The organism is Algibacillus agarilyticus (assembly GCF_003286125.1).
GTDB classification, from domain to species: Bacteria; Pseudomonadota; Gammaproteobacteria; order Enterobacterales; family Alteromonadaceae; genus Algibacillus; species Algibacillus agarilyticus.
In genome coordinates this window covers 230686-312829 of record NZ_QMED01000004.1, presented here as the reverse complement: position 1 = coordinate 312829, position 82144 = coordinate 230686, and the positions used below count along the sequence as shown (strand labels likewise).

Sequence of the window (82144 nt, the reverse complement as noted above, 5' to 3'; positions counted from 1 at the left end):
TAATTTTAAGGTGTGCAGAGCCCAATGCTGCATCACCATTTCAAAACACTGCTGCATAAAATCGCGGCACTGTTCTTTTTTAAGCTGATTATGAAAAGGTTTATAGCGAATAGGCATACCACTAATGGTTTGGTACTTTCGATGAATATCAGCCAAATTAGCTTTGGATTGACAACCTAGCGTATCAATCACTGCGAGTAATAAATGGTAAGGGTTAAATTGGCGACTGCGTTCAACCAATTTCACGCTTCGAGCCATTGAAAAAAGTGTTTTAGGATCAAAAATGGCTTGGATTTTATCTGTTAAAGTTGTAAGTTTCATTGTCTTCGCGTTTGTTTGTCTTTTTATCAGTTTTGGTGAACCAATAAGATCACAAATTGAGCGCGAAGACACCTCTTTTTTTCTTAAGATCCTACATATGAAAAGAAATTAGGGCTTAAATGGACAGAGGTTGATTTTTCTGAAAAGTTAATACGTATTTCATCACAATAGATGAAAAAATGATCGAGATCACTTTGTGCCACTTTCTAAACAAGTCATTCATTTTATATTTTTCTAAATAGCCGTGACAGCAGCATGCCTATAAGCAAAAACGTGATGACAAACTGACGATGTGATTTATGCTATGCAGCAGACGTAATATCCGCACATGACTTTAGAGGTACCGCCTCAACAATTTTGCATGAGTAAAGTTGGTCGCATTTCGCGTAAGCAAGCAAAAACGTCTTTTGAACACATGGTATCAGCAATCAGTTAACTGAATCCAAGCAATGAAAGAAAGGATTAATATTGATTTACAGCAGTTAATGAAAAAGGAGTAATCAAAATGGATTTTATGGATCTTGCATTAAACTTCGGTGTTGAAACTCCGGATCCGGCGTCTTGAATTTGTATGTTTACATAAACATCTTAATATTTTTATTCGAAAAGTAACACCCAATATTGTTTAAATACCATTTGCACCACTTGCATGGGTAAGGCAAAATTATCGCCTCTCTAATTATTCCAGTACCGACTCCTTCTTATGCAACTGATCCATTTATTTTGGCAAGCAACATCAAACGGATTTGATAACACAGGCAAAATGTATGCTTGGCTTGAAAGTGCTAAACCATTACGAGCTAACGCAAAATGTAAAATCAAGCCTGTTTATCCTTACCAATTAATAGGTAGCGAGCTAGAACAATGGTTTGCTAAGCAACTTAAGCTTACCGGTAACAGTACAACACTTAAGGTTAATTTACCTGTCGATCAAGTTGGCCAAGCCATTCCTTCTCCTGTGATTGCTAATATCAACGAGTTAGAACAACATGAGTGTGCGGGGCTACAACGGTTTGGTTTAAATGTGCTGGAGATTGCCCAACCATTAACTTGGTTAAAGGAACTTAGCTTTCAGCAACATTATTTTCCTGACGATATTCAACTCGCAGACGATAGCCTGTTTTGGTTAGACATAGCCCAACTTTTTAGCCAAATGATCAAACAAGACCAGTATATTCCTAGCGTGCTTGCCTTTAAAGATAGTAAGAAAACGCAATTTACCAGTGGCTGGCAAACCTTATCATCGGTGTTACAAGACCATCTACAAACCTTGTCTCAGCAGATGCCTTTTGCGGCTTGCCTAGGCGAGTTCACTCGTTACAAACCATTATCGGCGTTACGTCATTTTTGTGAAGTCGAGCTTAATCGAGTTATTGCCAGTACCAGTTTTGCTCAAAAACATTTAAAACAAGTTGAAGATACATTTATTCATCACAATCTGAGCCTTGACTTAAAAGATAAAGCAGCAAAGCCGGATAATGCTATCTGGCAAACATGGAAGTTATGGCAAAATAATCTGAGTTACGATCAATTCGGGGCCGCGTTTCAATTAGCATTACGTTTGGTCGATGCTAGCTCAGCCGCAGGTGAAGATTGGCAAATCGAAGTGTTATTGCAATCCAAAGCCGATCCTTCTTACCGGGTTAGCCTTGCCGAATTTTGGCAAAATAAACATCTGGCCAACACCTTGTACAATGACTTATTAGGCACGTCAATTGAACGCGTATTGTTATTGCAATTGGGGTATGCCAGCCGTCTTTATCCGCCACTTGAGCAAATATTTAGCACAAACATGCAACAGAGTTGCATCACCTTAAACACCCAACAAGCGTTTCAATTTCTTAAAGAAGAAGCTTGGCCATTACATGCCTGTGGTTACCACATAATGGTACCCGCTTGGTGGACAAGTAAAGGTCGTTTACGTGCCAAAACCAAACTGCGCGCCAGCAAATCACAGTCAAGCAGTGCGGGCAGCGCCCCAGATTCATATTTTGATCAAGACACCTTAATGGATTTTGATTATCAGTACGCGATGGGCGACCATGACATTAGTGCAGATGAGTGGCAGCAACTGATTGATTCCAAATCTGAGTTGGTGTATTTCCGTGGTAATTGGGTTGAAATAAACCAAGCGGAAATGGCAAAAATGCAACAACTGATCGACAGTTCTCGTCAAGATGGCAAGCAAGGCAAAATTAAAGATCTCTTGCAAATGGCAGCAGATGAAGACCTCTATGACATTGAACTCGAAGAAAATGTTGAAGCCATGCTGGAACACTTAACCAACAAAGACAGCTTGAGTTTATTAACCCAACCGCAAAGTTTAAACGCGACGTTGCGCCCTTACCAGGTTAGAGGTTTGTCTTGGCTGGCTTATTTAGAAAACCTCGGTATGAACCCTTGTTTAGCAGACGATATGGGGCTAGGTAAAACCATGCAAGTGATATCGCTGTTGCTTAGCCAACCTCGGTCAACGCCTGCCTTATTAATCGCCCCGACGTCGGTTGTGGGTAATTGGTTTAAAGAGCTCGAAAAGTTTGCGCCTTCGTTAAACGCCCATATTCATCATGGGGCTAAACGTAAGCAACAGGGTGAGTTTAGTGCTTTTATTCAAAACTTCGATATTGTTATTACGTCTTATGGCTTAATTCGTCAAGACAAAGCCTTGTTTACCAACCAACACTGGTCACGGGTTATTATTGACGAAGCGCAAAATATTAAAAATCCAACCTCTGCGCAAACTAAGGTCATCTTTGGTATTCCAGCCGATTCGCGTTTGGCAATAACGGGTACGCCTATCGAAAATAGATTACTGGATCTCTGGTCGATATTTAACTTTCTTAACCCGGGATTTTTGGGTGCTAGAGCCGAGTTTAAAAAACAATTTGAATTGCCGGTGCAGCGCGATAATGATCAGCAAAAAACTAACCTGCTGAAAAAGTTGGTAGAGCCTTTTATTTTAAGGCGCTTAAAAACGGATAAATCCATTGTGCATGATCTGCCCGATAAAATTGAACAAAAAGTGTATTGCGAGTTAACCAAAGAGCAGGCGTCGATTTACCAATCTATCGTCGAAGAGATCAAACAAGATTTAGCGCAATCAGAAGACGATTCGCCTAATAGTATTTACCTATCAGCCTTATTGCGCTTAAAACAATGCTGTAATCATCCGGCGCAAGTGTTACAAGACGGTAGCGAATTTAGTATTGAACGCTCGGTTAAACTGCAACGCTTAACTGAAATGGCCAAAGAGGTGATCGACAATCGCGAAAGTATGTTGATTTTTAGCCAATTTAAAGAAGTATGCAGTGAGTTAGTCCATGTGCTTAAAAGCCAATTTGGTTATCAAGTGTATTATTTACATGGCGGTACATCGCGGCAAAAACGAGAAGAGATGATAGAGCAGTTTCAGGCTGATAATACCGCGCCTAGCATCTTCGTATTATCGTTAAAAGCGGGTGGCGTTGGTATAACGCTAACCAAGGCCAATCACGTTATTCACTTTGACCGCTGGTGGAACCCTGCGGTGGAAAATCAGGCTACCGATCGTGCTTATCGGATCGGTCAACAGAAAACGGTATTCGCGCATAAATTTATTACTTTGGGCACCATAGAAGAGCGGATTGATGAAATGTTAACCGAAAAGCAAAAAGTCTCAGATTCGATTGTTGGTAGTGATGAATCATGGCTTACTCAGCTTGATCCTAAGTCCTTTATTCAATTAATCCAACTTAGCCAAGCGAATACGTAACGGAGTTTGAACCGATGAATAAGCAAAGAACGTGGTGGGGACAAGAATTTGTAAGTGCGTTAGAGGGGTTTATTGACGCCGGGCGGTTACAACGCGGCAAGTCGTACCGCACAGACAACCGAGTACTAAAATTTGATCTGCAAGCTAATCAAATCGATGCCACGATCCGCGGCAATGTTAACCCATACTATGGTGTATATGAAGAACCACATTACCAAGTTAAGCTCAAATTTAGAACTATTTCGGCGAGTGATTGGCAAACTATTATCACTAATTTATGTGCTAATGCGGGTTGGCTGTCGAAGCTGATGCTGAATGAAATACCTGATTCTATCCAACAGGGTTTTACGCCGCACTCTCTACTTCCGGCATCATTTAATGATATCGATGCCAGTTGTTCTTGCCCTGATCATGCTAACCCCTGTAAGCATATTGCGGGTGTTTATTATCGTATTGCCGAGCAATTAGACACCAACCCCATGTTGCTATTTCAGTTACGCGGTTTATCGCCGCTAGCTTTACAAAAAGCGCTAGCGGCTACCGAGCTTGGTCAAGTATTCGCTGAACATCTTGCCGTAAGCAAAAATGTTGAGTTAGAAACTACGGAGCACCGATACCCTGTATTTGAATGCGATAATGCATCCGATCCTGCTAAGCAAACCGTTAACTTAGCGCAATTTTGGCAAATGAAACTAGCCACAAAATCAACAGACACGCAATCAACAGACTCTCAATCAACAATGAACGCCGTTGAGCAGAGCGAATTATCAACAATGACATCTGCCGCATTAATTAAAAAGCAAGGTGACTACCCCGAGTTTTGGTCGCGCAATAATTCTTTTATTGGCGCGATGGAAGATATTTATGAAGCAGTACGTAAGAAAAACAATAAACAGCTTTTTTAAACGATTCAGTATAAATCAAACACGACTTGGGTATACGAGCAGCATACTGGTGTTTAATTTGCGTGCTTGTCTCTATTAAACGAAGTCAGAAGGGGGGGGGAAACGATGCCTGTCCAACACTATTTTATATGAGGAGATATGGAGCTTTGATTTTAGGGGCTATGTTTGGGGGGGAGTTGTAAATGCAACTAAAGCAAATATATGCAAGTAGCCTTTATGGCTTATTACATTTTTTGATTGGAGCTTTTGGTACTTGGGTCTTATTTTTTACATTTGGATGGGAAATAGACCTTTCAGTTGTCATTCCAATCATTATCGCTTTCACATATTTAGGGTGTTTTGATAAATATAAAAGTGAAGGTGTTACGCAATTTTTAGTTTGTGTCTTTATTCCTAATTTTTTAACTTCTATTGTTTTAAGTGGAGCTTTATATTTAACGTTTGATATTGGAGTTGGAGCTGTTTTTATCAGCTTTTTACTTTTGTTTTTGGCTATTTTCATAATTAGTCTTTGCACTTATAAATTTATGAACTGTATTTCATAAAAATTGGTTTAAAAGCCAGCAAAGGCATAGAGGGCATTAGCCTTGATTTTGTTGTGCTTCAATAACCCGCTCTGGCAGGATAGTTGTCACTGTTAAAATTTAACCCGTTATGGCGATTATTAGGTCAAACATGCCTCATGGGTGTTAACGATGCCGTGTCCAACACGACTTTCAATATAAATCTTGGCGTGAGGGTATTAGGCAACGATTTTGAAACAGACTTGTTTAATGTCGCGCAGCCGACAAATCATCTAAGTGTTGAACAAGTCATGCTCGCAGAAGTCGTTGGATGGGACTGTTGTGGCTGAATTAACTGAACTTTCAACCACAACACAAGGCTTGTTTTAGCTTAATAGAATAACTTTTATCACTTTGATAATTGGACTATTGATGCTTGTTTTTTTGCGTTACGTTGGCGTGTTTTACTCTGGCATAACATCCCAATGAGCATAATAAAAAACATAGCGGCGAGTGCTTTCCAGATGAAGTGATCGTCTTCACCTTGCTGCTCATCTTGTTTTTGTTGTTTCTCCAACTTTTGGCCTTCTACTTGCTGTTCGGCATTTTTCTTAGCAGTAGCTTGTTGTTCGATCTTTTGTGCGACCATGTCTTCCATCGTTTGAGCTTGTTGCAGGGTTTGTAAACCAAAGCCTTTGGCTAATTCATTTGCATGCTCTCTAACGGCATCATTCATCACAATTAAGTCATATTTTTCTACAAACTCAATGTATTTTTCAACGATAGATTTTAAACGCTCATCATCGGTGGTCCAATAATCTTTACGCTCGGCTTCTAACATGCGTTCCATCATATGCGCTAACGCTCTTGGGTTAACCTCTTCAAACCATTCATCAAGGCCAATTTCGAGTTGATCATTTACGTATATATCAACAAACTCATCCCATTGGTCATCACGCACAACATCAGGATCAACCACTTGCCAGCCCCAGAAGTTATTCAAGTTACCCGCCATCGTGACGGCGCCGCTATAACCTTCTTTTTGCATTTCGGTGATCCAGCGTTTGTGAAAGTTACGGGTACGTAGCTCTTTGGCTAACATATCGGCCGCCATTTCCATTTTAACCTTGTTAGTATTACGTAAATTACTGATCATCATTTCAGGGCTTTTGCCATCAATATTACGCACGGCTAGGGCTAAAGACCCAAAATATTCAAACGGGTCGTCTGAGGTGATCATGCCGTAAAGGTTTGATGAGCGAGAAAAAAGCGCTACATCCGTGCCCGATAGCTGTTTAGCGTAAAGGTTATCAACTTCTTCACCCCAACGCGATTTATCTGTACCAAAATGTTTACCCATTGTGGCTAAGTAGTTATCTGCAATTTTCTTGTCGGTTTCCCAGGTATCACTTGCCATAATAGGTTCATCAACACCTGAGCCGTAATTGCCAAAGTTGTTAGAGAAAATACGGATGCTCGATAAGTATTCAGCTTCGTCTACACCTTCTGCTTGCAATTCGGCTTTAACCCGTTCGCTGTTTTTCCAAATGGGGTTACTTGCTTCTTTTAACTGCGAAAGCTCTTTAATGGCGTTAGCTAACATTTCCATCACATTAGGGAAGGCATCACGATATAGTCCGGTGGCCGACAACACCACATCAACACGGGGGCGTTTAAGTTCGCTGTATGGAATGATTTCGGTGCCAACCACACGGCCATCTGGGCTCCATTTAGGACGTATACCCATGGCATAAAGTGCCTGACTTTCTAATACACCGTAATGACGCATCGCTTCTACTGACCATAGTGAAAACGCTAATTTGTCAGGATACTGACCATGCTTTTTGTAGTAATTTGCAATAACCTCTTCAACCAACTCAGTGCCTTGTTCAAAAGCCGCTTTGGTGGGTAAGCGTGATGGATCAAAGCCAATTAGGTTAAAACCAGTAGGGAGTGATTCAGGGTTTCGGATCGGATCACCGCCATTTTTAGGGGCGATATACTGAGCACTTAACGCGGCAACAAAATGATCAAGCTCTTTAATACCGACGATATTTTTGTAGTAAATTTGCGCTTGTTGTATAAAAGGCAATATTTCATCAGTTAAGTCGCTGGTGTCACCGTTGTTGACCACGTAATCACGTAAAGTTTGGTAGCCTGCTGTTTTTTCAAGGTCTTCTTTAACAAAGTGCATTAAACCATCAGATATATCATCGTGAGATTTTACCTGTTTATTGTCACCGTTATGTTCGTCATGCTCGTGCTCTTCAGTATGTTCATCTTTGTACTCGTGGCCGTGCTCATCTTTATGATCGCCGCTGTGGTCACTGTGTTCTTCATGGTCGCCATGATGGTGGTGATCATCTTCAATTTCGTAATTCCCTGCTTCAAATTCAGAGGCGGCACTTAAAAATTCAAATCCTAACATTTGACCCAGCGTAGAAATAATTAAACGCTGCTCGGCCAACTCGCCAAAAGTATGTAAACCTAATGGTTGGTTTGTCGCGGCGAGTTCTTCTAAATAGGCATGTAAATCATCTAAGAAGTGATCAAAATCGGCATCGATTTGGGCTAATTCATAGTGTAAGTCTTTGCAGATGTTTTCTTTAACGCAGAAATCGATAATGTGCTGTTTGGTTTTTTGTTTTACACCACCGGTATCAATATGACGATATTGATCAACCAAGGTGTGCATATCGGCAGTTACGCCTTGTAAGCCAGCAGCCGCAAATGGCGGGGTCATGTGGCCAATGGTTACGGCATTACCTCGGCGTTTAGCTTGCATGGCTTCACCCACATCGTCAACTATATAAGGGTATATAACCGGTAACGTGCCGGTTGATAAGTTAGCGCCGTCGTAGCGAGATAAACCTCGGTCTTTACCCGGTAAATATTCATGTGTACCGTGTGTTCCTAAATGAATAAAAGCATCGCTGTTCCAATATTCACGTGCATAAAAATAAGCCGCGAGATAGTAATGATTCATCGGCACTGTGGTGTCGTGATATAAACCTTGCTCTTTATCTGCACTGTCGCCACGGGGTGGCTGCCGAAGAATTAACATATTACCATTGCGAATACGTGGAATAATAAAATAATGTTTGCCGTTTTTAATGGTCACCATAAAGTTATCTTCAGGTTGACCCCAATGCTCGTTGATTTCATTAACGGTTGTTTGCGGTACGGTGGCTAACCATGTTTTGTAAGCATCAAGCGGTAATAATTCTGCAAGATCTTCTTTTAATAAGGTTTCTAACTCAAAATCACGATAAAAAGGGTTAAGAATACGATCGACCCGATCAATAAAATATTGTGCATCTACTTTGTCGATACGATAGCCTTCGTCATGTAAACGGTGACTAATACTGCCTAAACTTTCAGGCACGTTTAAGAATGATGCGCCCATGTCTTGATCGCCCCAAAACAGGGTGGTGAGTTTTTTATCGGCGTTTGGCATGTTGGCCAATTTGGCATAATTTAGCGCCCGCTCAATAATAAAATCTAATTGATAATCAATAATTTCGACTTTATTTTCGCGATGGTTCATTGCCGCAACGATGGTTGGATCAATAACCCCAGCTGATTCTGGCAATACCAACATAAATGACATCATGCCAGACGAAATGCCTTCTTTGCTTGCTTCCCAGTGTTTTTGGTTACCGTCGTAATAGGTGAGCGCTTGAATAACCGGTACACCGAATTGTTCAAATTCGGTTTTGCGTTTATTGGCCCAATGAATGTTGCGAAAATTGATAATTAAGTCTATTTCAGTTTGTTTACTACCATTTGCAAGTGTTGATTGTAATAAATGCGAATAGTCGCCACTGCGTGGGCTTAATTCAAAAAAGAAGGGTACAACATAAGCGCCTTTAGCTTCGAGTCGTTTAATCGTTTGGTCAATAACGGTTGTTTGTTCGGTTTCAATCGATGCACGTTGCATTAACAAGGCTATTTTGGTTTGGCCAGTAGTGGGAGCCGACCAATTTTGATAATGAGTTAATGAATCACTCATTAAATTAGGTTGTGCAGGGTGGTATATACCTTGCGTTGGAAAAACAATGGGTTCGGCAACCTTTACTTTTGCCGTATTCTTACGCTGTAAAATGTCAAATGCAATGAAATTTAACATGTTAGTTAAATTTTTACGGCCTGCATTTTTCCAGTAGGTTTGTAACGTTTGTTGCTGTGTTGGTGACAATCCTTTTTGCGCGGCTTGGTTTTCTAGCCAATTAAGTGCGATGAATTTAGTTGAATGCTCGGCCGCTACTTTATTAATAGTAGGTAAGTAGGCTTCAAATGTTTGTTTGGCAAAGCGGCTCGAAACCGCATCAAGCACCACTAAATCATACTCAGAAAATAACGTTTCTGCTTTTGCTATATCTTTTAGCGCTTTGGCTGATTTTTGCTCAACGTTAAAGCGTAGTTGAGTACCTTCTGACGGTGGTGTGCTCGCGACTTCTTTTAAAAGTTTTACTTTGGCTTTATTGGAGTGTGCGGCACTCACAAAAAGAATCTTGTTATGTTGTGAGTCTGGTGAGGTTTCTGCCATCAAAGTGCTTGAGAAGCTAATACTTAGCCAAGCGATGACCGTTAAAAATAGTTTCATTTTGAGTTTAATAACCTATACATTTAATCATGTGATTTTTTAAGCCCGTAGGGGTGTTAAGTAACATTGTTAGCGCTTTTATTCAGCTACGTAGATGATTGAACCGTCTGTCATTTCATAGGCAGTTCCGGCTTTTTTACCCGAGCCACTGCCGGTTTGTCCTTGGCTTTTAAAGCTTTCAATTTTATTGCCTTTTTTGACAATAATTTCCATGTTGTCTTTACCTTCATTTTTGATCACGGTGACATCTTCAGCCATAAAGGGGTTAAGCGGGTTTTGTGCTATGGCAATGAGTAATGCGGCAACCAGCACTAAAAATACGTCTACCAAATTCACCACCGAAAGCGCAGGGTTAATGCCTTCGTCTTCATCAAGCAGCTTCATTTTGCTGGCCTTCTGCACTTTCAAATTGCGCTTTAATTTGTGCTTTGATTTTCGCTTGCTTTGATTCTTCAAGCAAAGGGGTTAAGGCTACGAGTTCTTCGGCTAACCAGCGTTTTTTTACTGAGGCAATCCAAAATGTTATAGACGCGATCACTAAACCAAAAATAACCGCCGAAAAAGCCACAATTAAATTTTCACTTATGCCTTGGATATTGCCGTCGGCTAAGCCTTTAAGGGCGGGTCCCATGGGCACCATTGTGGCAATTAAACCTAACATAGGCGCTAATCGGCTAACATTGCGCACGCCTTCTAATTCACCTAAAGCGGCAACATCAAGCTGATCTTTAGTAACCTTAGGGTGTTGGTTAGCTAAATCGGCCAATGGATAACCGGCTAAATTTATCGATGGAGAATTTGCCAACTTACTGTTTAATAATTGATAAAAATGTGGCTTATTTGTTTTACGTTGAACAATTTGCATTACATATTGCCCGCTCGCAAATAATGCATAAATAAAGAGGGCTGCGATTAAAATAAGAACGGGTGCCATGAAAAAATCAGACAATTGGTACATTAAATATTCAAGTTGCTGGATCACTGTTTTGCCTACTTAAAAAAGTTACAAAGAACAACGCTTACCTCCTTGTAAGCACATTAATCTTTAGGAGTTAGTCTTTAGTGTTATTGCGCCGTTAAACTTTCTGCACGGAATGAAATGCTGCCAGATGTACTTTCTTGGTCGTAATAACTCAGCATTTGTAACTTATATGTCGCTGTTGCCGTTTTGATGAGATACACGCCATATTGTGAATAAATACCATGAGGAATACCGCCTTCTACGTTATAGGCATACCAAGGTTGGGCATCAAAGGCTTTTTCTATATAGGTGTTTGCTTTAAAGCTATGATAAGGCAGGGCCTCAGCTGAAATGCCAGTGATTTCGTTTGTAAAATCTTGTAAAGCGGTTGCATCTTCTGCAATATCCATTGCAAAATCTGAACCTGAATTTGTGTCATTACAGGTAAACGATAAGTCCCAGGCTTGAGTTTCAGTTACAATTGTTGCCGTGCCTAAATCAACAAATACTTTATTGCCAAGACCACATTCGGTTGCTAAATCAACTACTAGCTGAGTTTCTGCGTTGAATAAGTCATCAGCGCCTTGGTTGGCTATTTGTAGTGTAATGTCGCTCATTTCGAAACCGGCTTGGGTTAAGGCTGAAGCGCGATATTTTGTTAATTGGCCATCTGAATTAACGATATAGTATTTATCGTCTGCAGCCGTCACTTGGTGAGTTGATGAATTGTAGTTATAAAAGTCACTAATAATGTTGTGCATCACATCGGCTACAAACAGGCTATTATCGGCGGGAATATTGGCTGCTGTCACGGCATCAAATGCGGCTAATTCACTGTCGGCACTTGCATTTAAAAACTTATCGGCAACCGGTGTCTCGCCATCCCAAAAATCGCTGTTATTACCCGTGAAGTAGGCCGAAACAGGGCTGTCGCTATTTGCGTTATTTAAATAAACACCTGTGCGCTTAAAAGCGATATCCCAAGAGGTATCGGTAACGGCTTGCTCTTCAGTTAGGTTCACCACTGTCATGGCGTCTAAATCAAAATATACATAGTTAGGTGCAGCAACCGACCCCGTCGCTAATGGGCCATATATATTGCTGGGGGCTTCAGGTGTCACATTTGTGTCATCTGAAGCGCTTCCACCGCCACACGCAGTGAGTAACATTGAGCTAGATAGCATGGCCATCACAAGTTTATTGTTCATTATTTTCTCCGAAAATGAGATATATCTATTCAGCCGCTAAACAATACGGCTTATTAAATAAAGGATTGGATTAAAATTGGTAACTAGCGCCAATTGAGATAAAGCGACTAGAAATAGGGCGCGCATCAAACTTCCTTGCTTGTTGAGCTAATTGATCTTGATGTTCATCAAGGATGTTTTCTATGGAAAAACGTAGGGCTAAAGGCTCAGACAACTGCCACGTTGATTTAAAATCAACCGTTAACCAGCTATTGTTTTCTTCGCCATTTGAAAATTGTTGTGCATCAAATGATTCATTGAGTTGATAAACAAAATAGATAACCGCATCAATACCTGCGTTAAGGTTGCTGTAACCTAGATTGGTTTTAATTTGATGGTAAGGGCGTGATTCTAAGCGTTTATGATCACCGTCACGTGCGTCTAAATAACTGTAATTGATTTGTGTAAACCAATAATCAAATTGTGCTTCGGCACTCAGATTGAAGCCTTGCATCGTGGCTTCTTCAATATTGCCATACACTGAAATGTCTAAATCTTCGGCCAATGATTGTTGTAAATCGGTGAAAAGATCAATTAGGTTTTTGGCTTTGGTGTAATGAAGATTAAATTCACTACTTAATTCAAATTCACCTAACCAATTTGATCGCATGTTCGATTGATAGGTGAACGTTGAATTAAACGATAATGACTCTTCAGGTTCTAAGTTTTTATTGCCGTAAACTTTGTAGCCTAAAGCGCTATGATCAAATTGATAAAAACGTTCTTTTAACGTGGGCACTCGATAACCTTGGCCAATACCTAAACGCCATTTTAAACTGTCTTCACTATCGGTAAATAAATCGTAAAGGCTGCTAAAACTCAGCGCGCCATGCCCGCCAAAATCTGAATCGTCTTGGGCACGAATGCCAAACAAGTATTGGTGATCAGTGTATATCCAATTTAATTGTGTAAATGCTTCAACACTACAGCGAGATTTATCATCAATTTCAGCTTCATCTGATTTCAGATTCACTTGATCAAGCGTATCAAAATGCACGAGTCCACCGGCAACCACTTCTAAATCAGCTTCGCTTGTTACTTTTTCAACAGACCACACGTGCTGAGCATTAACTTCATATAAACCAATATTGGCTTGGCGTAACGTTGACGAGCCACTGATTTCATCATGCTGCATCAAGCGCGCATTGAGTTTCCAACTGGTATTTGCTATTTCATGTTTTTGTTTATTAAAAACATCTTTTCCTAAACCTAAATCAAGCTGGTAACGTTCGACATTAGACATGTAATAATTTGTTATTTTTTTAGTACCGGCAGAAAATTGACCGACCGCTTTTTGTTTTTCTTCTTTGAAATATTGAATTTGAGTATTTAACGCAAGCTCATTGAATGCGCCTTTTGTACCCAGATTTAAAAACAATTTATCAAGTTCGCCGGTTGGCGTGCTGGTATGAACATCGTCATAGTCAAAGCTAGGCGAATGTTTTATTAAAAGGTTTAAATGATTATTCCAATTATTGACTATGTAATCTGCGTTGATGTTAAACAAGTGGCTTAATGGCTCGTCATCAATGGCATTATTAGTATAATGGCCTATTTCGACGCCTATTTTTAAACGGTTTTTATCTGCTTGACGTGTAATGATATTGATCACACCGCCCATCGCTGAGCTGCCGTACATGACTGATGCCGCTCCACGAATAACCTCTATTTGTTGTATATCTTGTGCACTAATTTGGTCTAAATCAACTGCGGCACCTGTTGGGGCAATTAATGGCTGGCCATTTAACAACACTAAAACATTATCACCATCAAAGCCTTGCATTTGCACGGTATACCCATCTTTTTGATTGCGGTTAACAACGACCCCAGGCACAAAATTTAAAGCCTGCGCTACGGTGCCTTGTGATAAAACATCAATAACCGCGCCCTCAATTACATTTACTGCGATTGGCGAATTAGATAACAATTTTGGCGTGCGAGTGCCTGTTACTACGATAGTTTCAGTATGAGGCTGTGTTTTAAAATCGGTGTTGTCTGTTGAGTGATCTGCGTAAGCAAGTGAGCTAAATAAAGTTATGTTCAGCAATATTGTTGTAATAGTAAGAGGGGAGTGATTTATAAAATGTGTCATGATTACTTTGCTTGTTAATGATAACTATTCTCATTTCCAATAATACAGCGTTCCGATATAGTAATGCAAGTGAGAATTGTTATTATTTGTATTATTACCTAATGTAACTAAGTGATGTTTTTCAATAAATTTGGCTGACGTTTGATTTGTAAAATGAGAATTGAATTAAGCAAATTATTTGTAATGTACCTGTTTTGATGTGGATTTAATCAAGTAGCCACTGGTCTGCCATATAAGAGCTGGCAAAGAAAGTTGATTCTTTAATTTATAGATCTATTAATTTGCAGCTAAATCGATGCTGAATAGCCGTTACAATTACTGTATTATTGCGTCTGGTTTTTTTAAGGTATTTAAGATTCGGTATGGCAGCACAACAATTTGATCCTGAACTCATCTCTATTAAGCAGATTGATAGTACTGACACTCATATTTCAGCTTTAGACACAGCACAAAGCATATCAACAGACGATTTGACTAACGATGCCACAGATAACGCATCGCCTAAAATCGTACTCGCAACACTTAACGCTAAGTTTATTCATGCCAGCTTTGGTTTGCGGTATTTATATGCCAATTTAAACGAGTTGCAGCAATACTGTGAAATAAAAGAATTTATTATTAAGACGCGCGCGATTGACATTGTTGAGCAAATATTAGCGGCTAAACCCGATATTGTGGGTTTTGGGGTCTACATCTGGAATATCGTCGAAACAACGGATGTGGTTAGCTTATTAAAAGTGATTGCGCCTGAAATTAAAATTATTTTAGGTGGACCCGAAGTCAGTTACGAAACCGAAGAACAGGCCATCGTCAAAACGGCTGATTATGTTTTAACAGGGCCTGCGGATGTTAGTTTTTACGAGCTCTGCAAAGATATTATCAATAACACGGCACCCGATAAAAAAATACTCGCGTCTAAACCCGTTGATTTAAAAGATATTGAATTACCTTATGAATATTACAGCGACGAAGATTTAAAACATCGTGTGTTGTATGTTGAAGCTTCTCGTGGTTGTCCGTTTAAATGCGAGTTTTGTTTGTCTTCTTTAGATACGGCTTCTAACCCTTTTGAACTAACCCGCTTTCTTGAACAAATGGAAATTTTGTATCAGCGCGGAGCTCGAAATTTTAAATTTATTGACCGCACATTTAATTTAAATATTAAAACTACGATGCAAATTATGCAGTTTTTCTTAGATCGCATGACCGATGATTTATTTTTGCATTTTGAAGTGGTTCCCGATCATTTACCGCGAAAACTTAAAGAATTATTAGCGCAGTTCCCAGAAGGTTGTTTACAGTTTGAAATCGGTATTCAAACCTTTAACCCTGAAGTGCAGGTTAATATTAGCCGCAAACAAAACAATGATAAATCAAAAGATAACTTGCTTTGGTTACGTGATCATACACATGCGTATATTCATGCTGATCTCATTTTTGGATTGCCGGGTGAAACGTTTGATACATTTAGAGATAGTTTTAATGAGCTTTATCATTGCCGGCCGCACGAAATTCAATTAGGTATTTTAAAACGCCTTAAAGGTAGCCCTATTATTCGTCATACCGAAGCATTTGATCTGCGCTTTAATCCGTTACCGCCTTTCAATATTTTGAGTAATGACCGTGTTGATTTTGCAACCATGCAACGCATTAATCGTTTTGCACGTTATTGGGATATGATCGGCAATTCGGGTCGTTTTAAACATGCATTACCACATATGTTATCAGATAAACCATTTGATGACTTTATGGCGATCACTGAGTGGATTTTTGACAAAACACAACAAACGCATCAAATTAACCTTAAGCGATTGTATGAGCTTGTTTCACAGGCAATTGAGGCGTTGTATCCTGATAAACACGCACTTGTACTTGAGCATATTGAGTTAGATTACATCGCGTCTAAATTAAAAAGCCATTTTCAAGGGCTTAATCTATATGCGGGTCAACAAACAGAAACGGTGAGTAAAAGCCGGGCGACACAACGACAACAGCGCCACCTTCCTGCTTAAAAACCTGGCTTATATCGGTAGGGTTTTTACTCGTTTATATACCAGTAAAAACGCTATCGGTTTAAACCAATTTCTTGTTATTCACTTTAGTCATGACCGAATATGATAAATTTAATATGATTTAATTTATCTGTATCTAACGTGGGTTATCTGTTGTATAAGTCGTATTAGTGTTGTTTGTCATTTAGACAACATAGGGCGATAACTTAATTCGCATTTTTAATACTTTCTTATCTGTGAATACCAATATATATGAAAACATTTCAGTGCCGTTGCAAAGGCCAACCTACGCTATTTTTTGAAAGCAATCTATGTACCGCATGCAATTGCACCGTCGGGTTGGATGATGACTTTAGCGAAGTTGAAGCATACTATTTAGATGAGGCGAGTGGTCATTATTTAAAAAACGCTGGAGCCGATATTCACTATCAAAAATGTGATAACAACGCTCAATATAATGCCTGTAATGGAATGGTAAATTTAACCACATTTGTCGCGGCAGCAGATAAAACCGAGGTACTGTGTTTTGCTTGTCGGTTTAATGAAACGATCCCCGATTTAACCGTTGTTGAGCACATTCCACTTTGGAAAAAAATGGAAGCGGCAAAAAGGCGAGCTTTATATACGTTGAATGCCTTGCCGGTACCGTTAAAAAATATTACTCAAGATCCAGAGCAAGGTTTGAGCTTTGATTTTACAACTGATCGCAATGTAAAAGATCATTTCATTAGCAAGCTTAATCATCAAGATACGGTGTTTACCGGACATGATTGTGGTCATATAACCATTAACTTAGCCGAAGCCGATGATGTTGCGCGTTCAAGCACTAAACATGCAATGGGTGAACGCTATCGTACTTTACTCGGGCATTTTCGTCATGAACTTGGGCATTATTACTTTGACCAACTCATTGCGTGCTCTCCTAAAAAGCAGGCATTATGTAAGCAATATTTTGGTGATGACGAATTAGATTACCAAGAAGCACTTGATAAGCATTATAAAGAGGGTGCACCAAGTAACTGGCATGAGCATTATATTAGTGAATATGCAACTATGCACCCATACGAAGATTGGGCTGAAACGTGGGCTCATTACATGCACATTATTGATACATTAGAAACAGCTCAAAACTTTTCTATCGCAGGCTCTACTTCAGGTATTCAAGCTGACAACGAAGAAGTGGGTGAACTGTATTTACCGCAAGATAAACATTATTTTTCGGTGCAAACACCGATTTCGCGTATCTTAGATACGTGGGTCGATTTTTCGGTCATATTGAATTCTTTAAATCGCAGTATGGGGTTAGAAGATGCTTATCCGTTTGTGCTAACCCAATCGGTTCGTACGAAACTGTCGTTTGTGCATCATGCTATCCATAATAAATTAGATCAGCTACCCGAATTAACGGCGGCCGATCTTAAGTAACTTTAACCTTATGCCTACGTTTAGTTTGCTGGTAATAAGGCAAGGTCAATAGCGCTATCAAATTTAACTCCCAGCTAATTTTTAATTAGCTGGGTCAATGTCTTAAATATCGTTACCTTTTATCTACTCGTTGTTGGCTTATTTTTATTCGCTTGCCGAGTGTTTATAAATTAGAAAAAGCGCTTAATCGTCTTACATTAGGTGTTTTTATTATGATTACACTTTCTTTTAAATTTTAGATGTTTTACTCTTTTTCCGCTTTCTTATTCAAGTTACGCACAACTCAATTTTAATACAAAGGACTGTTTTACGATGTCTGTTTTTTCATTGTTAGTACGCAAATTTATGCATCACTTTGCTCGCTTAAGCTGGCGAGGTATGCTTTTGATTGTGTTAACTCATTATATTGGCGGCTATTATCTTTGTATTCTCGCTGAGCAACCCCATTTAGTGACTGATTGGCACACGTATTTTCATTTTTGGATCGTGACGATCAGTACTGTTGGCTACGGTGATTTTTATGCGCAAGGTGGTTGGCAAAAAGTAGGGGTCGATATTTGGTTTATCGGTTTGGGCTTAGGTATATTTGGTTCACTCATTGGTAAAATTGCAGAACATATTTTTTATATTATTAATAGGCATACACAAGGCATGAAAAATTTTAACTCGATGACGGATCACATTGTTTTATTTTGTAACAATCGCTTAGATGCTCAACGCATTGTTGAACTTTTGCTGGCGGATACTAAACGCCAAGATCGCACTATTTTGTTATGCACGACATCGAGTGACATGCAGCATCCGATGCCCGATCATGATTCTATTGAATTTGCGGTGCTTAATAGCTTTGTCGCTCAAGCGGATATGCAACGTATTAACATACAAGAAGCGTGTCGAGTGATTATTTGTGATGACAGCGATGAAGAAAACTTAGCATTAACGGTGCATTTATCGGGTTTGGTTGCTAAAAATTGCCATATTGTTGCGCATTTTGAGAATGAAAGTCATATCGAGTCGTTGCAGCGGTTACATTTAAAAGTTGAATGCTCAACCAGTAAACGGGTAGAGCAATTGGTACGCGCTTCACAAGATCATGGGGCTACCGCATTAATTCATCAGTTGCTTAACACGCAAGTGGGGATGACACTTTATGTGATTAAATTAACTGATTTACAAATCAGTTTTAAAACGTTAAAAAGCAAACTGTACCAAGAGTTTGGCGCTGATGTTATTGGTATCGCTTATGATGAACTCGGTAAAACGTTGCAAATATTACCTAAATCTGAACCTGAAATGACCGGCGATATTTATGTTCACTATTTAAATGATGTTCGTTTATCAGCGGCAGATTTTAATCTAGTGTAATGACATTAACGGAATGGTTAGCGCTTTGTAGTATTTGTCTACTCGGCGCAATGTTACCGGGTCCAAGCTTAATGCTTATTTCCCAACAGGCTCTAAACTTATCCGTCAAGCATGGTTGTATAGCTTCGATAGCACATGCTACGGGCATTGCTGTTTGGGCTTTTGCCAGCGTGATGGGCTTATCTATCGTGTTTACAACGAGCCCATATCTCTATTCATTTTTGCTTTATGGTGGTGCCGGATTTTTATTTTGGTTAGGCTGTCGTGCTTTAATGGACGCCCCAGTAGAAGATGAAAAAAACTTAAATGAAGCACTCATTATTCCGGTTAAAGGTTTAGATCCGTCTTCTTCAACAATACCCGGTTATCAAACTGAAATTGATGAGCGTGTTTTGGGTTATGCAAAAAGTGCGTTTAAAGGGTTTAGTATTGCGTTTTTAAACCCTAAAAGTGCCATTTTTTTTACCGCTTTGTTTTCACAGTTTGTCGTTTCAGACTCACTTTCTTTTAACGCTCAAACACTCTTAATTTTGACCCCCTTTACGATAGACGCTGTTTGGTTTTGTAGCGTTTGTATTAGCCTTTCATACGTTAAATCACTTTATCAGTCTAATTTAAATTTGGGGCGAATGTCGTATTGGCTAACTAAAATAAGTGGCATATTATTTATAACGTTGGCGTTTAAAACGATTATTACGGCGTAAAGTCATTTAATTGTGGTTTATATGCTATTGCTATTACAAATTTCCGTTAATTTACTGTATCCTACGCGACTGAAAATTTTCATTAATTCTATTCTTGAAGGAATAACAAAGCATGTTTGAATCATTAGATATTCTTCCTCCTGATCCGTTATTAGGTATCGCAGCAGCTTGTAAGGCTGATCCTAACCCTAAAAAAGTTGATTTAGGTGTCGGTGTTTACAAAACCGAAGCTGGTGATACGCCAATCCTTAAATCGGTTCAACAAGCTATTACTCAGTTAACTGCAGAAGAAAAATCGAAAGTTTATATTGCACCTCAAGGTAATGCTGATTTTATTAGCGGTATGCAAAACCTAATTTTAGGTGATTTAGCGAATACAGATCGATTTGTTTCAATTCAAGCGCCAGGCGGTACCGGTTCATTACGTATTGGTTCTGAAATGATTGCTAAAGCTAACCCTAATGCAACTGTTTGGGCAAGCGATCCAACATGGGCTAACCATGTTCCTTTGATGAAATCTGCAGGTTTAAACTTAAAAAATTATCCTTATTATGATACGGCTAACAATGCGTTAAAAGCCGATGAGATGTTATCGACTATTAGTAAGTTAGGTAAAGATGATATCGTTTTATTACACGGTTGTTGTCATAACCCATCAGGTGAAGATTTAACACCTGAGTTATGGTCTGCGGTTGCTGATTTAGCGGTTGAGCGTGGTTTTACGCCATTTGTTGATATTGCTTACCAAGGTTTTGGTAAAGATTTAGAAACCGATGTTGCCGGCGTACGTGAGATTTTTGCTAAAGTACCAGAAATGATGATTGCATCTTCATGTTCTAAAAACTTTGGTTTATACCGCGAACGTACGGGTATGATCAGCTTTTTATCTGAAAATGCAGAGAAAAAAGAAGCTTGCCGTACTAATGCCTTAAGCATTGCACGTGGTATTTATTCTATGCCACCTTCATATGGTGCAGCGTTAGTTGGTTTAATCTTAAAAGATGAAAACTTAACTAAGATATGGCAAGAAGAGTTAGCTGAAATGTGTTCACGTATGAATACATTACGTACGTTATTAATTGGCAAGTTACAAGAACGTGGTGTTGAAAAAGACTTCAGCTTCATTGAACGTCAAAATGGCATGTTCTCTTTCTTAGGTATTAATAAAGATCAAATCGACCGTTTACGTTCAGAATATGCAATTTATATGGCGGGTAGCAGCCGTATTAACATTGCAGGTATCTCAAACAACAACGTTGATTATTTAGCGGATGCAATCGCGGCTGTTTTATAATATTAAAACTCGACTTAACCCACTGGCAATAATTTTGGCATAGTCGACTTAATATTTTAAATGGTTAGCCATAAAAAAACCTCTCGCGTTAGCTTGAGGTTTTTTTGTTTTTATTGGTTTATTATTAAATAATTAGACTTTTATAGTTCTAAACTCACGCATTGATTAATGACTTTGGCTGTTGTTTTTAATTTCAGCAATGCGGGTTTTCAAACTCGGGTGAGAGCTAAACCAGTTTGAAAAATTATTATCGTCTTCTGTATGCTCATCATTTTCGTTACTTGCTTGTTTGTTTTTAGTGGCGAGATAATCCTGTTCTAATAATGTTAAGACGTTGATAAACTCTTCGGCCGAACCAAAATGTTGTTCCATCTTCTGTGTTGCATAAAGATCCGCTTCTAATTCGGCTTTACGTGAATATGAAAGTGAGGTGCTCATTGTTGCGCCTTGAATTAATATTACGTTGAGCGTGGTTATATCGCCAAATAATAAAGCCATGGTTAATGCAATAATGGAAACCTGAACAAGATTTTTGATGGAGTGGTTGTGTTCGATATGACCTAGCTCATGAAATATAACCGCTGCCAGTTGCTGATCATTTTCAGCGATAGCTATCATTTTATCGGTTAAAATGATGGTACCGTTGGCAAGTGCTAATGCATTCGCGGTGTCTGGCCAATCTCTGAATAGCAACGAATACTTCTCATTGTCTAACGCTATTTTATCGTGATTAGCATCTGTTTCTGAATGGGTTGTTTCAGCGGGGGATTTCTTCACCTCTGCTACCGGTATATATTGCGCAAATAAGGTTTGTAAACGGGTTTGTTCTTCTTCGCTCAATGCTGTTGGTTTTAGTTGTTCTTCATCGAGCGTTTTAAGCGTTTCTTCGCCTACACTCTCGGCTACACTCGATGGTAATTTATTGGCGATAGTTTCTGATGCAGCTGGTATCACGTAGCTGTATATTTTATATATCAGTAAAAGCGTGATTAATATCGAGGCAAATATAATCATGCCCCATTTTTTGTGCTCTGGGTTAATGTTTGTCATGTAACTTGTCGACATAATTGATTATTCCAAAAATAAATGGATAAGTGTCGTTAGGGTAGGGAATGGCTTTACAGAGTCAGTTTAAAGCTCTTAAGAGCTTTAAACGTTTGTTTGTTCAGATGTAAGCGGCTGAGTAATTTCATTTAACGTTTGCTTCATCACATCATTATTATATTGGTGTAATATTTTTTGACTCTTAAATAGCTGCGGTAATTCATACAAGCTGATGAGTATAATTAATATCCAACCATAATATTCAATGGTGAGTATACCAATCGCGAGTACGACAATATCAATTAAGCCTTGGGTATTTTTGCCTAGATAAAAATGATGAAGACCTGTAACAAAGAAGTAATTTAATACTGCATAGGTATCGGGATCTTTTACGCGTTGAGTTTCGAGTGAATAATATTGTTTTTTTTGTTCAGGTGAAAGCTTGGCGACTTCTAGTCTAAGCGCTTCTTCTTCGTTTCTTAATGTTTGATCATCCATAATTTACACTCATTATTTTAATGGGTCGTTAATAACATCAGGGCAATCAGGTTTATTGCAGCTACAAATGCGTTTATAGCCTAAACTGATACCTTTAAATAAGCCATATTTGGTAATAGCTTGTGCGGTATATTCCGAGCAGGTTGGCTCAAAATTACAATCAATGCTGAAGTAATGTTTTGAACCGCCATTTGCCTGGTAACGGCGAATGGCGTTTAAGACAAAAGTCTTAACCATGTTTTCGGCCCAGTGTCGCAATAACAGCTTCACGAGTCCAAAATAGCATAAAACGTTTGTTTTCAATTACTTGAAATACAAGTTCCCAGCCATCTGCTGCTTCTTGATTTAGCGTTGATTCTAATTTTTTTAATGGCAACCCACTCGAACCTAATAATAAAGTCCCGCAACCGCCTTCAACAACATGAATCACTTTATATTCGTCATACTTAGCCATGTTTATTTCCTTTTATTCGTATTATTTCCAAATTGTGTGATAGTTAATATCGATTAAATCATAGCAATAAAATTAAGTGAATTTAACCACTATTGTTAATATTTTTTTAATTTATCTGACCGTTTTTAACATTTATATTAATGTGGCTTGAGTATCTCCTTCATTTATTTGAATTTTAGCGCTCTCATATTTATATGGGTTGAATACACATTGCATGTAGCACAAACATGTAGCTTAAAAGCGTTTCAATTTAAGGTGTTAACCTGCCATATAGTAAACGTTCAACCCAATTGCGTAATAGGCTTGTCTTTAGCCGGGTTTGCTCAACCAATGAGTATGTGCTGTTTGTCTAGATTAAAGTTTTGTTTATTTTCAGGATAGCCGGTTTCAGTGACTGGGTGAATCTAATTTCGGTGAAATAGGCAATGCTAACTATTGGAATTTATGCAGAGCGTTTGTTGGTAATTGAAAGGGTTTTAAGTGGGGAAATAAAAAAGCCTACATTAAATAATGTAGGCTTTTAAAATTTACATATTAAATATAATTATTTAAGCTCGGTTTAGAACTTGTAAGTGGCACCAAATGTGACACGACGGTCAGGTAAACCAACGAAACATAATAATGAATCTTCAGCTACACAGTATTGGTCAATGCGCTCTTCCGTTAAGTTAACCGCTTCAACACCTACGTTTAATTGCTCAGTTACATCATAGTTTACACTGGCGTTAAGTTGACCACGGTCAGCTGTAACAGCAGGGAAACTTAGTGTACTACTACCTGATGTATTTGCGCCGCCACCAAAATCTTGTGTGCGGAACGCTTCACGCCAGGTGTAACGTACACGTGCTGATAAATCATATTTTTCATAGTAAAGCGTGAAGTTATATGCATTTTCAGAGAAGTCTAATAAACCACGCTCAATTGATACATCACCTAATACTTGCTCACCACGCCCTGATGTTGAATCAACGATTGAACCACCTTTATAGTCTTGAATTGTGTAGTTAGCAACCACACCAAAACCTGAAGCCCAACCTAATTCATTTTCAAATTCAGATAAACCATATTGGAATGCGAATTCAAAGCCTGATTGAGTTGTCTTTTCGTTATCGTTACCTTGTGTTGTTATATCAACACACATACCTAACTGATCGGTTAAGTTTGGATCGCCTAAGATACCTGGTACAACTGTTGGGTTATAGAAACCACCGTCTTGACAAGGCGCGCTTGCATCACGATATAAACCACCGGTTGCTCGGTCATCTTCATAAAGTTTTGCACCTTCAAAAGCAGTACCGAAGATATTAGTACGATCTTTAGTAAAGTAACCCACACTTAATACCGCAGCATCTGCAAAATACCATTCTGCCGAGATATCGAACGATGTAATTTCTTCAGGTTCTAGGCCAGGGTTACCTAAAGCAACCGCTGAGTTTTCGTCTGGTGTTAGTGAGTAGCCTGAGCCTAAACGATTAAAACCTGGGCGATTGATATCTTTACCATAACTTAATCTAATTAATAAGTCCTCTGCTGGTTCCACGATTACACCTAAACGTGGTAAAACAAAGTTATAGCTACCGGTTGCTGACTCAAGTGTATCATCTGGTCCATAACCTGTTGAAGTAACGTCTGTTTTTACATAACGTGCACCAAAGTGACCGCGAACTATATCGTATTCAAAGTTAGCTTGTGCATAGAATGAAGTTGTATCTTCTTCAATGTCACGGAATGCACGTATGTCATCTTCTGGGATTAAGTCATGTCGACCGTCAGAGTTTTTCTCTCTATTTTGATTGGCAAGATGGGTATCAACCGCTTGTTGAAGAATGTTTATCGTACCTTGTGGGTCTTGGAATGAGCGATCTGGGTCAAGTAATAAAAAGTCTGATACAAACAAGCTTCTGCCATCGGCATCGCCGTAATTACTTGGGCCTTTAATTAATAATTCACTGAATAAAGCACCATTTGGGCTATCGGCCATACTGCTAAAGCCACCAATACGGTCATCAATATCATGGAATTCACTGGTTGTATTACTGAAACGGTAACCTACATCAACCGTTGTTATAAAATCGATTGCGTCTATAAAGTATTCGGCATCAATTCTGAAAGCTGTATCTGAGTTCTCTGTTGTATTATTACCAAAATCAACTTGATCTAATACCATATTGGCAGGGTTAGTTAACTCGGCCGCTGATGGTGCCCAAGATGAATTGCTGTCAATACCCCACGAAAGCGAACCACCTCTTAAATCATAAGCAATTGGCGTACAGTTTTCATTACGTGTATTGCCGTCAATGGTACACTTAGGGTTCATAAAGTTAACAGTGGTGCTGAGCGTCGGGTTTGATGTTTCTGCTTTTGATGTAGAAAGTTCAGCACTTAATTTAAGGTTATCACCTTGCCATTCACCACCTAACACAAAAATGTTGTTATCTGTAACACGTGAACCTGTTTCACTTGAAAAACGTAAATTGGGGTTTTCTTGTGTCGGTGTATCTAAACCAATAGTACCGACAAGTGCGGCTTGATACGAACCGATATTAACACCGCCAACCGTACCATAATTGATCGTTTCAAATTGACTTGGTACATTAAGCTCTCTAAAAGAACTTACACCCGATGCTTGTACTCGGTAATTATCACGACTACGTTCTTGTGAGTTCATAATCGCATCAAAATGAAATTTTGTATTATCGTTAGGAGCCCATTCTAAAGTTGCTGCAAGGTTAGTTGTTTCATAATCATCATTTTCTTGTTCTTGTACTAAGAACTGAATGCCTTGCCATTGATCGGGTGTGCCAGCTGGCACTGTTACACCATTATCAGCAACATCTGAAGCTTGAACTAAGTTATCACGGTCAGTACGAGGACGGAAAGAAACCGCTTCTTGCTCTGTATAACTACCACTAACAACAAAGCCGAATTTACCCGCATTTGTTTCCCATGTATCACCAAAAGCACCAGAGAATCTTGGTTGAATACCTTCTGTACTTAAACTGCTATCTTCACCTTGAATACGAGCTGCAATTAATGTTTCGGTTAATTCTAATGGGCGTACTGTGCGTAAATTAACGATACCACCAACAGAACCTTCAATAGATTTTGCATCAGGTGCTTTCGTTACATCAACACCGGCAATGATTGATGCGTTAACGTCTTCAAAACTAATACCACTTCGGCCTGAACCTGAACTTACCGTTGCAACACCATTAATTAATACGCGGTTAGAGTTTGAACCACGAATTTGTACACCGGTACCGATACCGGCTGAACGGGTAATTTGAATACCTGTGATGTTTTCTAAAACTTCCGCTAAATTTTGATCGGGTAGTTTACCAATATCTACCGCATCAATAACTTCAACTAGGTTATTTGAGCTACGTTTTTCATTTAACGCGCTAATTAAAGCACCACGGATGCCTGATACTTCAATTACTTCTACTTCTTCTTCTGCAGCAAAAGCACCGGCAGAAGCGGTCAAAGTCGCTGCTGAAAGTACTGATAGTGCAATTTTATTAAATTTGAATTGCATTTTATATCCCCTTTGATTTGGTTGTCGTATTAACAAAAATCAATTATTTATGTTATTAATTTGTGATTGGTAAACCAATGTTTATGTTTTTTGTTAAGCTTGCTTAACATAGGTCTAACAAATAATTGCACAAGATAATTAAATGATCAAGTTTTATGTAATAACAATTCAACTAACCAGTGTGTACATTTGGTAATAAAGGTTGGTTTTGTTTGGTCAGGGAGTTTATTTATATGCAAGTTCGGAAAATAATGTTAACAATATTCAGACGTTTAGAACGGCGATAATCAATATTCTATTTAAAAATCAATGGCTTATATTGACGGTTGTGATTTGGTCGTAATGTATAACAACGATTAACATATATTTATTATAAATATAGTTCAGTTATTGGTTTTTGTGGTTAAAGTGTTGTTTAATTGTTATTTTTTTTGTGTTTTTAATTTAAAGGTTTAATTAACACATATAAAAATATTTTATTTTTACTGGTAAACCACTGCTTATAAAGGTCAGGTCAACTAACCTGTCAAACAATCAAAGGTTAAGTGAATCTTTCGCTTATCTTACTTAGTGTTATTTATAGTTGTTAATTCCAACCGTTACATTTGCTTAATCATTAAAATTAAACCAAGCTTAGTTGTATGATTTTATTATTAATTATGTTGTTTCTTTAATGATTTCTGCTGAGTTTGTAGCGCATCGGGGTGATTGCTCTGGCCACATAGAAAATACGTTATCGAGTATTCGTTCTACTTTGATGGCGGGTATTCGCTTAATTGAGATTGATGTTCAGCTGTCTAAGGATGGTGTGCCTGTATTATTTCATGATCGCACACTCGACCGGTTAACTCATACGAAAGGGGCTGTTGCTGAACTAAGTCTATATGAATTACAACAACTCAGGTTGTATTCAACTCAAGAAAGCGAAAATGAAAAAACGCGACATAATTTTGCAAGTATCCCAACTTTAGATGACGTTATTGCGCTGGTATTACAATATCCAAGTGTACGGTTATTTGTTGAAGTGAAACGTATTAATTTTCTCTTTTTTTCTTATCAGTATGTGATGCATCAATTATTACCTTGTATTACCCCTGTAAGCGAACGAACTATTTTACTCAGTTTTTCGTATCGCTTTTTACGCTATTGTCAACATGATACAAATTACCAATTGGCTTATGTGTTACCCAATTGGTCAAACCTAAATGCTAAAATGTTAAATAAACTCAAGCCGGATTATATTTTTTGTAACCACGAGTTGATACCTATTAATTACCCATTTTTGAATGACCAATATATTTGGGTTTTGTATGAAATAACGGATTTGCAGGCATTGCAGCATTTTTACCAACGTGGTGTTAGGTATTTTGAAAGCTTTGATTCAGTTAATTTAAAAAAGGCATTACAGCATGCAGCATTATGATGTAACCATTATCGGTGGCGGCATCGCTGGTGCCGGCGTTGCACAAGCCGCCGCCGCTGCGGGCTATCGAGTTCTATTAATTGAGAAAGGTGAATTTGCCAAACAAACATCAGCTAGTTCAAGCAAATTAATACATGGTGGATTACGCTATTTAGAAAGTGGCCAAATCAATTTAGTCTATAGTGCATTAAAAGAAAGACGCGCATTACTTAACTTAGCACCTGACTTGGTTAAACCTATCCCATTTTATATTCCGGTTTATCAACATTCGCTACGAGGGAAGTGGCTATTACGTGCTGGGTTATTTTTATATCAGTGTTTATGTTTTGGTGATAAGTTAAGCGAATTTTCAGAATTGAATAAAAAAGATTGGTCATCATTATCGGGATTAAAAACAGATGGCCTTAAAGCTGTTTTTCAATATTGGGATGCGCAAACGGACGATCACTTTTTAGCCTTAGCGGTTTTAAATAGCGCAGAAAAATTGGGTGCTTCGTTATTAGCTGATACGACTTTGTCTCACTGCCAAGCGAATGCCAACGGTTATCAACTGAGCTATCATCGTAATAATTGCGCTGACGATCTCACATTGGTTCAAACATCGATGATCATCAATGCGGCTGGGCCTTGGGTTAATCAGATTTTGCGCTTATTAGCGCCTAATATTGATGAATATCCGATGGATTGGGTGCAAGGCACTCACATCGAGATAGCGGTACCGGCTTTATCTCATATTTATTATCTTGAATCGCATCTTGATGACCGGGTTATATTTGTCATGCCTTGGCGTGGTCATACTTTGGTAGGCACAACCGAACATGTATTAAAAAACTTACCCGATAAAATCACCGCCACCGATGCTGAAGTTGATTATCTTATGGCTATTTTTCAGCATGGGTTCCCTGAATATCAAAATATCCGTCCTCAAATTATTAATGTTTTTGCTGGCGTGCGTGTATTACCCAAAGCGCAAGGCAAGGCTTTTAACCGTCAACGTGAAAGTGTTATTTATCAAGACGCAACGCAGCCTACTATTATTAGTTTATACGGTGGCAAGCTCACTACCTTTAGAGCAACCAGCAAAAAGGTATTAAAAAAAATAGCGAGCCAATTAGGTAAAAAACAGGCTATTGCTAATATTGATGAATTACCGTTAACTAATCCAAAGCGTTGATATTTATTAAATATAGAGACTTGTGGTTTAAGAAAGCCAATTTATTACCGCGTTGTGGTATTTAATTTTCTGCCAATATTTTGTTCATAGCTTGCTGCCAAAGATGAAAACGTTGTGTTAATTGGGGGTTAGCTATAGGGTCAAACTTGACTTTTTTGTGCCCGCTTGATGAATTTTCAAACAACCATTCATTCCTATTTGTGTATTGATTTTTAAGCAACCAAATTGCGCCTAAGGCGCTAGCCTCTATTTGCGGTTTTCTGATTATAGAAATCTGCGTTAAATCGGCGAGCATTTGACAAATATCATCGCGATTAGCCATACCACCTGAAATCAATATTTGAGTTAGGTTGGATGATTTACGGTGTAAATGCTTAACGTTAACGGTGATCAAAAAAGCAATGCTTTCGATCACCGCAATTATTTTGCTTACGTTGCTATCGAGGTCTGTTTTAATAATGGGTATTTGTGCTAGATCTTTATGTGCTTGAATGAATGACCAAGGTAAATTTGAACGCCAATAAGGGCTGCCTAAGCCGCCTATCGTATTTATAAATAACGGTATGGCTTGTTGCTTAGTGTTGTAAGCATTAATTTTTTGTGGGTCAAGTGATAATGTTTTGGCCATTAAGTCCAGTGCTGCGCCTGCACCATTAACGGTTCCTTCATAAATAAATTCGTACAAAAATTTTGCATGTTTTACTTGTTGCTGAGCATACACCAAACTGCAAAGCATATTTTCAGGAGGGGCCAAACGCGCATTTGATGGCTGTTGCCAAGCGTTTATAAATGCACCTGTTCCAATGTTTACTAATAGCTCGCCTGTTTTTGGTTGACCATAAGCAAACAATGCGGCTGACTGATCACCGGTTAATAAAGTTAGCGGTATCTTGTTAGTTTTAAAAGGTATATACCCATATAATGTGTTCGATGGCTTAATTGTTGGCAAACATTGCTTTTCTATTTTAAATAATGCCAAAAGCTCATCATCCCAATTTATACCAACACTATCATTTCTAAAATGGCTAGCTGATTGTTGAGGTAAACTGCAGAGTAGGGTGCGTGACGCATTAACAGGATCAACACGGTAATCAAAATTTTGAGTCAAATGAGCGACTAAATAACTAGCCAGCGGTAAAAATAGCAATTCATTTTTATGACTCGCTCGTTGTACCGCTGGGTTATTGAGTAATAACCAACGCATTTTACTTGCGCCATAATGGGCACTCGCTCGTAATCCCGTTTTTTGATTGAGCCATTTCCCATCAATATTGAGATCATTGAGTAGGTTAGCTCCTCTAGTATCTTGCCAACTTATTATATTGGTTAATGGTTGATGTGTTCGTGAATTGATAGCAATGAAACTCGAACGCTGAGTTATGAGGCTTGCCGCTGTTATTGTGATCGTTTGAGTGGTCAGCTTTTTGCCACATTCTGCGATAGATTGCCTGATCGAAGCGATGACTTCACCTGGTTCTTGTTCTATAAAAGTGCAATCACGACTTGTTTTTACAGCAACAGCTGCCTCTGCATAAATTGAACCTTGTTCATCTGCTAGTATCGCTCTAGAGCTACTGCCACCTTGATCTAAGCTTAAAAAATACAAGTGTATACTCCTATTTTTTTTATTTTAGTTTAGCTTAACTTATTGATAAGCCGACATTTGTTTGCACTCAAATAAAAACAACTAGCTGTTAAAAGCTAGAAAACATGCACTTTTAAAGTGCGTTATTAATCATTAATTTAAATAGTGCGATAATTAAAATGCAAAAATAAATTTATTTTTATTTTAAGTTTTTGATTTTATTGCCTTTTGTAAATGTGGTTCGTTGCTTGCTATACCTCTACTGACTAACGTTAATAAGCAATTTTAAGTTTTAATTTTAATGTCTTTTTTATAGAGCATTGGGATTAACACTTGTTATATACAACAAACTGGCATTTTTAAATGTACTTAACTATGTCGGTTTAGCTTATTAATATAAGTCATCCATCACTTAATTAATAAAAAGAGAGCTATTATGTCTTATTTAGAACCATCAGAGTTTGCAAAAAAAATGGTAGACGCGGGTGAACAGAAAATTTTCATGTCCACCAAAGATACCTTGATACGCGCTTTTATGGCGGGTGCAATATTAGCGTTAGCCGCTTTTTTTGCTATCACCGTTATAACAAAAACGGGTAGCCCAATTTTAGGTGCTATTTTATTCCCTGTTGGTTTTATCATGTTGTATCTCATGAAATATGACTTGCTCACAGGTGTATTCACGTTGGTGCCACTTGCTGTCATCGATAAAAGACCGGGTTGTACCGTTAAAGGGATGCTTCGCAACTGGGGTTTAGTTTTCTGTGGAAACTTTGCCGGCGCGCTAACAACTGCATTTTTTGCTTCATTTATACTGACTTACGGCTATCAAATTGATGGCGGTGCAGTCGCAGAAAAAGTAGCGACTATCGGTGAATCTCGTACATTAGGTTATAAAGAACAAGGTTTTGGCGGTTGGATGACTATATTCATTCGCGGTATGTTATGTAACTGGATGGTATCTATGGGGGTTGTAGGTGCAATGATTTCAACTTCTGCTGGCGCTAAAATTGCAGCAATGTGGATGCCTATTATGCTGTTCTTCTTCATGGTATTTGAACATTCAATCGTTAACATGTTCTTATTCCCATTCTCAATGATTATGGGTGGTGATTTCCATGTAACGGATTACTTCATCTGGAATGAAATTCCTACAGCACTTGGTAACTTAGTAGGTGGTTTCTTATTAGTCGCCTTACCTATCTATTACACACACGTTCGCGAAAGCAAGAAACGCGCTGCTTAATTTTCCAATGATGTTTGCTGGCATAGTTAATTAATGCCAGCAATTTTTTTGAATTATTAAATTTGAAAAGGATAAAAGAATGAACCGTAATGAAGTCACTGAATTAATCATTTTACAAAAACAAGTAAAAAATTTAACTTGGCCACAATTGGCTGAAGCTGTTGGTCAGAGCAAAGAGTGGACAACCGCTGCGTTATTAGGACAAATGACGCTAACTACTGAGCAAGCAACGACGGTAGGTGAACTTTTAGATTTACCTGAAGCTGCTGTTGCCCAGTTGCAAGTTGTACCTTATAAAGGCTCGTTACCAACCGCAGTACCAACTGACCCATTAATTTACCGTTTTTACGAATTAATCAATGTATACGGTACAACATTTAAAGCATTAATCCACGAAGAGTTTGGCGATGGTATCATGAGCGCTATCGACTTTGATATGGATTTAAGTCGTCAAGAAGATGCGAAAGGTGATAGAGTTAAAATCACGATGACAGGTAAGTTCTTACCTTATAAAAGCTATTAATAAATCGACTGACGGAGTATCACATCATGCCTAATCAATTAGCTATTGCGGTTGGGCAATATTCTGATAAAGGCCGTAAGGCTGAAAATCAAGATTTTCATGGTGTGATGATCCCAAGTGAGCCGCAATTATCCACTAAAGGTATTGTCGCTGCTATTGCAGATGGTATTAGCAGTAGCCAGGTTAGCCACATTGCAAGTGAATCGTCAGTCAGAAGTTTACTTGAAGATTATTATTGTACTTCAGAGACATGGTCAGTTAAGAAGTCAGCAATGAAAGTCTTGAGCGCAAACAACTCTTGGTTGCATTCGCAAACCCAAAAAAGTGAACACCGATACAATAAAGATAAAGGTTACGTGTGTACCCTTAGCGCGCTAATCATTAAATCAAATACCGCTTATACCTTCCATCTTGGCGATAGCCGTATATACCACTTTCGAGGGGGTCGTGGACAATTATTAACAGACGATCATCGAACGTGGGTTTCTAAAGAAAAAAGTTATCTTAGCCGAGCCATGGGCATATTTCCCCAGTTTGAACTTGATCACGAATCTTTAAAAATTGAAAAAGATGATGTGTTTATTTTAGCAACCGATGGCGTATATGAGCATCTTGATAAAGAAAGTATGTATGACATCGTTCAGACGTATGGTGATGATCTAGACGGAGCGGCCGCTAAAATGGCTACATCGGCTTTATCTGATGGGAGTGAGGATAACCTGAGTGTACAAATCATCAGAATAGACGACCTCCCGAGTATTGATGCGCATGAACGCTTGAAACAGCTCACCGAGTTGGCGTTTCCGCCGGTACTTGATGTTCGGGGGGAGTGTGATGGTTTTAAAATATTGCGAGTGTTGTATTCTAGCAGTCGTAGTCATGTCTATCAGGCTGTAAATTTACAATCCGATACGGATTTACCCGTTGTTATTAAAGCCCCATCAATTGAATTGAAAGATGATCCTTCTCATTTAGAACGCTTTTTAATGGAGGAATGGATCGCTAAACGCATTAATAGTGCGCATGTGTTAAAACCAGTTGAAGTTCGCCGAGAAAGAAAGTTTTTAATAACGGCTTTTGAATATATTGAAGGGCAAACCCTGACTCAATGGATGATTGATAACCCCAAACCGAGTGTTCAAGCTGTACGCGCTATTGTGGAGCAAATAGCGAAAGGTTTACAGGCATTTCATCGTTTAGAAATGTTGCACCAAGATTTACGACCCGAAAATATCATGATTGATAAAACGGGGGTCGTAAAAATAATAGATTTTGGTTCCACTAAAGTTGCTGGTGTGATGGAAATGACACAATCAATTGAGCATCAAAATATTTTAGGCACTGTGCAATACACGGCGCCTGAATATTTTTTAGGAGAGGCTGGCACCGCAAGATCCGATTTATTCTCTTTAGCGGTTATTACCTATCAAATGTTAACCGGATGTTTACCCTATGGTGATAAAGCCGCTAGGGCTACCACTAAATCTGCTCAAGATAAATTACGATATAAAACGGCATTACATGATGAGCGTGATATTCCTGCTTGGGTTGACGACACGTTAAAAAAGGCGTTACACCCCAATCCATTTAAACGTTATCAAGAGCTTTCAGAGTTTATATTTGATTTGCGTAAGCCAAGTAAACAGTTTTTGAGTAAAACTAAACCGCCGTTATTAGAACGCGATCCTGTTGTGTTTTGGCAATGTTTGAGTGTGATGTTAATGGGCGTGATCGTGTATTTATTAGCCAGATAGTTTATGAAAAAGAAAAGTATTGGTAAGAAAGGTATTAGAAAGAAGTACTCGCCAAAAAAGCGGGCTAACAATTTGATTTAATTGTTAACCCGCGTTTAGTCTGTAATTAACCTAAAAGTTTGCCTAAACCTTCCGTTAATATTTGCTTAGCGTCTTGGCCTTTCTCTGTATCTAAATAGCTTTGAGCTGCTTTAACAAAATCACTGATCATTTCTGGTTTTAAACCAAGTGCTTCAAACTGTTTTTTTACATCGTTAATCGATTTAAGCGTATCATTATATTCAGATGCTTTATCGAGTAAGCCGCCAATCCCCGTACTGGTCGCTACATTTTGTTGACTTACATTGGGCGCTTTACCGATTAAATTATTCACGCCTGGCAATGATTTAGCTAAGTTGCCAAATTGATCTGCAGAGATGTTATTTTTGACATAATTTAGGATCGCGCCCATGCCGCCTGAAGCTTGTTGTTGATTAATGTTTAGGCTGTTTTTTAACGAATCAACTAAACCATCAGAGCTCGGTGCATCTGCAATTTTCATGGGCTTGGCGGCAATAATATTTTCCGTTTTTTGCTCTTTTGCATCCGCTTGCTCAGTACCGATACCTACAAGGCTTTTTAAACTATCAAACCAACTTTTTTCTTCAGCTAAAACGGCTGTACTAAGTGACGATAAGGCGAGTAATATAATTATATTTTTCATGTTGTTTCCATAATATTTAAATGTGTAATTTACGTGATGTCAATTTGGGGCTCAACTTATACAAGCGATGCTTGTTAGCGAAGTCCAAGTTGTGATGTTGTATTTTAACCTCAAGTGTTATGCACTTGAGGTTAATAAAATCAATTATCTACTCACTTTCTTTCGAGATAATGACTTTACGATGTGGGAATGGAATTTCGATATCGGCTTCATCAAGCGATTTTTTAATTTGCTCGGGCACTGAATATAAAATATCAAAATAATGTTCACCTGAACAAAATGGGCGGACCAAAAAATCAACAGAGCTATCGTTTAATGTTTCAACTTCAACAAAGGGGGCCGGATCTTTTAATATATGTGGGTGCTTGGTTAATACTGAATTAATCACTTTACGAACTTCATCGGTATTTTCTTTATAAGCAACGCCGAAGTGCATATCAACACCACGTATATTGTGATGTGAATGATTAATTATTTGGCTACCCCAAATCTGGCTGTTAGGGATGATGATATGCTGGTTATCAAAGGTTTTTAATATCGTTGTAAATAGGTCTATTTCTTGAACGTTTCCAAATTTTCCTGCTGCGGCAATAAAGTCACCAACCTTGTAAGGTCTGAATAATAACAACATTACACCGGCAGCTAAATTAGACAGTGTGCCTTGCAAAGCAAGACCAACCGCTAAACCGGCGGCACCGAGTAAAGCAACAATCGATGCCGTTTGTACACCAAATCGATTTAAGACGGCAATTAATACAAATGCCAGAATAATGTACTTTGCAACACTGCCTAAAAAGCGGAATAACGTATTATCTAATTTTTCGTAATTTTCACCGATGCGATTTATTATTTTGCTGGCTCTATTGGCTATAAAAAGACCAACAAGTAAAATAATAATGGCAAAAAGCACATTAGTTGCGCCACTTATAATGGCGGGGATGTATTGTTCTATTTCAATGTTGTCTATGTATTCCTGCATTTTTATTCCTTTTTATATTAAAGATTTGAGTAGAGGCTATACCTAAATATGTCAGTTGTTTATATCACTTTTATGCATGATAAGTGTTTTTACTTGTCGAGTCTATATCGTGGTTAATTTGGATTGTTGTGGCCATTTAAACAAACAATTAAAACAGTAACACGTTTCTTCATTCTTCATTTTTATTAAATTAATATTAAATATCAAATACTAAAGATGACTGTTAATTGTTAACTTTGTTGTTTTTGTTTTCATTTATGTTAGTTTTATGTTTTTAAAATTTGTTAATACAAGTTGCAACCCCTGATGAAGGTATTGTGGCTGAGTGTGTTTAATGGATTTACTTATAAACTGAATAAGGAGTTTAAATGAAAGTTTATATTATCGGGATTTTCTGGCTCGTACTGTCTAGCTTTTCATATGCTGTTGCACCTTCTATAGATGATTTTAGGCAAGCCGCCAACATTATTGATACGGAGTTATCACCAAGCGGTCGGTATTTGGCTATTTTAAAAAATGTTGAGCAAGAACGAATCATTTACATACATGATTTAGAAAATGGCGGCAATGTTGTTTCGCAGTTCGGCGATAAGATCGTTCGCCCTTTTAATTTAGGTTGGGTTAGCGACAATAAAATATTAGTCAGCATACAAGTCCCCGCTTTTAAAAGTCATGTTGAAGATGAATTAGAAGACAAGCATATTCGAGAAATAGATTATCCGTATTTAACTCGTGTTGTGGCTGTCACTATGGGTAAAGGGGGCTGGGTTGAATTATTGAGTAAAAAAAGCAAGTTAGGCAAAGTTGGCCATTTAAGTGGCATTGTGAATATTCTACCTGATGACGAAAATCATGTGATAGTGTCGGCTTGGGTTAACGGTCGTTACTTATTATATAAAGCACATGTGAGTAATGGGAAAGGTGAAAACATTGCCAGTGGGGGGCCTTATACATATCGATTTATCACTAATCGGCAAGGCCAAGTATTATACCGACTTGATTATTTAAGCACCAAAAAAGAAATTATTATTTTAGCTAATCAAGAGGATGACTGGATTGAAATTGACAGGATTTACTATAACGAAGAAGATGCTATATCCAGCGGCGCAATCAATTTAAATGATTTTAGCGGTATTACAAACGAGGGTGAATTACTTTATTTGAAACCAGATGAAACCACTGGCTTTTATGCTTTGTACAAACGTGACAAAAAAGGAAAAACGGTTTTATTTAAGCAGACTAAAAATGAAGATATTTTGGGTATTAAAACAAATAGTTACTCTGCTGAAGTCAATGGTTATTTTACCGTACAGGATGATGCGATTGTTGAGCGATCTTGGGATGAAGAAAATATAAAACACCTAGCTCACATATCAGCTCAAGTTAAAGCAACTGGCGTAATTGGGTTTCATGTTAGGTGGCGAAAGCGTTCGTCGCCTTCAGTGGTTGTATCTACCCGCGGTATGGATAATTCAGGGCGGTATTATTTGTATAATAAAGCCAAAAAACAACTTAGTTTTTTAGCTTACAAAAATGAATTTTTACTCGCTGAAAACCTCGCTATTCCGGCTAAAGTTAAATATAAAGCCAGAGATGGTCATCCTATTCCTGCTCATCTTTTACTACCACAAAATTTTGTACAAGGTAAACCTCATGCCACCGTAGTGATGCCACACGGAGGCCCATTTTCTCGTGATTATGATGAATTTGATCCTATTGCTCAATTTATTGCCACACGTGGTTATGTGGTTATTAAACCTAATTTTAGGGGGTCAAGTGGTTATGGTAAAGCTTATGAAGAAGCGGGCTATCAGCAATGGGGTCAGTTAATGCAAGATGATGTTGAAGATTCCGCTCACTTTTTAATTAAACAAGGTATTACTAATCCAAATAAGGTGTGTATTCTCGGCATTTCTTACGGCGGTTATTCAGCACTGATGGGCGCATTGAATCAAGACAAATTATTTAAATGCGCTGTGAGTGTGAATGGTGTAACACATTTACCTGAATTATTAGATCATGAAGAAGATAAATTAAAATCTAATGGCTTTAAACAAGGGATCAAAGAATTACATGAGCGCATTGGCCATCCTGCTAGTGATCGTGTGATGCTCGAGCAAAATTCACCGGCTTTACGAACCGAAGATATGAATATACCGATTTTGTTAATTGGCGGTGAAAAAGACAAAATTGTGCCTTTTGAGCAACAAGAAATGATGGAAGACGCTTTAGATGATACCGATAAAGATTTTAAATTTATTAGCTTTGAAGAAGGTCGTCATAATCCCATTTCGAATTACGAAGATATTAAACCTTTCTACCAAGAGGTTGATCTATTTCTTAAAAAGTATCTAAATTAAAATTGCTCGAGTTCGAGCCATTAAGCTAAAAATACGATGCATATTTGCATCGTATTTTTGTTTTTTTAACGTTACGAACACTTCGACAGTGTATAGGTCCTCTCATGTATCAAGGTTGTTGTTTGTAAATCTTCTTTCAAATATGCAATAGGCGGCATGGTTATTTTGCTATTATTGCTTTGCATATGCATGAGTTAGATTGATTTAGCATTGTGATCATTAACATGGCACCAAACAGCTTAATTGGAAATATATATGACAAATACGACATTAAAAGGCATTCATCATGCCGCGATTATTTGCGATGACTATGCAGTTTCAAAACATTTTTATACTTCAATATTGGGCTTAGCTGTGGTGGCCGAAAATTACCGTGCTGAGCGTGATTCGTATAAGCTTGAATTACAACTGCCTGATGGCTGCCAAATTGAATTATTTTCTTTTCCAAATCGCCCTGAAAGACCAAGTTATCCTGAAGCGAAAGGGCTTCGGCATTTAGCTTTTTCTGTTGATTCAATCGATGTTTTTGTTGAGTATAGTCAAAGCGATCGGGTTTTAGGGGAAGCCGTCAAGCTTCGAGACGCCATGAGCATATGCTCTACTATGTGATTGGGGCGAGTAAGCGCTGACAATGAACCATAAAACCTGAGCGAGAAGACTATATTTAACACAGCAAGGTGTCGTTGTTGAACCTATTCGAGTTGATGAATATACCGGCAAAAAATATACTTTTTTTGCCGATCCTGACGGTTTACCCTTGGAGTTATATGAAGGTTGAAACAAAGTTAAATTGCTTGCGTTGTGGCTTTAAATTATTTGCATGACTTGGTGGCAGAAATCTAATTTAAATAAAGTGTTGTACCTTGATTAGTCAACCACGTTAATAAAACATATGTGTGTTTTTAATTATGATACTGATTGAAATCAGGATTAAAATATACCCAAATACTTTAGATAACAAAGCTTGAGGGCATCGTTTACTTAATGGTTGCGCTAATATACCGCCTAATGAGCCCACAAGGGCAATCGTTATAATGATTTGCCAATCAAGTGTTAAAGAATACTCGGCTAGAATGGCCTGATATTGCCAAAAACCTAAAAGAGCATTGCCGCTAATAATTAATAAGCTAACAGGGACTGCTTGTCTGATTGAGCAGCCTGCAAATAACATTAAAGCGGGTACGATTAAAAAACCACCACCAACACCGATAAATCCAGTCGTAATTCCCACCATAAAACCAGTGATGATTAATTTGTGATAAACCGGCTGTATGTTTTCTCGTAATTTCGGCTGGATAATAAGTTTAGTGCCCGCGGTAAAAGTAACAACCGCGAAAAATAACATTTGTAACCATACGTCGCTTAATGACGCCAGCTTTACGCCAGCAAATGTACCTAAATAGCTAGGTAAGCTAAAGATGAGCACTAACCGCCAATTTACCTGTTTATTCATCATTGCGGGTGCAACACTAACCATGGCAATGCAAGCGATAATAATTAATGAACTGGCAATAGCGAGTTTTTCAGGTTGCTCAAACAAATACGTTAATACTGGGATCGTTAAAATGGCACCGCCTGAACCGAGTAAACCTAAACTTAAGCCAATAATGAGAGCACTGAGTATCGCAATAATCATAATGAGTTAATACTTGTATTTATATTGTATATTGATAATATACAATATAATCACGTTAGCAAGGATTATTATGTCTATACAAGTCAAACCATTCTTTCATCAAGCATCTGCCACAATTAGTTACATTATTTATGATGATGTAAATAAAGTAGCAGCGGTAATAGACACCGCCTATGATTTTGATATTCACACGGGTCAAATCAATACCCAGTTTGTTGATGAACAAATTGCTTTTATTCGTGAACATAATTTAGCCTTACTTTGGATTTTAGAAACACATGCACATGCTGACCACTTAACGGGAGCGGCCTATTTGCAAAAACAACTCGGTGGTAAGATTGGTATCGGTGAGGGTATTAAATGGGTGCAATCTGTATTTAAGCAAAAATTTAATATCCCTGATCATGAATTACTGGCAGATGGCCAAGTGTTTGATGTTTTGTTGCAAGATGCCAATACGTTCATGTTAGGTGATTATGCTTTTACGGTGATGGCAACACCGGGTCATACTAACGACAGTGTGACCTATTTGATTGAAAACCATGCCTTTGTTGGCGATACATTATTTTTACCTGATGTGGGTAGCGCACGATGCGACTTTCCAGGTGGCAGTACAGTCGAGTTGTTCAACAGCGTTAATAAGATCCATCAATTGCCTGATAATACAATATTGTGGATGTGTCATGATTATCCTGCAACCAACAGGCCCATCAACTTTTCAACGACCGTTAAAATGAGCAAACAGCACAATATTCATTTAGCGACAAACCAATCGTTAGAAAAATTTATTCAATTGCGAACGGATCGAGACAAACATTTATCAGCGCCTAAGTTGTTGTATCCGGCGATTCAAATTAATATCCGTGCTGGGCAGTTACCCAAACCCCACGTTAATGGCCAAATTTATATTAATTTACCTCTCAATATTAAGGAATAAAAATGACTGAATTTACACCTTATAGCGCTTTGCTCGGTGGCATGATGATCGGCTTTTCTGCTTTATTTTTACTGATTTTATTTGGGAAAATAGCCGGTATATCGGGCATGTTAGGTAATTTATTAAGTAAACCGTTAAGCCATGCTTGGGTTTGGAGTTTCTTGGGCGGGATGATTTTAGCCGGCTTTATATTTAGTGGAACGTTGAATGAAGTCGAAAGCATTAATTTAGATTTACTCAGCTGGCGATATGTTTTACTGGGAGGATTCGTTGTGGGTATAGGTACATCGCTAGGGTCGGGGTGTACAAGTGGCCATGGTATTTGTGGAATAGGGCGATTTTCTGTTCGTTCGTTGATTGCGACTTGCCTATTTATGTTAACGGCTATCATTACTGTGTATGTTCGAGGGTAAAAAATGAAACAGCAACTTATTTATAGTTTACTTGGTTTTATGTTTGGCACTGGCTTAATTATCGCGGGTATGACTGATCCAAATAAAGTCATTAATTTTTTAGATATCACAGGGCACTGGGATCCCAGTTTGGCATTTGTCATGATAGGGGCGCTAATGGTGTTTGGTTTAGGTTATCATTTTATTGTGAAACGAATGATTAAACCGTATGGACAAGAATGTTTTAATTTACCGACTAAAACCAAGCCTGATGTTAAACTCGTCATAGGCAGCTGTTTATTTGGTATTGGTTGGGGCATTGCGGGTATTTGCCCGGGTCCAGCTATGGTTAATTTAACGTTATTTGATGCTAAAATATCTGGTTTTATTATTATGATGTTAATCGGTATGAAATTAACGCAACTTGTTAATAAGCGTATTTCATAGCATAGCGTTTATTCTTAAATTGAGGTTATAAATGGATTTTTCTGCGATGCAAGATAATTCAGCAGAAGCAATAAAATTGCTAAAGGCAGTCAGCAATCAAAATCGTTTAATGATTTTGTGTTGCTTACAACAAGGTGAGTTGTCTGTTTCTGCGTTAAATGAAATATTAACGATCCCGCAATCGAGTTTATCGCAACAACTTGCTGCTTTACGCACCGAAGGGTTAGTTAAAACCCGTCGCGAAGCACAAAGTATTTATTATTCACTAAACAGCCACGAAGTCGTTGAACTGATTGGTTTATTACATAAGTTGTTTTGTAAAGAATAGTCGCCTAGATAACCTGATTATTGTTAATCAACCAATAATGACGATATAAAAAAGCTAATTTGATTTTTACCCGATGCCTTGGCTAAATACATGGCTCGGTCTGCATTTTTAATTAACTCGGTTGATGAATGACTACTCGATGGGTATTCTGCAATGCCAATTGATGCGCCCATCGTAAACGTTTCACCTTTGATCTCAATGGGCTCATTTAAAGAATTGATAACGCGTTGGGCAACCGCTTCAATTTCGTCTTTACCACTGGGGTTATGTAATACAAATATAAATTCGTCACCGCCTAAGCGGGCAACGGTATCGGTGTCGCGAACTAAACTGAGTAGTCTTTGTGCAATAATTTTTAACATGTCATCACCTACATCATGACCAAAATTATCATTGACCAATTTAAAGCCGTCTAAATCCATAAACATTAATGCAATATTGCAAGGTTCGCGCTTTGCATTTAAGATTTTTTGATTTAACCGCTCCATTAACAGTAAGCGGTTAGGTAAATTAGTGAGGGCATCGTAAAACGCTCAATGTTTTAAATGTTCATTTATACGCCATAGTTCCGTGATATCACTAAAGACCGAAATATAACGTAATGGGTTTCCGTCTTGATCGCGTACCATGCGTATACTTAAACGTTCTAGAAATTCATCGCCATTTTTGCGCCGACTCCACAATTCACCATTCCATTTTCCTGTTGTTTGAATTTGATGCCACATATAGGCATAAAAGTCTTGGCTATAACGATTCGATTTTAAAATTCGAGGTGTTTGGCCCAGCGCTTCATGTGTGCTGTAACCTGTTATATCAACAAATGCAGGGTTGACCGATAAAATATTGCCTTGTAAATCGGTAACTAAAACGCCATCGATTGTATTATCAAATACATAGGCTGCTAACTTAAGTTGAGCTTGTGTCTCTTTTAAATCTGTTATTTCACTGGCGATAGATGAAAAACCGACAACCGAACCATCTTCAGCAAAATGTGGAATATATTGGCCAATAATACTGCTTTCAGTTCCGTTCACTTTGGTTAGCACGCGTTCAAAGCGTTGCGGTTTGCCGGTTAATACGGCTTGAATATTTTCTTGATTTAATTGATATAAATCTTCACCGGCTAATTCTCTAAATGTCATGCCGATAATTTGTTGTGGCGTTTTATTAAACCATTCTTGGTAGGCTTCATTGGCAAACAAGCAATATAAATTTTTATCCCAATAACCCACCATATTGGGCATTGAATTGATTATAGAATGGCAAAGTCTTTCGTTTTGATTGCTTTTTTGAGAGGAAACAACTTGGCTTTGCATGCGTTTTAATACACAAAGTAAATAATGAATAAAACTACTTAAACTAATAAAAATGAGGGTTGCGGTATAGTTTAAATGGCTTGCTGAAAATGGGAACGGTAAAAACTGGAGTAAAACAAAATGGATAGTTATGCAACTGAGTAAAATCACGAAAAAGCCAGTAACAACCCCCCCGTAAATACTGGCCAATACCACAATAGGATAAAAAACAAACCAAATTAACTCTTCCGCTAAAGTTTGCGATAACGACAAAAAAGTAGTGGCGATTAAGCTCATTAAGAGCGCAATAAAAGCGAGCAATTTTATCGTTTTTATGGTTTGACTATAGTTGTTTAGAAATCCGTTTTCTTGTTGCTTATTCATCACTGTTCTCAGACTTGAGCCTTGTTAAGCATTCCTGAATTTAAATTTTAAATTCGCTTTAGCCATTATTAAATGAGCGCTAATGTCAGTTTACTATAGGGTTGAGGTATTATCCTGTAATCAAGTCGATTGATTGTAATTTTATTATTATGTCGCTGATCGTTTCCTTAATTATTAATAATACAAAAGCAATGTGCATTAAATATGACTTGTATAGTCAAAGCGATCGTGTTTTAGGGGCAGGTTTCTAGTTCCAGACGAAACATAAGTACTTACATCCCTGTTAGCAAAGCCGTCAAAGCTACCGCGTCCTGCTCTCGCGCCTTACCTGGATCCATGCAGGCAAGCTTCGAGACCCCATGATCATATGCTCTACTATGTGATTGGGGCGAGTAAGCGCTGACAATGAACCATAAAACCTGAGCGAGAAGACTATAAATAGAAATCCAGCGTTCTGGTTAGTTTCAGGGTCGTTAATGTGCAACATAATCGCTGGGTATATTTAAACGCTCGAAAAACGTCATTTCAACCTGACCTTAATTGTTACGAGCTTATAGAGTGAATAATCATTGTTGTACGGTTTTTTTAATTCCACTTACAAGGGGATATATTGCTTTAACGTGACCTATATGTTTTTATTTTGATTTATAATGAGTTTAATAAGTTGATTGTGTTTGTCTCTGGGTGTATTTTGTCGAAATGTAGACTATGCAGCCAGATATGAATTGATAATTCAGCACTGGTTATTTAAATAAACCTGACTATTTACGCTAACGATATAAGTGAAATAGAGACGTGTTTAAGCACAATGCGTCAAATTGCTCCCGAAGGAACCCCAAGATGGCTATTCAATTAATGACTAAATGGCTTGCACCTGTATTAATTGCCACTTCATTGTCTATATCAGTGCCAGTATTTTGTGCTGATGTGTTAAAAGCGGATAAACACTATAATAATAAAGCGTATTCGTTAGCGCTTAAAGGGTATTTAGAGGCGGCAAAAGTGGGTAATCCACATGCTTATTATCAGCTAGGTACTATGTATAATAAAGGTCTAGGGGTTGAAGTCGACGCGCTTAATTCGTTAATTTATTTATCAATGGCGGCTGAATATGATTTTCATGATTCAAGCCAAATCATCGCCAATATGTTTGCTAAATTAAAACCTGAAGTACAAGCCGAAATAACGGCAATTTTAACTAAACATATGGCAGAAAACGGTAAATCAAAAATTGAAAAACAGTATTTTCCGCAACTTATCATCGAAAATCTAAGCAAAAAAATAACATTTGAAGGGCAAGCCGAGCTCGAAACCCAATTTTATGCGGATGATTATATGGGTGATGAATTTAGCGAAATGAACAGCCTCGCTGATGATGAAGAATCAACCGATGATTTTTATATGCCGATGTCTACACCTAAAAAAGGCTTTGTTATTATCGATCATGATGTAGCCCAAGATGGCTCGGTACGTAACATCACTGATGTGCAAAAAATGGGTTTATCTCAAAGTTTAATAAAAAATTACGCTTTGTTTCCAAGTTTAAAACCAACCTTTGAAGGTAAGCCTGTCGAATTTGTTAATCGTGTTACTTTAGGGGCGGCAAATTACAATAAGTTCACGTTGCTTGATGAAGATCCAACGCTTTATAAAGCCATATTAAAAGCTTATAAAAAATTGAAAACAGCAGAATCGCTTCATGATCAATATTTATTGGCGATGGCGTTACAAAATTTCAAATGGTTAGAGCAAAAAGAAGGGGAAGTTGAACAGCGCTTGTTGGAAGTAGCAGAGCAAGGTCACCCCGGTGCTATGTATGAATATGGTTATAAGTTACTGCGAGAACAACAAGATATAAAGCAGGCTATTAAATGGATATCTTTAGCCAGCAGTTATGGTTTAGCCAGAGCTGAATACAGACTCGGAAAACTATTAATGAATAGCCCTTGGGTAGTAAAAGATGAGAAAAAAGCGTTATTTTGGTTTGAGTCGGCAACACAAAAAGACCATATGCCCGCCATATTAACAACGATTGATTTACTTATAAACGCAAAAGATAAATCGATACGCGATTTAAACCGAGCTATTGATATGTTAGCTGAAATCGAAAAACAGCAGTATACAAACCCTGAGTATTTTTACTTAGCAGCGATGTCTCATATTAATCGCAAAAACAGAGATTACACCCAAGTGATATCGAATCTAGAACGCGCAATCTTTTTAGGTTCAAATGCAAATTGGGATGTATCTGACTGGGAAGAACTATTAATCAAACTCACTCAAGGCACTGTTTATATTACTGAGTAAGTTAGATCACAGTGTAAGTTAAAGCTACGATTATTCAGCTGAGTTAGCAGCTGGGCTGAATAAATAAAAACAACGCCTCCTGATTTATTGCCTATTCAAAATTATGTAATCCTTATATAAATTAATAAATAATATTGCTGGAACCTGATGAGGCATTTTCGAATAAACAAAGGGAATTACAAACTTGTCTCTTGCAAGTAAATTTACATAGGACTGGATGAAAAGAACCACAAGTTTTGGTATTTACTATCCCGAGTTGGAGTTCATGTAGCCATAGTTATCCATATATAGAAGCTAGACATACTTAAATCAGGATGATTATGGAATGACAATGAACGGAAATTGGATTATTGATTAAAACAGTTTTGTATCGGCAAGATATTTGGTAATCTTTCATTATTGAATTTTAAATAATTTTACACGGAAGAAACATGAAAATTGCGATAGCGGGTACGGGTTACGTTGGTTTATCAAATGCTATGTTATTAGCGCAACACAACGAAGTCATTGCCGTTGATATAATCAAAGAAAAGGTTGATTTATTAAACAATAAAAAATCACCGATCGCTGATGTCGAAATTGAAGACTTTTTAGCAAATAAAGAAATCAATTTCACTGCTACTTTAGATAAAGAGTCAGCATACAAAGACGCTGATTACGTGATAATTGCTACGCCAACTGATTATGATAGTGTTAATAATTATTTTAATACCAAATCGGTTGAAGCCGTTATAAAAGATGTGATGTCGATCAACCCTGAAGCTGTAATGGTCATTAAGTCGACAGTACCTGTGGGATACACTAAAACGGTCAAGCAGCAGCTTTGTTGTAATAACATTATATTTTCACCTGAATTTTTACGTGAAGGTAAAGCCTTATATGACAATTTACATCCATCACGCATTATCGTTGGAGAAAAATCTGAGCGAGCAGAAGTATTCGCCAGCTTGTTAGCTCAAGGCGCGATTAAAGAAAATATAGATATTTTATTTACTGATTCAACAGAAGCTGAAGCCGTTAAATTATTTTCTAATACTTACCTTGCTATGCGTGTCGCATACTTCAATGAGCTTGACTCTTACGCCGAAGCGCATGGATTAAACTCTAAACAAATTATTGAAGGTGTCGGCTTAGATCCTCGCATAGGGCAGCATTATAATAATCCTTCATTCGGTTACGGCGGGTATTGCTTACCTAAAGACACTAAGCAATTATTAGCTAACTACCAAGATGTGCCTAATAACATGATCCGTGCGATTGTTGATGCTAATACAACACGCAAAGACTTTGTTGCTTTTTCAATATTAGAACGCAATCCAAAAGTAGTGGGTATTCACAGATTAGTGATGAAATCAGGATCGGACAATTTCAGAGCTTCTGCGATTCAAGGTATTATGAAACGTATTAAAGCAAAAGGTGTTGAAGTTGTTGTTTATGAACCTGAGCTTGATGAAGATGAATTTTTTCATTCAAGAGTTATTAAAGACTTTGCAGAGTTTAAAAAGATATCAGATGTCATCGTTGCTAATCGTTTAACAGACGATATTAAAGATGTAATAGATAAAGTTTATACACGTGATTTATTTGGTAGTGATTAGTTATTGTATTCACAATTTAAATGGAATTAAAAAATATAAAATGTAGTCAATTTAAAAGCCGCTTGAATCAATTTCTAGCGGTATTATTTTTAATGTCTACTTTTTATATTTTCGCAAACTCGGCAACACAATTATTTGAATTTTTAACGCCTGAATTTCTAAGCAAATACCAACAATCTTATGGTGATGATGCCCTTGATCGTATAAATGAATGGAAAGCGTTAATCGCAGATAATCAAGATGAGAATGATTGGAATAAATTACATTTAGTTAATGATTTTTTTAATCAAAACATCAATTTTATCAATGATGTTCATCATTGGGGCGCGGACGATTATTGGGCTACCCCGCTAGAATTTATTGGTACACAAGGCGGAGACTGCGAAGATTACTCTATTGCTAAATATTTCACCTTAAAAGCGTTAGGTGTCGATCAGAATAAACTACGCTTAATGTACGTAAGAGCGTTAGAATTTAACGAAGCTCATATGGTTCTCATCTATTCAGAAGAGCCAACTGAAATCCCGCTTGTACTTGATAATATAAAAACAAAAATACGCCCAGCACATAAAAGAAAAGATCTTAAACCTATTTATAGTTTTAACGGTGACGGCCTATGGTTAGCTAAAGCCCGAGGTTTAGGCAAAAAAGTAAAAGGCAAGGGAAGCATGGCATTGTGGGATGATGTGGTTTCTCGTATCGAAAAAGGCGAATTCAAGCAGGCTAAATAGTCGATTTTTGATATTTGTTTTTACATTAATATTAAACGTTTAATACAACACTATATAGGGTCGATTTTAGTCGACAAAAATTATGGATATAAGAAAAACGAGTCTTCGAAATCAGCTTAATTTTGTCATTTTGTTTGTACTCAGTTTAACATTTTTAGGCAGTGTGTGGATCAATGTAAACAACACACGAACCTTTATTGCTCAGCAATTAGAAGCACATGCGCAAGACACGGCAACAAGCCTGGGCCTTTCATTAGGCGATTTAATTATAGAAGAAGATGAATACTCGATTCATGCTTCAATAAACGCTATTTTTGATCGCGGTTTTTTTAAAAAAATAATATTAGAAAAACCAAAGGGCGGTGTGCGTTACAAACGTGAAGTTAATGAGTTACCAGAAAATGTACCCACGTGGTTTATCAATTTATTCCCACTTGAAGCACCTTTAATGAAAACCATGATTGATACGGGCTGGACGATAGGCGGTGCATTATATGTGCAAGCCCATCCAGGCTTGGCCTACCAGCAATTATGGCAAAGTGCATTAGATTCTGTTCACACCACTCTGGTCATCTTCGTATTTGCGTTGTTACTTGGCTATATCATTTTACAACAAGTATACAAGCCCATCCAAGCGGTATCGGAGCAAGCTAAAGCGGTTAGTTTACGCCAGTTTGATACGATTGATAATATCCCGCATACCAAAGAACTACGCGCCTTTGTACTTGCGATGAACCAAATGGTAACTAATGTAAAAAGCACATTTCACGAGTTAACCGTTTTTGCTGAAAAAGCGCAAAAAGCAGCGTATGAAGATAGCAAAACAGGGTTACCAAACAGACAAGCATTTAATAACCGTATTACTGATTTATTGTCAAAAGAGTCGGATGTGACAGGTTACTTAATCATGATCCGGTTTAATGTATTGCAAGATGTAAATAAACAGAGCGGATACGAAGCCGGTGACAGCTTAGTTGACGATATTTCGAGCATTGTGAAGACTGAATTAAAAAAATCACGAGAAGCTGAGCTATATAGAACATCGGGATCTGAGTTAATCGTTGTAGTGCCTAATCGTCAAATAGATATTCTTGAAGAAAGTGTGTCTAACATGATGAGTTCTTTTAAAACTGTTGAGCTTTTAAAACCGGATAGCTTTGGTGTGTATGGGATTGGCATTGGAGCGGTTGAGTTTAGTCATGCACGCACGTTAAAAAACACCATGTATAGCTTAGATATGGCTACACACAATGCCAGTTTTGAAACATCTGGTTACTTTATTAAACCCAGTGACACCGGTTCGAATAATAACTTAATTCAAACTTCTTCAGAAATGAAGAGTGTCATCTTAACGATTATAAAAAGTCATGTAGATTGCATTAAAATAAAAACACAAGCTACGAGTTCGCTAGGAAAAAGAGAAACCTATCACAAACAAATATTTGCCTTTTTTGTGGTTGAGGGTGTTGAATACAACACGGCTGATATATTTAGTAGTGCGAGTAATTATGGTTTAACGGCTAAACTAGACGTTGCAATTTTAAATAGTGTGATTAGAAATATAGGGCTGTTAAATGCAGGTAAAAAAGGAAAAATAGCCGTTAGTATTTCAAAAGAAACGCTATATAATCTCGAAGCGATTAACAATATTCGTGATTTGTTAGCGTTTAGTGGTATTGCTAATACATTTGTTGTTGAGTCGACTGAGAATGCGGTATTAAGTAATGTCGATTCAAGCATATTAGCAATTGATAAATTAAAACAAGTTGGTTGTTCATTTTGTATAAACCGATTTGGATCAAGTATGCAATCCCTTACTTATTTAATGCAAATAAAGCCGAATATGGTTAAGTTTGATTCTGCTTACACAGGCACTGTTGAACAGCTAGAACAAAATAAAATACTCATTTCAACCATTGTAAACATGGCTCACGGTATTAACATTCCAGTAATGGCGCAAAGAGTAGAAAGTGCGCAGCAACTTGAATTGTTAAAACACCTTAATATAGATGCTGCACAAGGCTATTTTGTTGACAAACCTACGTTGGTTATGTAGCAGATTTGTTGTTATTTGTTTGTGTTTGTGTGAAATTAATTTCAGATAAACGAAAAGAGGAATTTATTTGCGTATTTGAGTATAAATAAATTGATATAGCTTAGCAATTGATGGAAAATTAACCTTGTCTCAATTGTTATTCTTAAAGGGAATTACACAAATGAAAAAAATTATTCTAGCGAGCCTATTTTCGTTAATGTCGTTAACCGCAAATGCGGATGTCGTTTCTGATTTAGCATCTGGCTTATCAGTAGAGCAAATTATTCAAAATGCAGGTGAAAATTTAACCCCTACAGCATTAGATGCATTAATAACTGAAATTATTGCCGCTGATCCTGATTTAGCGGGAGAGGTTATTACGGCGGTTATTGCAGCTTATCCTTCTAATGATCTTAGTGGTTTAATTTCACTCGTTGTATCTCTTGCGCCAGATCAAGCGGAAGCCATCATTTCAGCCGCAGTTATTGCCTCACCTGAAAATGCTCAAGCGATTGTCGATATTGCCGTTGCAAACGGTGTAGATGGTGATGCCGCTATTGTTGCTGCCATATTGGGTGGCGCAGATGCAACACAAATTTCAGCGCCGACAGCTGCAGGTAACCCAAACGCTAATGAAAATGCAGCGGGCAATCAAAATGCCAACCCGAATGCGGCTAACCCTAATCAGGGGCAAGGTCCTGCTGTGCCTAATGTACCTGTAGTGCAAGATCCTATTTCTAGAAACTAACTTTAAGCAAATGCAATTTTAAGTAAATACAACAATTAGTGCTCAAATTATAAAATGTATGATTTTTAGAGCATAACGTTAAACGGAATTATGAGCACTAATTTAGCTTTTTACCTCACTTGTTTTATATTATGGTTCTCGCCTATACCGCTTGGTGCTAATCGACCTTGGGCATGGGGAATGATAGAAGCATTAATTGCTATTACCTCATTACTTATTGTTTATAGCTTTCACCACCATATTATCTTGCAACGAATCAAACAGTCATTTTTGTTATTATCTGTAATAAGTTTTGTACAAATATGGGTGTTTTTTCAATGGATCTGTAGCTATTACCCAGAGTTATCCTTTTTACAAAGCCTTGATCCTGCGACAACTGAAGTCGCATTAATCAAAGGTCTCAGCTTTTGTTTGTTTATTATTAATTTAGCTGTGGTTATTGATAATAAACAACGTCAAAAAATAGTAATAAAAGTAATTATTGCTTCAGGGTTAACCCAAGCTATTTACGCTATTTTTTTACAATATTCTGGTTGGGAATATTCACCACTCGGTTTTAAAATTATAGACAGGGCTAATGGCTCTTTTGTTTACCATAACCATTTAGCCGGATATTTAGTTTTGTGCTTAAGTGTAGCAATTGGTTATATGATTGGTTCTCTTAAAGGTATGAGGGCTAAAACAAATAAAGCACGACTAGCATCCGTTATTGAAACGATGTTAAGTGAAAAATGGATTTTACGCATAGCCATCATTATTATGGTAATAGCTCTTATTATGACCCGTTCGCGCATGGGTAATTCAGCATTTTTTGTCTCACTTTTAGTCACTAGCGGTTTAGCATTACTGTTAATGAAGCGTCCGCCCAATACTTTAAAATGGTTAGTTGCCAGTTTAATCATATTAGATATCGCTATTGTAGGTGCATACTTTGGTGTTGATAAAGTTAAAGAACGTTTAGAGGCAACTTCGTTTCAATCAGAAACACGCGATGATGTTGTAGCGGCATCAATACCTTACATTCAAGACTATTGGTTAACTGGCAGCGGCGCGGGTACCTTTGGTAGTACATTTCAAAGTTATCAACTATATAGTTTTGGTGGCTATTACGATCATGCTCACAATGAATATCTACAGTTTTTGGTGGAGTTTGGTATTGCACCCTCTGTATTAATGTTTGTTATGTTAGTACTATTTTTATTGTCGAGTTTGATGAATGTGAAAAAAGATAAGCGGTTTATCTATTTTACAGGTTGTATGGCCATCATAGCGCTAATGATGCATATAACTGTTGATTTTATGTTACAAGCAATGCCGATTTCTTTATTGCTTATAACCATTTTGTTTTTCATTAATAATACACAGAGGAGTTTCAATAGATGAAGTTTTTAGTAACAGGTGCAGCGGGGTTTATTGGTAATTTTGTCTCTGAACAACTGTGTGATTCAGGGCATGACGTAGTAGGTCTTGATAACCTAAACGATTATTACGACCCCAACCTTAAACTCGCTCGCTTAAAACGATTAGATAAATTCACTAACTTTACTTTTGTTAAGTTAGATCTAGCAGACAGAGAAGGTATTGCCGCACTTTTTGCAGATGAAAAATTTGATCGTGTTATCCATTTAGCTGCGCAAGCAGGCGTTCGTTACTCTATTGAAAACCCGCTAGCTTATATTGATTCTAACTTAGTCGGAATGGCAACTATCTTAGAAGGCTGTCGCCATAATAAAGTTGAGCATTTAGTATATGCGTCTTCTAGCTCTGTATATGGTATGAATGAAAAAATGCCATTTTCGACCGAAGATGCCGTAGATCACCCAGTATCGCTTTATGCGGCCACTAAAAAATCAAACGAATTAATGGCTCACAGTTATAGCCATTTATATGATTTACCTACCACAGGATTAAGATTTTTTACGGTATACGGGCCTTGGGGCAGACCTGATATGGCACCTTTCTTATTTACAGACGCAATCTTAAACGACCGTGAAATTAAAGTGTTTAATAACGGTAAAATGAAACGAGATTTTACTTATATCGACGATATTGTTGAAGGCATTATCCGTATTCAAGATGTAGTGCCATTCCGCAATGCCGGCAACCCAAATACATCACCAGCATCAAGCAAGGCTCCTTACAAAATATTTAATATTGGTAATAATAAACCTATTCCACTTATGAGTTTTATTGAAGCTATTGAAAAAGCCGCAGGAAAAGAAGCGAAAAAGAACTTTATGCCAATGCAACCGGGTGATGTGCCAGCAACATTTGCTGATATTGATAGTTTGCAAAAAGAAGTTGGTTTTAAACCTGAAACAAAAATTGAAGTTGGTATGCAGAAATTCGTCAATTGGTTTAAAAGATACTATCAGAAGTCGAAGGGAGTTAGTCATACTTAACAATCAAATAAATAATAATTTTAAAAGTATAAGAAAATCATGGCACAACAATTGTTAAAATCATTTAATTACATCAGAAGATATAATTAAATGATAATTTTAATAACTGGCGGCGATGGCTTTGTCGATAGTGCTGTAATTCGTCATATCATCAAAAGCACTACGGAATCGGTGATTAATGTAGTCTGTTTAACTTATGCAGGTAATACGGAATCTTTGTCTTTAATTGATAAAAGTGTACAACATCACTTTGTGCAGGTTGAAATCTGTGATGCTAAAGCAATGGAAGATACTTTTGTTAAGTTCCAACCGGATGCGTTAATGCACCTAGCGGCAAAATCGCACGTTGATAGGTCTACAGATGGACTTGCTGCTTTTATGCAAACTAATATTATGGGGATTTTCACCTCATTAGAGGCGCCTCGTAAACATTGGCTGAAATTTACTGGTGATAAAAAAACAACTTTTCACTTCCATCATATAAGTACTGATGAAGTATATGGTGATCTAGAAGGTACTGATAACCTTTTTACTGAAACAACCTTTTATGAACCTAGTTTGCTTTATTCTGCTTCTAAAGCAACAAGCGAACACTTAGTACGTTCATGGCAGAGAACCTATGGTTTACCTACCGTTGTTACTAGTTGTTCAAATAACTATGGACCTTACCACTTACCTGAAAAATTGATCCCGCATGTTATCTTAAATACTTTAGATGCGAAGCCTTTACCAATATACGGTGATGGTAATCAGATCCGCGATTGGTTATATTTAGAAGATCATACTCGTGTACTTTGTTAAAGATCTTCTTGGTCATGATGTACGTTATGCTATTGACGCTGAAAAACCGATAGAGTGTTTGCCTGGGGCCCGAAGAAATTTTTGATACGGGGAATCGTAAAACTGTTGTGCGCGAGTGTTAAGTGGCGAATATCAATTTAAACGTATAGGAGGTAAATAGTCATGGCCGATTCTACAAGTTAAATCAACCGCAGAAACAGTTACTGGGGGAAGACAGTTCACTGGCGTAAGCTACATTGTACAATGATGAATAAATTGATATAACAGAAAGGAACCGCTCATAGTTCGTTAAACATGTTAACAATATTGCACGTACAAACTCAATTCAAAATGGTGCGCTCATGAATTTTTACAGTAGGCTACTTTATAGTTTGGATATTGTTAAGCAATAATATATGAGCTTAATAATTGATGGTAAGGAAGTAAAGTGTGATAAATAAAAACATAGGGGGGTTATGTGCCTAGTAAATTAAATAAAGCAATTATCAAAAGTGTTTCAGGCCAATTATCAGTATACATAGTCCAATTTTTAGCGTTAATTATTTACGCCCGTTTGTTTTCACCAGAAGAATTCGGGATTATTGCATCAATTCAAGTGTTTGTTCTGTTTTTTCAAATGATTGCTAATGTTGGAATAGGGCCTGCGATTATTAATGAAGATGAATTTGAAAGTAAAAAACGAGATGGTATATTTACAGTAACAGCAATCATGGGCGGAATTCTTGCTGTATTATTTTTCTTCTTCTCATACTCGTTAAATAGTTTCTATGGTGAGTATGAATATCAGCAAATAGCTATTTTAGTATGCGTTGCTATATTATTTAACTCTCTGAGCATTGTACCGACAACAGCGTTAAATAAAGATACAAAATTTTTAAAACTAGCCTCAATCAATGCGTTGGCTGAGTGTATCGCGCTAGCCTTTGTCTATTCTTTATATTTACAAAATTTTGGTGTTTTAGCTTTAGCTATACGGCCTGCAATTCAAGCAATTGTTAAGTTTGTATTTATCTGGTGTGTATCTTCAAATACAGAGCTGGGTAGGGCTAATTTTGGCTCAGAACTATATCACATCAAGTCAATACTTGCTTTTTCCTTATATCAATTTGGCTTCAATGTCATTAATTTCTTCTCTAGAAATCTAGATAATATTCTAATAGCAAAATACTTTGGAATGAGCTTTGTTGGGGTATATGAAAAGTCATATCAGTTAATGCGATATCCACTAATGGTTACAACATTTGCAATGGCACCGGCAATACAGCCTGTCTTGACAAAAGTGCGTAACAATAAAGACAAAGTTATCAAAGAGCATAATAGTTTAACCTGTAAACTGTTAGCGATATCAATACCAATAAGTATTTTTATATATTTAAATGCTGAAAATATCGTTATAGGCCTTTTTGGTAAACAATGGGTAGGGGTTATACCATTAATAAAAATATTTTCACTAATGATTCCAATACAAGCAGTATCGTCATCATCAGGAGCTTTCTTCCAAGTTATGAATAAACCACACGTTTTATTTGTATCAGGTGCTATATCTGCTTTTGTTAATGTAACGGGAATTGTGATTGGTATCGTGCTTGGTGAGATGGAATATGTAGCTTTTGCGTTAGTAATAGGGTTTTCTATAAATTTCTTTCAAACATACTTTACTCTTTTTAAATATTGCTTTGGTACTAACCCTAAAGAATTTTATTTCGGATTGCTAAAAGTTGTGTGTGTAGTTCTATTGCCTTCTATTTTATATTGCGTGATAAATATTGGCTTTATTACACGTTATTCACTTTCTGTATGGCTAGATTTACTTGTTAATATTTTAGTTGGGTTTATGTCAATTTTCATATTCTACACGCCCTTAAAGAAAATACTACAAAATTCGTGACACCCTAGTGTATATATTACCTTAAATTAAATTTGCAAAGGAAAATTTATGTTTCAAACAGCCATGCTAGTGTTACTTTACAATAAAGAAATAGTTGACAGTGGGACTTTAAATTCTTTAATAAAGTTAAGCAAACAATGCCCTTCTATCAAGCTTGTTATATGGAATAATGGTCCTAAAAAATTAGCAAATAGAGATTGTCTGCAATTTGAAGCACTTGGTTATGATGTAGAAATAAAGGAAACATTACATAATGAGTCGTTAGCTGTTATATACAATAGATTTATAGCAATGAATCAAGCTGATAAATATATTATTCTAGATGATGATTCTGAGCTAAATGATGAATATCTATTAGCAGTATTAAAGTGTGGGGCTGCAGAGGTGGCTATGCCGAAAATTACTTCTGCTGGGATTGTCCGATCTCCAACCATCGACTACATACCTTATATCGAATACTCTACATTTAATTCTAAAAACTTGGTATTAGGAATTGGCAGTGGTTTAGTTATTGGTGAGCATATTACAAATACTCTAAAAGAAAATTACAGTGATATTTTTGATGAACGATTTTACTTATATGGTGTAGATTTTACTTTCTGTCGAAGATTGTTTGATTGTAAATTAACCGATAAAATAAAGGTTATACCTGGGTTTGAACACAGTCTATCTCGATTGGCAGAAGAAGATGTAAAAATAACTAGATTTAGACGTTTGGAACGAAGTTATGATTTAGGCTTAACGCTTAGGTACTATTTCCCATTACCAACGGCGGTATTTAAATTATTCAAGGTTTTTATCAAAATATATATTCTCAGGCGGATGGCGAAGGTTAATTTTGGAACTGTAATTAAAGCATTTTTGACGGGGATACATTACAGGAATAACTGAAAGAATAAGTCGCTTTTAACTTTTTAATGCTTTGCAGAATAAAAGTTTTTTATGTTAAATTGTGAAAGATTCTGTATTCTAAGCGAACTAGATAACAAATTATGCACTAATAGAATACAGTATATTATATAGAGCAATATAGTTGGTGTTACAACATGATTGCGAATTATATATAAATAATTCTTTTTCTACTTCAGCTAGTGACGGGCGGGGTTAGTAGCTTAATCTGTTGACTTCACTAGTAATTTGGGGAAAGTCGTAAATAGGACCGATAAGTTAGATCTGTAATTTGAAAGGGTTTGCTTAGTCCAACGTATTGTTAGCCATGCTCACAATCCTTCATCTTGTCACGGGGGTTACTCTTTACCAAAAGACACCAAGCAACTATTAGCCAACTATCAAAACGTTACCAATAACATGAAAAGGGCGATTATTGACTCTAACACCACCTGTAAAAACTTTGTTGCTGACGGCATTGTTAAGAAGAAACCGAAAGTGGTTGGTGTTTATAGCCTCATTATTAAAACAGGCTCAGAACATTTTAGACCCTCAGCCATACAAGGTATTATGAAGCGTATTAAAGTCAAAGGTATTGAAGTGGTTTTATTTGAGCCCTGAAATAAAATAAAATTAATTCTTCCATTTAAAAGACTTAAATGAATTCACAGTTACCTCAGATGTATTTGATTGTAGTGAACAGTAAATGTAGAAAATGTACTGGACAAGGTTTATACGCGTGACTTGTTTGGTAGTGATTAATAAATGCAAAAAATTAACTATATTGAATAGATTGATATGAAAGGGTGATAAAGTGAAGTTTTTAGTAACAGGTGCAGCAGGGTTTATTGGTAATTTCGTTTCTGAAAAACTATCTGATGCAGGATATGACGTAGTTGGCCTTGATAATTTAAACGATTATTACGACCCCAACCTAAAAATAGCACGCCTAAAACGACTAGATAAATTTACTAACTTTACTTTTGTGAAGTTAGATTTAGCTGATAGAGAAGGTATTGCCTCACTTTTTGAGAAAGAAAAATTCGATCGCGTTATCCACTTAGCAGCCCAAGCGGGTGTTCGTTACTCAATTGAAAACCCACTAGCTTATATTGACTCTAACTTAGTTGGTATGGCGACTATATTAGAAGGTTGTCGTCATAATAAGGTTGAACATTTAGTTTATGCATCATCAAGCTCTGTATATGGCATGAATGAAAAATTGCCATTTTCAACAGAAGATGCTGCTGATCATCCTGTATCACTTTATGCAGCTACTAAAAAATCAAATGAATTAATGGCACACAGCTATAGCTATTTATATGATTTACCAACTACAGGTTTACGCTTTTTTACGGTATATGGCCCATGGGGTCGTCCGGATATGGCACCATTTCTCTTTACTGATGCCATATTAAATGACCGTGAGATTAAGGTCTTTAATAACGGTAAAATGAAACGAGACTTTACCTATATTGACGACATTGTTGAAGGCATAATACGTATTCAAGATGTAGTGCCAGTACACAATGCCGACAACAAAAACACATCACCAGCATCAAGTAAGGCTCCTTACAAAATATTTAATATTGGTAATAATGAACCCATTCCATTATTGAACTTTATCGAGGCCATTGAAAAGGCGTCGGGCATCGAGGCGAAAAAGAACTTTATGCCGATGCAGCAAGGTGATGTACCCGCTACATTTGCTGATATTGACAGTTTAAAAGATGAAGTGGGCTTTAAACCAGATACCGGTATTGAATATGGTATGCAGCAATTTGTTGTTTGGTTTAAAAATTATTATAAATAGAATGCATGTAGTTCTGTATCATATCAGTAAGAATTTAACTATACATTAATTTGAGGGGGAAATTTTGAAAGGATTATTTGTCATTAATTCACTTGAGGGAGGTGGGGCTGAAAAAGTGTTTGTTACTTTAATGTCATTAATAAAAAGCGACAAAGCTAAAAGTTATGAGTTTGATGTGGTGATATTAGATAATTTTGAAGAGGCATATGAGCTACCTACTAATATTAATGTTCATCGCTTGGGTAATTCTTATGGCAAAACTGGTCAACTTGTTAAGTTCTTAATTCTAGTATGGAAACTAAAGCCTGAATTTATATTCAGCTTTTTATTTCGGTCAAATCATTTTAATGCCATTGCTAGTATTTTATTTAAATATAAGTGTATTTTAAGTGAGAGAAGCAATACTAATGGACGAATTCAAGGACGATTTCAAAAAATAAAGAAAAAAATAGTCAAAGTAATATTTAGCAAAGCAGATGCTATAGTCGTTGTTTCTAACGGGGTTGGTAATTGCCTTATAAACGACTATCAAATCGAGCCTAAAAAAATTAAATACCTTAATAACCCATATAATATCGATGAACTAATTACCCGCTCAAATGAGCCTAGTCGTGTAAGTAACAGTAATCGATATATAATTGCAATTGGTAGGTTAGTTAAAACCAAGGGTTTTGCTGATTTAATTATGGCATTCTCTAAATCAAAAGTGACATATGATCTTAAGATCCTTGGTCAAGGGCCTGAATTAGAGTCTTTAAAGGACATGGCTATTAAGTATGGTGTTATGGAGAGAGTTGAGTTTTGTGGGTTCCAGGAGAATCCTGGTACGTTTATCAAAAATGCAGAGTTTTTTGTTTTATCATCTTACTTGGAAGGGTTTCCAAATGCTGTTGTTGAATCTATGGCTCTTTCAAAGCCAATATTAGCTTCAAATTGTACTGATGGACCAAAAGAAATCTTGGGACTCGATAGAGATATTCCGAAAAGTAAAGTGATACATGCTAAGTATGGATTAATATATAGTCCTGGTGATTTAGATGGATTGACTGCTGGATTAGACCAATACTTCGAGTCAGAAAAATTGGTTCATTATTATTCTAATATGAGTTTATTACGTGCAAAAGACTTTAGTCGAGAAATATTTTATTCTAAATTTACTGAAATATTAAAAGAAGTAAATGAGAATCGGTAATGTTACTTTTCTGTAAATTGTTGTTATTTCTTTTTATAGCTATTTACGCCTATAAATGGATGGCTGTTAATAAGTGTTCTCAAGTCCTAAAGTTTATATTTTGGTTAATATTTATAAGACTGGTTTTCGGGGCTTTTCATCAATTTACATACCCTAAAGTGATTGGGCCATTTTCTATAATTTCTCTGTACTCAATATTGATGGTATTGATCTCAGCATTAGTTATGTATTTGAAGAAGATACCTTTTATTTTCACTAGGTATTTAATTTGCGTAAAGTTGATTATTGTGTTGATGGTGGTAAGTTCGATAATTAACCACAATCAAGCCTTGGCTGTAGCTTCAATTTTTAAATGGATATTCTTAATTCAATTAGCTGCTTTAATTTTAAAAGCGACAGATTATGATGGTTTTTATAAAGTTGTAAAAGTATTCTCAATCGCTTATACATATACCATCATACTCGTTTTCTTATCCTTCATTCTGCGTGTTTACAAAGCTACAGAAGGAGATGGTTCAGTAAGTTATGTAGGCGGTTATTTTCATGAGGCTGTTGCTTCGGTAATCATAATAGGTGGAATGGCTGTATATTCGCTATTAGAAAGCGAAAAGAAAAGCAATAGTAATAAGTTTAAAATTTTTGCTGTTTTTTCACTACTTTTAATTTTAATTAATTACAGAACTACTGTTTTAGCTTCATTATTACTGAGTGCATCACTACTTTATATTATTTTTTTAAATACAAACTTCGTAACTAAGCACGTTACAATTTTTACAGGGGTTATTTTATGTTTGATAATTAGTTTAGCTGGGCCATCAAATACCTTAGAAAGGTTCCAGGAAATACCTCAAGCAATAGGGCAATCAGCAAATTTATTTGATTACCCAGAGAATTATACGAAAGATGAAAAGAGGCTTTTTTCAGGAAGAATTTATATGTGGAGTAATTATATTGCAGAGTACCTATCTGGAACAAATATACAACTTATATTAGGGAGAGGAATGGATTCCTGGAAAGCTTCCTTTGAAAAGTATGCCCACAACACATTCGTTTCATTTTTATATGAGTTAGGTATTTTGGGTTTAACTTTGTTTAGTATATTAATTTTGGGATTATATCGAAGAATAATGACGGTTAAATCTAGCGGAGTTCGATATTCGCTAATAGGCATATTTAGTTCATTTTTGGTTCTAAACTTAGGCACGATGCCTTTATGGCAGATTGAAGGAATTATACTTCTCGCCGTGATATTAGGAACTACTGAGCATCATCTTCATAGAGGGAATTATATTGTCAAATAAAAAAAGATTTTTTGAATATATTACCGCAGACGTCGAAGCAAGAGGGCAAACATTAAGTTTGTATTATTTCTTCACAGATTCCATAACTCGTTTTCATTGGTATTTAAGGGCGTTAGAGTTCATGCAAGGTAAAGCTCTTTTCTTTCCTATTTATTTTATACTTAAGTTTTTATTTCTAAGGTTATCTCAGCGATTAAGTTTTTCGATTCCAATAAATACTATAGGCAAAGGAGTTTACCTACCGCATTACGGCACGATTGTTATTAACTCTAAAGCTCGAGTTGGAAATTATAGTGTAATAAATGTTGGGGTCGTGATTGGGAGGCACCCTCAATCTAAGTTACAAGTGCCTGAAGTAGGAGAATCTGTATATATAGCACCTGGTGTGAAGATGTTTGGTAAGGTTATCATTGGTAGTCATTGCATTATAGGAGCAAACAGCGTTGTAACAAAATCAATGCCCATAAACCAGGTTGTTGTTGGTGTTCCTGCAGTTGCTGTGAAAACAGTGACTGATGAAATGATTGTAAATTATGGATTAAAAGTTAAGGACTAATATGGCTGTATGTGATGTGTCATTTATAGGTGGGCGTGGAATTTTTGCCAACTATGGAGGTGTTGAGAATGCGACAAGAGAAATTGTTCTTGAAATGAGTAAACAGACAAAAATAAATATTAATGTCTATGGGGTAAAGGGCACTTCAGATAATACTTTTAAATTACCTAAAAATGTTAGAACAACTAATATACTAAATATTTTTTATAAAGTGTTTGGTCAACATGGATTTATTTTACTTTGTGTATTACATGCAATACTTATTCGCAGACCTAAGGTTGTTGTATTATTCGCATCTGGTCCATGTGTTTTTACCCCTCTTATACGTGTTGCCGGTATAAAAGTAATTACCAGTTTGCGTGCTATTGATAGCGCTCGTGATAAATGGGGGATGGTTAGTAGAAACATTTTAAAACTTGGAGAGTATTGTTCATGGCGATTTTCTAATGAATTTACTGCAAATAGTAAAGAAATGGTTACGATATACAAAAAATTTAGGCCTGATGCTCACTTTGTTCCAAATGGTTCCAAAAAATCTACTAGTGCTAATGAAGATATATTGGTGGAAAACGATATCAGAAAAAATGGGTATTTTTTATTTGCTGCTAGGTTAGACCCTGTTAAAAGGTTACATTTACTTTTAGAAGCTCATTCAAATCTCTCCGATTCCGAGAGAATTCCTTTAGTTATTGCTGGTGGGAATGTTAAAGATCCGGAGTATGAACGCCAACTTAAGGAATATCAATGTGAGTCAGTTATATTTTTAGGCCACATCACTAGCGAACATTTAGATCCTTTAATGCAAAATTGTAGAGCATTTATATTACCTTCTGTTCTTGAGGGAATGTCAAATAGTATCCTTTCTGCGATGGCAAATAATAAAGCAACTCTTGTTGCTGATATACCAGAGAACAGAGATGTAGTTCTACTGGATGATGCTTTGTTTAAAAGAGATGATCTAGATGATTTATCTAAAAAGTTGAAAATACTAGCAATAGATAAAGCGTTCTGTGAAAAATTAGGGAATAAATTAGGCTGCATTGCAGAAGAAAATTATTCTTGGGTTACTACGTCTAACCTATTTTGGGTATTAATAAATAAGCACTTGTAAACAGAAATCTGCTCGTATTTATTTGGTGAAATAAATGAAACATGATTTGTATACAGTTAAGGTTTTAATATTTCTTATTTCTATTAGTAGCTTTATATTTAGTTGTAGTACAACTGATAATTTAAATACTACATATAGGGTTTATCCAAACAATACACCTTTAACTGGTAACTCTCTTAGTTGGTCTGAGTTTATAATTTTGGCGGAAAAAGGAAAGTTGTCGGGTAAATATCTCCTTACTAAAGGTAATTATACCGTTGATAAGCCAATAAATATAAGGGGGAAAACTAAGGTTGAAATTAATGGTGAGGATGGATTGATTCTTACTGGGAGTTTTGATTTTAGTAAACCAAATAAAGTGCTTAAAACTTTTGTTCTACATAGAGGGAATATCAAATTACAAAATTTAAACTTTTCAAATGTTGGTTCATGTATTTCAGTTGCCAAAAATAGCAATGTCAATCATGTCATTATTTATAATTTGAAAGCCCAAAATGTTCACAGTTGTATTGTAGTTGATCGTAATCTCAACTCTTTTGCTTATGATTGGGATATACGAAAAGTTAAGGTTGTCGGTTATTATCGAGTTGCAATTCGTATTAGTGGTAAAAATACTCACAATTTCATGTTATCTGACTTACATATTAATGGGGATCATGATTTTGCTAATAATCACTGCTTTAAGGGGGGGATTCAAATCTATAATAGCGCTTATAATATAAAAGTTAGCCATGCACATATTGAAAATAATATTGGTAATTGTGAAAAGTCATATCAACAAGGTGATGGAATTGAAGCAGATAACAAAGGTGGAACTCCAAAAAACTTAACATTTGAAAACGTAACGGTACAAAATAGCAGAGATGGAAATTTTGACTTAAAAGCCGAACATGTGATTTTGAAAAATATTGTGTCTATTGGGGGAGAAGCAACACGTTATGCTTTTAAATTATGGACTTATAATGATTATAGTTGCTTCAATTGTGAACTTGTAGGTAGGTTTGATTATTACGTGACTCTTGTGTCAGCAGGCTTCCAAGTTCAAAAACTAAAAATTGAAAAGAGTCAGTTTCAATCCTCATTTATAAAGTGTCAAACTACATTGGATAGAGAACCGCCTAAACTAGATTTAGTAGACAATCCGCTTTCTAAATTAATTACTGGGAAGGATAAATGTATAAATGAAATATTATAATATTTTAATCTTTAAAGAGAAAAGCCATGATGGATACTAATACCCAACCAGTAAGTGTAGTTATTACTGCATATAATCGACCTGACCATCTACTTGAAAGTTTAAATAGTGTTATCAATCAATCAATAGAAATCTTTGAAATCATAGTCGTTGATGATTGTAGTCCAACACCATTAAAAAAAATTATAGATGAATTTCCTAATAGTAATATTCGTTATCTTAAGTCTGAAGAAAATCTAGGTGCGAACCATTCCCGTAATGTTGGAATTAATCATGCAAATGGAGAGTGGATTGCTTTTTTAGACGATGATGATGTATGGCTTCCCAATAAAATTGAGCTACAGCTGTTAAGTCTTAACTCTGTGCAAGATGCCATTGGTGCAACGTGCTCTTATAAGTTCCTTAATGATGGTCGTGATAGAGACTCTATGCCAAATGGTACTGTCGTTGAGCTAGAGAAATTAAAGGTTACTAATTCTTATTGCGGTACAAGTGGGTTTATTGTTAAACGGGAAGTTTTGTTAAAGACATTATTTGATGAGGAGTTACCGTGTGGTCAAGATTGGGATATGCTAATAAGGTTATGTTTGATAGGTAAAGTTCTTTTTGATGCAACTCCGCTATTTCTATATCGAATAGGCAGTCATGAGGGGATCACAACCAAAGCCAAAAGATTAAAAGTAGAGGATGTATATCCGAGACTTAAATCCGCATATAAACACAGAAAATGGATGGGAGAGAAGGCTTTTAAGCAGAGGGTATCAGCTCAAATCTTATCTTTTATTTTTCAGAAAAAGAATAAAATAAAGTGGGTATTAACGTCCATTTCTATAGCTGGGGTTAACTCAACTCTTATTGTATTAGTCAATAAAATAAAGAATAAAATAATGTAAATACAAACTATACAGCGATAAATAGTTTTACTTTAAATAGCAGTATGGTGCTATTCAAAATAGTTAGCATTGTTCATCCTAACTTTATTAGGTGACTTAAAATTGCAAAAATTCATACATTCGCTAGCTGAACATGGATAAACTATATATCATGATAATATAACGATGGATATCAAAAGTAACTTTATGGCAAACGGGTTCGTAAAAAACAATATTAATCAATTTTCGGTAATATATCGTTTTGTCGATTTTTTATTAATTCAATTCTTTTTAGTTTTGTGCGCAATAACATATAGCGTTGTTTTAAATAATGATTATTTTGTTTTAAGTTTAATTGGGTCGACTTTCTTCTTTTTAGCTGCTGAAAGCTTGCGATTATACCGCTCTTGGCGCAGTGGCTTTGCTTCTCGTTTAGCTTTATATACCTTAATTAGTTGGTTTGTTGCCTGCTTTTGCGTATCAATGTTCATCTTTTTTAGTAAATCAGGTGAAGATCTTTCTCGTATTGTTATTGGCTCTTGGTTTGTATTATCGTCATTGGCTTTAGTTGGGTGGCGCATGGTCTTCAGAGCTATACTGTTTAACCTAAGAAAAAATGGTAAAAATACAAAAACAGTCGCAATTTTAGGTGTGACAAGTGCAGGAACAAATTTAGCCGAGCAAATTTTTGAGCACCCTGAAACCGGGTTTAGGTTAGTTGGTTTTTTTGATGATAGACAAAATGCCAGACTGCCTGCTACTTATTTAGAATTTTTAAAAGGCAGTGTAGAAGAGGGGGTTCAACGCGCTAAAAATGGCGAATTTGATGCCGTATATATTGCCTTGCCTTTAGCGGCACAAAAACGGATTGCTGAAATTTTACGTCTGTTAGGCGATACTACTGTTGATGTGCATGTGGTGCCTGATTTTTTCATGTTTAATTTAATTAATTCAAGTTTATCTCATGTTGGCGAGATGCAAACATTGAGTGTTTATGAATCCCCCTTAAGCGGCCCCGCTTATGCTCTAAAACGTATTGAAGATGTGATTGGTTCCCTTCTTATTTTATCTTTGATTGCCATCCCTATGATGATAATTGCTATTTTAATTAAACTTGATTCTAAAGGTCCTATTTTGTTTAAACAAAAACGATATGGAATTGATGGTCGTGAAATTAAAGTTTATAAATTTAGATCAATGAAAGTGATGGATAATGGCGCGGTTGTTAAACAAGCAATTAAAGATGATCCTAGAATAACTAAGTTAGGTGCATTTTTAAGAAGGTCATCGCTCGATGAATTACCGCAGTTTGTTAATGTATTACAAGGTAAAATGTCGATTGTTGGCCCGCGCCCACATGCTGTCGCGCACAATGAAGAATATCGAAAGTTAGTTGATTTTTATATGTTACGCCATAAAGTTAAGCCGGGCATTACAGGCTGGGCACAAATCAATGGCTGGCGCGGTGAAACGGACACGTTAGATAAAATGGAAAAACGCATCGAGTTTGATTTAGAATATATTCGCCGTTGGTCAATATTTTTTGATATAAAGATTATCTTTTTAACCGTTTTTAAAGGTTTTGTAGGTAAGAATGTATATTAGTGTTTTTTTTTTGTTAAATATCTGTTTTGTTTGAAGTTTACAAGACATAATCATTTTTTTTTAATAGATTTTTACCTTAAATATAAAGATAATAACTTTGTGACCGTTTTTATTATTTTTAGTTTAAATAATAAAACATCAACTTAATGGATTATTGGACACAATATTATGCATTTATTTTCTTGCTCAACAAAAATTAAACTCATTACCCTTTCAAGCTGTTTAATTTGCCATAGTGTTATGGCGGATAGCTTTGAACCTGCGGATGTTGAATTAACCGATTCAATAAAATTAACACCGACTGTTACTTTGGGGCTGCACCAAAACGATAATATATATAATGAATCGGCAGACAAAACTTCATCTTCTATTTTTACTTTAAATCCTAATTTTTTACTGGGGGCTGAAGATGGCGTTAATAATTTTAGCCTTAGTTATTCAGCCACTTCTGGCATAGTTGAAAAGAATTCAGACGATAATTATCTCGATCATACTTTGCTAGGCTCAATGCATTATGAGCCGAATGCTAAAAATCGATTAGATGTTAATTTGAGTTTTAATAAATTACATGAAGATCGCGGTACTGATTTAACTGAACAAAACCCGAATGCTGTTTTAACACCAATAGAATACAACCAATCTTTAGCCAGCTTTTCTTACCAATATGGGGCTTTATCTTCTCAAGCTCGAATAGGTACTGAGTTTGCCGTCAAATCAAAAAAGTATACTAACTATTTAGATTTATCAGAGTCACGAAATAATAACACTAATAAAATAGGTTTGAATTTTGAATATGATTTGGGTGATGTGACGTCTTTGACTTTTGATGCGAACACAACTGATATTGAATACCCAGTTTTAGGCAGTAGTGGCATTAGTCGTGACAGTAAAGATAACCGTTTTTTGGTTGGTTTAAAATGGGAAGGTCTAGCCAAAACAACGGGTAAAGCTAAGATTGGTTATCAAAGTAAAAGCTTTGATAATTCAGAGCGTGCTGATTTTAGCGGAACAGCTATTGATGTTGGGTTTGCTTGGCAACCTTTAAGTTATTCTACTGTTAATTTTATGCTTGGACGATCTTCAAAAGATCCAACTACCGATGGCGATTATATTAAAGAATCTTCACTGTTTTTAGGTTGGAATCATGCTTGGTCAGAAAAAATAGTTATGGATTTAAGTGTGTTTTTAACAGATGAAGAATATGTTGGAAATACTGATCGTCAGGATGATATGGCTTGGTTTTCTTCTAGTTTATCATATAGCTTAACGCGTTGGTTTAATGTTAGCCTTGGTTATGAGTATATGGATAAAAATTCGACTGCCGACAATATCTCGTTTGATAAAAACGCAGTTAAATTAATGTTTTCGGTTGGTTTATGAGTAAATTCATTTTTGGTGTACTTAGCTTAGTGTCATTTATTGTATTATCTAATGATGCTATTAATACGGATTATACGCTTGGTATTGGTGATACTATACAAGTCGTGGTTTATGACGAACCTGATTTAACTGTAGCATTGACTATTGCAGATGATGGTGAAATCAATTTCCCATTTTTGGGGGATGTGCAGGTAAATGGTAAAACGACAAGGCAAGTGCAAAGCATTATCACTAATGGATTAAAAGGTGATTATTTAATAAAGCCATCTGTTCAGGTATCAATTGTTGAATATCGTCCATTTTATATTCATGGTGAAGTTAAAAAACCTGGCGCATACGCATTTCAACCGGGACTAAATATTGATCAAGCTGTTGCTTTAGCTGGTGGATTTACTGAGCGTGCATCGGAAGATAAAATATTTATCAAAAAAGACAATGGTGGTGAAACCGTTACTCGTAAAGTGACTTTGACACAATCACTATCTCCTGGTGATACGATAACGATAAAGCAAAGCTTTTTCTAAATTTTCAGTTTTATACAATAAACCTATTCAATTAAGAAGTTAACAATGCAGTTAGAAAATAATTTAAATAAAAACGAAGAGGTTATTGATTTACTTGCTTATTGGAAAGTAATTTTAAAATATAAATTTAAAATTATCGGCTTTGCTTTTTTCACGACTTTACTTGTGGCTGTATTGGTTGCTGGCATGAAGCCTGTTTATCGAGCCACCGCTTCAATATTAATAAAAGCAGAGCAAGATAAAGCGGTATCGATTGATGACGTTTACACATTAGATACCAGCAGAAAAGAATATTTTCTCACTCAATATGAAATATTAAAATCTCGTTCAGTTGCTGAAGATTCTGTTGATAGAGTTAATTTATCGCAACAAGCGGAATATCAAGCTCAACCTAAAAATAAATTGCTGGATGTAAAGTCGTTAATTAGAAGCTTTTTGCCTAAACCGGAAAAAGTTAAAATTAATGATGATGCCAATGAACGCGCGATAAAAGTCCAATTAGTCTCTGCATTTCAAAAGAATCTAACTATATCTCCCGTTAGAAAAACGCAATTAGTAAACATCAGTTTTGATGCTCAAGATCCCGTGTTGGCGGCTAGCGTTGCAAATATAGTGGGCGATGTTTACATTGAGCAACAGCTCGACGCTAAATTATCGGTTACAAAAAAGGCTGTTGGTTGGTTAGGTAACAGACTTGAGCAATTACGAGATAAACTTGATCTGTCTGAATCTAAATTACAAGCTTTTAGAAAAAAAGAAAACCTAATAGATATTGAGGGTGTAGGTAGTATTGTTGCTGATGAAGTTGAAGATTTACTGCAAAATTATCGGGATGCACGTAAACGCCGAGTTCAAACTGAAAGTATCTATTTGCTGGTTAACAACAATAACACCGAATTAAATATCGATGATTTGTCGAGTTTAACTGAAATTAGTAGCCATCCTGTTATTCGTGAAATTAAAAGAGCTGAAATCGAAGCGGAAAAAAAAGCATCTGAGTTAGCGCAACGTTATGGCCCTAAGCATCCTAAAATGATTTCAGCAACGGCAGAATTAGCAACTGTTAGATTGAATTTGAAAAATCAAATTTTGAAATTAGTTAATGGTATTAAAAATGAACTTGAAGCTGCTAAAGAAAGTGAAAGAAGGTTAGAAGAACAACTTGATGTTGCGAAAAGTCAATATCAAATTGTTAGCGGTAAAGAAGCCGAATATTTAAAATTAAAACGTGAAGTTGAAAGTAACCGTAATTTATATAATACTTTTTTATCACGGTTTAAAGAAACGGATATAGCCACTGATTTTGACGGTCAGCAAGCCCGTATTATTGACCGTGCAGAGGTTCCTACTAATCCGATTAAACCTAAAAAATCACTAATTGTCGCTCTTGCTTTTGTTGCTAGTTTAGGACTCGCTATTGTTATGGTGTTGGTGTTAGAAGCTTTGAATGATAGTTTTAGAACCGCTGCTGAAATCGAAAATAAATTAGGTCAACGTTTTTTAGGTTTATTACCTTTATTACCCCATAAGAAAAATGAAACGTTAAAACCTCATGTTTATTATGATGACGAGCATAAGCAATTTGCTGAATCAGTTAGAACGCTTAGAACCGGCTTTGTTTTATCGCACCTTGATTCTGAACATAAAATCGTTGCGGTAACATCTTCTGTGCCAGGTGAGGGTAAAACGACAACGGCGACTAATTTAGCTTTTGCTATGTCGCAAATGGAAAATACCTTATTAATTGAAGCGGATATGCGTAAGCCGAGTTTTAATCGTTTGTTTTCGCTGCCGCCTTACCAAGCTGGGTTGTCTAATATTATATCGGGTAGTGAGCCGCTAGATAAGTGTATTTTGAAAGATGCTAAGTCGGGGTTAAACTTTTTACCTGCTGGGCACATTCCGCCTAATCCTTTAGAGTTATTATCTTCTGATAAATTCGCAGCTTTGTTGGAACAACTTAAAAATCAATATGACCGTATTATAATTGATACAGCACCAACACAAGCCGTAAGTGATGCACTTGTTGTGTCTAAATTATCAGATTCTATGCTTTATGTAATAAAAGCAGATAGCACTAAACAAGCTTTAGCTAAGCAAGGTATCGGCCGGTTATTAGAGGTTGAAGCTAAAATAGATGGAATTGTTTTAAATCAAGTGAATATCAAAAAAGGCCAAGATTACGGTTACCAAGGTTATTACGATTATTACGGTTATAGCGAAGAGCCAACTCAAAAAAAGGCCTAATATAATTTATGATCGATCTTCATTCTCATATATTACCGAGTATTGATGATGGTGCCCGAAATATAGATGATGCTTTGGCGATGCTTTATGAATCTGAATCACAAGGTGTGACTCATGTTTTGGCAACACCACATATTAATATTGGTACTTTTGATAATGATCTGCGCATTATTCAAACGGCTTTTGAGCAAGTACAACAAGCAATTGATTTAGAAAAATTACAGATCAAATTAGCCTATGCTGCTGAAGTTAGAATTTGCCCTGAAATTTTACAATTAGCTGTTTCTGAACAGCTTCCTTTTGTGGGTAAATATCAGGGCAAAAATGTATTATTACTCGAATTTCCCCACAGCCATGTTCCACCAGGTAGTGAAAAATTAGTTGACTGGTTAATGGCTCGTAATATTCTACCTTTGATCGCCCACCCTGAGCGTAACCGCGATGCTTGGAGCTTGCCTGAAATTATGTCGCCTTTTATTAGACGAAATTGCTTATTTCAAATTACAGCCGGTTCTTTACTGGGTGACTTTGGTGAGCGTGCGTCTAACCTTGCTTGGCGTTATTTAGAATCTAATTCGACAGTTGTTGTTGCTTCTGATATGCATAATTTATCTAAACGAGCTCCTAAAATGCGTCAAGCTTTTGAATTAGTGCATGCCGAATTAGGTGATGAAAAAGCAAATTATATGTTTAATGATTTACCACTTGAAATCTTAATGTCTAATGTCTGTTTTAAAAAGAGTAGTTTTGCATGAAACTATTTTTCGAAAAATATATCGTCAAAAGTTTAATCTTATTTTTTGCTTTAATTGTGCTTGTTTTGGCTTTTAAGTATGGTGTTGCTAACCTTTATTATTTAAAAGTAGATGCATATTTAGAACGTTGGCAAACCGCTAATCAAGTTTATAGTGATGAGCTAGAAGATGCGCAATCTGCTGTTGATTCAATGCTTGTTTGGCATGGGCATAATCCGCAATATTTAGACGCTGCAGCCAAGATATTCGAATGGCATGCTTTTCATCATTATGGCGATAAAACACAATATAGCGCTTCGTTAGATAAAGCGATGGAATTATATTTAAGATCAAGTGATTCTCGACCCATGTGGCCTAATACTTGGATTGCCATGGCAATGGTCAAGGTCAATTTAGAAGAGTTTGATGACACTTTTTTTCATTATATAAATCGTTCAGAGAGTACTGGCCCTTATAATCCTGATGTCAATTATAACATTGCCAAAACGCAATTATTATATTGGTCTATTTTACCTAAAAAATTTAGAAATACGGGGTTAGAACATATCAAACGAACGCTTAACAATAACCAAATTAGATTTAAACTACTCAGTTATTCACGCACAATTGGTAAGCAAAAAATTGTGTGTGCCATTGCTAAATTAAATAAAATAAACTCAATTGCACATAATAGTAGCTGCAAACAATATTTATCATCAAATAATGCTAAGTAATTATAAGGATTTATAACCGATATTCGGTAGCATTTTTATGAATGATTATTTGATAGATGTTGCCCATGTGATTTTCTGGCTATAAACTCTATGCCTCTAATTGCTCATTTATATTTATATTTATGCTTATGCTTATGCTTTAAGATAATTACGTTTTACTTTATTATATGCACAATTTTTTTGACTTAACTAAATAGGGATCGTTGTGATTTTACCTGTAATTATGGCTGGCGGGTCTGGTACTCGTTTATGGCCTTTATCTCGCTCTAAGTATCCTAAGCAATTTATTCCACTAACGTCTGAAAATAGTATGTTGCAAGAAACTATTTTAAGATTAAGCTCACTTAAAACGTCGGCTCCAACACTTATTTGTAATGAAGACCATCGTTTTATTGCAGCTGAGCAAATTCGTAAATTAGGCATTAACGATGCAAGTTTAATATTAGAGCCAGTAGGTCGTAATACCGCTCCTGCTATTGCACTTGCCGCTATTCGCGCACTAAAAGCTAATCAAGACCCGATATTATTAGTTTTAGCTGCTGATCATGAAATCAAACAAGCTGACGTTTTCTGCCAAGTTGTACAAAATGCCATACCGCTTGCCAATGAAGGTAAGTTAGTGACATTTGGTATTGTACCAACTCATGCTGAAACGGGTTATGGTTATATTTGTCGTGGTGACGAAATAGGCGCAGAGCAATTTAAAGTTCAAAAATTTGTTGAAAAACCAGATGCGACGACAGCACAAGAGTATTTAGATTCAGGTTTATATTATTGGAATAGTGGGATGTTTATGTTTAAAGCAAGCCGTTACATAGATGAACTTAAATTACATAGACCTGATATTTATGCTGCTTGTGAATTGGCTATGGGCGAAGAACACCCTGATTTAGATTTTGTTCGTGTCAATGAAGATGCTTTTAAAGCTTGTCCTGATGATTCTATTGACTATGCGGTAATGGAAAAAACTCAAGATGCCGTTGTTATTCCACTTGATGCAGGGTGGAGTGATGTGGGTGGTTTTGCTGCGTTGCATGATGTAAAAGAACAAGATGCTGATGGGAATGCTTTTATTGGCGATGTTAAATCTGTTGATACTAAAAACACCTTGGTTGTGGCTGGTGAAAAATTAGTTACCACGGTTGGTGTTGAAGATTTGGTCATTGTTAATACAAAAGATGCGGTGCTTGTATCACATAAAGATGAGTGTCAAAAAGTTAAACAAATAGTTGCTCAACTTAAAGCAGATGAACGTAGCGAATTTGAATTCCATCGTGAAGTGTTTAGGCCTTGGGGTAGTTATGATTCACTTGATAATGGCGAGCGTTATCAAGTTAAACGTATTACCGTAAAACCAGGTGCTAAGTTATCAGTTCAAATGCATCATCATCGTGCTGAACATTGGATTGTTGTTTCAGGTACCGCCATGGTAACAAATGGCGATAAAGATATCCTTTTGACTGAAAATCAATCTACTTATATTCCAGTTGGGGTTATTCATGCTTTAGAAAACCCGGGTAAAGTGCCATTAGAACTTATCGAAGTTCAATCAGGCTCATACTTAGGTGAAGATGACATTGTTAGATTTGAAGATCGCTACGGTCGAGTTAAGTAAAGTTTAATTTACTTCTAAAAAGGGGAATTTATTTCCCCTTTTTTGTTTTTATATTTTTATATTTTTATATTTTTATACCAATCCGTAATAATAAGTGCCCACTCAGCGAGCGTTTAAATGCGCTTAATCAAGGCGCAGGAATGAAAGAATAGTGGTGCTCTTTTGAATTCGAGCAACACAGAGTAAGCGCATTTAAAACTCGCCTGAAAGGAATGCCCCAGCGGCTTTTGACCTGCGTTATCGGTATTTGAAAGGGAACAACCATTCCTACACACCGATGCCTTGTTCAAAAACCGCTGGATTCATTCTGAGAGATCACTTATTAATATTGATTGGTATTACACATACGCAATTTAATTGGATATATATAATGTTAAGAACGGTAGATGTTCTAAATAATTCAGGTGTAGCCTTTGGTACCAGCGGTGCCCGTGGTTTGGTTACACAATTTACACCTGACGTTTGTGCAGCGTTTGCATTTAATTTTATTGAGGCGACTAAAGCCAATTACGATTTTGATACTTTAATTATTGGCATTGATAATCGACCTAGTAGCTATGACATGGCCAAAGCTTGTGCGTATGCAGCACAACACAGTGGTTTAAAAGTTGTCTATTATGGCGTATTGCCAACACCGGCTTTGGCTTATGTTGCACTTGAAGATAATGTACCGGCGATTATGGTTACCGGCAGCCACATTCCTTTTGATCGTAATGGTTTGAAGTTTTATCGTCCTGATGGCGAAATTTCAAAAGCAGATGAACAGCTCATAATTGGAACTGATATTGAATTTTCTTCAAGTGAAAATTTAGCCGAATTAGAGGTTAACCCGAGAGGATGTGAACGCTATATTGAACGTTTTACTTCGCTTTATGATTCACCCTGGTTAGCGGGTAAGCGCATTGGTATTTATGAACACTCAAGTGCGGGTCGTGAGTTGTATGCAAAATTATTTACAGATTTAGGTGCTGAAGTTGTTAGTTTAGAACGCAGCGATGAATTTGTGCCTATTGATACCGAAGCCGTATCTGAAGCCGATAAAGCCAAAGCCCGCAATTGGAGCAAAGAGTATAATTTTGACGCTATTTTTTCTACCGATGGTGATGGTGATCGACCGTTGATTTCAGATGAAAAAGGTGAGTGGTTACGAGGTGATATCTTAGGTTTGATCTGTGCAAAACAACTACAAATTGAAGCCCTTGCTATTCCGGTTAGTTGTAATACAGCGGTAGAAGTTTCTAATGCTTTTTCTTTTGTTGAAAGAACTAAAATCGGCTCGCCTTATGTTATCGCCGCTTTTGAGCCGTTAAATAAACAATATGCTTCTATTGCTGGCTTTGAAGCCAATGGCGGCTTTTTATTAGGCAGTGATGTTAAAGTAAATGATAAGCCATTAAGTGCGTTACCTACACGTGATGCATTATTACCGGCATTAATGTTATTAGATGCCGCGATGAATAGTTCTATCTCTGCAATCGTGAATGCGTTACCGTCACGTTATACCTACAGTGATAGAGTACAAAATTTTGCAACGGCAACCAGTAAAAAAATTATCGCTAAGGCAAGTGAAGCGCCATTAACATTGTTAAATGATCTTGGCTTTACAAATGTAGAAATCAGCTCAACGGATACAACCGATGGGTTGAGAATAACATTAAGTGATGGCTTGATAGTTCATTTAAGACCTTCTGGTAATGCGCCTGAACTAAGGTGCTATGCTGAATCAGACCAATTATCGACAGCTAAAGATGCTGTGACACAAGCATTGGAAAACATAACAAACATTAAAGTTGATTAACTTTGGCTCCAAGGTCGTGATAATTTGAAGCTATGATCCATTTTTGCATTGAGTCAGCTCGAATGATCACGCTCTATGGGTCTCGACCTGATCACATTTAAAGTGCTAATACATAGCCATGTTAAAGAATAAGCAGTTTATAAACTGCTTATTCTTGGTTATTTATAAAGTCTTGTTTTGGTAAATAAGTTTTGTTGGTTAATATGTTTGGCTCGCTAAAATCTGTTTGTTGCTTTCAGCATTTATATCTAACCATAATTCTTTACGATTAAGCGGTGTTTTTGCTGGTAGGCTAGGGTTGTTTATCCTAATTACTTCGCGCTCACTTAAATTAGCTTGTGCTAAGGCGGCTTTAATGTGAGCGGTGTTATAAAATAACTCGTCAAATTCACCTTGTTCAATCGCGTTATTTAAGCCTTCAGACAACATTCGAGCGAGTTTGGTATTTTCTTGGCTCGTAAAAAAGTACATCGCCATTGGGTAAATAAGTAACATGCGCTTTTCAACTGCTAAATTTAAATCTTGACGCTTATTAACTTCAGACCAAGGTTCATGCACGGCTAAAGGTAAATAGTCAAAACGCTCACCATCAACCATATGAAACAAGCTTTCTTTTTTTAGAGGCGCGATAACCGGTAAACCAGCATTGCGCAAAATAGTCGTATCGCCCCAAAATCGACCTTGTCCTGCTTTAAAGCGTTGCAATTCAACTAATGAATTAATCTGATCAAATCGACTTTGCTCATCTTTGCGGATAATAAATAAACGATGGCCTTGTAAACCTTTAAGTAACGGTATTCTGATAGGGGTTAATGAATCTTCATAATCTTCTGTTGTGCCTGCCCACATAACTGATAAACGACCATCATTTAATCTAATTTTGCTTTGTTGTTGATTTAAGGTTTGTGGCAATTCTTCTAACTGATATTGATGTGCTTTACCAGAATGCTTGATAGCTAATTTTAATATGTTAACAAAATATTGGTCTTGCGCTGAGTTAACTTGTACATGATTAATGGTTTCGGCTTGCACATGGGTATTCAGCATAGCGACCAAAATAGAGAGAGTACTCAGGATTGTTAAAAATTTCATGATTAGCCTCGTTAATATAGGTTAATTAACTTAAATAACTAATCAGTAGATTAGTCATATTCCGTGTTAATTTTAATAAGTAGTTGGTGATTAATGATGCTATTAAATCATTATTTGTAACCGGTTACAATGGCGTGTAATATGCCAAACAAGCTCTAGTCTATTTATTTAAGTATTGTAGATAACTAAAGCTTTTTATATTCAGAGGGGTAAATTCTTAAGTTATTGTAAAATATAATTAAAGCGTATAACTTGAATTTGCATGTTAGTTATAAAATTTAGGCTACTTATTTCAAATTAGTATAAATAAAGCTAAATAAGTAACCGGTTACTTTTTTGGAGTGTTATGAACAATATTATATTTTGGTCTATAACCGTTGCTATCGCTGGATTCTTATTCGGTTTTGATACGGCTGTTATATCCGGTGCTGATCAACCAATACAGCAATTATGGAACACGAGTCCTTTGTTTCATGGTGCTTTTATAATGTCATCGGCTTTATGGGGGACGGTCATAGGTTCATTAGCGGGCAGTTATCCATGTGATAAATTTGGGCGTAAATGGACACTTATTGTTATTGGTCTGTTGTATTTTATATCAGCACTTGGCTCTGCGGTGGCGACTGACCCTTATATGTTTTCATTTTTTAGATTTATTGGCGGTCTCGGTGTCGGCGTATCAACCATTGCCGTACCGGCTTATATAGCCGAAATTGCCCCGACTAAACACCGAGGGCGTTTAATCGCGCTTTATCAATTTCAATTAGTTTTTGGCATTTTGATTGCGTTTTTATCTAATTATTTTATATCCGGTGTTGGCGAGCAAGATTGGCGATGGATGTTGGGGGTAGAAATTATACCTGCCATTGTCTTTTTAGGGCTGTTAAAAGCCATACCTGAAAGCCCTCGTTGGTTGATGGTATTTAAAAATGATGAAGACGCGGCTCGAAACGTGTTACATCAATTATATCCGAATCGAGCTGATGTTGATGCAACCATTGCCTCAATTAAAGCGAATGCTAAACACGTTTCTAATCATAAGTTATTTTCAAAAGAATTTATATTACCGATGGTATTGGTCTTTCTATTGGCCTTTTTTAATCAAGCATCGGGCATTAATTTTATTATCTATTTCTCACCTCGTGTTTTTGAGTTAGCGGGGTTAGAAAGTAGTCTTGCGCTATTATCAACAGCGGGTATTGGCTTAGTTAACCTTTTCTTTACGTTAGTTGGGTTATATTTAATCGACAAAGTGGGACGCAAGAAATTAATGTTATTGGGTTCTATTGGTTACATTATTTCATTATCTGTTGTTGCTTGGGCATTTATGACTAATGCCGGTGGATTAGTTGTGGTATTTTTTGTTTTTGCCTTTATTGCGTCTCATGCCATTGGACAAGGTGCCGTTATTTGGGTCTTTATCGCCGAAATTTTCCCTAATGTTGTTCGCACAAAAGGTCAAGCGCTTGGCTGCGGTACACATTGGGTGATGGCGGCTATATTAACGTTAGTCATGCCTTGGTGCTTAACACAATTTACACCCAGTCAGATTTTTAGTTTTTTTGCTGGCATGATGATATTGCAATTAATTTATGTAATATGGCTAATGCCTGAAACGAAAGGTCTCGATTTAGAAAGCGTTTCGAGTCAATAATTTAATAAGGTTTAAAATGATTGCTGAATTTAATTTAACAACCGATCAACTTGTTTCAATGGTTAAGCATTTTTCAAACGATTTGGATGATGGCTTTACTCAGAAAGCACAAGATATTCAATGTTTGCCCACTTATCTTGGATTTAATAACGAAGCCTATTCTGGACAAATTTATGTTGTTGATTTAGGCGGCTCTAATTTAAGAGCGGCGAGAGCGTTCATTGAAGAAGGTCGTGTTGAATTAATGACCGATGTATTTGAATACGAAATGCCTTGGCAACGCGGAACTGAATTTAGTAAAAAACAATATTTAGCCGCTATTGCCAATATTATCGCTAAAGTGAGTATTGATGCGGCTATACCACTCGGTTTTTGCTTTTCATATCCGTGTGAAAGCTTACCCAGTGGTGATGCTATTTTATCTCGTTGGACTAAAGGTATATATGTTAATGATACTGAGCAATGTAGCGTTACTCATGATTTAGTTGCTTGTTTAAGAGACGAATATCAAATTGAAATTAATGCCGTTCAAGTGATAAATGATACCGTTGCGAGTTTACTTGCTGGGTGCACAGCCAATAAACATGAAGGTTATATTGGCTTGATAGCGGGCACTGGCTTTAATATTTCAGCATTAGTAGCGACTAAAGCGATCACTAAAATTTCGGATGCTCAGTCGTCTTTAATGCCTGTCAATTTTGAATGTGGTAATTTTAAACCTGATTTTTTGACCAAATATGATCGAAAAATTGATCAGCAATCTGAACAACCGAATCAACAATTACTGGAAAAAGTGGCTGGGAGCTTATATTTAAGTCGGGTTTTTGCTTTGGTTTATCCCGAGTCAGGGATTAATCCACAAGCAGGCGCTAAAGCGTTAGTCGAAATAATGTCACGTTTTGATGACGCTCATCAATATCATCAACTGGCTGTGCAGTTATATAAGCGTTCAGCTTTATTTACCGGTATGGCATTAACGGCGACTTGTCTTAAACTCCACGAAACACAAGCCGTTGACCAAGTTAAGATTGTTGCTGAAGGTGCATTATTTTGGAGTTCAACACCGGCTACGTTAAGTTATAAAAAGTTAGTAGAAACAACCATCGATAACCTGCTACAAGTTATGCAGTATGATATAAAGGTTGAAATTGTTAAGGTAGAAAATGCCAATATGATTGGTTTAGCACATGCTTTTTTACCGCTAGAAGCAGATTAATTCCGGTTCATGTGAGAATGGTTAAGATTTGTCATTATAGGTTATGAATTAAAGCGGAACTCAATTGAGTGGTTCCGCTTTAGCTAATTTAAGATCGGTTTTAAAGATCGGTTTTAAAGCTCGGTGATCACGATATTACGAAATCTTACCAGGTTGCTACGATCTTGCTTTTGTTTAAACGCTTGACTGCCGTGATGCTGAATACCAATAAAACCGGATTTCGCTTTTGTATCAATAACATGCGTAGTTAGAATGCCATTAACCCAAATTTTTATGTCGGATCCTTTAGCTTGAATTTTATATTTATTCCATTCTAAGTGTTTATACGCGTTTGCTTTTTCATCGTTCCATTCAGGTGATAAATTCTGTTTAAAGTCAGCATCGGGTGCAGAGCGCTTCGGGTGTATAGGGTGTAGCCATTTACGTGGTGTACCTTGATCATATAAACCACCACTCCATTTGCGTGGGCTTGGATCAACTTCTGCTTGATAGCCATAAGCAAATGCACCTTTTGTTGGGTGTTCACCCACTTGTGCTCTAAAAATAATACCCGAATTTGAATATTCGGTTGTCTTTGGCATTTTAACTTCGGCTTCAAAAATAAAATCAGTATAAGGTTGTTGAGTTAAATAAAACCAGTTGCCTTTAGAGATTAAATGTATTTCTCCATCGACTATTTTAGCTTCGCCATCGTTATATACATTTTGCCAAAGCGTTAAATCAGTATCTAAACGTTTTTCGGTATTTGATTCAATGTTAGCGCAGCCCGCTACATTAGCGATGGCGAGTGAAAACAATAATGTGCCAGCGAGTTTTTTTAATTTAAACATAAAGCATCCTTAATCCAGCTTTATTCGAACAATGGGTTCGAATGTGGTTGAACCCTACGTATGTTAGGGACATGTTATTTTATTGGTAATGTAATCAAGCCATTATGCCTAACTTATAAGCACATTCAAGCATAAGTTAACATAATTGGTTAGATGGCTTGTTTGTTGGTTAAGCCGGGTAAGCCGTACATTCAACAGATTAGGCTTTAAAATTTCAGGCATATCGCTTTGAGTTTTATTCGCTAATTTATTTATTGCAGCATATAGTATTTATAGTGACATAATGGTTAACTGTGTGTAATTGTATATAGTCAACAATGTGAGACGTGATATGTTTTTTAAAATAACGAAAATGTTTGCTGTAATAATTGGAATATTCGTTCTTTTATTAAACTGTGTAACCGTTGCGCAAGCCAGTGATGACCGAGTTGATGTGAATGTTGGTATTTCGAAAGAGGTTAATGATGTTTTTCAAAGTTGGGTAAAAGATCAATCTTGTGCTGATATCAATGATTTTGGTACTGAGTATTCTCCTCGAGCCGCTATTGAACTCGTTATACTGTGCAAAGCACTTGAGCATTCAGATCTTAAATTTAATTTAAACCTAATTATCTCGGGCAATTATTCTCGTAGTTTAATTTTGGCTAGCTCTGAACATTTACATACAACGGCCGAAACAACTTGGCGTTCAGATACCGACACTAAACGCTTTTATATTACCGAACCTATTTTTGTTTCAAATCAGCTTGAAAAAGGTATTTTTACAACCCCAAATCACCCAATGTTAACTTTACCTGTTAACCAATTAATCGAAAAGATAGATCAGTATATCGGCATAACGGTTAATAATTGGGATCAAGATTGGAGCGTAATTAACCAATTTACTGAAAATGTGATTAAAGCGCCCAGTCAAAGTTCAGTGCACAAAATGCTCTATGCAAAACGCGGTGATTTTTGTTTGGGCGAATTCAATCAATACAAAACGTTTGAATTATCAGGCCTGAAATTAATCAACATACCCGGTGTTAAAGTGTTATTTAATGAAAGCCGGCATTTTGTTATTAGCAAATCAATGCCAAATAGTGCTGAAATATATACTGCACTTAACCAAGGTATTAAATCTTTACGTGAAAAAGGCTTAATCAAACAGATGTTCACGCAATCAGGTATTACTCCTGCTGATACTGTATTTTGGCAAGTGCTCAATAAGACCAAAGGCTAAATACCCGCACAGTCATATATTTGTGTAAATATAGGTAAATTTTTTTTTAATTATATAGATAGCTGTTAGTATCATTAACTAAATCGCTATTATGTATTCTTATGTTAGTTTTTCGTTTTTATAAACCCATTTTATTGTTTTGCACCAGTGCGCTAATTACCAGCTGTAGCCA

The 82144-nt window shown here is 36.7% G+C and carries 67 protein-coding genes and 3 pseudogenes (1 of these 70 cut by a window edge); 51 read left to right on the top strand and 19 right to left on the bottom strand.

The window, feature by feature from the left end:
- Positions 1-321: pseudogene (locus DPX34_RS05905) on the bottom strand (hypothetical protein); the annotation flags it as partial.
- 703 nt (positions 322-1024) lie between these two features.
- On the opposite strand from DPX34_RS05905, the gene DPX34_RS05900 reads away from it, so the two are divergent.
- The 4 genes from DPX34_RS05900 to DPX34_RS21865 all read left to right on the top strand — a co-directional run bounded on the left by DPX34_RS05900 (position 1025) and on the right by DPX34_RS21865 (position 5830).
- The gene (locus DPX34_RS05900; protein WP_111977478.1) at positions 1025-4072 is read left to right on the top strand and encodes a DEAD/DEAH box helicase; all 3048 of its coding nucleotides are present in this window, start codon (positions 1025-1027) and stop codon (positions 4070-4072) included.
- Positions 4073-4086: 14 nt separating this feature from the next.
- Positions 4087-4977 (top strand): SWIM zinc finger family protein, encoded by an 891-nt coding sequence (locus tag DPX34_RS05895; protein ID WP_111977477.1) that lies wholly within the window; start codon positions 4087-4089, stop codon positions 4975-4977.
- Between the two features lie 182 nt (positions 4978-5159).
- The gene (locus tag DPX34_RS05890) at positions 5160-5522 is read left to right on the top strand and encodes a hypothetical protein (RefSeq protein WP_111977476.1); all 363 of its coding nucleotides are present in this window, start codon (positions 5160-5162) and stop codon (positions 5520-5522) included.
- 83 nt (positions 5523-5605) lie between these two features.
- The gene (locus DPX34_RS21865; RefSeq protein ID WP_198673635.1) at positions 5606-5830 is read left to right on the top strand and encodes a hypothetical protein; all 225 of its coding nucleotides are present in this window, start codon (positions 5606-5608) and stop codon (positions 5828-5830) included.
- A 59-nt stretch (positions 5831-5889) separates the two neighbouring features.
- Here the strand turns inward: DPX34_RS21865 and DPX34_RS05885 are convergent, their stop codons facing one another.
- The 5 genes from DPX34_RS05885 to DPX34_RS05865 all read right to left on the bottom strand — a co-directional run bounded on the left by DPX34_RS05885 (position 5890) and on the right by DPX34_RS05865 (position 14386).
- Positions 5890-10086 (bottom strand): cobaltochelatase subunit CobN, encoded by a 4197-nt coding sequence (locus tag DPX34_RS05885; protein ID WP_111977475.1) that lies wholly within the window; start codon positions 10084-10086, stop codon positions 5890-5892.
- Between the two features lie 78 nt (positions 10087-10164).
- A complete protein-coding gene (locus tag DPX34_RS05880) occupies positions 10165-10470 on the bottom strand; it encodes a DUF2149 domain-containing protein (protein WP_111977474.1) in 306 nt (101 codons plus the stop codon).
- Complete coding sequence (locus DPX34_RS05875; RefSeq protein WP_111977473.1) at positions 10457-11068, bottom strand: MotA/TolQ/ExbB proton channel family protein; 612 nt, start codon at positions 11066-11068, stop codon at positions 10457-10459. Before DPX34_RS05875 ends, DPX34_RS05880 begins: the two co-directional genes overlap by 14 nt.
- An 83-nt stretch (positions 11069-11151) precedes the next feature.
- Positions 11152-12255: an HmuY family protein gene (locus tag DPX34_RS05870; RefSeq protein WP_111977472.1), complete on the bottom strand. Its 1104-nt coding sequence runs from the start codon at positions 12253-12255 to the stop codon at positions 11152-11154.
- Between the two features lie 70 nt (positions 12256-12325).
- Entirely contained in the window at positions 12326-14386 is a 2061-nt protein-coding gene (locus DPX34_RS05865) for a TonB-dependent receptor plug domain-containing protein (RefSeq protein WP_111977471.1), read from the bottom strand.
- A 362-nt stretch (positions 14387-14748) separates the two neighbouring features.
- Here DPX34_RS05865 and DPX34_RS05860 point away from each other — a divergent pair, with 362 nt between their 5' ends.
- From DPX34_RS05860 to DPX34_RS05840, 5 genes are all read left to right on the top strand, one after another.
- Positions 14749-16398, top strand: coding sequence for a B12-binding domain-containing radical SAM protein (locus DPX34_RS05860; protein ID WP_111977470.1), 1650 nt, complete (start codon positions 14749-14751; stop codon positions 16396-16398).
- 252 nt (positions 16399-16650) lie between these two features.
- Complete coding sequence (locus tag DPX34_RS05855) at positions 16651-17823, top strand: zinc-binding metallopeptidase family protein (protein WP_111977469.1); 1173 nt, start codon at positions 16651-16653, stop codon at positions 17821-17823.
- 312 nt (positions 17824-18135) lie between these two features.
- A complete protein-coding gene (locus DPX34_RS05850; RefSeq protein ID WP_111977468.1) occupies positions 18136-19188 on the top strand; it encodes an ion channel in 1053 nt (350 codons plus the stop codon).
- On the top strand, positions 19188-19892 hold the full coding sequence (locus tag DPX34_RS05845; RefSeq protein WP_111977467.1) for a LysE family translocator: 705 nt from the start codon (positions 19188-19190) through the stop codon (positions 19890-19892). The genes DPX34_RS05850 and DPX34_RS05845 overlap by 1 nt, the downstream gene beginning before the upstream one ends.
- A gap of 112 nt (positions 19893-20004) precedes the next feature.
- A complete protein-coding gene (locus tag DPX34_RS05840; RefSeq protein WP_111977466.1) occupies positions 20005-21186 on the top strand; it encodes an amino acid aminotransferase in 1182 nt (393 codons plus the stop codon).
- Between the two features lie 165 nt (positions 21187-21351).
- On the opposite strand, the gene DPX34_RS05835 is transcribed toward DPX34_RS05840, so the two are convergent.
- The 5 genes from DPX34_RS05835 to DPX34_RS05815 form a co-directional block, all read right to left on the bottom strand.
- On the bottom strand, positions 21352-22251 hold the full coding sequence (locus DPX34_RS05835) for a M48 family metallopeptidase (RefSeq protein WP_111977465.1): 900 nt from the start codon (positions 22249-22251) through the stop codon (positions 21352-21354).
- A gap of 84 nt (positions 22252-22335) precedes the next feature.
- The gene (locus tag DPX34_RS05830; RefSeq protein ID WP_111977464.1) at positions 22336-22728 is read right to left on the bottom strand and encodes a TM2 domain-containing protein; all 393 of its coding nucleotides are present in this window, start codon (positions 22726-22728) and stop codon (positions 22336-22338) included.
- Between the two features lie 12 nt (positions 22729-22740).
- Entirely contained in the window at positions 22741-22965 is a 225-nt protein-coding gene (yidD, locus tag DPX34_RS05825) for a membrane protein insertion efficiency factor YidD (RefSeq protein ID WP_111977463.1), read from the bottom strand.
- On the bottom strand, positions 22958-23182 hold the full coding sequence (locus DPX34_RS05820; RefSeq protein WP_111977462.1) for a DUF4177 domain-containing protein: 225 nt from the start codon (positions 23180-23182) through the stop codon (positions 22958-22960). The genes yidD and DPX34_RS05820 overlap by 8 nt, the downstream gene beginning before the upstream one ends.
- Before the next feature lie 559 nt (positions 23183-23741).
- Complete coding sequence (locus DPX34_RS05815) at positions 23742-26717, bottom strand: TonB-dependent receptor (protein ID WP_111977461.1); 2976 nt, start codon at positions 26715-26717, stop codon at positions 23742-23744.
- A 637-nt stretch (positions 26718-27354) separates the two neighbouring features.
- Here DPX34_RS05815 and DPX34_RS05810 point away from each other — a divergent pair.
- The gene (locus DPX34_RS05810) at positions 27355-28140 is read left to right on the top strand and encodes a glycerophosphodiester phosphodiesterase family protein (RefSeq protein WP_111977460.1); all 786 of its coding nucleotides are present in this window, start codon (positions 27355-27357) and stop codon (positions 28138-28140) included.
- Positions 28127-29314 carry a glycerol-3-phosphate dehydrogenase/oxidase gene (locus DPX34_RS05805; RefSeq protein ID WP_111977459.1) on the top strand — a complete coding sequence of 396 codons (1188 nt, stop codon included), beginning with the start codon at positions 28127-28129 and terminating at the stop codon, positions 29312-29314. Before DPX34_RS05810 ends, DPX34_RS05805 begins: the two co-directional genes overlap by 14 nt.
- Before the next feature lie 61 nt (positions 29315-29375).
- Here the strand turns inward: DPX34_RS05805 and DPX34_RS05800 are convergent, their stop codons facing one another.
- The gene (locus tag DPX34_RS05800; RefSeq protein ID WP_111977458.1) at positions 29376-30920 is read right to left on the bottom strand and encodes an FGGY family carbohydrate kinase; all 1545 of its coding nucleotides are present in this window, start codon (positions 30918-30920) and stop codon (positions 29376-29378) included.
- 415 nt (positions 30921-31335) lie between these two features.
- Here DPX34_RS05800 and DPX34_RS05795 point away from each other — a divergent pair, with 415 nt between their 5' ends.
- The 3 genes from DPX34_RS05795 to DPX34_RS05785 all read left to right on the top strand — a co-directional run bounded on the left by DPX34_RS05795 (position 31336) and on the right by DPX34_RS05785 (position 34422).
- The gene (locus DPX34_RS05795; protein WP_111977457.1) at positions 31336-32145 is read left to right on the top strand and encodes a formate/nitrite transporter family protein; all 810 of its coding nucleotides are present in this window, start codon (positions 31336-31338) and stop codon (positions 32143-32145) included.
- Positions 32146-32224: 79 nt separating this feature from the next.
- The gene (gene cynS / locus DPX34_RS05790) at positions 32225-32668 is read left to right on the top strand and encodes a cyanase (RefSeq protein WP_111977456.1); all 444 of its coding nucleotides are present in this window, start codon (positions 32225-32227) and stop codon (positions 32666-32668) included.
- A 26-nt stretch (positions 32669-32694) separates the two neighbouring features.
- Positions 32695-34422, top strand: a complete 1728-nt coding sequence (locus tag DPX34_RS05785; RefSeq protein ID WP_111977455.1) for a bifunctional protein-serine/threonine kinase/phosphatase — start codon at positions 32695-32697, stop codon at positions 34420-34422.
- A gap of 106 nt (positions 34423-34528) precedes the next feature.
- Here the strand turns inward: DPX34_RS05785 and DPX34_RS05780 are convergent, their stop codons facing one another.
- Positions 34529-35125: a DUF2780 domain-containing protein gene (locus tag DPX34_RS05780; protein WP_111977454.1), complete on the bottom strand. Its 597-nt coding sequence runs from the start codon at positions 35123-35125 to the stop codon at positions 34529-34531.
- Between the two features lie 148 nt (positions 35126-35273).
- The gene (locus tag DPX34_RS05775) at positions 35274-36104 is read right to left on the bottom strand and encodes a mechanosensitive ion channel family protein (RefSeq protein WP_111977453.1); all 831 of its coding nucleotides are present in this window, start codon (positions 36102-36104) and stop codon (positions 35274-35276) included.
- Between the two features lie 368 nt (positions 36105-36472).
- On the opposite strand from DPX34_RS05775, the gene DPX34_RS05770 reads away from it, so the two are divergent.
- The 3 genes and pseudogenes from DPX34_RS05770 to DPX34_RS22340 all read left to right on the top strand — a co-directional run.
- Positions 36473-38464 carry an alpha/beta hydrolase family protein gene (locus DPX34_RS05770; protein WP_111977452.1) on the top strand — a complete coding sequence of 664 codons (1992 nt, stop codon included), beginning with the start codon at positions 36473-36475 and terminating at the stop codon, positions 38462-38464.
- A gap of 255 nt (positions 38465-38719) precedes the next feature.
- Positions 38720-39073: a VOC family protein gene (locus tag DPX34_RS05765; protein WP_111977451.1), complete on the top strand. Its 354-nt coding sequence runs from the start codon at positions 38720-38722 to the stop codon at positions 39071-39073.
- A gap of 52 nt (positions 39074-39125) precedes the next feature.
- Positions 39126-39242 (top strand): annotated as a pseudogene (locus DPX34_RS22340) (VOC family protein); the annotation flags it as partial.
- A gap of 102 nt (positions 39243-39344) precedes the next feature.
- Here the strand turns inward: DPX34_RS22340 and DPX34_RS05760 are convergent.
- Positions 39345-40100 (bottom strand): sulfite exporter TauE/SafE family protein, encoded by a 756-nt coding sequence (locus tag DPX34_RS05760; RefSeq protein WP_111977450.1) that lies wholly within the window; start codon positions 40098-40100, stop codon positions 39345-39347.
- Between the two features lie 70 nt (positions 40101-40170).
- On the opposite strand from DPX34_RS05760, the gene DPX34_RS05755 reads away from it, so the two are divergent.
- The 4 genes from DPX34_RS05755 to DPX34_RS05740 are packed head-to-tail and all read left to right on the top strand — an operon-like array spanning position 40171 to position 42204.
- The gene (locus DPX34_RS05755; protein WP_111977449.1) at positions 40171-41037 is read left to right on the top strand and encodes an MBL fold metallo-hydrolase; all 867 of its coding nucleotides are present in this window, start codon (positions 40171-40173) and stop codon (positions 41035-41037) included.
- Positions 41038-41039: 2 nt separating this feature from the next.
- Entirely contained in the window at positions 41040-41450 is a 411-nt protein-coding gene (locus tag DPX34_RS05750; RefSeq protein WP_111977448.1) for a YeeE/YedE family protein, read from the top strand.
- A 3-nt stretch (positions 41451-41453) separates the two neighbouring features.
- Complete coding sequence (locus tag DPX34_RS05745; protein WP_111977447.1) at positions 41454-41876, top strand: DUF6691 family protein; 423 nt, start codon at positions 41454-41456, stop codon at positions 41874-41876.
- 31 nt (positions 41877-41907) lie between these two features.
- Complete coding sequence (locus tag DPX34_RS05740; protein WP_111977446.1) at positions 41908-42204, top strand: ArsR/SmtB family transcription factor; 297 nt, start codon at positions 41908-41910, stop codon at positions 42202-42204.
- 23 nt (positions 42205-42227) lie between these two features.
- Here the strand turns inward: DPX34_RS05740 and DPX34_RS21970 are convergent.
- Together DPX34_RS21970 and DPX34_RS21965 are read right to left on the bottom strand one after the other, a co-directional pair.
- Positions 42228-42725, bottom strand: a pseudogene (locus DPX34_RS21970) (diguanylate cyclase domain-containing protein); the annotation flags it as partial.
- 12 nt (positions 42726-42737) lie between these two features.
- A complete protein-coding gene (locus DPX34_RS21965) occupies positions 42738-43883 on the bottom strand; it encodes a PAS domain S-box protein (protein WP_232824667.1) in 1146 nt (381 codons plus the stop codon).
- 840 nt (positions 43884-44723) lie between these two features.
- Between DPX34_RS21965 and DPX34_RS05730 the strand changes: the two genes are divergently transcribed.
- The 26 genes from DPX34_RS05730 (at position 44724) to DPX34_RS05605 (ending at position 75958) form a co-directional block, all read left to right on the top strand.
- Positions 44724-46190 carry a tetratricopeptide repeat protein gene (locus DPX34_RS05730; protein ID WP_111977445.1) on the top strand — a complete coding sequence of 489 codons (1467 nt, stop codon included), beginning with the start codon at positions 44724-44726 and terminating at the stop codon, positions 46188-46190.
- 431 nt (positions 46191-46621) lie between these two features.
- On the top strand, positions 46622-47788 hold the full coding sequence (locus tag DPX34_RS05725) for a nucleotide sugar dehydrogenase (protein ID WP_111977444.1): 1167 nt from the start codon (positions 46622-46624) through the stop codon (positions 47786-47788).
- Positions 47789-47880: 92 nt separating this feature from the next.
- Positions 47881-48519 (top strand): transglutaminase-like cysteine peptidase, encoded by a 639-nt coding sequence (locus DPX34_RS05720; protein WP_111977494.1) that lies wholly within the window; start codon positions 47881-47883, stop codon positions 48517-48519.
- 82 nt (positions 48520-48601) lie between these two features.
- Positions 48602-50575 (top strand): EAL domain-containing protein, encoded by a 1974-nt coding sequence (locus DPX34_RS05715; protein ID WP_111977443.1) that lies wholly within the window; start codon positions 48602-48604, stop codon positions 50573-50575.
- Positions 50576-50735: 160 nt separating this feature from the next.
- Positions 50736-51302, top strand: a complete 567-nt coding sequence (locus DPX34_RS05710) for a hypothetical protein (RefSeq protein WP_111977442.1) — start codon at positions 50736-50738, stop codon at positions 51300-51302.
- Positions 51303-51713: 411 nt separating this feature from the next.
- Positions 51714-52685: an O-antigen ligase family protein gene (locus DPX34_RS05705; RefSeq protein ID WP_157964629.1), complete on the top strand. Its 972-nt coding sequence runs from the start codon at positions 51714-51716 to the stop codon at positions 52683-52685.
- Positions 52682-53704 carry an NAD-dependent epimerase gene (locus tag DPX34_RS05700; protein ID WP_111977440.1) on the top strand — a complete coding sequence of 341 codons (1023 nt, stop codon included), beginning with the start codon at positions 52682-52684 and terminating at the stop codon, positions 53702-53704. Before DPX34_RS05705 ends, DPX34_RS05700 begins: the two co-directional genes overlap by 4 nt.
- Before the next feature lie 90 nt (positions 53705-53794).
- A complete protein-coding gene (locus tag DPX34_RS05695) occupies positions 53795-54505 on the top strand; it encodes a GDP-mannose 4,6-dehydratase (protein ID WP_332872821.1) in 711 nt (236 codons plus the stop codon).
- A 457-nt stretch (positions 54506-54962) separates the two neighbouring features.
- Complete coding sequence (locus DPX34_RS05690) at positions 54963-56393, top strand: lipopolysaccharide biosynthesis protein (protein WP_111977439.1); 1431 nt, start codon at positions 54963-54965, stop codon at positions 56391-56393.
- Positions 56394-56441: 48 nt separating this feature from the next.
- Positions 56442-57284 carry a glycosyltransferase family protein gene (locus DPX34_RS05685; protein ID WP_111977438.1) on the top strand — a complete coding sequence of 281 codons (843 nt, stop codon included), beginning with the start codon at positions 56442-56444 and terminating at the stop codon, positions 57282-57284.
- Between the two features lie 417 nt (positions 57285-57701).
- Positions 57702-57902 (top strand): hypothetical protein, encoded by a 201-nt coding sequence (locus DPX34_RS05680; RefSeq protein WP_111977437.1) that lies wholly within the window; start codon positions 57702-57704, stop codon positions 57900-57902.
- 193 nt (positions 57903-58095) lie between these two features.
- Positions 58096-59094 carry an NAD-dependent epimerase gene (locus DPX34_RS05675; protein WP_111977436.1) on the top strand — a complete coding sequence of 333 codons (999 nt, stop codon included), beginning with the start codon at positions 58096-58098 and terminating at the stop codon, positions 59092-59094.
- Positions 59095-59158: 64 nt separating this feature from the next.
- Positions 59159-60286, top strand: coding sequence for a glycosyltransferase (locus DPX34_RS05670; protein WP_111977435.1), 1128 nt, complete (start codon positions 59159-59161; stop codon positions 60284-60286).
- Between the two features lie 293 nt (positions 60287-60579).
- The gene (locus tag DPX34_RS05665; protein WP_232824669.1) at positions 60580-61587 is read left to right on the top strand and encodes an O-antigen ligase family protein; all 1008 of its coding nucleotides are present in this window, start codon (positions 60580-60582) and stop codon (positions 61585-61587) included.
- The gene (locus DPX34_RS05660; RefSeq protein ID WP_111977433.1) at positions 61577-62143 is read left to right on the top strand and encodes an LbetaH domain-containing protein; all 567 of its coding nucleotides are present in this window, start codon (positions 61577-61579) and stop codon (positions 62141-62143) included. Before DPX34_RS05665 ends, DPX34_RS05660 begins: the two co-directional genes overlap by 11 nt.
- Before the next feature lies 1 nt (position 62144).
- On the top strand, positions 62145-63254 hold the full coding sequence (locus DPX34_RS05655) for a glycosyltransferase family 4 protein (protein ID WP_111977432.1): 1110 nt from the start codon (positions 62145-62147) through the stop codon (positions 63252-63254).
- A gap of 34 nt (positions 63255-63288) precedes the next feature.
- On the top strand, positions 63289-64449 hold the full coding sequence (locus DPX34_RS05650) for a hypothetical protein (protein WP_111977431.1): 1161 nt from the start codon (positions 63289-63291) through the stop codon (positions 64447-64449).
- 26 nt (positions 64450-64475) lie between these two features.
- Entirely contained in the window at positions 64476-65342 is an 867-nt protein-coding gene (locus DPX34_RS05645; protein ID WP_111977430.1) for a glycosyltransferase family 2 protein, read from the top strand.
- A 186-nt stretch (positions 65343-65528) separates the two neighbouring features.
- Complete coding sequence (locus DPX34_RS05640) at positions 65529-66926, top strand: undecaprenyl-phosphate glucose phosphotransferase (protein WP_111977493.1); 1398 nt, start codon at positions 65529-65531, stop codon at positions 66924-66926.
- A 168-nt stretch (positions 66927-67094) separates the two neighbouring features.
- Complete coding sequence (locus tag DPX34_RS05635) at positions 67095-68306, top strand: outer membrane beta-barrel protein (protein ID WP_111977429.1); 1212 nt, start codon at positions 67095-67097, stop codon at positions 68304-68306.
- Complete coding sequence (locus DPX34_RS05630; protein WP_111977428.1) at positions 68303-68830, top strand: polysaccharide biosynthesis/export family protein; 528 nt, start codon at positions 68303-68305, stop codon at positions 68828-68830. Before DPX34_RS05635 ends, DPX34_RS05630 begins: the two co-directional genes overlap by 4 nt.
- A 45-nt stretch (positions 68831-68875) precedes the next feature.
- Positions 68876-71077 carry a GumC family protein gene (locus tag DPX34_RS05625; protein ID WP_111977427.1) on the top strand — a complete coding sequence of 734 codons (2202 nt, stop codon included), beginning with the start codon at positions 68876-68878 and terminating at the stop codon, positions 71075-71077.
- Positions 71078-71085: 8 nt separating this feature from the next.
- Positions 71086-71832 carry a tyrosine-protein phosphatase gene (locus DPX34_RS05620; RefSeq protein ID WP_111977426.1) on the top strand — a complete coding sequence of 249 codons (747 nt, stop codon included), beginning with the start codon at positions 71086-71088 and terminating at the stop codon, positions 71830-71832.
- A complete protein-coding gene (locus DPX34_RS05615) occupies positions 71829-72545 on the top strand; it encodes a VpsP family polysaccharide biosynthesis protein (RefSeq protein ID WP_111977425.1) in 717 nt (238 codons plus the stop codon). Before DPX34_RS05620 ends, DPX34_RS05615 begins: the two co-directional genes overlap by 4 nt.
- A 205-nt stretch (positions 72546-72750) precedes the next feature.
- Positions 72751-74160, top strand: coding sequence for a mannose-1-phosphate guanylyltransferase/mannose-6-phosphate isomerase (locus DPX34_RS05610; RefSeq protein WP_111977424.1), 1410 nt, complete (start codon positions 72751-72753; stop codon positions 74158-74160).
- Between the two features lie 370 nt (positions 74161-74530).
- A complete protein-coding gene (locus DPX34_RS05605) occupies positions 74531-75958 on the top strand; it encodes a phosphomannomutase (RefSeq protein WP_269815512.1) in 1428 nt (475 codons plus the stop codon).
- Between the two features lie 198 nt (positions 75959-76156).
- Here DPX34_RS05605 and DPX34_RS05600 read toward each other — a convergent pair whose 3' ends face one another.
- Complete coding sequence (locus DPX34_RS05600; protein WP_111977423.1) at positions 76157-77050, bottom strand: diguanylate cyclase; 894 nt, start codon at positions 77048-77050, stop codon at positions 76157-76159.
- 346 nt (positions 77051-77396) lie between these two features.
- Between DPX34_RS05600 and DPX34_RS05595 the strand changes: the two genes are divergently transcribed.
- Positions 77397-78704 carry a sugar porter family MFS transporter gene (locus DPX34_RS05595; RefSeq protein ID WP_111977422.1) on the top strand — a complete coding sequence of 436 codons (1308 nt, stop codon included), beginning with the start codon at positions 77397-77399 and terminating at the stop codon, positions 78702-78704.
- A 16-nt stretch (positions 78705-78720) separates the two neighbouring features.
- Positions 78721-79920: a hexokinase family protein gene (locus DPX34_RS05590; protein ID WP_111977421.1), complete on the top strand. Its 1200-nt coding sequence runs from the start codon at positions 78721-78723 to the stop codon at positions 79918-79920.
- Between the two features lie 113 nt (positions 79921-80033).
- On the opposite strand, the gene DPX34_RS05585 is transcribed toward DPX34_RS05590, so the two are convergent.
- A complete protein-coding gene (locus DPX34_RS05585) occupies positions 80034-80750 on the bottom strand; it encodes a 3-keto-disaccharide hydrolase (RefSeq protein ID WP_111977420.1) in 717 nt (238 codons plus the stop codon).
- Positions 80751-81102: 352 nt separating this feature from the next.
- Between DPX34_RS05585 and DPX34_RS05580 the strand changes: the two genes are divergently transcribed.
- Positions 81103-81972 (top strand): type 2 periplasmic-binding domain-containing protein, encoded by an 870-nt coding sequence (locus DPX34_RS05580; protein ID WP_157964627.1) that lies wholly within the window; start codon positions 81103-81105, stop codon positions 81970-81972.
- Between the two features lie 101 nt (positions 81973-82073).
- Positions 82074-82144 carry the beginning of a TolC family protein gene (locus DPX34_RS05575; RefSeq protein ID WP_111977418.1) on the top strand. 1354 nt of this gene lie beyond the right edge of the window, so 71 of the gene's 1425 nt are visible here — the first part of the coding sequence; its start codon is at positions 82074-82076; the stop codon falls past the right edge of the window.

Coding starts and splice junctions, on each gene's coding strand:
- DPX34_RS05585 (WP_111977420.1), bottom strand. CDS start 80,750: ATGTTTAAATTAAAAAAACTCGCTGGCACATTATTGTTTTCACTCGCC.
- DPX34_RS05665 (WP_232824669.1), top strand. CDS start 60,580: ATGGTGGTAAGTTCGATAATTAACCACAATCAAGCCTTGGCTGTAGCT.
- DPX34_RS05900 (WP_111977478.1), top strand. CDS start 1,025: ATGCAACTGATCCATTTATTTTGGCAAGCAACATCAAACGGATTTGAT.
- DPX34_RS05710 (WP_111977442.1), top strand. CDS start 50,736: ATGAAAAAAATTATTCTAGCGAGCCTATTTTCGTTAATGTCGTTAACC.
- DPX34_RS05640 (WP_111977493.1), top strand. CDS start 65,529: ATGGCAAACGGGTTCGTAAAAAACAATATTAATCAATTTTCGGTAATA.
- yidD (WP_111977463.1), bottom strand. CDS start 22,965: ATGGTTAAGACTTTTGTCTTAAACGCCATTCGCCGTTACCAGGCAAAT.
- DPX34_RS21965 (WP_232824667.1), bottom strand. CDS start 43,883: ATGAATAAGCAACAAGAAAACGGATTTCTAAACAACTATAGTCAAACC.
- DPX34_RS05740 (WP_111977446.1), top strand. CDS start 41,908: ATGGATTTTTCTGCGATGCAAGATAATTCAGCAGAAGCAATAAAATTG.
- DPX34_RS05645 (WP_111977430.1), top strand. CDS start 64,476: ATGATGGATACTAATACCCAACCAGTAAGTGTAGTTATTACTGCATAT.
- DPX34_RS05865 (WP_111977471.1), bottom strand. CDS start 14,386: ATGACACATTTTATAAATCACTCCCCTCTTACTATTACAACAATATTG.
- DPX34_RS05720 (WP_111977494.1), top strand. CDS start 47,881: ATGTCTACTTTTTATATTTTCGCAAACTCGGCAACACAATTATTTGAA.
- DPX34_RS05620 (WP_111977426.1), top strand. CDS start 71,086: ATGATCGATCTTCATTCTCATATATTACCGAGTATTGATGATGGTGCC.
- DPX34_RS05615 (WP_111977425.1), top strand. CDS start 71,829: ATGAAACTATTTTTCGAAAAATATATCGTCAAAAGTTTAATCTTATTT.
- DPX34_RS05700 (WP_111977440.1), top strand. CDS start 52,682: ATGAAGTTTTTAGTAACAGGTGCAGCGGGGTTTATTGGTAATTTTGTC.
- DPX34_RS05730 (WP_111977445.1), top strand. CDS start 44,724: ATGGCTATTCAATTAATGACTAAATGGCTTGCACCTGTATTAATTGCC.
- DPX34_RS05595 (WP_111977422.1), top strand. CDS start 77,397: ATGAACAATATTATATTTTGGTCTATAACCGTTGCTATCGCTGGATTC.
- DPX34_RS05605 (WP_269815512.1), top strand. CDS start 74,531: ATGTTAAGAACGGTAGATGTTCTAAATAATTCAGGTGTAGCCTTTGGT.
- DPX34_RS05750 (WP_111977448.1), top strand. CDS start 41,040: ATGACTGAATTTACACCTTATAGCGCTTTGCTCGGTGGCATGATGATC.
- DPX34_RS05885 (WP_111977475.1), bottom strand. CDS start 10,086: ATGAAACTATTTTTAACGGTCATCGCTTGGCTAAGTATTAGCTTCTCA.
- DPX34_RS05755 (WP_111977449.1), top strand. CDS start 40,171: ATGTCTATACAAGTCAAACCATTCTTTCATCAAGCATCTGCCACAATT.
- DPX34_RS05890 (WP_111977476.1), top strand. CDS start 5,160: ATGCAACTAAAGCAAATATATGCAAGTAGCCTTTATGGCTTATTACAT.
- DPX34_RS05600 (WP_111977423.1), bottom strand. CDS start 77,050: ATGAAATTTTTAACAATCCTGAGTACTCTCTCTATTTTGGTCGCTATG.
- DPX34_RS05770 (WP_111977452.1), top strand. CDS start 36,473: ATGAAAGTTTATATTATCGGGATTTTCTGGCTCGTACTGTCTAGCTTT.
- DPX34_RS05775 (WP_111977453.1), bottom strand. CDS start 36,104: ATGCAGGAATACATAGACAACATTGAAATAGAACAATACATCCCCGCC.
- cynS (WP_111977456.1), top strand. CDS start 32,225: ATGAACCGTAATGAAGTCACTGAATTAATCATTTTACAAAAACAAGTA.
- DPX34_RS05780 (WP_111977454.1), bottom strand. CDS start 35,125: ATGAAAAATATAATTATATTACTCGCCTTATCGTCACTTAGTACAGCC.
- DPX34_RS05860 (WP_111977470.1), top strand. CDS start 14,749: ATGGCAGCACAACAATTTGATCCTGAACTCATCTCTATTAAGCAGATT.
- DPX34_RS05880 (WP_111977474.1), bottom strand. CDS start 10,470: ATGAAGCTGCTTGATGAAGACGAAGGCATTAACCCTGCGCTTTCGGTG.
- DPX34_RS05795 (WP_111977457.1), top strand. CDS start 31,336: ATGTCTTATTTAGAACCATCAGAGTTTGCAAAAAAAATGGTAGACGCG.
- DPX34_RS05580 (WP_157964627.1), top strand. CDS start 81,103: ATGTTTGCTGTAATAATTGGAATATTCGTTCTTTTATTAAACTGTGTA.
- DPX34_RS05785 (WP_111977455.1), top strand. CDS start 32,695: ATGCCTAATCAATTAGCTATTGCGGTTGGGCAATATTCTGATAAAGGC.
- DPX34_RS05855 (WP_111977469.1), top strand. CDS start 16,651: ATGAAAACATTTCAGTGCCGTTGCAAAGGCCAACCTACGCTATTTTTT.
- DPX34_RS05895 (WP_111977477.1), top strand. CDS start 4,087: ATGAATAAGCAAAGAACGTGGTGGGGACAAGAATTTGTAAGTGCGTTA.
- DPX34_RS05765 (WP_111977451.1), top strand. CDS start 38,720: ATGACAAATACGACATTAAAAGGCATTCATCATGCCGCGATTATTTGC.
- DPX34_RS05695 (WP_332872821.1), top strand. CDS start 53,795: ATGATAATTTTAATAACTGGCGGCGATGGCTTTGTCGATAGTGCTGTA.
- DPX34_RS05725 (WP_111977444.1), top strand. CDS start 46,622: ATGAAAATTGCGATAGCGGGTACGGGTTACGTTGGTTTATCAAATGCT.
- DPX34_RS05635 (WP_111977429.1), top strand. CDS start 67,095: ATGCATTTATTTTCTTGCTCAACAAAAATTAAACTCATTACCCTTTCA.
- DPX34_RS05650 (WP_111977431.1), top strand. CDS start 63,289: ATGAAACATGATTTGTATACAGTTAAGGTTTTAATATTTCTTATTTCT.
- DPX34_RS05655 (WP_111977432.1), top strand. CDS start 62,145: ATGGCTGTATGTGATGTGTCATTTATAGGTGGGCGTGGAATTTTTGCC.
- DPX34_RS05745 (WP_111977447.1), top strand. CDS start 41,454: ATGAAACAGCAACTTATTTATAGTTTACTTGGTTTTATGTTTGGCACT.
- DPX34_RS05590 (WP_111977421.1), top strand. CDS start 78,721: ATGATTGCTGAATTTAATTTAACAACCGATCAACTTGTTTCAATGGTT.
- DPX34_RS05815 (WP_111977461.1), bottom strand. CDS start 26,717: ATGCAATTCAAATTTAATAAAATTGCACTATCAGTACTTTCAGCAGCG.
- DPX34_RS05625 (WP_111977427.1), top strand. CDS start 68,876: ATGCAGTTAGAAAATAATTTAAATAAAAACGAAGAGGTTATTGATTTA.
- DPX34_RS05845 (WP_111977467.1), top strand. CDS start 19,188: ATGACATTAACGGAATGGTTAGCGCTTTGTAGTATTTGTCTACTCGGC.
- DPX34_RS05835 (WP_111977465.1), bottom strand. CDS start 22,251: ATGTCGACAAGTTACATGACAAACATTAACCCAGAGCACAAAAAATGG.
- DPX34_RS05680 (WP_111977437.1), top strand. CDS start 57,702: ATGAAAAGGGCGATTATTGACTCTAACACCACCTGTAAAAACTTTGTT.
- DPX34_RS05840 (WP_111977466.1), top strand. CDS start 20,005: ATGTTTGAATCATTAGATATTCTTCCTCCTGATCCGTTATTAGGTATC.
- DPX34_RS05850 (WP_111977468.1), top strand. CDS start 18,136: ATGTCTGTTTTTTCATTGTTAGTACGCAAATTTATGCATCACTTTGCT.
- DPX34_RS05630 (WP_111977428.1), top strand. CDS start 68,303: ATGAGTAAATTCATTTTTGGTGTACTTAGCTTAGTGTCATTTATTGTA.
- DPX34_RS05685 (WP_111977438.1), top strand. CDS start 56,442: ATGTTTCAAACAGCCATGCTAGTGTTACTTTACAATAAAGAAATAGTT.
- DPX34_RS05805 (WP_111977459.1), top strand. CDS start 28,127: ATGCAGCATTATGATGTAACCATTATCGGTGGCGGCATCGCTGGTGCC.
- DPX34_RS05820 (WP_111977462.1), bottom strand. CDS start 23,182: ATGGCTAAGTATGACGAATATAAAGTGATTCATGTTGTTGAAGGCGGT.
- DPX34_RS05715 (WP_111977443.1), top strand. CDS start 48,602: ATGGATATAAGAAAAACGAGTCTTCGAAATCAGCTTAATTTTGTCATT.
- DPX34_RS05830 (WP_111977464.1), bottom strand. CDS start 22,728: ATGGATGATCAAACATTAAGAAACGAAGAAGAAGCGCTTAGACTAGAA.
- DPX34_RS05760 (WP_111977450.1), bottom strand. CDS start 40,100: ATGATTATTGCGATACTCAGTGCTCTCATTATTGGCTTAAGTTTAGGT.
- DPX34_RS05870 (WP_111977472.1), bottom strand. CDS start 12,255: ATGAACAATAAACTTGTGATGGCCATGCTATCTAGCTCAATGTTACTC.